At 73.9% G+C, this 112,652-nt stretch carries 103 protein-coding genes, 2 pseudogenes and 1 riboswitch (1 of these 106 running past the window's edge); of the genes and pseudogenes, 37 read left to right on the forward strand and 68 right to left on the reverse strand.

The features are described from left to right. Positions 1–85 precede the first annotated feature (85 nt). From V6U88_RS12360 to V6U88_RS12385, 6 genes are all read right to left on the reverse strand, one after another. Positions 86–1,018, reverse strand: coding sequence for a PfkB family carbohydrate kinase (locus tag V6U88_RS12360; protein ID WP_334452574.1), 933 nt, complete (start codon positions 1,016–1,018; stop codon positions 86–88). A 77-nt stretch (positions 1,019–1,095) separates the two neighbouring features. Then, the gene (locus V6U88_RS12365; RefSeq protein WP_334452576.1) at positions 1,096–2,694 is read right to left on the reverse strand and encodes an asparagine synthetase B family protein; all 1,599 of its coding nucleotides are present in this window, start codon (positions 2,692–2,694) and stop codon (positions 1,096–1,098) included. Between the two features lie 5 nt (positions 2,695–2,699). After that, positions 2,700–3,668 (reverse strand): hypothetical protein, encoded by a 969-nt coding sequence (locus V6U88_RS12370; RefSeq protein ID WP_334452577.1) that lies wholly within the window; start codon positions 3,666–3,668, stop codon positions 2,700–2,702. Between the two features lie 92 nt (positions 3,669–3,760). After that, entirely contained in the window at positions 3,761–4,567 is an 807-nt protein-coding gene (locus V6U88_RS12375; RefSeq protein WP_334452578.1) for an isocitrate lyase/PEP mutase family protein, read from the reverse strand. Continuing rightward, the gene (locus V6U88_RS12380) at positions 4,564–5,547 is read right to left on the reverse strand and encodes a cytochrome P450 (protein WP_334452580.1); all 984 of its coding nucleotides are present in this window, start codon (positions 5,545–5,547) and stop codon (positions 4,564–4,566) included. Before V6U88_RS12380 ends, V6U88_RS12375 begins: the two co-directional genes overlap by 4 nt. Before the next feature lie 106 nt (positions 5,548–5,653). Next, entirely contained in the window at positions 5,654–6,379 is a 726-nt protein-coding gene (locus V6U88_RS12385; RefSeq protein WP_442934626.1) for an ArsR/SmtB family transcription factor, read from the reverse strand. Positions 6,380–6,527: 148 nt separating this feature from the next. Here V6U88_RS12385 and V6U88_RS12390 point away from each other — a divergent pair, with 148 nt between their 5' ends. Then, entirely contained in the window at positions 6,528–8,750 is a 2,223-nt protein-coding gene (locus tag V6U88_RS12390) for a family 43 glycosylhydrolase (protein ID WP_334452582.1), read from the forward strand. 46 nt (positions 8,751–8,796) lie between these two features. Here the strand turns inward: V6U88_RS12390 and V6U88_RS12395 are convergent, their stop codons facing one another. Then, complete coding sequence (locus tag V6U88_RS12395; RefSeq protein ID WP_334452583.1) at positions 8,797–9,318, reverse strand: 2'-5' RNA ligase family protein; 522 nt, start codon at positions 9,316–9,318, stop codon at positions 8,797–8,799. A 54-nt stretch (positions 9,319–9,372) separates the two neighbouring features. Here V6U88_RS12395 and V6U88_RS12400 point away from each other — a divergent pair, with 54 nt between their 5' ends. Beyond that, entirely contained in the window at positions 9,373–9,801 is a 429-nt protein-coding gene (locus V6U88_RS12400; RefSeq protein ID WP_334452585.1) for a nucleoside deaminase, read from the forward strand. Here the strand turns inward: V6U88_RS12400 and V6U88_RS12405 are convergent. Further along, positions 9,798–10,403 (reverse strand): response regulator transcription factor, encoded by a 606-nt coding sequence (locus tag V6U88_RS12405; RefSeq protein WP_334452587.1) that lies wholly within the window; start codon positions 10,401–10,403, stop codon positions 9,798–9,800. The two genes, V6U88_RS12400 and V6U88_RS12405, sit on opposite strands and share 4 nt — an antisense overlap. Further along, positions 10,400–11,551, reverse strand: coding sequence for a sensor histidine kinase (locus V6U88_RS12410; protein WP_334452589.1), 1,152 nt, complete (start codon positions 11,549–11,551; stop codon positions 10,400–10,402). The genes V6U88_RS12405 and V6U88_RS12410 overlap by 4 nt, the downstream gene beginning before the upstream one ends. Before the next feature lie 297 nt (positions 11,552–11,848). Here V6U88_RS12410 and V6U88_RS12415 point away from each other — a divergent pair, with 297 nt between their 5' ends. Beyond that, the gene (locus tag V6U88_RS12415) at positions 11,849–12,688 is read left to right on the forward strand and encodes a hypothetical protein (protein ID WP_334452591.1); all 840 of its coding nucleotides are present in this window, start codon (positions 11,849–11,851) and stop codon (positions 12,686–12,688) included. 68 nt (positions 12,689–12,756) lie between these two features. Beyond that, positions 12,757–14,556 (forward strand): DEAD/DEAH box helicase, encoded by a 1,800-nt coding sequence (locus tag V6U88_RS12420; RefSeq protein WP_334452592.1) that lies wholly within the window; start codon positions 12,757–12,759, stop codon positions 14,554–14,556. A gap of 68 nt (positions 14,557–14,624) precedes the next feature. Here V6U88_RS12420 and lon read toward each other — a convergent pair whose 3' ends face one another. The 5 genes from lon to V6U88_RS12445 form a co-directional block, all read right to left on the reverse strand. After that, positions 14,625–16,955, reverse strand: coding sequence for an endopeptidase La (gene lon, locus V6U88_RS12425; protein ID WP_334452593.1), 2,331 nt, complete (start codon positions 16,953–16,955; stop codon positions 14,625–14,627). A gap of 38 nt (positions 16,956–16,993) precedes the next feature. Next, positions 16,994–17,242 carry a hypothetical protein gene (locus tag V6U88_RS12430; protein WP_334452594.1) on the reverse strand — a complete coding sequence of 83 codons (249 nt, stop codon included), beginning with the start codon at positions 17,240–17,242 and terminating at the stop codon, positions 16,994–16,996. 57 nt (positions 17,243–17,299) lie between these two features. Further along, positions 17,300–18,520 carry a putative manganese transporter gene (locus tag V6U88_RS12435; protein ID WP_334452595.1) on the reverse strand — a complete coding sequence of 407 codons (1,221 nt, stop codon included), beginning with the start codon at positions 18,518–18,520 and terminating at the stop codon, positions 17,300–17,302. A 66-nt stretch (positions 18,521–18,586) separates the two neighbouring features. Then, positions 18,587–19,456, reverse strand: coding sequence for a manganese catalase family protein (locus tag V6U88_RS12440; protein WP_334452597.1), 870 nt, complete (start codon positions 19,454–19,456; stop codon positions 18,587–18,589). An 83-nt stretch (positions 19,457–19,539) separates the two neighbouring features. Continuing rightward, entirely contained in the window at positions 19,540–20,274 is a 735-nt protein-coding gene (locus V6U88_RS12445; protein WP_334452598.1) for a sensor histidine kinase, read from the reverse strand. Positions 20,275–20,340: 66 nt separating this feature from the next. Between V6U88_RS12445 and V6U88_RS12450 the strand changes: the two genes are divergently transcribed. After that, on the forward strand, positions 20,341–20,979 hold the full coding sequence (locus V6U88_RS12450; protein WP_334452600.1) for a response regulator transcription factor: 639 nt from the start codon (positions 20,341–20,343) through the stop codon (positions 20,977–20,979). 139 nt (positions 20,980–21,118) lie between these two features. Beyond that, positions 21,119–21,466 (forward strand): histone-like nucleoid-structuring protein Lsr2, encoded by a 348-nt coding sequence (locus tag V6U88_RS12455; protein ID WP_334452602.1) that lies wholly within the window; start codon positions 21,119–21,121, stop codon positions 21,464–21,466. 133 nt (positions 21,467–21,599) lie between these two features. On the opposite strand, the gene V6U88_RS12460 is transcribed toward V6U88_RS12455, so the two are convergent. The 4 genes from V6U88_RS12460 to V6U88_RS12475 form a co-directional block, all read right to left on the reverse strand. Further along, positions 21,600–22,118 (reverse strand): DinB family protein, encoded by a 519-nt coding sequence (locus tag V6U88_RS12460; protein WP_334452604.1) that lies wholly within the window; start codon positions 22,116–22,118, stop codon positions 21,600–21,602. Between the two features lie 120 nt (positions 22,119–22,238). Continuing rightward, positions 22,239–23,567 (reverse strand): hypothetical protein, encoded by a 1,329-nt coding sequence (locus V6U88_RS12465; protein WP_334452605.1) that lies wholly within the window; start codon positions 23,565–23,567, stop codon positions 22,239–22,241. Between the two features lie 300 nt (positions 23,568–23,867). Next, entirely contained in the window at positions 23,868–24,752 is an 885-nt protein-coding gene (locus tag V6U88_RS12470; protein ID WP_334452607.1) for a hypothetical protein, read from the reverse strand. 676 nt (positions 24,753–25,428) lie between these two features. Next, entirely contained in the window at positions 25,429–26,268 is an 840-nt protein-coding gene (locus V6U88_RS12475; RefSeq protein ID WP_334452609.1) for a phytanoyl-CoA dioxygenase family protein, read from the reverse strand. Positions 26,269–26,433: 165 nt separating this feature from the next. On the opposite strand from V6U88_RS12475, the gene V6U88_RS12480 reads away from it, so the two are divergent. Beyond that, the gene (locus V6U88_RS12480; protein WP_334453025.1) at positions 26,434–27,162 is read left to right on the forward strand and encodes a helical backbone metal receptor; all 729 of its coding nucleotides are present in this window, start codon (positions 26,434–26,436) and stop codon (positions 27,160–27,162) included. A 43-nt stretch (positions 27,163–27,205) separates the two neighbouring features. Here V6U88_RS12480 and V6U88_RS12485 read toward each other — a convergent pair whose 3' ends face one another. Then, a complete protein-coding gene (locus V6U88_RS12485) occupies positions 27,206–27,904 on the reverse strand; it encodes a CBS domain-containing protein (protein WP_334452611.1) in 699 nt (232 codons plus the stop codon). A 233-nt stretch (positions 27,905–28,137) separates the two neighbouring features. Between V6U88_RS12485 and V6U88_RS12490 the strand changes: the two genes are divergently transcribed. Both V6U88_RS12490 and V6U88_RS12495 read left to right on the forward strand, forming a co-directional pair. Next, entirely contained in the window at positions 28,138–28,689 is a 552-nt protein-coding gene (locus V6U88_RS12490) for a hypothetical protein (RefSeq protein ID WP_334452613.1), read from the forward strand. 178 nt (positions 28,690–28,867) lie between these two features. Then, positions 28,868–29,245, forward strand: coding sequence for an FKBP-type peptidyl-prolyl cis-trans isomerase (locus V6U88_RS12495; RefSeq protein ID WP_334453027.1), 378 nt, complete (start codon positions 28,868–28,870; stop codon positions 29,243–29,245). Between the two features lie 105 nt (positions 29,246–29,350). On the opposite strand, the gene V6U88_RS12500 is transcribed toward V6U88_RS12495, so the two are convergent. After that, positions 29,351–29,719 carry an STAS domain-containing protein gene (locus V6U88_RS12500; protein WP_334452614.1) on the reverse strand — a complete coding sequence of 123 codons (369 nt, stop codon included), beginning with the start codon at positions 29,717–29,719 and terminating at the stop codon, positions 29,351–29,353. Positions 29,720–29,892: 173 nt separating this feature from the next. Here V6U88_RS12500 and V6U88_RS12505 point away from each other — a divergent pair, with 173 nt between their 5' ends. Beyond that, entirely contained in the window at positions 29,893–30,918 is a 1,026-nt protein-coding gene (locus V6U88_RS12505) for an SMP-30/gluconolactonase/LRE family protein (protein WP_334452615.1), read from the forward strand. Between the two features lie 259 nt (positions 30,919–31,177). Here the strand turns inward: V6U88_RS12505 and V6U88_RS12510 are convergent, their stop codons facing one another. The 5 genes from V6U88_RS12510 to pdhA all read right to left on the reverse strand — a co-directional run bounded on the left by V6U88_RS12510 (position 31,178) and on the right by pdhA (position 36,646). Then, positions 31,178–32,449 carry a L,D-transpeptidase gene (locus tag V6U88_RS12510; RefSeq protein ID WP_334452616.1) on the reverse strand — a complete coding sequence of 424 codons (1,272 nt, stop codon included), beginning with the start codon at positions 32,447–32,449 and terminating at the stop codon, positions 31,178–31,180. A gap of 199 nt (positions 32,450–32,648) precedes the next feature. Further along, the gene (locus tag V6U88_RS12515) at positions 32,649–32,774 is read right to left on the reverse strand and encodes a hypothetical protein (RefSeq protein WP_334452617.1); all 126 of its coding nucleotides are present in this window, start codon (positions 32,772–32,774) and stop codon (positions 32,649–32,651) included. A gap of 226 nt (positions 32,775–33,000) precedes the next feature. Next, the gene (locus V6U88_RS12520; RefSeq protein ID WP_334452618.1) at positions 33,001–34,428 is read right to left on the reverse strand and encodes a dihydrolipoamide acetyltransferase family protein; all 1,428 of its coding nucleotides are present in this window, start codon (positions 34,426–34,428) and stop codon (positions 33,001–33,003) included. Further along, positions 34,425–35,441: an alpha-ketoacid dehydrogenase subunit beta gene (locus V6U88_RS12525; RefSeq protein ID WP_334452620.1), complete on the reverse strand. Its 1,017-nt coding sequence runs from the start codon at positions 35,439–35,441 to the stop codon at positions 34,425–34,427. Before V6U88_RS12525 ends, V6U88_RS12520 begins: the two co-directional genes overlap by 4 nt. After that, positions 35,441–36,646 carry a pyruvate dehydrogenase (acetyl-transferring) E1 component subunit alpha gene (pdhA, locus tag V6U88_RS12530; protein WP_334453028.1) on the reverse strand — a complete coding sequence of 402 codons (1,206 nt, stop codon included), beginning with the start codon at positions 36,644–36,646 and terminating at the stop codon, positions 35,441–35,443. Before pdhA ends, V6U88_RS12525 begins: the two co-directional genes overlap by 1 nt. A gap of 72 nt (positions 36,647–36,718) precedes the next feature. Between pdhA and V6U88_RS12535 the strand changes: the two genes are divergently transcribed. After that, complete coding sequence (locus V6U88_RS12535) at positions 36,719–37,225, forward strand: Lrp/AsnC family transcriptional regulator (protein ID WP_442934620.1); 507 nt, start codon at positions 36,719–36,721, stop codon at positions 37,223–37,225. Between the two features lie 3 nt (positions 37,226–37,228). Here the strand turns inward: V6U88_RS12535 and V6U88_RS12540 are convergent, their stop codons facing one another. After that, entirely contained in the window at positions 37,229–38,200 is a 972-nt protein-coding gene (locus V6U88_RS12540) for a DNA polymerase domain-containing protein (RefSeq protein WP_334452622.1), read from the reverse strand. A 125-nt stretch (positions 38,201–38,325) separates the two neighbouring features. On the opposite strand from V6U88_RS12540, the gene V6U88_RS12545 reads away from it, so the two are divergent. After that, entirely contained in the window at positions 38,326–38,946 is a 621-nt protein-coding gene (locus V6U88_RS12545) for an L-threonylcarbamoyladenylate synthase (RefSeq protein ID WP_334452624.1), read from the forward strand. A 34-nt stretch (positions 38,947–38,980) separates the two neighbouring features. Here V6U88_RS12545 and V6U88_RS12550 read toward each other — a convergent pair whose 3' ends face one another. The 3 genes from V6U88_RS12550 to V6U88_RS12560 form a co-directional block, all read right to left on the reverse strand. Further along, entirely contained in the window at positions 38,981–39,526 is a 546-nt protein-coding gene (locus tag V6U88_RS12550; RefSeq protein WP_334452626.1) for a hypothetical protein, read from the reverse strand. 120 nt (positions 39,527–39,646) lie between these two features. Further along, on the reverse strand, positions 39,647–39,871 hold the full coding sequence (locus V6U88_RS12555; protein ID WP_334452628.1) for a hypothetical protein: 225 nt from the start codon (positions 39,869–39,871) through the stop codon (positions 39,647–39,649). 6 nt (positions 39,872–39,877) lie between these two features. Next, on the reverse strand, positions 39,878–41,839 hold the full coding sequence (locus tag V6U88_RS12560) for a Xaa-Pro dipeptidyl-peptidase (RefSeq protein WP_334452631.1): 1,962 nt from the start codon (positions 41,837–41,839) through the stop codon (positions 39,878–39,880). Positions 41,840–42,018: 179 nt separating this feature from the next. Between V6U88_RS12560 and V6U88_RS12565 the strand changes: the two genes are divergently transcribed. Beyond that, positions 42,019–44,268 carry a WD40/YVTN/BNR-like repeat-containing protein gene (locus V6U88_RS12565; protein ID WP_334452634.1) on the forward strand — a complete coding sequence of 750 codons (2,250 nt, stop codon included), beginning with the start codon at positions 42,019–42,021 and terminating at the stop codon, positions 44,266–44,268. 52 nt (positions 44,269–44,320) lie between these two features. Here the strand turns inward: V6U88_RS12565 and V6U88_RS12570 are convergent, their stop codons facing one another. Next, positions 44,321–44,536, reverse strand: a complete 216-nt coding sequence (locus V6U88_RS12570; RefSeq protein ID WP_334452636.1) for a hypothetical protein — start codon at positions 44,534–44,536, stop codon at positions 44,321–44,323. Positions 44,537–44,697: 161 nt separating this feature from the next. Between V6U88_RS12570 and V6U88_RS12575 the strand changes: the two genes are divergently transcribed. The 4 genes from V6U88_RS12575 to V6U88_RS12590 all read left to right on the forward strand — a co-directional run bounded on the left by V6U88_RS12575 (position 44,698) and on the right by V6U88_RS12590 (position 48,531). After that, positions 44,698–45,429 carry a histidine phosphatase family protein gene (locus tag V6U88_RS12575; RefSeq protein WP_334452638.1) on the forward strand — a complete coding sequence of 244 codons (732 nt, stop codon included), beginning with the start codon at positions 44,698–44,700 and terminating at the stop codon, positions 45,427–45,429. Then, positions 45,413–46,282, forward strand: coding sequence for an NAD(P)H-hydrate dehydratase (locus tag V6U88_RS12580; RefSeq protein WP_334452640.1), 870 nt, complete (start codon positions 45,413–45,415; stop codon positions 46,280–46,282). The genes V6U88_RS12575 and V6U88_RS12580 overlap by 17 nt, the downstream gene beginning before the upstream one ends. A 147-nt stretch (positions 46,283–46,429) precedes the next feature. Next, positions 46,430–47,914, forward strand: coding sequence for a S8 family peptidase (locus tag V6U88_RS12585; RefSeq protein WP_334452642.1), 1,485 nt, complete (start codon positions 46,430–46,432; stop codon positions 47,912–47,914). Between the two features lie 116 nt (positions 47,915–48,030). Continuing rightward, positions 48,031–48,531, forward strand: a complete 501-nt coding sequence (locus tag V6U88_RS12590) for a hemerythrin domain-containing protein (RefSeq protein WP_334452643.1) — start codon at positions 48,031–48,033, stop codon at positions 48,529–48,531. A 46-nt stretch (positions 48,532–48,577) separates the two neighbouring features. On the opposite strand, the gene V6U88_RS12595 is transcribed toward V6U88_RS12590, so the two are convergent. Next, positions 48,578–49,447, reverse strand: coding sequence for a metallophosphoesterase family protein (locus V6U88_RS12595; protein WP_334452645.1), 870 nt, complete (start codon positions 49,445–49,447; stop codon positions 48,578–48,580). A gap of 53 nt (positions 49,448–49,500) precedes the next feature. After that, positions 49,501–50,307 carry an SDR family NAD(P)-dependent oxidoreductase gene (locus tag V6U88_RS12600; RefSeq protein ID WP_334452646.1) on the reverse strand — a complete coding sequence of 269 codons (807 nt, stop codon included), beginning with the start codon at positions 50,305–50,307 and terminating at the stop codon, positions 49,501–49,503. 135 nt (positions 50,308–50,442) lie between these two features. Further along, positions 50,443–50,532, forward strand: a riboswitch (ZMP/ZTP riboswitch). Positions 50,533–50,550: 18 nt separating this feature from the next. Between V6U88_RS12600 and V6U88_RS12605 the strand changes: the two genes are divergently transcribed. Continuing rightward, complete coding sequence (locus V6U88_RS12605) at positions 50,551–51,987, forward strand: glycine hydroxymethyltransferase (RefSeq protein ID WP_334452648.1); 1,437 nt, start codon at positions 50,551–50,553, stop codon at positions 51,985–51,987. 234 nt (positions 51,988–52,221) lie between these two features. On the opposite strand, the gene araB is transcribed toward V6U88_RS12605, so the two are convergent. The 7 genes and pseudogenes from araB to V6U88_RS12640 form a co-directional block, all read right to left on the reverse strand. Then, complete coding sequence (gene araB, locus V6U88_RS12610; protein WP_334452649.1) at positions 52,222–53,880, reverse strand: ribulokinase; 1,659 nt, start codon at positions 53,878–53,880, stop codon at positions 52,222–52,224. Between the two features lie 85 nt (positions 53,881–53,965). Continuing rightward, the gene (locus V6U88_RS12615; RefSeq protein WP_334452650.1) at positions 53,966–54,226 is read right to left on the reverse strand and encodes a hypothetical protein; all 261 of its coding nucleotides are present in this window, start codon (positions 54,224–54,226) and stop codon (positions 53,966–53,968) included. 61 nt (positions 54,227–54,287) lie between these two features. Beyond that, complete coding sequence (locus V6U88_RS12620) at positions 54,288–55,607, reverse strand: aminotransferase-like domain-containing protein (protein WP_442934621.1); 1,320 nt, start codon at positions 55,605–55,607, stop codon at positions 54,288–54,290. A 3-nt stretch (positions 55,608–55,610) separates the two neighbouring features. Further along, positions 55,611–56,735, reverse strand: coding sequence for an alpha-hydroxy acid oxidase (locus V6U88_RS12625; protein ID WP_334453033.1), 1,125 nt, complete (start codon positions 56,733–56,735; stop codon positions 55,611–55,613). A gap of 154 nt (positions 56,736–56,889) precedes the next feature. Continuing rightward, positions 56,890–57,810, reverse strand: a pseudogene (locus tag V6U88_RS12630) (alpha/beta hydrolase); the annotation flags it as partial. Between the two features lie 8 nt (positions 57,811–57,818). Next, the gene (locus tag V6U88_RS12635; protein ID WP_334452651.1) at positions 57,819–59,036 is read right to left on the reverse strand and encodes a cytochrome P450; all 1,218 of its coding nucleotides are present in this window, start codon (positions 59,034–59,036) and stop codon (positions 57,819–57,821) included. A gap of 62 nt (positions 59,037–59,098) precedes the next feature. Continuing rightward, the gene (locus V6U88_RS12640) at positions 59,099–60,382 is read right to left on the reverse strand and encodes an SGNH/GDSL hydrolase family protein (protein WP_334453035.1); all 1,284 of its coding nucleotides are present in this window, start codon (positions 60,380–60,382) and stop codon (positions 59,099–59,101) included. Between the two features lie 360 nt (positions 60,383–60,742). On the opposite strand from V6U88_RS12640, the gene V6U88_RS12645 reads away from it, so the two are divergent. The 5 genes from V6U88_RS12645 (at position 60,743) to V6U88_RS12665 (ending at position 73,578) form a co-directional block, all read left to right on the forward strand. Beyond that, on the forward strand, positions 60,743–62,302 hold the full coding sequence (locus tag V6U88_RS12645; protein WP_334452652.1) for a class I adenylate-forming enzyme family protein: 1,560 nt from the start codon (positions 60,743–60,745) through the stop codon (positions 62,300–62,302). Then, on the forward strand, positions 62,299–63,522 hold the full coding sequence (locus V6U88_RS12650) for an MFS transporter (protein ID WP_334452653.1): 1,224 nt from the start codon (positions 62,299–62,301) through the stop codon (positions 63,520–63,522). Before V6U88_RS12645 ends, V6U88_RS12650 begins: the two co-directional genes overlap by 4 nt. A 171-nt stretch (positions 63,523–63,693) precedes the next feature. Beyond that, complete coding sequence (locus tag V6U88_RS12655; protein WP_334452654.1) at positions 63,694–70,158, forward strand: SpvB/TcaC N-terminal domain-containing protein; 6,465 nt, start codon at positions 63,694–63,696, stop codon at positions 70,156–70,158. A gap of 83 nt (positions 70,159–70,241) precedes the next feature. Continuing rightward, entirely contained in the window at positions 70,242–73,055 is a 2,814-nt protein-coding gene (locus tag V6U88_RS12660) for a polymorphic toxin-type HINT domain-containing protein (RefSeq protein ID WP_334452655.1), read from the forward strand. Between the two features lie 58 nt (positions 73,056–73,113). After that, a complete protein-coding gene (locus V6U88_RS12665; protein ID WP_334452656.1) occupies positions 73,114–73,578 on the forward strand; it encodes a hypothetical protein in 465 nt (154 codons plus the stop codon). Between the two features lie 48 nt (positions 73,579–73,626). Here V6U88_RS12665 and V6U88_RS12670 read toward each other — a convergent pair whose 3' ends face one another. Then, entirely contained in the window at positions 73,627–74,151 is a 525-nt protein-coding gene (locus V6U88_RS12670) for a hypothetical protein (RefSeq protein ID WP_334452657.1), read from the reverse strand. Between the two features lie 191 nt (positions 74,152–74,342). Here V6U88_RS12670 and V6U88_RS12675 point away from each other — a divergent pair, with 191 nt between their 5' ends. Together V6U88_RS12675 and V6U88_RS12680 are read left to right on the forward strand one after the other, a co-directional pair. Further along, on the forward strand, positions 74,343–75,740 hold the full coding sequence (locus V6U88_RS12675) for a BTAD domain-containing putative transcriptional regulator (protein WP_334452658.1): 1,398 nt from the start codon (positions 74,343–74,345) through the stop codon (positions 75,738–75,740). After that, complete coding sequence (locus tag V6U88_RS12680; protein WP_334452659.1) at positions 75,722–76,195, forward strand: nucleotidyltransferase domain-containing protein; 474 nt, start codon at positions 75,722–75,724, stop codon at positions 76,193–76,195. Before V6U88_RS12675 ends, V6U88_RS12680 begins: the two co-directional genes overlap by 19 nt. 125 nt (positions 76,196–76,320) lie before the next feature. On the opposite strand, the gene V6U88_RS12685 is transcribed toward V6U88_RS12680, so the two are convergent. Then, positions 76,321–76,671 (reverse strand): hypothetical protein, encoded by a 351-nt coding sequence (locus V6U88_RS12685; RefSeq protein WP_334452660.1) that lies wholly within the window; start codon positions 76,669–76,671, stop codon positions 76,321–76,323. Positions 76,672–77,096: 425 nt separating this feature from the next. On the opposite strand from V6U88_RS12685, the gene rph reads away from it, so the two are divergent. From rph to V6U88_RS12700, 3 genes are all read left to right on the forward strand, one after another. Continuing rightward, entirely contained in the window at positions 77,097–79,694 is a 2,598-nt protein-coding gene (rph, locus tag V6U88_RS12690) for a rifamycin-inactivating phosphotransferase (RefSeq protein WP_334452663.1), read from the forward strand. 92 nt (positions 79,695–79,786) lie between these two features. After that, a complete protein-coding gene (locus V6U88_RS12695) occupies positions 79,787–80,392 on the forward strand; it encodes a YdeI/OmpD-associated family protein (protein ID WP_334452665.1) in 606 nt (201 codons plus the stop codon). A 181-nt stretch (positions 80,393–80,573) separates the two neighbouring features. Then, positions 80,574–81,083 (forward strand): hypothetical protein, encoded by a 510-nt coding sequence (locus V6U88_RS12700; protein ID WP_334452667.1) that lies wholly within the window; start codon positions 80,574–80,576, stop codon positions 81,081–81,083. A 225-nt stretch (positions 81,084–81,308) separates the two neighbouring features. Here V6U88_RS12700 and V6U88_RS12705 read toward each other — a convergent pair whose 3' ends face one another. Both V6U88_RS12705 and V6U88_RS12710 read right to left on the reverse strand, forming a co-directional pair. Next, positions 81,309–82,301 carry a DUF1152 domain-containing protein gene (locus tag V6U88_RS12705; RefSeq protein ID WP_334452669.1) on the reverse strand — a complete coding sequence of 331 codons (993 nt, stop codon included), beginning with the start codon at positions 82,299–82,301 and terminating at the stop codon, positions 81,309–81,311. A 99-nt stretch (positions 82,302–82,400) separates the two neighbouring features. Beyond that, a complete protein-coding gene (locus V6U88_RS12710; RefSeq protein WP_334452670.1) occupies positions 82,401–83,162 on the reverse strand; it encodes a methyltransferase domain-containing protein in 762 nt (253 codons plus the stop codon). 81 nt (positions 83,163–83,243) lie between these two features. Here V6U88_RS12710 and V6U88_RS12715 point away from each other — a divergent pair, with 81 nt between their 5' ends. Further along, positions 83,244–83,660 (forward strand): MerR family transcriptional regulator, encoded by a 417-nt coding sequence (locus V6U88_RS12715; RefSeq protein WP_334452672.1) that lies wholly within the window; start codon positions 83,244–83,246, stop codon positions 83,658–83,660. Between the two features lie 100 nt (positions 83,661–83,760). On the opposite strand, the gene V6U88_RS12720 is transcribed toward V6U88_RS12715, so the two are convergent. The 3 genes from V6U88_RS12720 to V6U88_RS12730 all read right to left on the reverse strand — a co-directional run bounded on the left by V6U88_RS12720 (position 83,761) and on the right by V6U88_RS12730 (position 86,561). Beyond that, complete coding sequence (locus V6U88_RS12720; protein WP_334452674.1) at positions 83,761–84,279, reverse strand: hypothetical protein; 519 nt, start codon at positions 84,277–84,279, stop codon at positions 83,761–83,763. Between the two features lie 53 nt (positions 84,280–84,332). Next, the gene (locus V6U88_RS12725) at positions 84,333–84,842 is read right to left on the reverse strand and encodes a dethiobiotin synthetase (protein WP_334452675.1); all 510 of its coding nucleotides are present in this window, start codon (positions 84,840–84,842) and stop codon (positions 84,333–84,335) included. Positions 84,843–85,565: 723 nt separating this feature from the next. Then, on the reverse strand, positions 85,566–86,561 hold the full coding sequence (locus tag V6U88_RS12730) for a S1 family peptidase (RefSeq protein WP_334452678.1): 996 nt from the start codon (positions 86,559–86,561) through the stop codon (positions 85,566–85,568). A gap of 264 nt (positions 86,562–86,825) precedes the next feature. On the opposite strand from V6U88_RS12730, the gene V6U88_RS12735 reads away from it, so the two are divergent. Beyond that, positions 86,826–87,521: an SGNH/GDSL hydrolase family protein gene (locus V6U88_RS12735; RefSeq protein WP_334452679.1), complete on the forward strand. Its 696-nt coding sequence runs from the start codon at positions 86,826–86,828 to the stop codon at positions 87,519–87,521. Positions 87,522–87,575: 54 nt separating this feature from the next. On the opposite strand, the gene V6U88_RS12740 is transcribed toward V6U88_RS12735, so the two are convergent. The 12 genes from V6U88_RS12740 to V6U88_RS12795 are packed head-to-tail and all read right to left on the reverse strand — an operon-like array spanning position 87,576 to position 98,802. Beyond that, positions 87,576–88,934 carry a hypothetical protein gene (locus V6U88_RS12740; protein ID WP_334452681.1) on the reverse strand — a complete coding sequence of 453 codons (1,359 nt, stop codon included), beginning with the start codon at positions 88,932–88,934 and terminating at the stop codon, positions 87,576–87,578. Continuing rightward, on the reverse strand, positions 88,931–89,905 hold the full coding sequence (locus tag V6U88_RS12745; RefSeq protein WP_334452683.1) for an alpha-ketoacid dehydrogenase subunit beta: 975 nt from the start codon (positions 89,903–89,905) through the stop codon (positions 88,931–88,933). Before V6U88_RS12745 ends, V6U88_RS12740 begins: the two co-directional genes overlap by 4 nt. Beyond that, on the reverse strand, positions 89,905–90,876 hold the full coding sequence (locus V6U88_RS12750; RefSeq protein ID WP_334452684.1) for a thiamine pyrophosphate-dependent dehydrogenase E1 component subunit alpha: 972 nt from the start codon (positions 90,874–90,876) through the stop codon (positions 89,905–89,907). Before V6U88_RS12750 ends, V6U88_RS12745 begins: the two co-directional genes overlap by 1 nt. Beyond that, positions 90,873–91,670: a DUF3050 domain-containing protein gene (locus V6U88_RS12755; protein ID WP_334452686.1), complete on the reverse strand. Its 798-nt coding sequence runs from the start codon at positions 91,668–91,670 to the stop codon at positions 90,873–90,875. The genes V6U88_RS12750 and V6U88_RS12755 overlap by 4 nt, the downstream gene beginning before the upstream one ends. A 1-nt stretch (position 91,671) precedes the next feature. Then, positions 91,672–92,601, reverse strand: a complete 930-nt coding sequence (locus V6U88_RS12760) for a phytanoyl-CoA dioxygenase family protein (protein ID WP_334452687.1) — start codon at positions 92,599–92,601, stop codon at positions 91,672–91,674. After that, on the reverse strand, positions 92,598–93,704 hold the full coding sequence (hppD, locus tag V6U88_RS12765) for a 4-hydroxyphenylpyruvate dioxygenase (RefSeq protein WP_334452688.1): 1,107 nt from the start codon (positions 93,702–93,704) through the stop codon (positions 92,598–92,600). The genes V6U88_RS12760 and hppD overlap by 4 nt, the downstream gene beginning before the upstream one ends. 58 nt (positions 93,705–93,762) lie before the next feature. Beyond that, positions 93,763–95,016 carry a beta-ketoacyl-[acyl-carrier-protein] synthase family protein gene (locus V6U88_RS12770; RefSeq protein WP_334452689.1) on the reverse strand — a complete coding sequence of 418 codons (1,254 nt, stop codon included), beginning with the start codon at positions 95,014–95,016 and terminating at the stop codon, positions 93,763–93,765. Next, the gene (locus V6U88_RS12775) at positions 95,013–96,632 is read right to left on the reverse strand and encodes a class I adenylate-forming enzyme family protein (protein ID WP_334452690.1); all 1,620 of its coding nucleotides are present in this window, start codon (positions 96,630–96,632) and stop codon (positions 95,013–95,015) included. The genes V6U88_RS12770 and V6U88_RS12775 overlap by 4 nt, the downstream gene beginning before the upstream one ends. Then, the gene (locus tag V6U88_RS12780) at positions 96,629–97,129 is read right to left on the reverse strand and encodes a beta-ketoacyl synthase chain length factor (RefSeq protein WP_334452692.1); all 501 of its coding nucleotides are present in this window, start codon (positions 97,127–97,129) and stop codon (positions 96,629–96,631) included. Before V6U88_RS12780 ends, V6U88_RS12775 begins: the two co-directional genes overlap by 4 nt. Further along, positions 97,126–98,298, reverse strand: coding sequence for a beta-ketoacyl-[acyl-carrier-protein] synthase family protein (locus V6U88_RS12785; RefSeq protein WP_334452694.1), 1,173 nt, complete (start codon positions 98,296–98,298; stop codon positions 97,126–97,128). The genes V6U88_RS12780 and V6U88_RS12785 overlap by 4 nt, the downstream gene beginning before the upstream one ends. Continuing rightward, on the reverse strand, positions 98,291–98,536 hold the full coding sequence (locus tag V6U88_RS12790; protein WP_334452695.1) for an acyl carrier protein: 246 nt from the start codon (positions 98,534–98,536) through the stop codon (positions 98,291–98,293). Before V6U88_RS12790 ends, V6U88_RS12785 begins: the two co-directional genes overlap by 8 nt. Beyond that, positions 98,536–98,802: an acyl carrier protein gene (locus V6U88_RS12795; protein WP_154936435.1), complete on the reverse strand. Its 267-nt coding sequence runs from the start codon at positions 98,800–98,802 to the stop codon at positions 98,536–98,538. The genes V6U88_RS12790 and V6U88_RS12795 overlap by 1 nt, the downstream gene beginning before the upstream one ends. 17 nt (positions 98,803–98,819) lie before the next feature. Here V6U88_RS12795 and V6U88_RS12800 point away from each other — a divergent pair, with 17 nt between their 5' ends. Further along, entirely contained in the window at positions 98,820–99,458 is a 639-nt protein-coding gene (locus V6U88_RS12800; protein ID WP_334452697.1) for a 4'-phosphopantetheinyl transferase family protein, read from the forward strand. A 35-nt stretch (positions 99,459–99,493) separates the two neighbouring features. Here V6U88_RS12800 and V6U88_RS12805 read toward each other — a convergent pair whose 3' ends face one another. Beyond that, complete coding sequence (locus tag V6U88_RS12805) at positions 99,494–100,885, reverse strand: class I adenylate-forming enzyme family protein (RefSeq protein ID WP_334452698.1); 1,392 nt, start codon at positions 100,883–100,885, stop codon at positions 99,494–99,496. 464 nt (positions 100,886–101,349) lie between these two features. Between V6U88_RS12805 and V6U88_RS12810 the strand changes: the two genes are divergently transcribed. From V6U88_RS12810 to V6U88_RS12835, 6 genes are all read left to right on the forward strand, one after another. After that, positions 101,350–102,057 (forward strand): hypothetical protein, encoded by a 708-nt coding sequence (locus V6U88_RS12810; RefSeq protein WP_334452700.1) that lies wholly within the window; start codon positions 101,350–101,352, stop codon positions 102,055–102,057. A 6-nt stretch (positions 102,058–102,063) separates the two neighbouring features. Beyond that, on the forward strand, positions 102,064–102,633 hold the full coding sequence (locus tag V6U88_RS12815; RefSeq protein WP_334452701.1) for a MauE/DoxX family redox-associated membrane protein: 570 nt from the start codon (positions 102,064–102,066) through the stop codon (positions 102,631–102,633). Next, a complete protein-coding gene (locus V6U88_RS12820; protein WP_334452702.1) occupies positions 102,630–103,169 on the forward strand; it encodes a hypothetical protein in 540 nt (179 codons plus the stop codon). The genes V6U88_RS12815 and V6U88_RS12820 overlap by 4 nt, the downstream gene beginning before the upstream one ends. Then, complete coding sequence (locus tag V6U88_RS12825; protein ID WP_334452703.1) at positions 103,166–104,179, forward strand: peptidoglycan-binding domain-containing protein; 1,014 nt, start codon at positions 103,166–103,168, stop codon at positions 104,177–104,179. Before V6U88_RS12820 ends, V6U88_RS12825 begins: the two co-directional genes overlap by 4 nt. Continuing rightward, complete coding sequence (locus V6U88_RS12830; protein ID WP_334452705.1) at positions 104,176–104,355, forward strand: hypothetical protein; 180 nt, start codon at positions 104,176–104,178, stop codon at positions 104,353–104,355. Before V6U88_RS12825 ends, V6U88_RS12830 begins: the two co-directional genes overlap by 4 nt. A 126-nt stretch (positions 104,356–104,481) precedes the next feature. Then, positions 104,482–104,940, forward strand: a complete 459-nt coding sequence (locus tag V6U88_RS12835) for a hypothetical protein (RefSeq protein ID WP_334453052.1) — start codon at positions 104,482–104,484, stop codon at positions 104,938–104,940. Positions 104,941–104,963: 23 nt separating this feature from the next. On the opposite strand, the pseudogene V6U88_RS30270 reads toward V6U88_RS12835, so the two are convergent. The 9 genes and pseudogenes from V6U88_RS30270 to V6U88_RS12880 all read right to left on the reverse strand — a co-directional run. Continuing rightward, positions 104,964–105,285: pseudogene (locus tag V6U88_RS30270) on the reverse strand (DMT family transporter). Positions 105,286–105,309: 24 nt separating this feature from the next. Then, complete coding sequence (locus V6U88_RS12845; protein WP_334452706.1) at positions 105,310–105,633, reverse strand: antibiotic biosynthesis monooxygenase family protein; 324 nt, start codon at positions 105,631–105,633, stop codon at positions 105,310–105,312. Next, the gene (locus V6U88_RS12850) at positions 105,630–106,880 is read right to left on the reverse strand and encodes a beta-ketoacyl synthase N-terminal-like domain-containing protein (RefSeq protein ID WP_334452708.1); all 1,251 of its coding nucleotides are present in this window, start codon (positions 106,878–106,880) and stop codon (positions 105,630–105,632) included. The genes V6U88_RS12845 and V6U88_RS12850 overlap by 4 nt, the downstream gene beginning before the upstream one ends. Positions 106,881–106,902: 22 nt before the next feature. Then, entirely contained in the window at positions 106,903–108,171 is a 1,269-nt protein-coding gene (locus V6U88_RS12855; protein ID WP_334452710.1) for a beta-ketoacyl-[acyl-carrier-protein] synthase family protein, read from the reverse strand. After that, on the reverse strand, positions 108,168–108,572 hold the full coding sequence (locus V6U88_RS12860) for a cupin domain-containing protein (RefSeq protein WP_334452711.1): 405 nt from the start codon (positions 108,570–108,572) through the stop codon (positions 108,168–108,170). Before V6U88_RS12860 ends, V6U88_RS12855 begins: the two co-directional genes overlap by 4 nt. Beyond that, entirely contained in the window at positions 108,565–109,275 is a 711-nt protein-coding gene (locus V6U88_RS12865; RefSeq protein WP_334452713.1) for an SRPBCC family protein, read from the reverse strand. Before V6U88_RS12865 ends, V6U88_RS12860 begins: the two co-directional genes overlap by 8 nt. A 20-nt stretch (positions 109,276–109,295) precedes the next feature. Further along, a complete protein-coding gene (locus V6U88_RS12870; RefSeq protein ID WP_334452716.1) occupies positions 109,296–110,765 on the reverse strand; it encodes an acetyl-CoA carboxylase biotin carboxylase subunit in 1,470 nt (489 codons plus the stop codon). A 10-nt stretch (positions 110,766–110,775) separates the two neighbouring features. After that, positions 110,776–111,300, reverse strand: a complete 525-nt coding sequence (gene accB / locus V6U88_RS12875) for an acetyl-CoA carboxylase biotin carboxyl carrier protein (RefSeq protein ID WP_334452718.1) — start codon at positions 111,298–111,300, stop codon at positions 110,776–110,778. Beyond that, positions 111,297–112,652: the 3' portion of an acetyl-CoA carboxylase carboxyltransferase subunit alpha gene (locus V6U88_RS12880; RefSeq protein ID WP_334452721.1), read on the reverse strand. 360 nt of this gene lie beyond the right edge of the window; the window shows 1,356 of its 1,716 coding nt (coding positions 361–1,716); the start codon falls outside the window, past its right edge — the gene reads right to left on this strand; its stop codon occupies positions 111,297–111,299. Before V6U88_RS12880 ends, accB begins: the two co-directional genes overlap by 4 nt.

Consider the following 112,652-nt stretch of genomic DNA (forward strand, 5'->3'; position numbering starts at 1 on the left):
GGCCTGCCGGAACCGCCTGGCGCACAGGCGGTTCCGGCAGGCCGCCGATCCGTGTGGGGTCGGTCATGGCGCGGTCGGTACCGCCTCAGCCGACGGGCATCCGGGCCAGCTGCGCGGCGATCGTCGCCTCGGTGAGTTCCGGCCGGCCCCCGGGCCGGCCCACGGTGGCTCCCGCCGCGGCCACCGCCCGCCGGGCGATTTGCTCGCGCGGCTCGCCCCGCAGCAGCCCGGCGGTGAGCGCGGCGACGAAGGCGTCCCCGGCGCCCGTGGTGTCCACCGTCGGGGTGTCGCTCAGCGGTACGAAGAGCTCGTCGTCGGACCAGGCGAAGGCGTTGCCCACCCCGTCCACCGCCACGGCGACCAGGGACGGCCCACGCCCGAGCAGTTCCCGGGCGGCGCGCAGGCCGCCGGCTGCGTCCGCCGGCGCGGCGCCGGTGAGCAGCCGCGTCTCGCGGGCGTCGGCGCGCAGCACGTCGGCGAGGACCAGCAGCTCGGCAGCGCCGGCCCGGTCCGTCGGCGCTCCGTCGAGCACCACCAGTCGGTCCGCCCGGCGGGCGCAGCGGGCCGCGGCCAGCGCCGCCGGCAGGGGCTGCTGGAGCTGCACCACCACCGCCCGGGCGGCCCGCAGCAACGGCGCGGCGGCGCGCACGTCCTCGGCGGTGAGCAGGGTGCCCGGCGGCAGGTCCTCGACGTAGTGCCAGCGGCCCTCCGCGTCGACCAGGTCGACGATCAGGCCGGTCGCGGTGCCCGGTCGGCGGAGCACCGCCCGCACGTCGACGCCGTCGGCCCGGGCCCGGGCCAGCAGCGCGTCCCCGACCGCGTCGTCACCGACGACGCCCAGCAGGCCGACGTCGACACCGAGCTGGGCCAGGCCGACGGCCTGGTTGGCGCCCTTGCCGCCGAGCAGCTCCCGCCGGCGCCGCACCGGAGCCGTCCCGGAGGCGGCCGGGACCTCGTCGACCAGCAGGACGAGGTCCCGGGCCACCTGACCCACCACCATCACGTCCGGTTCCGCCATGCCGGCCCTACTACCCGCCCGCGCCGCCGGCATGTCCGTCGCTCCCCGCGTACCCGGATCGTCTCCCCGGCCGGGGCTCAGCCCACCGACGCCTCGCGGTCGCGCGGCCCGACCAGCCGGCGGACCAGCGGCGCGGCGTTCCACTTCGCCGCCCCGACCAGGTCGCGGGCGTGCTCCAGCACGGTGTAGTCGGGTCGGGCCAGCCCGTCGGCGATGGCCCGGTCCAGGTCGTTGCCGCAGCGGGTGAGCACCGTGTCGAAGTCGCGGCGCACCGGTTCCAGCCGGTCGTAGCCGAACCCGCGGTGCAGCCGGGAGTAGAGCGGCTTGTAGAGCCGGGCGCGCTCGTGCAGCCCGGAGGAGTACGACATCGGGCTCTTCGGCCGCCGCCGGATGTAGTCGGGCAGGAGGTCGGCGAACGCCCGCCGGACGATCCACTTCTCCTGCCCCTCACGCATCTTCAGCGCCAGCGGCAGCCGCATGGCCAGCTCCACCACGCTGAGGTCGAGAAAGGGCACCCGCGCCTCCACCCCGTGGCCCATGCTGGCCCGGTCGACCCGCTGCAACTCCGTACGGCAGAGGTTGCGGATCCGGTGGAGGAAGAGCCGGCGGGCCCGCTCGGGGCCGATCTGCCGGTACATCGGGTAGCCGCCGAACAGCTCGTCCGAGCCGTCGCCGGTGAGCACCACCTTGATCCCCAGCTCGCGCAGCCGGCGGAAGATCGGCACGGTGACCACCGCGTTGATGATGTCGCCGTACTCGGTCAGCTCGGAGATCCGGATCGCCTCGCGGACCTCGGCCAGCCGGATGTCGCGCGGGCGCAACTCGATGACCTCGTGCGGCACGCCGAGGTCGGCGGCGAGCCGCCGGGCGTACGCCACGTCGGGGCTGTCCGGCACCCCGACCGTCACCGCCACGCAGTCCGGGTGCAGCTCACGGACGTGCAGCAGCGCCAGCGCACTGTCCAGGCCGCCGGAGAGCACCACCCCGACGGTGAGGTCGGTGTCCACCCGCATCCGGATGCTGTCGGCGATCGCGGCCCGGACCAGCAGGGCGGCCTCGTCCGGGTCGTCCACCTCGGGCAGGCCCTCGCCGAGGGTGAGCAGGTCGACGTACGCGGTCAGCTCCACCCGCCCGTCCGGGTCGGCCCAGCCGTGGTGCCCGGGCGGCACCTCGTCGACCGGGGCGCGCACGCCCACCAGCGCCTTGACCTCAGAGGCGACGTGCAGGCAGCCCGGCGTGCGGGCCCAGTAGAGCGGCTTCACCCCGATCGGATCCCGGGCCAGGTAGACCCGGCCGGTGGCGCGTTCGGCGACGGTGAAGGCCCATTCCCCGCGCAGCCGGTACACCGCCCGTTCACCCCAGTGCAGGAACGCCGCGAGCACCACCTCGGTGTCGCTCAGGCTGCGGAACGGGTACCCGAGCCGGGTCAGCTCCGCGCGCAGCTCGTGGTGGTTGAAGACCTCGCCGTTGTAGCAGAGCACGTACCGGCCGTCGGGGGAAGTCCAGGGCTGCACGGCCCGGTCCCGGTCGACGATCCGCAGCCGCCGTACGCCGGCGAGCAGGCCGGACTCCTGCCGGGTCTCGGTGACCTCGCCGCGGGGGGCGAGAACGGCGAGCATGCGGCGGAAGACCGCCGGATCGGCTTCGGGCCCGGCGCTGAGCGCGATGCCGCACATCCGCCTCAGGCCCCCATCTCGGCTTCGTAGGCCGAACGCAGCCGGGCGCGGGCGCCCGGTGCGACGCACACGTGCCAGGCCTGTCCCTCGTCGACCACGTTGATCTCGCCGGCGGCCTGCCGGGCGAGCAGGATCTCGGCCAGCGTGTCCCGGACGCCGAAGCGCGCGAACCAGGCCATCTCCACGTCCACCGCCCAGCCGAGGCAGTGCCCGCTGGGCACCATCGCGGCGTACCCGAGACGGCGCAGCTGGTACTGGTGCTCGGCGCTGCGCACCAGGCTGGTCACCCAGAGCGGCGGGGTGGCCGGCGGGGTGGCCCGGGCCAGCTCGCGGGCCAGGTCGTTGAGGAGTGCCACCACCTCGCGCCGGGCGCGCCGGAACTTCACCCCGGCGGTGCGCGGGGTGGCGTCCGGACGGAGCCGGCGACGGACGGCCCGGACGCCCCGGCCGAGCAGGGTGGCCGGCTGCTCCTGGTAGCGGAAGCGCAGCAGCCCGCGCCGGCGCAGCCACTCCAGGTCGACGAGGTCCGGATGGGTGTGGACCTGTTCGTCGGTGAGGAAGGTGGTGGTGTCGCGCCACCACATCACGTCGATGCGGGAGAGCAGGTAGATCCGGACCAGCGCGGTGAGGTCGCTCGCCGAGGTCCGCTCGTTGGGCTGGTAGCGGGCCATCTCCAGCAGCAGCGTCTCGCGGGCGCCGATGAACCCCTGCGACGTCGCGTCGAGCACCGCGGCGATCGCCGGCTCCCGCAATCGCTGGTCGAGCAGCACCTGGCGGGCGGCGCTGGACGCCGCGTCGGCGAGCGCCCCCACCTCGACCAGCAGTTCCGCGACGGCGTCGCGGTACGCGTCGAGGTCCGGCGGGGCGGTCGGCACCGCGCGGGCCGGGGCCGGCGGGGGCGAGCGGCGCGCCGGGGCGGGCGAGGAGACGGACGGGCCGGGTTGGTGGCCGGAACTTCGGCTGGGCACGCGCATGGTCGGGTCCTCTCCCGGTACGACACGGTGCGGATGAACTCGAAATAGACCGTAAGCACCAGCAACCGGGAAAGTGCGAGCAATCCTCCCATCTACCCCGAAGGGCGACGAGCGGTCGCGGTCCTCCGCTGCACCTCCGCGTACGACGGCAGCGCCGGATCCGGCTCCACCACCCCGGTCCGGACGGCGTCGGCGGTGCGGACGACGGCGGCCAGGGCCGCGCGGAACAACAGCGAGCCGGTGCTGACCCGGGCCACCCCGAGGCGGCCGAGCGCCGCCGGCGACGGCCCGCCGGGCTGGGCCAGGACGTTCAGCGGTGCGTCGAGCGCGTCGGCGAGCCGTCGCACGACGTCCGGGTCGCCGGCTCCCGGGACGAAGACGCCGTCCGCTCCGGCCCGTCGGTAGGCCCGCGCCCGCGGCAGCGCCTGCTCCAGCGGGTCGGGCAGGCCGAGCCACCAGGCGTCGGTGCGGGCGTTGACGAAGAGCCCGGGCACCCGGGCCCGGACCGCTTCGATCTTCGCCACCACCAGCGCGGGATCGGCGAGGCAGCCGTCGGGCCGCCCGTCCTCCAGGTTGATCCCGACCACGCCGAGCGCCGCCAGCTCGGCGGCGTACCCGGCGACGGCCGCCGGGTCGTCGCTGAAGCCGGCCTCGACGTCCACGGTCACCAGCACCGGCAACCGGACCAGCAGCTCGGCGAGGCGGAGGGTCTCCTCGGCGGTGGCGGCCACCCCGTCCGGCCGGCCGGCGGCCGCGGCCACGCCGAGGCTGGTGGTGCCCACCGCCGGATAGCCGGCGGCGGCCAGGGCGGCGCCGGAGGCATGATCCCAGGCGTTGGGCAGCACCAGCGGCCGACCGGGGCGGTGCAGGGCGTGGAAGGCGGCGCGGGGGTCGCTCATCGGGGCACCGCCGGGCGGGTGCGCGGCACGCGTGCTGCGCCGTCCGATCGGGTCGCCGCCCGGCGTTCGCGCAGCACGTCCAGCACGCCGGTGGCCAGGGCCAGCGCGTGCCGTTCGCCCGGGCAGCCGTGCGGGCCGGCGCCGAAGGTCAGCACCGACCGGCCCGGCAGGAACCGGTCCGGCGCGCTGACCAGTGCAGGGTCCCGGTTCGCCGCGTCGAAGCGCAACACCAGCTCCGCGCCGGGCGCGACCGACTGCCCGCCCACCCGGCTCGCGCGGGCCGCGATCCGGCGGGTGCCGCGTACCGGCGGGTCGAGGCGCAACACCTCGGCCAGCAGCGCCGCGGTGGGCACCGACCGTTCTGCCGCCGGGGCGTACCGGGCGGCGGTGCCGATCAGCGCGGCGGTGGCGTCGCACGCCTGCACCAGCAGCCCGATCCGGTTGGCCGTCGCCTCGGGCGGCTCCGCCGGGGACATCGCCACCAGCGCCGCCACCGCGCGGTCCGCGCGGCGCACCGCGACCGGCCCGGCGCCGGGCTGGTAGGCGGCGGCCACCAGGGCCACCGCCGCCACCGCCGCCGCCGGATCGGCCAGGTCGAGTCGGGCCGCCAGCACCCGCACCGGTACGCCCCGAGCCGGCCCCGCCGACCCGGCGAGCGGATCGCGGTCGAGTTGCTCGGCGGTCAGCCGGGCGGCGTCGCGCCGCAGCCCGTCCGGCGGGCAGCCGGCGAGCGCGGCCACGGCGGCGGCCCGCCGGGCGGGATGCCGGTCCGGGCCGCTGAACCGGGCGACGGTGCCGCGCAGCCAGGCGAGGGTGCCGGGCGGTCCCGGCGCCGCCTCGGGCACCCGGAAGTTCGCATCGGTGAGCACCGCACGCACGTCCGCGTGCCGGGTCACCCACCAGACGCCACCGTCGAGGATCGGCGGACCGCAGGCCGGGGTGTCGGAGCCGGGCGGGATCAGGAGCCTCGGGTCGCTCATCCCCCGACGCTAGGGCCCGATCGCTTCGGCGCCGGCCGAAACGTGCAGGCCGCCAGCCCCGTCGGTCCAGGGCTCGTCGCGACCGCCCGGCTCAGGGCGGCGCTGGTCAGGCGCGTCCGCCAGTACCGCCGTCACGGCGGGGCGGCAGCAGGTCGACGGCGTCGATCCCCAGCGCCTCGGGCAGTGCCGCCACGCCGGCCGGGGTGACCCGCACGCTGCGCCCGGTGCCGGGCATCGTCCAGCCCAGCTCGGCGAAACGGCGGCACAGCGCGGCGCCGAGCGCGCCGGCCAGGTGGGGCCGGCGCTCCGTCCAGTCCAGGCAGTCCCGCAGCAGAGGCCGCCGGCCGGCGGGCAGCGGCGCGACGCCGAGGTCGGTCAGCCAGTCCCGGCCGGCCGGGGTCACCGCCAGACCGTCGGTGGCGTCGAGCAGACCGCGGGTCAGCAGGGCGTCGCGCAGCCGGACGCCGAGCCGCCCGGCAAGGTGGTCGTAGCAGGTCCGGGCGTGGGCCAGCGCGGCGTCGGCGGTGGCCGCGCGCAGCGATCCGGCCGGACGCGGCGCCGGTGACACGTGCCCGGCCAGGTCCTCGATCAGCTGCGCCACGGCCGGGCCCGCCAGCCGCAGGTAGCGGTGCCGCCCCTGGCGTTCCTCCACCAGCAGGCCGCCCCGGACCAGCCGGGTGAGGTGTTCGCTGGCGGTGGAGGGGGCCACCCGGGCAGCGCGCGCCAGCTCGCCGGCGGTCCACGCCCGCCCGTCGAGCAGAGCCAGGCAGATGCCGGCCCGGGTGTCGTCGGCGAGCAGGGCGGCGAGGTCGGCGAGGCGGCGGCCGTCGATGGGCGCTGCGGTCATCCGCCGATGGTGCCACGGCGACGGTGCGGCGGGCATCGACCGGTGCCGACACCTTTACAACGTTGTATTCATCGTTGTAGAACTGGACGGAACGACGCACCGCCCACCCTTCATCCCACCCGAGGCAGGTCTGATGGGTCACCTTCGCCGCGGCGGCGCGCTCGCCGCCGTACTCGGTCTGCTCCTGGCGGCACCCGCCGCGCCGGTCGCTGCCGGTCCCGGCGCCCCCGACCGCTACCGCAACCCGATCTCCGCCGAATTCGCCGACACCTTCGCCGACCCGGTCGTCGTCCGCGGCGACGACGGATTCTGGTACGCCTACGGCACCACCGACCCGCTGCGCGAGGGCGAGAAGGTGTTCCACCGGGTGCCCACCGCCCGCTCCGCCGACCTGGTCGACTGGACCTACCTCGGCGACGCCTTCGGCCCCGACCAGCGCCCGCCGTACGCCACGGCCGACGCCGCCTTCTGGGCTCCCGACGTACGCCGGATCGGCGACCGGTGGGTCATGTACGTGACCGTCACCGACACCACCGTCTCCCCCGACGGCGGCGACTTCGCCGTCGGCGCGGCGACCGCCCCCACCCCGACCGGGCCGTGGACCTTCGCCGACCAGCCCGTGGTGGCGCCCCGTCCGGGTGGCGGCGGTGGCTGGCTCTGGACCATCGACCCGTCGGAGTTCACCGACGTCGACGGCAGGCACTACCTCTACTACGGCAGCTACTACGGCGGCATCTCGGTCACCGAGCTCTCCGCCGACGGGCTGCGCGCGGTCGGCTCGCCCACCCTGGTCGCCATCGACAACAAGTTCGAGGGCAGCTACGTGCTGCGCCACGACGGCTGGTACTACCTCTTCGCCTCCACCGCAAACTGCTGCGCCGGCCCGGCCACCGGATACTCCGTCCAGGTGGGACGCGCGGCGAGCCCACGCGGGCCGTTCGTCGACCGCGACGGCATCCCGCTGACCGCCTCCCGGGCCGGTGGCACGCCGGTGCTCACCCAGAACGGCAACCGCTGGATCGGCACCGGGCACAACGGCTTCCTGACCGACCTGTCTGGGCAGGACTGGATCGTCTACCACGCCATCGACCGGGCCGACCCGTACCTGGACGAGCCGTTCGGCGTCAACGAGCGGCCGATGCTGATCGACCGCCTCGACTGGATCGACGGCTGGCCCCGGGTCAACGCCGGCGCCGGCCCCTCCGACGGCGACCGTCGCGCGCCGGTGACCACCGCCCGCCTCGACGCCCGCTTCGACTCCCCCACCCTGACCGGCTGGACCGGCACCGGCCCGTGGCGGGTCACCGACGGCCGCCTCACCGGCACCGGCGCGCTGACCAGCCGTACGGTGACCGGCGGCGACGTGCGTGCCGAGGCCGACCTGCGGCTCACCGACGCGGACACGGCCGGGCTGACCCTGGACCGGGTCGAGGTGAGCGTCGACACCGCCGCCGGCCGCCTCGTCGCCCGGGAGGCGGGCGGCCGGACGGCGAGCGCGCCCCTGCCCGCCGGCTTCGACCCCGCCAACCGGCACCACCTGGCCGTCGAGGTACGCGGCCGGCAGCTCGTCGCCGAGCTGAGCCCGGCCCGGCTCGGCGACCAGCTCGCCGTGGTGTCGCTGCGACTGACCCGCCCGGCGGTCGGCCGGCTCACCCTCGTCGCCAGCGGCGGCGCGGCGGAGTTCGACAACGTCAGCGTGGCCCGGCTGCACCGGCCGGCCCCCCGTGCCGTGCCGGAGCCCCGCGCCGGCGGGCTGCTGCCGGCGTACTCCGACGAGTTCGCCGACGGCCTCGACCCGGCCTGGCGCTGGGTCCGCGAGGACCCGGCCGCCACCGTCTCGGGCGGGGCGCTGCGCTGGCCGGTGCAGGCCGCGGACCTCACCGGCACCGGCAACACCGCCGGGGTGCTGCTGCGCGACGCGCCGGCCGGGGACTACGTGGTCGAGACGAAGGTGACCCTCGACCTGGGCGAGGAGACGGTCCGCAACTACCAGCAGGCCGGCCTGGTCGCGTACGTCGACGACGACCGGTTCGCCCGGCTGTCCCAGGTGGCGATCTGGAACACCCGGCAGGTCGAGTACGGCTACGAGCTGCCCTTCGCCGGCCGGCCCGTGTACGGCGGGAACATCGTCGGCACCCCGGCCACCACCACCTGGCTGCGCCTGGCCCACCGGGTCGACCCGGCCACCGGCGAGCACGAGTTCCGGGCCGGGTCCAGCCGGGACGGGACGCGCTGGACGTGGGGTGGGGTGTGGACCTTCCCCGCCGACACCACCCCCCGGATCGGCCTGGTGGCGCACGGCGGGGCCGAGCCGCCGGTGACCGCCGTGTTCGACTACGTCCGCTTCCACCGCTGACCGACGACCGGCCGCCCGCCCGAGCTGGGGCGGGCGGCCGGGTCGCTCACCGGCGGCGCCCGCCCAACGGGTCGACCGTGCGGGTGTCGCCGTCGTAGCTGCGGGCCGCCACGAACTCGCCCGTCGGCCGGTCCACGCCGGCCAGCGCCCGGGCCAGCCGCCGGTCGTGGTCGCGGAAGCGCAGCGCCAGGCTCAGATGCGGGACCCACCGGCCGGGGGCGTGCCACGGGTGCTGCCCGTCGGCGTCGGCCAGCACGTCCCAGACCGCCGCGTGCAGGGCGGTCAGCTCCGGGCTGGGGCGCAGCAGCCACACCAGCGGGGCGCTGCCGTCGAGCACCTCGATCCGGTCGAGGCGTACCGGCAGGGGCAGAGCGGCGTCGACGAGGTCACCCAGGCGTTCGGCGGCGCCCGGCGGGAACGCCTCGACCGACGCCAGGGTCAGATGCGGGCGGTTGCTGGGGTGGGTGTTCCGGGCCAGGCTGGGCAGCCCGGCGGCGGCGAGCCGGTCCCAGGCGGCGCGTACCGCCTGCTCCAGCGGCGGGGAGCAGAGCAGTTCGACGGTACGCACGCCCGTCAGGCTAGTGGGCGTGTGGCGACCCCGGCGGTGGGGAACCCGACCGGAATGAGCGCGCTGACCGAGACCGACGAACGACACCTGCGCCGGGCGATCGCGCTGGCCGACACGGCCCGGGCGGCCGGGGACGGCCCGTTCGGGTCGCTGCTGGTCTCCGCCGACGGGCGGGTGCTGGCCGAGGAGGTCAACACCGAGCGGACCGACGACGACATCACCGCGCACCCGGAGCTGAAGCTGGCCCGCTGGGCGGCCCGGCGGCTCGACGCCGACGAGGCGGGCCGCGCCACCATGTACACCAGCTGCCAGCCGTGCGGGATGTGCACCACCGCCATCGAGCGCTCCGGCCTGGGCCGGGTGGTCTACGCGCTCAGCGCCGAGCAGCTGGCCGGGCTGCGAGCGCCGGAGGCGGCGCCGCCGGTGGCGTACGCCGGGCCGGCGCTGTTCGACGAGGCGCGGGCGGCGGTCCAGGCGGCCTAGAGCCAGCCCGCCTCGCGGGCGATCCGCACCGCCTCGGCCCGGTCGGGCGCGCCGAGCTTCTGCACGCTCGCCGAGAGGTGGTTGCGGACCGTCCCGGGGGCCAACCCGGTGCGCCGGGCGATCACCGCGACCGGGGCGCCGTACTCGGCCAGGCGCAGCGTCTCCAGCTCCCGAGGAGTCAACGGGCAGGGTGGGAGGGTGAGCGCGTCGGCGGCCAGCGCCGGGTCGACGTACCGGGAGCCGGCGTGGACCCGGCGGATCACGTCGGCGAGCGCCCCACCGGGAGCGCCCTTGGCCAGGAAGCCGCGGGCTCCGGCGGTGAGCGCCTGCCGCAGGTGGCCGGGGCGGCCGTGGCCGGTGAGGATCACCACCGCGCACGAGGGCAGCGCGCGCCCCAGCTCCGCCGCCAGCTCGATCCCGCCCGGCGGCGGCATCTCCAGGTCGACCACGGCGACGTCGGGCCGGTGCGCCCGCGCCGCGTCGAGCGCGCTGCGCCCGTCGCCGGCCTGCGCCACCACATCGAGGTCGTCCTCCAGGCCGAGCAGGGCGGCGAGCGCCTGCCGGATCAGTTCCTCGTCGTCGGCGAGCAGCACGCGGATCACGGGGCCACCGGCACGGTCGCCTCGACGGTGAAGACGCCGCCCGCCCGGCGGGTGCGCAGGGCGCCACCGGCCGCCGCCAGCCGCTCGGTCAGGCCGCGCAGCCCGTGGCTGTGCCGGTCCGGCCCGGCGTCGTCGCCGACCCCGTCGTTGCGCACCGTCATCGTGGCCACGTCGCCCTCCCGGGTGATCTCGATCCGGCACCAGCCGGCCCGGCTGTGCCGCAGCACGTTGGTGCCCGCCTCGCGCAGCACCGCCGCCAGCTCGGCGGCGACGCCGGCCGGCAGGTCGCCGGGGGGCGGTACGACCTCGCACCGCACCCCGCAGGAGCGCAGCACCTCCGCCACCGCGGCGAGCTGTTCGGCGAGGTCGACCGTCCGGTAGCCGTGTACCGCCGCGCGGACCCGGTGCAGCGCCGAGCCGGCGAGCCGCTGCACCTCGGCCGCCTCCCGGCCGGCCCGGCCGGCGTCGACGGGGGCGAGCCGGGCCGCCAGTTCGGCCTTGAGCGCGATGACCGTCAGGTCGTGCCCGAGCAGGTCGTGCACGTCCCGGGCGAAGCGCAGCCGCTCCTCGGCGGCGGCCAGCCGGGCCTGGGCGGCCTGCCCCTGCCGGGCCTCGACGAGCAGGTCCCAGAACCAGACCTGCACCCGGTTGACCAGGGCGGTACCACCGCCGACGAGGCCGGTGACGACCAGCGTGGAGCCGAGGGCGCCGCCGGTCCAGGCGGCCACCGCCAGGGCGACCGCCACCGTCGACGCGGCGGCGGCCAGCGCGGCGACCGGCCGCAGCAGCAGCGGGGTCATGCCGATCAGCGAGGCGCCGAGCCAGGCCCAGGTCGGCCAGGCGCCGGCCGCCACCGGGCCGACCAGGGGGACGCTGAGCACCGCGACGACGACGAACGCCACCGCGGACCGGCGTCGCCGCCGCGGGGTCAGCCACGGCGTGACCGCCACGTGCAGCACCGCGGTCTGCGCGACGGCGAACGCGACCACCCCGACCGCGCCGCAGGCCAGCCGGACCGGGTCGGGCTCCCGGGCCAGGCCGATCCCGGGCAGCAGCAGGCTGGTCCAGAGGCTGGTGGCCAGCGAGCCGAGGGTCACCACGCGGGCCCGGCGCAGCCGCCGGTCCGTCACCGCCGTGCCGACCGTCATGTCCGCCGATCCTAGGGCGTGTCTCCCGGATCTCGTCGAGCCGAGACGAGGCCCAGGCGGCGATCCGGCAAGGCGGCGGTTCGTTCGGATACCGGTGTCGTATCCGAACGAACCGCCAACGCCGCCGGGCGGCGTCTGGGTCCGTCGCAGGCCGGCGAAGATCCGGGAGACCCGCCCTGGGCCCGACCGGTCCCGGCCACCCCTGCGGAACGTCACGGTCCGGCCGTGCGCCCCGCACGGTTCTCCCGTGCCGATCAACCCTGTCGCCCGGGCGCCGGTCGGCGGCAGGGTCGAGGCATGACCGAGACGCTCGCCGTACCCTCGTCCCCGCCGACCCCCGCGGACCGCCCCGGCCGCCGCCTGCTGCGGCACCTGGCCGAGATGACCGTCGCCATGGTGGTCGGGATGCTGCTGCTCGGGCCGCTCTGGCGCACGGCCGGCGCGGCGCTGGGCCTCGCCGGCACGCTGGCCCGGCCGGAGGTCGCCGCCCTGGTGATGGCGACCAACATGTCGATCGCGATGGCCGCGTGGATGTGGCACCGGGGCCACCCGCTGCGCGCCACCGCCGAGATGGTCGCCGCGATGTACCTGCCGTTCCTGCTGCTGCTGGTGCCCTTCGCCGCCGGGCTCGTCGACGGGCACGCCCTGATGCTCGGCGGGCACCTGCTGATGCTCCCGGCGATGGTGCTGGTGGCGCTGCGCCACCGGCACGCGCACCCGGCGCCGGCGCCCCGGCACCCGGTGGCCGCCGCGCTGGCGCGGCGCTGGCCGACCTGGCTGGCCCTGCTGATGACGATCGACAACTGGGTCTCCCCCACGGTCCCGCCGCCGGTGCTGCTGCTCGTGCTGCCGGCCGGCTACCTGCTGATCGGCACCGCCCGCCGGCAGTGGCGCACCCCGGGCCTGCTGCCGGTGCAGCTGGCCGGCCTGGCCGGCTGGACCGCGCTGGCCGGCCTGGCGGCGGTCGCGGGCGACGGCCCGGCGCGCTGGCTGGTGGCCGCCGGCTGGCTCGGGCACGCGGTCTGGGACGTCGTGCACCACCGCACCGGCCGGGTGGTGCCGCGCGGGTACGCCGAGTGGTGCGCCGTCCTCGACACCGCCGTCGGGCTCACCGTCGTGCTCGCCATCCTCCGTTGAGGGTGGCTTGCGCGACGGTTGTGCCGGTCGGCGGAGCGGACCGGGGCGGGTGATGAAAAGCTTTGCCCATGAGTTCCGCACCCGCACCGACCGATTCCACCACCACCGGCAGTACCGACGAGGCGATCGCCTTCGCGGATCTCGGGCTGCGCGCCGAACTGCTCGGCGCGCTCTCGGCCCTCGGCTACGAGGAGCCGACCCCGATCCAGCGCGAGGCGATCCCTCCGCTGCTGGCCGGCCAGGACCTGCTCGGCCAGGCGGCCACCGGTACGGGCAAGACGGCCGCGTTCGCACTCCCGCTGCTGCAGCGGATGCCGGACGGGCGCCGCGGCGGGGACCCGGTGTCGCTGGTGCTGGTGCCCACCCGCGAGCTGGCGGTGCAGGTGTCGGAGGCGTTCCACCGCTACGGCAAGGACCTGGGCACCCGGGTGCTGCCGATCTACGGCGGCCAGCCGATCGGCCGGCAGCTGCGGGCGCTGGACGCCGGCGTGGACGTGGTGGTGGCCACCCCCGGCCGGGCCCTGGACCACATCGCCCGGGGCACGCTGCGCCTGGGTGAGCTGGCCACGGTGGTGCTGGACGAGGCGGACGAGATGCTCGACATGGGCTTCGCCGAGGACATCGAGGCGATCCTGGAGCACGCGCCGGAGCAGCGGCAGACGGTGCTCTTCTCGGCGACCATGCCGTCGCGGATCGACGGGATGGCCCGCCAGCACCTGACCGACCCGGTGCGCATCCAGATCGGCCGGGAGCAGCCGGTCGCCGGCGAGGCGCCCCGGGTGCGGCAGAGCGCGTACATCGTCGCCCGGGGGCACAAGCCGGCCGCGCTGGGCCGGGTGCTGGACGTGGAGTCCCCCACCGCCGCGATCGTCTTCTGCCGCAGCCGGGAGGAGGTGGACCGGCTCACCGAGACGATGAACGGCCGGGGCTACCGGGCCGAGGCGCTGCACGGCGGGATGAGCCAGGAGCAGCGCGACCGGGTGATGGGCCGACTGCGGTCGAGCACCGCCGACCTGCTGGTCGCCACCGACGTGGCCGCCCGCGGTCTGGACGTGGAGCAGCTCACCCACGTGGTCAACTACGACGTGCCGTCGGCGCCGGAGTCGTACGTGCACCGGATCGGCCGGGTGGGCCGGGCCGGGCGGGAGGGCGTGGCGATCACCCTCGCCGAGCCGCGCGAGCACCGGATGCTCAAGACCATCGAGCGGGTCACCGGGCAGCGGATCACCATCGACAAGATCCCGACGGTGGCCGACCTGCGGACCCGCCGGCTGGAGCTGACCCAGGCCGCGCTGCGCGAGTCGCTGCTGGAGGACGACCTGGACCCGTTCCGGGTGATCGTGGAGACGCTCAGCGACGAGTTCGACCTGATGGAGGTCGCGCTGGCGGCGGTGAAGCTGGCCCACGAGGCGGCCGGGCCGACCAGCGAGGACGAGGAGGAGATCCCGCAGGTCGCGGTCCGGGCGCCCCGGGAGGGCCGGCCGGAGACCGGGGGCCGGGGCGAGCGGCGGGGCGGGGCCCGGCCGCGTTCCACCGGCACCACGCAGGTCTTCATCGGGCTGGGCCGGCGGGCCGGCGTCCGGCCGCAGGACCTGGTCGGGGCGATCACCGGGGAGACCGGGCTGAACGGACGGGACATCGGTTCGATCGAGATCGCGGACCGGTTCTCGCTGGTGGAGATCCCGGTCGGCGTCGCCGACGAGGTGATCGCGGGGCTGCGCGGCAGCACCATCAAGGGCCGCAAGGCCACCGTACGGCGGGATCGGGACGGCGGTGAGGGCGGCGGCGAGCGCCGCTTCGACGGCGGTGACCGGCGCGAGCGCCGCGACCGGGACTTCGGCGGTGACCGCCGCCGCGACCGCCCCTGAGGTACGACGAGGCCCCCGGTCGGTCGGACCGGGGGCCTCGTCGTGTTCCGCCGCCTAGGGGGCGCCGGTCAGGCGGCGGCGAGCGACGGGTTGGTGAGGGTGTCGGCGTCGGCCGGGCGCAGCGCCAGGGCGAGCACGTCGGCGACGTCGGCGAGGGTGTGCACGGTCAGCGCCTCGCGGACCTCGGCGGGCAGGTCGTCCAGGTCCGGTTCGTTGCGGGCCGGGATGATGACCTCGGTCAGGCCGGCCCGGTGGGCGGCGAGCAGCTTCTGCTTCACCCCGCCGATGGGCAGCACCCGGCCGGAGAGGGTCACCTCGCCGGTCATCCCGAACTCCGGCCGCACCGGCCGGCCGGTCACCAGGGACGCCAGCGCGGTGACCATGGTGATGCCGGCGCTGGGGCCGTCCTTGGGCACGGCGCCCGCCGGGAAGTGAACGTGGATCCGGCGCGCGGCGAGGGCGTTCGGGTCGATGCCGAGCCGGCGCCCGTTGGAGCGCAGGTACGACAGCGCGATGTGCGCGGACTCCTTCATCACGTCGCCGAGCTGGCCGGTGAGGGTCAGCCCAGGCTCGCCCTCCATGCTGGTCGCCTCGATGAAGAGCACGTCCCCGCCCGCGCCGGTGACAGCAAGGCCGGTGGCCACGCCGGGCACCGCGGTCCGCTCGGCCGACTCCGGGGTGAACTTCGGCCGGCCCAGGTAGCGGGCCAGGTTGCCGGTGTCCACCCGGACCGGGGCCGGGTCGCCTGCCAGCTCGACGGCGACCTTGCGCAGGATCTTCGCCAGGGCGCGTTCGAGCTGCCGCACGCCGGCCTCCCGGGTGTACTCCCCCGCGATCCGCGCGAGGGCCTCGTCGGCCACGCTGACCTCGTCGGCGGTCAGGCCGGCCCGCTCCCGCTGCCGGGGCAGCAGGTGGTTCCGGGCGATGGCCACCTTCTCGTCCTCGGTGTAGCCGTCCAGGGTGACCAGCTCCATCCGGTCCAGCAGCGGGCCGGGGATGGTCTCCACCACGTTGGCGGTGGCCAGGAAGAGCACGTCGGACAGGTCGAGGTCGACCTCCAGGTAGTGGTCCCGGAAAGTGTGGTTCTGCGCCGGGTCGAGCACCTCCAGCAGGGCGGCGGCCGGGTCGCCGGCGTAGCCGGCGGTCAGCTTGTCCACCTCGTCGAGGAGCACGACCGGGTTCATCGAGCCGGCCTCCCGCAGCGCGCGGACGATCCGGCCGGGCAGCGCGCCGACGTAGGTGCGCCGGTGACCGCGGATCTCCGCCTCGTCGCGGACGCCGCCGAGCGACACCCGGACGAAGTTGCGCCCGAGCGCCCGGGCGATCGACTCGCCGAGGCTGGTCTTGCCGACGCCGGGCGGGCCGGCCAGGGCGAGAACCGCGCCGGAGCCGCGACCGCCGACCACGCCGAGGTTGCGCTCGGCCCGCCGGTTGCGCACCGCCAGGTACTCCAGGATGCGGTCCTTCACGTCGGCCAGGCCGGCGTGGTCGGCGTCGAGCACCGCGCGGGCCGCGGCCAGGTCGGTGTTGTCCTGGGTACGCGTGCTCCACGGCATCTCCAGCACGGTGTCCAGCCAGGTCCGGATCCAGCCCGCCTCCGGGGAGGCGTCACTGGCCCGCTCCAGCTTGCCGACCTCGCGCAGCGCCGCCTCGCGGACCTTCTCGGGCAGCTCGGCGGCCTCGACCCGGGCCCGGTAGTCGGCGGAGCCGTCGGGCTCGTCCTCGCCGAGTTCCTTACGGATGGCGGCGAGCTGCTGGCGGAGCAGGAACTCCCGCTGGGACTTCTCCAGCCCCTCGCGGACGTCGCTGTTGATCCGCTCGGTGACCTCCTGCTCGGCGAGGTGGTCCTTCACCCAGCCGACGAGCAGTTCCAGCCGGGCGACGACGTCCGGCGCGGCGAGCAGTTCGGTCTTCTGCGCCAGGGTGAGCCAGGGCGCGTAGCCGGCCGCGTCGGCCAGCTCGGAGACGTCGGTCATCCGCTCCATGGCGTCGATGACCTGCCAGGCGCCGCGCTGCTGCAGGACCGAGGTCATCAGCGCGCGGTACTCGCGGGCGAGTTCCCGGGCCCGGCCCGCCGGGGCGGGTTCGTCGAGTCGGGTCGCCTCGACCCAGAGGGCGGCGCCGGGTCCGGGCACGCCGGAGCCGATGCGGGCCCGGGCGAGGCCGCGGATCACGGCGGCGGGCTCGCCGTCGGGCAGCCGGCCCACCTTCTCGATGGTGGCGATCGTGCCGATGGAGCCGTACTCGCCGTCGATGCGGGGCACCGCGAGGAGCTGCTTGTCGCCGGTGGCCCGGGCCGCGTCGACCGCCGCCTGGGTGGTGGGGTCGAGGGTCACCGGGATGACCATGCCGGGCAGCAGGACGGCGTCGGTGAGGGGAAGTACCGGAAGAGTTGCCATCGAACACCTGCTATCGCGTTGAGTTGAGCGTGTCAGGCTCAAGTCACAAAGCGTTCCCCTTGTTCCTGGGTGTGACCCAGGCCACCGCCACCACGTCGGGTGCGACGGGCCGGGAGCAGGTCCCGGGGCCGCCCACCGGCCAGGGCGACGGCCACCGGGATGGCGAGTCCGGTCAGTGCCAGTGCGGCCACCGTCGGCGCGGGCAGGCCGAACAGCAGCGCGGCGACGGTCAGGCCGGCGAGTACGGCGAGCTTGCGCCGGGCGTCGGGGACGGAGACGGGCGACACGGGTGCCTCCTTCGGGCGGGCGTCCGGCGCGGGCGGGCCGCGCCCGCGCCGGACGGGTCAGAGCAGGACGAGCAGGGCGGCGCCGACCGCCGCCGCGGGAATCGTGGTGATCACGGTCGCCAGGGCGGCCGAGTGTCGGCGCAGTGCGGCCAGCGGGATCAGGGCGTCGCCGTCCTGGCTGATCGCGTTCGCCACCAGGGTCGGCAGCGGCAGCCCGCCGCTGACGTACAGGCCGGTGAAGACGATCTGCACGGCGCACCCCGGGATGAGCCCGATGGCCGCGCCGACCAGCACGCCGAGCAGGCCGGTCAGCGCCAGTTGTGAGCCGTCGAACCCGGTCGCGGTGGTGACCACCTGCCAGCCGAGGTACGCCACGGCCACCCAGACGGTGACGAAGGACGCCTCGTGCGCGCTGTGCCGCAACGTCTCGCGCAGGGACCGCGGGAACGCCGTCTCCAGGCTGTCGTCGGCCAGCCGTCCCCGGCCGGCGGCGAAGATCAGCACCGCGACCAGCGTGCCGAGCACCCCCAGCGCGAGGTACGGGTCGACCCCGCCGAGCGCGCGGGTCAGCACGGTCGGGTCGACCATCTGGAAGACCACGGGCACCGACACCGCGAACGCCGGCGTGGTCAGCCCCCAGAACGCGGGGGCCGGGTCGCGTCGCCGCAGCCCGTCGAGCAGACCCGCCCGGCCGCCGCCCGGAGCGCCCGACCCCGGACCGGCGCGGCCACCCGGACCGCCCAGCGCCGCCGGAGCCGGACCGGTCGGGGCCGCCGGGTTCCCGCCGGTGGCCAGGGCCGTCACCGCGCCGCCGGACGCGGTGGCCAGGGCGGGGACGGGACCGACGGTCCGGGCCGGGGCGGCGGTGGCCCGGGCGCGGCGGCGGGCCGGGTCGATGCCGAGCGCGTCGACGACGTACCCGGTGACCAGCCCCACCGCGAAGAGCAGCGCGTGGATCTGGAGCGCGAAGAGCGGGTTCCAGGCCAGCACCACCCAGGACGAGTCGCCCATGGTGGCGGCCAGCGCGGCCACCACGGTGCCGAAGGAGACCTTGCCGCGGGCGTAGAGCGGCATCAGCACGATCGCACCGCCGCACCCGGGGCTGACCCCGAGCAGCGCGCCGACCAGCGGGCCGAGCCGGGGACGCCGGGTCAGGCCGTCGGTGACCCGGTCACCGTGCCGCCAGCGCAGCCAGCCGAAGAACGCCACCATCACGGCGACGTAGACACCCACCTGCATGAAGGCGTCCGCCAACGGACGCAGCACGAGTTCGGTCACAGCGCACCTCCTGCGCGTACGGGTGCCGCCGGGCCGTCCACGCGGGGACGGCCCGGCGCGGCGACCTCAGGTGATCTTGCTCTTGACCTTGTTGACCATGCCGCCGGCGACACCCGGGTTGGTGCCGTACAGGCGCGGGTCGCCCGGTGCCAGCACCGGCTCGGGGGCGTGCGCCCGCGGGCTGTGGTCGTAGCGGAACTCGCCCTTGCCGTCCGGGGTCGGGCCGGAGGCCCACCGCCCCTGCGCGGCGTCGTTGCCCGGGGAGAAGTCCAGGTAGGTGTAGCTGAACTGCTCGGTGAACTCCTTGGAGTCCGGGAAGGCGTCCGGCACCGGCATCTCCTCCAGCCCGTCCTCCTTGAGCTGCTCGATCGCCGCCATCCACATGTTCTGGTGCATGGTGTCCCGGGCCAGCAGGAAGCGCAGCATCTGCTTGACGCCCGGATCGTCGGTCATGTGGAACAGCCGGGAGACCTGGAGCCGGCCCTGCGCCTCGGCGGTGACGTTGAGCTGGAAGTCGGCCATCAGGTTGCCGCTGGCGGTGATGAAGGCCGCGTTCCACGGCACGCCGTTGCTGTCCGTCGGCAGCGCTCCGCCGCCGCCGTGGATGAAGTGCGCCGGGTTCGACCCGCCGTAGATCGCCCCGACCATCGGGTTGTCGTCGGCGGCCTCCTGCAACGACAGGGGCGCGTTCTCCAGCAGCCGGGTGATCATGGTGGAGATCATCTCGACGTGGCCCATCTCCTCGGTGCCGACGTCGAGCAGCAGGTCCTTGTACTTGCCGGGCAGCCGGCAGTTCCAGCCCTGGTAGAGGTACTGGTTGGCGACCGTCATCTCGCCCCACTTGCCGCCCAGGATCTCCTGGAGGCGGCGGGCGAACGCGGCGTCGGGGCCGTCCGGCTTGGCCTCGAACTGCAGGTCCTTGATGTGGCTGAACATTTCTCCTCCTCGGTGTCGGGGGTGACACCGAGCAGGGTTCCCACCGCGCCGACCCGTCGGGGCCATCCGGCGGCCCCGACGGGTCAACCCGGTCGGCGCTGGTCGCCGGGCAGCAGCACCTCCACGGCCACCCCGCGCGGACGCAGCCGGTGCGCCCGCACCGTGCCGCCGTCGGTGGCGACCAGCTGACGGGTGATCCACAGGCCGAGTCCGTGCATCCCGCCGCCCGGGACGGGCCGGCGCAGCGCCTCGGCGAGGCCGTCGGCGGACCGGCCCTGGTCGGTGACAAGGATGCTCAGCCCGGCCGGACGTACCGCGGCGTAGAGCCCGACCTCGCCGTCGGCCGGTCCGTGCCGCAGCGCGTTCTGCACCAGGTTCACCAGCACCTGCCGGGTCCGCCGGGCCGGCACCGGGCACCGACCGGCCCGCGAGGTGACCCGGGCGCGCAGCCGGTGCGGAGGGACCAGGGCGGCCACCACGGGGAGGAGGTCGGCCAGCGGTGCGGCCGGTTCCGGGCGGACGGCCCGGCTCAGCGCCCCACCGCCGGCGGTCACCTCGCGCAGCAACCCGTCGAGGTGGGCGGCCTGCTGGCGGGCCAGCTCGCTGATCGCCCGGCGCTCCTCGGCGGTCAGCCCGCCCCGGTCCTCGGCGAGCGCCCGGGTCAGCGAGGCCAGCGAGCTGACCGGGGTCCGCAACTCGTGGCACAGCACCCGCAGCACCAGCCCCGGGTCGTCCGGTGCGCCGGGGGGTTCCCCGGGGTCCAGGCCATCGGGCCGCCACCGCCGCACCATCGCCGTCGATCCGCGTCGCGCGCGCATCTCGCCCAACTCCCCTCTATCCGTACAAATCCGCATGATCCGTACCCGTTCGGGAAGGAAACAGGCATGCTCGACGCCCCCATTCGGCTCGTCGTCGTGGACGACCATCCCCTCTTCGTACGGGGGCTGGAACTGCTGCTGCCCGCCACCACCGACGGGCGGGCCCGGGTGGTCGACTCCACCGGTGACGCCTCCGCCGCCGCCTCGCTGGTGGGCCGTACGCAGCCCGATCTCGCCCTGGTCGACCTGCACATGCCGCCGCCCGGCGGGATCCGCGCCATCGCCGCCATCCGCCGCACCACCCCCCGGGTACGGGTGGTGGCGATGTCCGGCGGGGAGGACCCGGCGCCCGCGCTCGAGGCCCTGCGCGCCGGGGCCGAGGGGTTCCTGCCCAAGAGCAGCGAGCCGGAGGAACTGCTTCCGCCGATCATGGCCATTCTCGACGGCTGGGCCGTGCTGCCCGGCACACTGCTGCGCGGGCTGCTCCGGCCGGTGCGCACCGGCTCGGTCGATCTCGACGACGAGGAACGGCGGCTGCTGAAGGCGATCGCGAGCGGCCACAGCACCGTGGAGATCGCCGAGCAGTTGCACGTCTCGGAACGGACGGTGAAGCGGATGACCGCGGCGCTGCTGCGCAAGCTGCGGGTGTCCAGCCGGGCCGAGGCCGCCGCCCTGGCCGGGCACGCCGGACTGCTCGGCGACTGACGCCAGCCGCCATTGGCCCGCGCGGATTTTCCACGATTGGCGCGACTCGTCAAATGAAAGGCGCGCATATTGTTGCGGATTTGGCGGCCGATAGGTCAAACTCTTGACCACACCCCGCCCGACACAGGGAGCAATGGCGATGGCAAGGAAAGTAATCACCGTTCTGACCGACGACCTCGACGGCGGAAAGGCCGATCGGACCGTCGAGTTCAGCCTGGACGGGGTGGCGTACACCATCGACCTCTCCGACGAGAACGCCGGGGTCCTGCGCAAGGCGCTCGACCCGTACATCGGCGCTGGCAGGCGGATGGGGCGGGGCAACGTGGAGGCGGGCCGCCCGGCCCGGCGCCCGGCCCGTGCCGGGGTCTCGGGAATGGACCGCGAGCAGAACCGGGCCATCCGGGAATGGGCCACCAAGAACGGCTACGAGATTTCCGAGCGGGGGCGGATCCCGGTCAACGTCGTGGAGGCGTGGAAGAACCGCTGACCGGCGCCGCCGGAGCATCACGATGCGCCGCGCCGGGGTCACGCTGAGAAATCAGTGAGGGCCCCGGCGCTTTTCGCCCCGTTCACAATTTCCACCCGGCGGTGCGCCCCCGGCCGGGAAGCGGCACCTCGGCTCACTCCCCGGTGACCCCGTCCAGCAACTCCCGGGCCACGTCGAGCTGACCCACGTGCCGGGCGTACTCCTGCAGCAGGTGGAACAGGATCCTGCCCAGCGACGGGGCGTGCGCGACCGCGTGGAACCGGCCGCCGAGCGCCGCCCGCCGCGTCAGCGGCACCCCGGCGACGATCCGGCGGGTGTGCGCCACCTCCGCCCGGTACGCCCGCCACACCTGCTCCGTGGACAGGGCCTCCACCCGCCACTCGTCGTCGCCCGGCGGAGCCGGCTCGACCGGCTCGGCGGCGAAGCCCCACCGGATCCAGCGCCGCTCCACCCACCCCAGGTGGCGTACCAGCCCGAGCGGGGACCAGCCGAGCCGGTCGACGGGAGCGCGCAGCTGCCCCTCCGACAGCCCGGCGGTCTTGCGGGTCAGCGCCTCGCGGTACCAGTCGAGGTAGCCCAGCAGGAGGTCGCGAGGGTCGTCGACGTGGTTGCCGGGACCGTCGAGCAGGACCGGGAAACGGGCGTCCGACATCCACCGACCCTACGGCCGGGGCCCGACCCTCGCCACGGGTCGTACCCGCCGCGCTGCGCGCACACGACCGCGGGCCGCCCGGATTCCTCTGGACGGCCCGCGACTGTCGCGTACGACGGGTCAGTCGACCTCGATGCGCACCACGTCGAAGGCGGGGGTCTGGTTGGCCCGCTCCATCATCGGCACCCGGTGCGAGCCGTCGCCGGCCCAGACCGCGCACTGCGCCGTGCCCGACTGCGGCAGACCCGGGACCTGGATGGCCACCTCGTCGGCCTCGTCACCACCGCGACCGTCCTCGGTGGCGACGAAGAACGCCGGCACGTCCTGCGGGTTCGACGGCGCCTCGGTGGTGCTCTGCAGCATCCGGCAGGCGGTGTGGAAGTGACCACGGGTCAGCCCCTGGTCGTTGAGCACCGAGCTCTCCAGGTAGTAACCGCCCTGACCGGCGGCGAGGAACCGGTCGCGGATCAGGTTCCGGGTGGAGACGCGCAGGGTGAACGCCTGGTTGCGCTGCACCTGCTCGGGGAACTGGGTGATCAGCAGGGACGGGTTGTTGGCGGCGGCGCCGACCTCACCGAAGGCCGTGCTGACGCACCGGTTGCCGTTCTGGAAACCGTCGTGCGGCTGAAGGTCGCTGTTGGTGCAGTCCTTGGCCAGTACGCCGAGCGCATTGCCGCCGTTGTTGTTCCCGCCGTTGTTGTTCTGGCCACCGTTCTGACCGCCGTTCTGGCCGCCATTGGTGGGGCTGGCGGTCGGGGCACCGGTCGGCGCGCCGGTCTGACCGCCATTCTGGCCGCCGTTCTGACCGCCATTGGCGCCGCCGTTGTTGTTGTTCGCGGCGACGGTGCACTTCGCGAGCTGGCCCAGGCCCTGCGGACGCGGCCCCACCCGGTCGATGGCGGTCGTGATCCGGTTCAAGGTCGCGCGCCGCTTGTCCTCCAGCGGACGCAGGATGGCGTTGTTGATGAAGTTCTGCCCGTTGCGGCCCTCGGCTGCCAGCCGCCGGTCGGCCTCGGCGATCTGGGTCTGCAACAGGGCGAGGTTCCGGTCGACCTCGGCCCGGGCGCGGTCCGGGACCTGCGGAAGCCTGCTCACGGCGTCCGGGCAGACCACGGCGGAGGCGACGGTGTTCACCGGTGCGTTGCCGGCCTTGACCGCCTGGCACTCGGCGACCGACATCTGGCCGTCGCCCCAGTGGTTGCGTACCCAGCGCCCGTTCTGCCACGTCTGGGTGGTGCTGCCGCGTCCGCTCGGCGAGGTGGCGCCGGGACTCGGCGCGACGCAGGCGGACGAGACGTTGCGGGTCGTCGTCGTCCGCCGGTTCTCGTGGGCGGAGGAGATCTGGGTCACCGCGGCGATTCCGCCGAAGACCGCGAGCGCGCCGACCGCCGCCAGCAGCCGCTTGCTCCGCGCGTTACCGGATGACCGGCGCCCTGTGGACCTGCGCATCGAATTGCTCTCCTTCTCGATCCGGTACCTGACTCGTGACCCCGTCGGGCGGACGCAATTCGGGGTGGACGCCCGTCGGGATCACTGCGACGTTCCGGTCGCGCGTCGATGGCCGACGATGCCCTTTCCGCACCGTCCGCCGCGTCGGGTGGCGCGGCTGGGAGGAACTGTGTCCATTCCCGCTTAGGTACGGAGCACCGCGGACGATGGTTCAACCCGGATCGAGGAATTCGGCACGCGCCGGCGATCGGGTGCCGCGGAAGACGCAACGTCACCGCACGGCGACGCTGCGGTCGCGGCTCAGTCCGCGCAGAGGTGGTCGAAGGCGAAGCCGCCCACCAGTTCGTCCCGGCGGGCCCGCAGCCCCCGGATCTCCCGGCGCAGTTCGGCCCGGTCGACCAGCGCCGGCTCCTCGGTCTCCAGCGCGCGCAGCCGGTCGCCGACCGCGACGGCGGCCAGGTCCTCGGCGAGCCGGGCGGCGTCCACCCCGCACCAGAAGCGGTGCTCGCGGATCGTCACCCGCTCGACCAGGCAGCGGCCGGGCCGCACCTCGACCCAGCTCCACCCCTCGGCCGCTCCGTCGCGCCACCGGACGTGCAGCCCGCGCACGATCGGGTCGGCCAGCCGCCGCGACACGTACGCCTCGACGGCGGCGGCCCGGGCCAGCGCGCCGAGGTCGTTGACGGGTCCGGTGCGGCCGTCGGGCAGCCGACCGACGATGTCGCGGAAGCCCACCGCGGTGTCGTACCCGTCGTCGTCCGGACCGGCGGACGGGCCGGGGCCGGCGTAGGCGCGGGCGTCGATGACGTACCCGACGATCCGCAGGCCGTGCGCGGCGGCGCGCACCGTGGCCGACTCGATCCGCAGCACGGGCAGGTCGACCGCCGCGCACACGGCGTCGCGCATCCGCTCGGCCCGCTGCGCCGCCGAGCCGGCCGGCGCGGGCGCGCCGAACACGACCGCGAAGAGCGGCCGGCCGGTGTCGGCGGCGCAGACCACGTGGTCGAGTTCCTCGCGGGTGGCCGAACTCCACTGGTGCCCGGTGATGCCCTCCGGACGCCGGGTCACCAGGTCGCCGAGCCGCCGGCCGGCGTGCACCACCTGACCGGCCCGGGTGGACAGCGCGCCGCCGTCGACCGGCAGCGGTCGCAGCCGGGAACCGTCGTCGGTGGCGGTACGCGTCATGGTGGTGCCGGATCCCTCACGTGGTCGGTCGACCGGCCGAGTCTAGGGCGTCGAGCCTGGTCGTCGCCGCGCCGGTGCGCTCCGATCCACCTCCCCACGTCGCCGGGTGCGCGCGGGCCGCCGGTGCGACCGGACGGCGACCCGGCGGACGGCCCGGTCGCGCTGGTCGACGAGCCGGCGCTGCGCCGGTGGACCGGACTGGCGGGCGTCACCGCGTCCGGCACCCTGCCGGTGGCGCTGATCGGGGTACGGGTGGCCGAGCCGGCCGGCACCCCGAAGCGCTTCGGGCGACGCAGTGCCGCCCGGGGTGCGCAGGCGGTGATCGGCGCGCTGACCGCGCCGCTGCGCCCGGTCGACCGGGCGGTACGCCTGACCCCCGACGAGTACCTGCTGATCCTGCCGTCGGTGACCGAGCAGGAGGCGCTGGCCGTCGCCAATCGGGTGCACGCCGCGCTGGCCGGGCTGGCCCGGTCGTACCCGTTCGTCGCCTACGCGGTGCACGCCGCGGTCACCGTGACCGACCGGCGGCCGCTGCCGGTGGCCGCTGCCGGTGGCCGAGGTGCGCCACACCGCCCAGTGGGCCGCCCGGGAGGGCGTGCCGGTGGCCACGGTGGCCCGGGAGGCGACGCCCGCGACGGCCGGGCGGGCCTGACGGCGAGCGCCGCGCCCGGGTGGCTCAGGCCTCCCCCATCACCAGGCCCTCGATGGTGTGCTTCTGCCGGATCGGGCTCAGCCGTTCCACCACCGGGCACGGCAGGTGGGCGCGGGCCAGCTCGGGCAGCTGGTCCCAGTACTGCTGGGTGACCGCCATGTCGTGCCGCTCGGCGTTGCCGGCGCCGGGGGCGTCCACGCCGAGCACCAGCACGGGCCGGGCCAGCGTCGAGACGTTCGGGGTACCGCGGTGGATGGTCAGCGCCGAGCGGGCGGAGATGTCGCCGCGCCGCGGGTACTTGCGCACGGCCCGCTGGACGTAGCGGGGGTAGCGCTCCTTCGGCGGGAACATGCCGTGGTCGAAGTCGGCGCCGTCGTCCCACTGGGTGCCCGGGGCGATCTCGAACGGACCCATCTCCTCGACGGTGTCCACGGTGGTCAGGTTGAACGCGAGCGAGGTGAGTCGCCGCTGACGTCGGGTCTCCTCGGGCATCGGGAAGTCCCGGTGCCAGGGCTGCATGGCGGCGCCCGGGAACGGAATGTCGAAGCCGAGCTCGACGATCTCGTAGTCGGGGCCGAGCACCGCCCGGCAGACCGCGACCACCCACGGGTGGGTGACCAGGTCCGCGAAGCCGCGCAGCTGCTCGGGGTGGATCTCGACGTACCAGCGGTTCGGGCCGCGGCCGACCGCGCCGTCCGGGCGGGAACGGGCCTCCCGGAAGGCCGCGTCGATGTCCTCGCCGACCTGGTCGACCCATTCGACGTCGAAGGCGCCCCGACAGGCGGTGATGCCGTCGCGGTAGAGGTCGCCGAGCGCCTCGACCGGCGTCTCGTCCGCGGTGGTCGGGCTGGGGTGGGTGGTCATCGGTCCTCCTCGCGTGCGCCGGACCAGCCGAGTATTACAACGTTGTAGAAGCGGGGCAAGGGGGGCCCGGTGACGGAATCGGCCACCGGAGGGACGATGGGCCGGACCGGCGGTGGTGGACCGCCGTCGCACCGGCGCGGTCCGCGCCACGGGGAGGGGTACGCCGTGCGGGTGGTCTCGCTGGTGCCGTCGCTGACCGAGGCGGTGGCGGTGACCGTGCCGGAGGTGCTGGTCGGGGCGACCGACTGGTGCACGCATCCGGCGGGGCTGGACGTGGCCCGGGTGGGCGGCAGCAAGTACCCGGACCTGGACCGGGTGCTCGCCCTGCGCCCGGATCTGGTGCTGCTCAACGTGGAGGAGAACCGGCGCGCCGACGCCGATGCGCTGGTCGAGGCCGGGGTGCCGGTGCGGGTCACCTATCCGCGTACCGTGCCGCAGGCGCTGACCGAGCTGGCCGACCTGCTCGCCGCGCTCGGCGTCACCGCCGAACCGGACTGGCTCGCCACCGCCCGCCACGCCTGGGCTGCCGTCGACCCGCCGCCGGTGCCGCGCCGGGCCGTCGTGCCGGTGTGGCGCCGCCCCTGGGTGGTGCTCGGGAGCGACACGTTCGCCGGGGACGTGCTGCGCCGGCTCGGCGTGGCGAACCTGTACGCCGACGACGCCGAGCGGTACCCGCGCCCGGACCTCGACGCGCTGCGGGCCCGCGAGCCGGACCTGGTGGTGCTCCCCGACGAGCCGTACGCGTTCACCGCCGCCGACGGCCCGGAGGCGTTCCCCGGCACGCCCTGCGCGCTGGTCTCCGGCCGGCACCTCACCTGGTACGGCCCGTCGCTGGCGCAGGCGCCCGCGCTGCTGGCCGGGCAGCTCGCCGATCCGGTGACCCACCCGGCCTGACGGGGCAAGCGACCCGGCCTTCGCGCCGGTCGCAGGCCTGGGTTCAGGCGACCGGGGTGACCTGGCCCGGGGGCAGCTCGACCAGGACGGTGTCGTCCACGTCGTACCCGAGGGTGTCGATGACCCGGACCACGCCGCTGACCTGCCCGGCCAGCCGGACCGCCAGGTCGACGGCGCTGCGCCGGTCGAGCCGCCCGTCCAGGGTCACCACACCGTCGCGGACCTGCACGGTGACCAGCCCGTCCCGCACGGCGAGCACCCGCCGCAGCACCTCCTGCACCACGTCGGCGCGGATCTCCGCGTCGCTGCGCAGATGCACCCGGAGCAGGTCGCTGCGGGTCACGATGCCGACCAGCCGGCCGAGGTCGTCGAGCACGGGCAGCCGCTTGACGGCCTCCCGGTCCATCAGCCGGGCCGCGGCCGGCAGCGGCGACTCCGGGTACGAGGTGACCGCGGGGGCGGTCATCAGGTCCTTCGCCACCAGCGCGTCGGCCTTCTCCCGCGCCACCCGCCGGCGGCGCCCCTCGAAGACCCGCCGCTCGCCCGGGTCTCCCGCCCGCTCCACCTTGTGCAGCAGGTCCGCCTCGGACACCACGCCCAGCACCCGCCGGAACCCGTCCACCACCGGCACCGCACTGATCCCCCGCCGGATCAGCACGTCGACGATGTCGCGGTACGGGGTCTCCTCCCCGACCGTCGCGACGTCCCGGGTCATCACGTCGCCCACCTGCCACGTCCTCATCACGACCTCCTCGGCTGTCTGCACCCGCACGGTATGGCGGCGGCGGCCGGCGGGGGCAGAGGCGGTGGACCGGGTCGGACGGGGGCCGAAGGTCCCGCCGGCGGGCCCTGCTTCGGGGTCCAAGGTCCCGGTCCGGTACGGCCCGACCGGCCCTGCCCGCCACCGGGGCGCGGCGGTGCAATGGATGTGCCACCGGAAAGCGCGGTGCCAGGCAGAGAAAGGACGTGGACACCATGACCGCGACGATCGAGCGGACCACCACCGCCACCACCATCGCTCCGGCGGCCGAGACCCCCCGCGAGCGCGCCGCCCGGTACGTCTGGGCCGGCACCCGGATCGCCCTCGGCTGGATCTTCCTCTGGGCGTTCCTGGACAAGGCCTTCGGCCTGGGCCACGGGACCGAGGCGAAGAACGCCTGGATCAGCGGCGGCAGCCCGACCAAGGGCTTCCTCACCTTCGGCGCGACCGGCCCGTTCAAGGGGATCTACCAGGACATCGCCGGTGCGACCTGGGCCGACTGGCTGTTCATGACCGGCCTCGCGGGGATCGGCGTGGCGCTGCTGCTCGGCATCGGGATGCGCCTCGCCGCCACGACCGGCGCGCTGCTGATGGTGCTCATGTGGACCGCCGTCCTGCCTCCCGAGAACAACCTCTTCATGGACGACCACCTGATCTACGCCGCGGTGCTCGCCGGTCTGGCCCTGGTGGGCGCGGGCCACACCCTCGGCCTCGGTCGGGTCTGGGCGCGCCTGCCCATCGTCCGGAAGTACGGCTGGCTGAAGTGACCGCACGATGCGGGGGCGCCACCGACCGGTGGCGCCCCTGAGGCGTGTCCGGGTCCGGCCGCGACGGCGCATCCGGCACGCCGCCGGAGGGACTGCCGGGGATCGGTGGGTCGCGATCCGGCAGGATCGGTACCGACCGGACGATCGAGCCAGAACGGCAGGAGATCAGCACATGAGCATGCCCCAGCCAGCCAAGCCCGAGATCGGCCCGATCGAGGGCGCGCCCCCGGCCGACCTCGTCATCGAGGACATCACCGTGGGCGAGGGCCCGGAGGCCCGACCCGGCCAGCTGGTCAGCGTCCACTACGTCGGGGTGTCCCACTCCACCGGGCGTGAGTTCGACGCGTCCTGGAACCGGGGCGAGGCGTTCGAGTTCCCGCTCGGCGGCGGCCAGGTCATCGCCGGGTGGGACCAGGGCGTCGCGGGGATGAAGGTCGGCGGCCGTCGCAAGCTGACCATCCCGCCGCACCTGGGCTACGGCAGCCGTGGCGCCGGCGGCGTCATCAAGCCGAACGAGACGCTGGTCTTCGTCGTCGACCTGCTCGGCGTCAGCTGACCGGAGGCGGGGTCGTCGGCGGCACGCCGGCGGCCCCGCACCGCACCCACGAGCCGGCGGCCACGTGTCTCACGCCGGGACGGCGACGGGCCGGCGACGCCTGGCTCAGGCGCAGGCGACCAGTTCGCTGCGGGGACAGGGGGCCGGGGGCCGGGTCTGCACCACCGGGACGACCCGGTGCAGGCCGGTGGCCCGCAGCACCCGGGCGACCACCGGATCCGGGTCGGCCAGCACCAGCTCGCCACCACGGGCCCGGACCCGCAGATGGGCCGCCACCAGCGCGCGCACCCCGGCGGCGGAGAGCAGCCGGACGCCGGAGAGGTCGACCCGCAGCACCGGACGCGCCGGCGCGGCCCAGAGCGCGGCGCGCAGCACGCCCACCGAGGCCACGTCGACCTCGCCGACCACCCGCACCCCGACCACGTCGTCAGCCACGCTGAGCTGCACGTGGAGCCGGTCACCCCGCTGTCCCATACGGACGAATCTAGCCCCGGCCACCGACATTTCCGCCGTCTGACGGACCGAATCCGGGTCCGCCCAGGGTCGCCCCCGAGAAAGTCCCCGATCCGCCTCAGGGACGATGCGCGGCCGACGCGACACGCCCCGGGGGGAGGACGGGACCGGTATCGGCGGGTGACAATCATCCGATGGTCGTACCGCGCCAGCGCCAGCGCCCGCCCCGCCTGATCCGGCCCGTCCGCGAGCCGGCCACCGTCCCGCCCCCGCTCGACGGGGTCTGGGCGGCCACCGACCGGCGGTTGGACCGCGTCGAGCTGCTGCCCCTGCCGCCGGGCGCGCACGGGCCGGAGGACGTGCTGATCGGCCCCGACGGCCGGGCGGTCAGCGGCGACGAGGACGGCCGGCTCTGGTGGTGGCCCGCCGATGCCCCCGCCGGCACGGCACCCCAGCTGCTCGCCGAGACCGGCGGGCGGCCGCTCGGCATCGAGCTGGACCCGCGCGACGGCAGCCTGGTGGTCTGCGACGCGTACCGGGGGTTGCTGCGGGTCACCCCCGACGGCGCGGTGCGGGAGCTGACCGGCACCGCGCCGCCGGTACACCTGGCCGACAACGCCACGGTGGCCCGCGACGGCACGGTCTACTTCACCGACAGCTCCGACCGCTACCCGCTCTCGCACTGGAAGCACGACCTGCTCGAACACCGCCCCAACGGGCGGGTGCTGGCGTACGACCCGCGCTCGGGGCGGACCGAGGTGGTGACCGACGGGCTCTACTTCCCGAACGGGATCGCGCTGACCCCGGACGAGTCGGCGCTGATGCTGGTGGAGACCAGCACCCACCGGCTGGTGCGGGTGGCCCTGCCCGACGGCGCGGTCACCGTGCTCACCGACCTGCCGGCGTACCCGGACAACCTCACCGCGGTCGGCGACGGGACGTACTGGGTCGCGCTGCCCAGCCCACGGCTGCCGGTCGTCGAGCGGCTGCTGCCGTACCCCCGGCTGCGCCAGCTGGTGGCGCTGCTGCCCGACGCGGTACGACCGCAGCCGCAGAAGTACGGGCTGGTCGCCCTCGTCGACGGCGACGGGACGGTGCTGCGCACGCTGCACGGCCCCGACGGCGCCTACTGGATGATCACCGGGGTACGGCAGCACGGCGACCGGCTCTGGCTGGGCAGCCTGGTCGGCACCGCCATCGCCCGCGTCGACCTGACGTGACGCCCGGCCGGACCGGCGAGCAGCCGGCCGCCCAGCGGCAGGCGGCAGGCGGGCCACGAGACGCTACTGAGCTGATGACGTAGACGACTCACGGGCGCGACGGCACCCCGAGCACTGAGTCGTTCACGACATCAGCTTCGTAGCGTCTCAATAAGCCCTTCGGAGCGAGGGACCACGACCGGTCCGAGCACACCCCGGACGGGCGCACGACCGGCCCGGGTGGCGGGCCGGTCGTACCCCGGTGGTTCCTCCCCTGGTCTCAGCCGCCGCTGGCGGACGGCCCGGGTGCGGGCGACGAGCCTCCGGCGACCGCCCCGGGGTGCGCCGGGTGGGCCACCGGCGCCGGCTTGAGTCCGGGCGGCACGGGCAGCGCGCTGCCCTTGGCGAACTCGTCCCAGCTGACGTTCCAGGCGGTCCAGCCGTTGCCCTGGTCCAACTGCACCTCGGTGCCCTTGACGGTCACCAGGTCACCGACCTTGGTGATGCCCATCAGCCAGTCCGCCGCCTTCACCGACACGTTGGTGCAGCCGTGCGAGACGTTGATGTTGCCCTGATCGCCCTCCGACCACGGCGCGGCGTGGATGAACTCGCCGCCCCAGGTGAGCCGCTGGGCGTCCTCGACGTCGACCACGTAAGGGTCGGCCGAACCCCGGGTGTCGAACGTGGTGAAGTCGTGCTTCTCCATGATCACCATCTTGCCGCTCGAGGTCGGGGTGCTCGGCTTGCCGAGACTCACCGGGATCTTGCGGACCAGCTTGTGGTCCTGGAAGACCGACATCTGCTTGGTGGCGTTGTCGATCTCGAGGGCCACCTGCCGGCCGATCTTCGAGGTGGACCGGCGGTCGTCGTCACCGACGAACTCCTTGCCGATCGGCAGTCCCGCCAGTCCCGACCGCACGCTGATCTTCGTGCCAGGCTTCCAGAAATCTGGTGCCCGGTATTCGACCTGCTTGCCGTCCTCCACCCATGACCAGGTGCCCGGCTGCGGCGGGTCGGTCTTCACGAACAATCGCCGTTGCACGGCCGCGCGGGCCTCTTTGGGAATTGGCGGATCGAATGCGACGGTCACCGGCATCGCGGTGCCGTACGTCTGATTTCCGGTGAAATACAACGTGCTCTTTATCGCCTGTCTGGTCGATTTGGGCGACGTGGTGAAGGTCGTCCGCCCGACGGTGGTCCGCCCCTTCTTGCCGGTGGCGGTCACCTCCGCGGTGTAGGTCCGGCCGTTCTCCAGCGGGGTGCTCGGCACCCAGCTCGACCCGTCCTCGCGCGGCTCCCCCGTGACCTGCTTGCCCTTGTCGTCGGTGAGCTTGACACCGGTGACCTTCCCGTGGCTCACGCTCGTCCCGACCTCCGCGCTGACCGGGACGTCCTTCGCCCGGTCGGCGGGGGTCAGCGCGACCGCGGGATCCAGGACCCTGCCCGGCGCCGAGCCGGTGGCCTCCTTCCGGTCCGCCGTGCACCCGCCGAGGATCAACGGTGTGGCTGCGATGGTCACCGCCAATAGCGTCAGTCGCCGCCTCACATCCATATTCGGCCCCCCGTTTCCATTTCCCTTGGCCACATTCTGTACGGCGCTTCTCACCCCGTGGCGCACTTTCGCGGGAAATACTCGTAAACGGCGGGGATTTTGGTCGCGGCTGTGCTCGGCCGCGATTTCGCGACCCGGCCGTCCCGGATCAGGGGCGCTGGGCGGTCCGCGTCCCGCCGTCCCGACTCGGGTCGTTCAGTCACCAGTCCTGGTCGCCGTGGTTGCGGTCCCACCGGCCGCCGACGGGCGGGGTGTCCAACCGGGTGGGGCCGTCGGCGTTGCCGGCGAGGTCGTTGTTCGTGGGCGTCGCACCACAGCGGCGCACCGGCGACGGGGTGCCGCTCCCGCACGGTGGCGGGCAGACCTTGGTGGTAGGGCACGGGTGCTCCTCTCGGCGGTCCGGTCGTTCCCCGCCGCCGTTTTCCCGGCCGACCAAGCGGCTAACGCCACCCCCGCGCACCCCGACACCCGGGCCGGGGGACGCCCGAACCGGACAGCCCGCGCTCGAGTGGCGGAGCCGACCAGCCCGGGCCGGCTCCGCCCCGTACCGCTCAGACGTTGGCGACCAGCAACGCCGGCTGCTCCACGCAGTCGGCGACGTGCCGCAGGAAGCCGCCCGCCACGCCACCGTCACAGACCCGATGGTCGAAGGTGAGGCTGAGCTGCGTCACCTTGCGCACCGCGAGCTGCCCGTCGACCACCCAGGGCTTGTCCACGATCCGGCCCACGCCGAGCAGGGCCGCCTCCGGGTGGTTGATGATCGGCGTCGAACCGTCCACGCCGAACACTCCGTAGTTGTTGAGGGTGAACGTCCCGCCGGTCAGCCGGGCCGGCGGCAGCGTGCCGGCGCGAGCCGCGGCGGTCGTCTCAACCAGCGCGGCGGCCAACTCCCGGGTGGTGAGCCGCTGGGCGTCGCGCAGCACCGGGACGACCAGGCCCCGGTCGGTCTGCGCGGCGATGCCCAGGTGCACCCCGGCCGACTGGACGATCCGCTGACCCTCCGTGTCGACGTGCGCGTTGAGCTGCGGGAACCGGCGCAGTCCGCTGAGGCAGATCCGGGCCAGCAGGGCCAGGATGCTCACCGGCGCGTCAGGAGTGGCGGCGTTGATGGCCGCCCGGGTCTCCAGCAGCCCGGTGGCGTCCACGTCCACCCAGATGGTCACCTCGGGGATCTCCCGGCGGCTGCGGGAGAGCTTGTCGGCGATCACCTTGCGGATGCCGGTGAGCGGGATGACCACGTCGCCGTCGGCGGCGGGAGCGAGGCCGACGTGCGCGGCCGGGGCCGGCTGGTCCGGCACCGCGGCGAGCCGGGTCGTGGAGGCGGTCCGGGCGGTCTCGACGTCCGCCCGCCGGATCACGCCCCCGGGGCCGGTCCCGCGCAGCGCGGTCAGGTCCACGCCGTGCTCCTTCGCCAACCGGCGGACGATCGGCGAGATGACCAGCGGGGCGGTCCCGCGGGGCGGGGCCGGGTCGCCCGGAGCGACCGTCTCACCCGTCGTCCGCCCGGCGGCGGGAACGCCGGCCGGGTCCCCGCCGACCGTCCCTCCCGCAGCGGCCGGGGTCGGCGCGCCGCCGGACTCGGGGGCGAGGGCCAGCCGGGGGCGGCGGCGACGCCGGCCGGAGCCGGCGTGCCCGGTGCCGTACCCGATCAGCACGTTGCCGGAGCCGGCCCGCTCCTCCTCGCGGTAGGTGGCGTGGCCGGCGGGCTCGTCGCCGCCGTCGCCGTCGAGCGGCGCGATGGTGATCAGGGGTTGGCCGACGGGGCGGACCTCACCCGCCGCGCCGTGCAGGGCCACCACCCGGCCGGCGTACGGGCAGGGCACGTCGACGACCGCCTTGGCGGTCTCCACCTCGACCACGCTCTGGTCGACGGTGACCACGTCGCCCACGGCGACCCGCCACTCGACGATCTCGGCCTCGCTCAGCCCCTCGCCCAGGTCGGGCAGGAGGAAGATCCGGGTCCCGGTGGCGGTGCTCATGCCGCGCTTCCCTGGGCCAGCCAGCGCGGGTCGGGCTGGTCGTCCCACTGCAGGCGGGCCACGGTGTCCAGCACCCGGTCCACCGAGGGCAGGTGGGTGTGCTCCAGCATCGGCGCCGGGTACGGGATGTCCAGCCCGGACACCCGCAGCACCGGGGCGTGCAGGGCGTGGAAGCAGCGCTCCTGCACCCGGGCGGCGATCTCCGCGCCGACCCCGGCGAAGCCCTGCGCCTCCTGGATCACCACGCACCGGCCGGTCCGGCGGACCGAGGCGGCGATCGTCTCGTCGTCGTACGGCACGATGGTGCGCACGTCGACGACCTCCAGGTCCCAGCCCTCCTCGCGGGCGGCCTCGGCGGCCTCGAGCGCGACCGGCACGGCCGGGCCGTACGCGACCAGGGTGGCGTCGGTGCCGGGCCGGCGCACGACCGCGCGGCCGAACGGCGCGGTCGTCGCGGGCAGTTCCGCCTCGGCGCTGGAGAAGTAGAGCTTCTTGGGCTCCATGAACACGACCGGGTCGGGGTCGTCGATCGCCTGGCGCAGCAGCGAGTACGCGTCCTCGACGGTCGCCGGGGTGACCACCTTCAGGCCCGGGGTGTGCGAGTAGTACGCCTCGGACGAGTCGCAGTGGTGCTCGACCCCGCCGATGCCGCCGGCGTAGGGCACCCGGATGACGATCGGCACGCTGAGCGCGCCCCGGGTGCGGTTGCGCAGCTTCGCCACGTGCGAGGCGATCTGCTCGAACGCCGGGTACGCGAACGCGTCGAACTGCATCTCCACCACCGGGCGCAGCCCGGACATGGCCAGGCCGACGGCGAAGCCGACGATGCCGGCCTCGGCCAGCGGGGTGTCGAAGCAGCGCTTGTCGCCGAAGCGGGCCTGGAGCCCGTCGGTGATCCGGAAGACGCCGCCGAGCTGGCCGACGTCCTCGCCGAAGACGACCACCCGGTCGTCGGCGAGCATCGCGTCGGCGAGCGCCGCGTTGAGCGCCTTCGCCATGGTCATGGTGGCCATCAGGCGTCCCCCTCCTGGTCGCGGGCGGCGGCCAGCTCGGCGCGGACCTGCTCGCGCTGCTCGACCAGCTGCGGGGTCGGCTCGGCGTAGACGTGCTCGAAGAGGCTGAGCGGGTCGACGGTGGGCTGGGTGTTCATCCGGTCGCGCAGGTCCGCGGCGTACGCCTCGGCCTCCTCGGCGATCGCGGCCACGGCCGCGTCGTCGAGCACGTCCCGGTTGCGCAGGTACGCCTCCAGCCGGGCCACCGGGTCCCGGTCGCGCCAGGCCTCCACCTCGTCGGCGTCCCGGTAGCGGGTGGCGTCGTCGGCGTTGGTGTGCGGCTCCATCCGGTAGGTGTGCGCCTCGACCAGGAACGGGCCGTGACCGGCGCGGGCGTGCGCCACGGCGCGGTTGAGCACCGCCAGCACCGCCACCGGGTCGTTGCCGTCGACCTGCTCGCTGGGCACGCCGTAGCCGACGCCCTTGTACGCCAGGCTCGGCGCGGCGGTCTGCCGGGACAGCGGCACGCTGATGGCGTACTTGTTGTTCTGCACGAAGTACACGACCGGGGCCTTGAACACGGCGGCGAAGTTGACCCCCTCGTGGAAGTCGCCCTCGCTGGTGGCGCCGTCGCCGATGAAGGCCAGCGCCACGGTGTCCCGGCCCTGGTACGACTCGCCGTAGGCCAGCCCGGCGGCGTGCACGCACTGGGTGGCCAGCGGGGTGCACTGGGGCGCGGTGTGCACCTGGGTCGGGTCGTACCCGCAGTGCCAGTCGCCGCGCAGCAGGGTGAGCACCTCGACCGGGTCGATGCCGCGGCTGACCAGTGCCATCGACTCGCGGTAGGTGGGGAAGACCCAGTCGGTGTCGCGCACGGCGAGGGTGGCCCCGACCTGGCAGGCCTCCTGGCCGCGCGAGGACGGGTAGACGGCGAGCCGGCCCTGCTTGGTCAGGGCGGTGGCCTGGGTGTCGAAGCGGCGACCGATCACCATCCGGCGGTACATCTCGCGCAGCGCCTCGACGGGCGGCTCGGGGTAGTCGTCCCGGGGCGGCATCGGGGTGCCGTCCGGGGCGAGCAGTCGGACCGGCTCGCGCTGCGGGAGCAGGCCGGCGGACGGGTCGGGCGCGGCCGGGGTGGCCGGCCGGCGGGTGCGCGGGGATGCCCTGCGGACCGCCTGGGGTGTGGTCGTCACGGCGGGGACCTCCTGGACGTGTGGTGGCCTTATGCTCCTGCTGTCGGATGATTGACTCAAGATGCGCGGTGAACGTGGGATGAATGGCGTCCCGAGGGGGCTGATGTGAGCCAGGAGACCGGCCCGGAGGCGGGCCTGCCGGGCGCGACGGGACGTTCGGTCGGTCCGCTGGACGAGGTGGACCGGCGCATCCTGGACGAACTGGTCCGCGACGGCCGGCTTTCCATCCGTACGCTGGCCGAACGCGTGCACGTCTCGCGCACCAACGCGTACGCGCGGGTGGAGCGGCTGCTACGCGACGGCGTGATCACCGGCTTCCGGGCGCAGGTCGCGCCGGAGCCGGCCGGGCTGGGCACCTCGGCGTACATCTCCCTGACCATCGAGCAGAACACCTGGCGGGAGGTCTCCGCGGAGCTGGCCCAGGTGCGCTACATCGAGCACGTCGCGCTGCTCAGCGGCGAGCACGACGTGCTGGCGATGGTCCGCGCGCCGGACAACGCCACCCTGCGCGACGTGGTGCTCAACCGGGTGCAGAGCATCGCCGGGGTGCTCTCCACCCGGACCTGGCTGGTCTTCGAGGAGTTCGACGGCGCGCGAAGTCCCTGGCAGTGACCGTCACCGCTCCGGCGGCGCCGCCAGCCCCTCCCGATCGGCCAGCTCCAGCAGCGGCTCCAGCGAGAAGCGCCGCTCGTCCAGCCCGGCGTGCGGGTCGCCGCGTTCGGCGAACCGGGCCGGCATGCTCACCACGTCGAAGTCCTCGGGCCGGACGTCGTCCAGCTCGGACCAGTCCAGCGGCGCGGAGACCAGCGCCGCCGGCGTCGGCCGGATCGAGTACGCAGAGGTCATGGTGTGGTCGCGGGCCATCTGGTTGTAGTCGACGAAGACCGGCCGGTCCCGCTGCTCCCGCCACCAGGTGGTGGTGACCAGGTCGGGGCGGCGGCGCTGCATCTGGAGGCCCAACGCCAGCACCGCGCGCCGGCACTCGCCGAAGCTCCACCTCGGCTCGATCGACAGGTAGACGTGCAGGCCCCGCCCCCCGGTGGTCTTCGGATAGCCGACCAGGCCCAGCTCGTCGAGGAAGGCGTGCACCTCGTGCGCCACCGGCACCACCTGGTCGAAGCCGACGCCGGGCATCGGGTCGAGGTCGATGCGGAGCTGATCGGGGTGCTCCACGTCCGCCGCCGACACCGGCCACGGGTGGAACCGCAGCGTACCCAGGTTGGCCGCCCAGGCGACCACGGCCAGCTCGCTCGGCGCCACCTCGTCGGCCGTCCGACCGCTGGGAAAGGTGATGTGCGCGGTGCGGACCCAGTCGGGGGCGCCGGCGGGCAGCCGCTTCTGGTAGAAGGCGTCGCCCCGGTTGTCCTGCCGGGTGCCGATCTTCGCGCCCTCGAAGACACCGCGTGGCCAGCGTTCCAGCATGGTCGGCCGGTCGCGCAGCGCGCGCAGGATGCCGTCGCCGACGGCGAGGAAGTAGCGCACCACGTCCAGCTTGGTCAGGCCACGCTCCGGGAAGTAGGGCTTGTCCGGGCTGGAGACCCGGACCAGCCGCTCCCCGACCTGGATCTCCTCCGCCGCGGTCGCCACGCTCACACCGTAGCGGCAGCGACCGCCTCGCGCGCCCGGCTCACCGGCACCGCCCGGTCGAGACGGACGGCACGCGATGGTGACCGGCCGTTCCGGTGGTCGCGGCCCCGGCCTAGGCTGCCGCCATGGCGACGTACCTGGACGTGCACCCGGAGAACCCGCAACCTCGGACGATCAGCCGGGTGGCCGACGTCGTCCGGCGTGACGGGCTGATCGCCTACCCGACGGACTCGTGCTTCGCGCTCGGCTGCCAGTTGGGTAACCGGGACGGCATCGAACGGATCCGGGACATCCGCCAGCTCGACGACCGGCACCACTTCACCCTGGTGTGCCGGGACTTCGCGCAGCTCGGCCAGTTCGTCCAGATCAACAACGCCCTGTTCCGGTCGCTGAAGGCGGCGACGCCGGGCAGCTACACATTCATCCTGCCGGCGACCAAGGAGGTGCCGCGCCGGCTGCTGCACCCGAGGAAGAAGACCGTGGGGGTCCGCATCCCCGACCATGTGGTGGCGCAGGCGCTGCTGACCGAGCTGGGTGAGCCGCTGGTGTCGAGCACCCTGCTCCTGCCCGGCGAGGCCGAGCCGTTGACGCAGGGCTGGGAGATCAAGGAGCGGCTCGACCACGTGGTCGACGCGGTCCTGGACTCCGGTGAGTGCGGCACCCTGCCGACCACGGTGGTCGACTTCTCGCAGGGCGAGCCGGAGATCCTCCGCCGGGGCGCCGGAGACCCGTCCCGGTTCGAGTAGCCGGCGGGCCAGGGACCGCGGCGTCCGGCGGGGCTCAGCGCGTCTCGTCGTCCAGCGATGGCAGCGGCAGCAGCACGGCGGTGCTGTCGGCACCCCGCTCGGAGTGCGCGGGGGCGGGCAGGTCGCCGCCCGGTGCCCGGCAGTGCAGCCGCCCCGCCCCGGCCGGCCCGGCACGGCGGGAGACCTCGCACGTCACCTGGTGGATGGGCGCGGGCGGTACGCCGAACCGGCCCGCGCCCCAGCGGACCCAGATCGCGACCCGGCCGGCCTCCGCCTCGGCCGCCAGCTTGTCCCAGGTACGGCGCCGATCCGTGTGGTCGACCTCGATGACCACGGGCGGCCCGTCCGGCCTGGCACACGCCACGTCGAGTACCGACTGCTGGCGCGACAGCGGCGGCGGCAGGGGCAGCACGCTCGGCGCCCGCCGGTAGACCCGCCAGCCCTGATCGCCCGCCCAGGCGACGACGGCGTCGATGATCCGCGCCGTCACCGCGTCCGTGGGCAGGTCGACGAAGGTGAGCCGATCGAGGGCGTGCCCGAGGGAGGCCGCCAGCCGTTCGCCGTCCGCCACGCCGTCCATGGGCGCAGGGTAGCGACTCGCCGGGCCTGCGTCGTGACCGGCAGCCGCAGCGATGCGGACCGCCACGTCGGCCGCGTCGTGCCGGCACCATGACCGCCCCCCCGACCGCCTGCCGGGCGGTCAGGTGATCAGCAGGATGCCCACCACGACGAGCGGCACGGAGACGAAGAGAGCGATGCCGATCCCGGTGAGCACCCGCCCGCCGCCGGCGTCCTCCCGTTCCGGTGCCAGCCCGAACGTCGACCGGGCGTCCAGCATGCCGATCCGGCTCAGGGTGAGGTCTCCTTCCCGGTCGACCGGCCCGCCGCCGCCCCGTCCGGGAGGCGGTGGCGGGCCGGTCGGCATCCGCCGTCAGGACCCGTCCGGCAGTTGACGCCTGTCGGGCGGGGCGGCGCGGCCGGCCGGCGGCGCGGCGGGCGCGGTGACCACGTCCGGGGCGACCGTGACCGGGGGCAGGGTGGCGCCGCCGGTGACGGGCAGGGTCAGCGCGCTGCGCCCGAGGTCCACCGAGACGGTGGCGTCCCGGTCGTCGGTCTCGGTGAAGCCCGGGTCGCTCTGGGCGAGGACCAGGCCGAGCACGTGACCCGCCGGCAGCACCGCGTCGTACGCGTTGAGCGGCAGGGTGATCGTGTACCAGCGGTCCGGGCGCAGCGGAGTCGCGAACCGCAGGGACCGGTGGTGCGCCGCGTCGAGCCAGCCGCGGGTGAGCACGCCGTGGTCGGTGACCGCGGTGATCTCGGCCGTGTCGCGGTAGCAGGCGTCGTCGGCCACGGTGGACTCTCCCCAGCACGACTCGGTGGCCAGCGTCCGGACCCCCTCCGAGGTGCGGTACTGGATCCGTTCCGCGGTGCCGTAGTCGACGAGTCGCGCGCTCAGCGCGGTGGTCGGCCGGTCGACCTTGATCCGCAGCCGCACCGACGGGGTCCCGGAGATCCGCAGCGGCGCGGTCAGCGCGCCGGAGAGGAACACCAGCCGTCCGGCGCGGGCGCTCGTCGGCTCGGTGACCACCTGCGGCTCGGTCAGCGACTCGTCGGTGTACGCCCGCACCACGCCCGGAGGGGCGCCGCGACCGCCGAGCGTGCCGGTCGTGCCGTCACCGGCGCCCAGGGCGACCCGGACGTCCCGGGTGCCCGGGGCGGGCCAGTCCCGCTGTTCGGTCCACACCCCGGGGGCGGTCTCCAGGGTGGCCCGGGGCTCCCGCATGACCCCGTTGGGCAGGCCCTGGAGCCAGTAGTCGAACCAGCGGTGCAGGGTGGCCACCCACTCGGCCCGGCGGACGTCGAACGGATCCTCGTGCCCGGCCTGGTAGAGCCAGAGCTTGCGCGGCACGTGCCGCTCGGCGAGCGCGTCCCACCAGCGGGCGAACTGGCCGGTGGTGACGTTCAGGTCGTTGACGCCGTGCGCGACGAACACACTGGCCCGGACCTGGTCGGCCGAGCGGCGGTAGTCCCGCTCCGCCCAGTAGGCGTTGTAGTCGCCGGTCTCCTCCGCGCTCTCCGCGCGCAGCCGGGCGAGCACGCCGGCGCACGCCTCGGCGGGCCGGCCGTTGACCACACCGTGCAGGTAGGCGGGGTAGTCGGACGCACGCAGCAGGCCGCGGTAGCGCTGGTAGTCGTACCAGCTGGAGATCGCGGAGATCGGCACGATCGTCTCCAGGCCGCGCACGCCGGTGGCCGCCACGCCGTTGGCGACCGAGCCGTCCCAGGACTTGCCGATCATGCCGACCCGGCCGCTGCTCCATGACGCGGTGACCGGAGTTCCGTCCAGGGTGAAGCCGCGGGCCCGGCCGTTGAGCCAGTCCACCACCGCCTTCGCTCCGGCCACCTCGGCGCGGCCGCCGACGTCCTCGCAGCCGGTGGAGCGGGCGGTGCCGCTGAGGTCTACCGCGGCGAAGGCGTACCCGCGGGGGACGAACCAGTTGTCGTAGAAGAGCGGGGCCTTGGCGATCACGCCGTTCGCGTCGTACGTCTTGCGTTCGCTCTCGTTGCCCCGCCCGCAGCAGTGGTAGTACGGCGAGGCGTCCATGATCACCGGCACCCGGACGCCGGCCTGCGCGGCCTCGCGGGGCCGCACCAGGTCGACCACGACCCGGTCGCGCAGCCCGTCGCCGTCGGCGTCGGTGGGCGTCTCGACCTGGACGCTCTCCCGGACGGCGTCGGCGTAGGAGTAGACCGGCACCGTGTGGTCGCCGACGATGTGCGGCGGGGCGGTCGGCCGGCCGGGCGCGGCGTGGGTGGGGGCGGCGGGGGCGGCCGTGACCAGCAGCGCCGTGAGGGTGGCGGCGGCCAGCGCCCGGCTTCGGGCAGGCGTCATCGTGGTCCTTCCGACGGGTACGGCAGGTCACGCCATTCCACCCCATCGATACGGTTCCTGCCTAGTGTCCGGTGTCGACGCGGTCACTTTCGGCGACGCCGGAGGGTTGACCATCGACAGCCGTCTTCGTAACGTTCGGCGGGACCGTCGACCCTCCCTCCACCGGCGAAGGGACCTCCGTGGCACGACGACGCACTCTCTCCCTGATCCTGGCCGCGACGCTGCTCTCCGGCGGCACCGCGGCCCTCTCCCCCACCGGCGCCGGCGCCTCACCGCCGCGGCCGGAGGACGAGTACCGGCCGGTGCGCGGGCCCTCCGCCCCCGCCGAGTACCGCTACCTGCAGAAGACCGTGCGCGGCGAGGCGCTGCCCCGGCACGCGTACGACGGCGCGGCGCAGGCCGCGGCCCGGCTGCCCGCCGTCGGCGGCCGGTGGACCTCGGTCGGGCCGACCAACATCGGCGGCCGGATCACCTCACTCGCGCTGGACCCGCACCGCCCCGACACCGTCTACGCCGCCGCGGCCAGCGGCGGGGTCTGGGTGAGCCGCGACGCCGGCAACCGCTTCGAGCCGGCCTGGCCGGACGGCTGGACCCAGGCGATGGGCGCGGTGGCGACCGGCCCGGACGGCACCCTGTACGCCGGCACCGGCGAGGTCAACCCCGGTGGCGGCAGCATCACCTACGAGGGCACCGGCCTGTACGCCTCCCGCGACGGCGGCAAGAGCTGGCGGTCGCTGGGCCTGCGCGACTCGGGCGCGATCGGCGCGATCACCGTCGACCCGGCCGACCCGAGGCGGATCTTCGTGGCCGCCGCCGGCTCGCTCTACAACGGCGGCGGCGACCGGGGCGTCTACCGCTCCACCGACGGCGGCGCGACCTGGCAGCGGGTCCTCGCCGGGGCCAACGAGTTCACCGGCGCGACCGAGGTGCTGATCGACCCGCGCGACGCCGACCGGCTCTACGCCGTGCTCTGGGACCACCGCCGCACCCCGGACCTGCGCACCTACGGCGGCGTCGGCTCAGGGGTCTACCGCTCCGTCGACGGCGGGGCGACCTGGGCACGCCTGGGCGGTGGGCTGCCCGCGGCCGGGCCGGAGGTGGGCCGGATCGGCCTGGGGCAGTCCGCCTCGGACCCGGACCGGCTCTACGCGATCGTCAACTCCACCGCCGGCCCGTTCGCCGGCTTCTACGGCAGCACCGACGGCGGCGAGGCCTGGACCCGGCTGCCGGACACGCCCGAGCTGACCACCTCGCAGTCGACCTTCGGCTGGTGGTTCGGCAAGGTCTGGGTCGACCCGGACGAGCCGCAGCACGTGCACGTCGCGGGCGTGCCGCTGCTGACCACGAAGGACGGCGGGCGGACCTGGACGGCGGACAGCAGCTCCATCCACGTCGACCACCACGCGATGATCTGGGACCGGCGTCATCCACAGCGGGTCTACCTCGGCAACGACGGTGGGACGTACCGCTCCGACGCCGACGGGGACGGCGGCTGGGTGAAGGCCACCCACGAGCCGTACACCCAGTTCTACAGCGTCGCGATCACGCCGCAGGACGTCAGCCGGATCTCCGGCGGCACCCAGGACAACGGCTCGCTGCGCTCGTGGGGCGGCCCCGCCTTCAACGAGTACCTGGGCGGGGACGGCGAGGAGAACCTGATCAACCCGACCGACAAGGAGAACGTCTACGCCTGCTACCAGTACGGCAACTGCTTCTGGTCGGTCGACGGCGGCGAGACGATGACGTACTTCGGCAACAAGGTCACCGCGGCCCGCCGTAACTGGTTCACCCCGGTGGTCTTCGACCCGCGCGACCCGGCGGTGATGTACTACGGCGCCAACGTGCTGAACCGGTCGACCGACGGCGGCCGGACCTGGACGGCGATCAGCGGCGACCTCACCGGCGGACCGGGGCGCGACCCGATCTACACCAACTACGGCACCATCACCACGGTCGCCCCGGCCGGGGACGGCCGGACCGTCTACGTCGGCACCGACGACGGCCGGGTCTGGGTGACCCGGGACCTGGGCGGCTCCTGGCAACTGCTGCTCTCCGGGCAGCCGTGGGTCACCCGCATCGTGGTCGACCCCCGGCGGGCCGACCGGGTGTACGTGACGCTCTCCGCGTACCGGTCCGGCTCGCACCGGCCGTACGTGCTCGGCTCGCTCGACGGCGGCCGGCACTTCCACGACCTCAGCGGCACCCTGCCGAAGGCGCCGGTCAACGACCTGGCGATCGGCAAGGGGCTGACCCTCTACGTCGGCACCGACCAGGGCGTCTTCGTCAGCCCCACCGGCGGCGGGGTCTGGCTGCGCCAGGGCCGCGGCCTGCCGCTGGTCCCGGTCGACGACATCGAGTACGACGGCACCAATAACCGCCTGGTGGCGGGGACCTTCGGCCGGGGCATCTACGCCGTCCGGGTCCCCTGAGTGCCGCCGCTGCCGGGGCCGGGCGTCTGCGCCCGGCCCCGGCAGCGCGGTGTCAGCGCCCTTCCTGCTGCATCCGCGTCATGAGCATCTGCTTGGCCTGGTCACCCGCCTTGCGGTTGTTCTCCTGAATCTTGCGGAACCAGGTGGCCAGTTCCGTGTCGCCCCGCTGCTCCGCGTCCGAGATGTAGATGTCCATCCGGTAGATGTTGTCCAGCGACATCTGCAGCGTGTGGATCAGGTCGTAGTTCTTGTCCTTCACCGGGCTCATCTGTTCCTTGACCGCGGTCGCCACGGCGTACCTCCCCTGTCTCGGCTTCCGAACGGGCCAGCGCTTACCCGGCCTCGGCCCGTTCACGCCCCGGCGCCGGTCGGGAGCTGCCGGCCGAGCCGAACGGTTACCGGGCGGCCGGGTCGGGTACGGGGGGCCGCATGGCGGAACTGGCAGCCCTCTGGATCGTGCGGCACGGTGAGAGCACGGCGAACGTCGCCGCGACGGCGGCGGAGACCTCCGGCGCGGACCTGATCGACCTGACCCATCGGGACGCCGACGTGCCGCTGTCGGAGACCGGCGAGGAGCAGGCCCGGGCCACCGCGCGCTGGCTCGCCGGCCTGCCGGCCGATCGCCGGCCCGACGTGGCGGTGGTCTCGCCGTACCTGCGGGCGGTGCGGACGGCCGAGCTGGCGCTGGCCGGCACCGGCATCCCGGCCAGCCGGGACGAGCGGCTGCGCGACCGGGAGCTGGGCATCCTCGACGGCCTGACCGGACACGGCGTGCAGCGCCGCTTCCCCGACGAGGCGGACCGCCGCCGGCGGCTCGGCAAGTTCTACTACCGCCCGCCGGGCGGCGAGTCCTGGACGGACGTGGCGCTGCGGCTGCGGGCGCTCCTGGGCGACCTGCGCCGCGACCACGAGGGACAGCGGGTACTGCTGTTCGGCCACGACGCCCTGGTCTTCCTGCTTCGTTACCTGGTGGACGGGCTGACCGAGGCTGAGCTGATGGGACTCACCCGGGAGCACGTGATCGCCAACTGCTCGGTGACCGGCTGGTCGGCGGACGCGGACGGCCGGCTCGTCCTGGACACCTTCAACGACGTGACCCACCTGCGCCGGGAGGGCGCCCGACCCACCAGGGAGGACGAGGTCCATGCCGAACCGGTCTGAGACCCGGGTCATCACCCCGGCGTTGCTGCGCGACTGGGCGCTGCCGGTGCCCACCGGCGGCAAGGAGCACCGGGGCACCGTGCTGGTGGTCGGCGGGTCCCGCTTCACCCCCGGCGCCGTGCTGCTGGCCGGCGTGGCCGCGCTGCGCGCGGGCGCCGGCGTGCTCCAGCTCGCCGCCGCCGAGTCGACCGCCGCCGCGCTGAGCATCCAGGTGCCGGAGGCACTGGTGATAGGCCTGCCGGAGACCGGGGACGGGGCGGTAGCCGGCGATCCGGGCGACCGGCTCGGCGAGCTGGTCGGGCAGGCCGACGTGGTGGCCGTCGGCCCCGGCCTCAACGACATCGACGAGACCCGGGCGCTGCTGCACCTGGTCCTCGACGCGGCCGGGCCGCAGACCTCGCTGGTGCTGGACGCGTACGCGCTCGGGGCGCTCAGCCACGAACCGGACCTGCTGGTCGGTGCGGGCCGCCCGGTGGTGCTCACCCCCAACCTGACGGAGGCGCGGCACCTGCTGGGTCGCGAGCCCGGCGACGACCTGGACGCCGAGTCCCGCGAGCTGGCCGGCCGGTACGAGGCGGTGGTCTCGCTCTACGGCCACATCGCCACCCCCGCCGGTGAGTGCTGGCGGGAGGAGAGCGGCGACGCCGGCCTGGGCACCTCGGGCAGCGGCGACGTCCGCTCCGGGCTGCTGGCCGGGCTGCTGTCCCGGGGCGCGGCGCCGGCGCAGGCCGCCTGCTGGGCCGCCTGGGCGCACGCGGTCAGCGGCCAGCGCCTGGTCCCCCAGTTCGGGCGGATCGGTTTCCTCGCCCGCGAGCTGCTCGACGAGATTCCGCACACCCTGGCCACCGTGTGACGCTGAGCGACCCGCCGCACAGGTGTGTGTAACGCCACAGATTTCCGTGACGCTGTAGTCACCGGAGGCGGGCACCCTGCCCCCCTTCCGCCGGCCGCTCCCCACCAGGGAGCGCACCCCGGCTGGAAACAGCCCCTGGGAGTCTGTGTGAAGAACCTCCGTCGCAAGACACTGGCTGCCGCGTCCGCCGTGACCCTCGGTGTCGGCCTCGCCGTCACCGGTGGGCTGGCCCCGGCGACGGCCGCCGGCCCGGACACCACGTTCCTGGTCCTGGCCCCGCAGGGTGCCACCACCGGGAAGGCGGCGGCCCGCGTGGCCGCGGCCAAGGGCACCGTGGTGGCCACGTACGACCAGATCGGCGTGCTCGTCGTCCGCTCGACCAACCCCGACTTCGTCACCGACGTGGCGGGTTCGGGCGTCGAGTCGGTGGCGTCCACCGCCGGGCTGGGCACCGCTCTCGAAGAGGGCGAGACCGTGGAGGTCTCCGCGGCCGAGGCGGCGAACACCACCGCCGACCCGACCAAGGAGCCGCTCTTCGGCCAGCAGTGGGACATGCCGATGATCGACGTCCCGCAGGCCCACGCCGTCAACGCCGGCAGCGCCGACGTGGTGGTGGGCGTGCTGGACAGCGGCATCTCCAGCAGCCACCCCGACCTGGCCACCCAGATCGCCAAGGACAAGAGCACGTCCTGCCTCGGCGGCACGGTGGACACGGCCGAGGCGGCCTGGAACCCGACCACCTCCGACCACGGCACCCACGTGGCCGGCACCATCGCCGCCGCCGTCAACGGCGTCGGCGTGACCGGTGTCGCGCCGGGCGTCAAGGTCGCCGCGGTGAAGGTGGTCAACGACGAGGGCTACATCTTCCCGGAGGCTGCGGTCTGCGGGTTCATGTGGGCCGCGGACCACGGCATGCAGCTGACCAACAACAGCTACTACATCGACCCGTGGGAGCTGAACTGCCGCAACGACGCACGCCAGCGTCCGGTGTGGCAGGCGGTCCAGCGGGCCATCCGTTACTCGTCGAGCAAGGGCGTGCTGAACGTGGCGTCCGCGGGTAACTCGAACTACGACCTCGCGCACAAGATCACCGACGACGGCAGCCCGAACAACGGCACGCCGGAGACGCGCGAGAACCTCACCAACGCCTGCCTCGACCTGCCGGCCGAGGCGCCGGGCGTGGTGACCGTCTCGGCGGTCGGCCCGACCGGGGCGAAGAGCTACTACTCGTCGTACGGCCAGGGGGTCATCGACGTGACGGCGCCGGGTGGCGACACCCGCTTCCGCACGCAGGGCGCCCGCTCCACCCTCACCGACGGCATTCTGTCGACCACCTTCAACACGGCGACGAAGACCAACGGTTGGGGCTACAAGCAGGGCACCTCGATGTCCGGCCCGCACGCCGCCGGCGTGGCGGCGCTGGCGGCGTCGGCGCACCCGGGCATGAGCCCGGGCCAGCTGGCCGCGTTCCTGGAGCGCACGGCCGAGGCGCAGTCCTGCCCGGAGGGCGTCTACAACCCGGTGCCGCTGATCGCGGCCGGCCCCACTGCCTACAACGCGACCTGCTCCGGCGGCGAGCGCAACGGCTTCTACGGCGCCGGCATGGTCAACGCGTACAACGCGGTGAAGTAGCAGCAGCACGGCACGACCAGTGGTGGGGCCCGGCGGAACACGCCGGGCCCCATCCGTTTTCGCAGCTCACCCTCGGGGTACCGGGTCAGACGTCAGTCGAACAAGGAGGTCTGCCGGTGTCCACCGATGCCATCGTCCTGCTCAAAGAGGACCACAAGGAGATGCGCCGCCTCTTCAAGGAGTTCCAGAAGGCCGAGGAGGGCCCGGCCAGCAAGCGCCAGCAGCTGGTGAGCCAGATCCTCGAAGCCCTGACGGTGCACACCTACCTGGAGAACGAGGTGATGTACCCCGAGGTCCGCAAGCTCCTGCCGGACCTGGAGGACGACATCCTCGAGTCGTACGAGGAGCACCACGTCGCCGACCTGCTCTGCGCGGAGCTGGCCGCGATGGACGCCTCCGACGAGCGCTTCGTCGCCAAGACCACGGTGCTGATCGAGAACGTCGAGCACCACGTCGAGGAGGAGGAGCAGGAGTGGTTCCCCAAGGTGCGCGAGGCGCTCGGCCGCAACCAGCTCCAGGAGATCGGTGAGCGGATGATCGCGATGCGCAAGGACGCCCCGCGTACCCCCACCGCCCCGAAGGCGATCAAGAAGGCCGTCGACGCGGTGACCGCCTGAGCGAGTCCCGCACGGGGCCCGGCCGTCGGCCGGGCCCCGGCGCACGTCACCAGGCGGTCGGCGGCACCCCGTCCGGCGCCGGCAGGATCTGCCGCACCCGCCCCGGGGGTACGCCCCGGCGCCGCCACTCCCGGGGGTAGCCCACCGAGACCTCCTCGAAGCGGACCCCGTCGTGCCAGGTGGTGCGGGGGATGTGCAGGTGCCCGTAGACCACGGCGGCGGCGTCGAAGCGGCGGTGCCAGTCGACGGTGGCCTCGGTGCCGCACCACTGGGCGAAGATCGGGTAGCGCAGCACCCGGGTCGGCCCCCGCACCAGCGGCCAGTGGTTGACCAGCACGGTCGGCAGGGCCGGATCGCGTTCGGCGAGCCGCCGGGCGGTCTCGGCGACCCGGGCCGCGCACCACTCGTGGCGGCTCGGGTACGGATCGGGGTGCAGCAGGAACTCGTCGGTGCAGACGATCCCGGTCCGGTACGCCTCGGCCAGGGCGGCCTCGCGGGTGTCGAAGCCCTCCGGCCGCCAGCTGTAGTCGTAGAGCAGGAACAGCGGCGCCACCAGCACCGGCCCGCCCGGCCCACGCCACACCGGGTACGGGTCCTCCGGGGTGAGCACGCCCAGCTCCCGGCAGCGGCGTACCAGGTGCTGGTAGCGGGCCACCCCGCGCAGGGTGACCGGGTCGCCCTGCGGGGTCCACAGCTCGTGGTTGCCGGGCGCCCAGAGCACCGTGTCGAACCGCTCGGCCAGCAGGCCCAGCGCCCACTCGACGTCGGCGGCCGTGTCGCCCACGTCCCCGGCGACGATCAGCCAGTCGCGGGGGGAGGCCGGTTGCAGCGCCTCGACCAGCGCCCGGTTCTCCGCGTACCCGACGTGCAGGTCGCTGATGGCGACCAGGCTGCCGTCGATCTCCTCGGCTGGCATCCGCCGATCGTACGCAGCCCGCGCCGCACGCGGGGTACGCGCGACGGCGGGGCTCAGTCGGCCGAGCCCGGCTCGGCCATCTTCCGGTGCTGCTCGGACTTGAGCCGGTCCGGGGTGAACCGGGCGGCGGCCGCCTGCACCTTGTTCTTCAGCGAGCCGGCGACGACCTTCTCCTCGCCCTTCATCATCGCCGCGAAGCCCTGCGCGGCGACCGTCGCCGGGTCGTCCTTGCGGCCGGCGCCGACCCGGGTGTCCTCCATGTCGGCCCGCTCGAAGAACTTCGTGTCGGTCGGGCCGGGCATCAGCGAGGTGACGGTGACCCCGGTCTCCTTCAGCTCGTTGCGCAGCGCCTCGGCGAAGGACTGCACGAACGACTTCGAGGCGTTGTAGACCGCCTGGAAGGCCCCCGGCATGGTCGAGGCGATCGACGAGGTGAACAGCACCCGGCCGGCGCCACGCTCGACCATCGCCGGCAGCAGCCGCTTGGTCAGGTGCACGGTCGAGGTGACGTTCACGTCGATGATGTTCAACTCGTCGCGCAGGTCCGTGTCGCTCACGAACGCCCCGCCGGCGCCGCGCCCGGCGTTGACGGCCAGGGCGTCGACCGGCCGTCCGGTCGCGTCGACCGCCTCCGCCAGCGCCTCCACTCCGTCGAAGGTGGCCAGGTCCACCCGGACCGGCTGGACCTGGGCGCGGCCGTCGCGGCGCAAATGCTCCGCCGCCTCCTCGATGCCCGGGTCCTCGGCGGCGATCACCACGTCGTACCCATGCTCGACGAACTGGACGGCCAGCTCGTACCCGATGCCGCTGGAGGCCCCGGTGACCACGGCCAGCGGCCGTCCGGTGGTCGGTGCGCTCATCTGCCTGTCTCCTCTCGTGTGCGGACCGCGCGTGCCGACACGGCCCTACCCGGTGCTGTGCCCGCGTCCGGCGCGCCCAACCACGCCGGTCCCGGCGAGGTCGGGCGGGCCCTGCCACGGCGACCCGGTAGGATCGGCGCGGGCCGTGACTGGCGCGTGGGGATGGAGCACCATCGGGAAGCGGTCCCGTCATGAGGACGCACGCCGAGCGCCTGGGCCTTCCGCACGTCTGTAGGAGGTCGCATGTCGCTGAACGCCGAATCCACCGCTTTCCGCAGCGCGCTCGAGGTGATCCGCGCCGTCGAGCCCCGGGTGGCCGACGCCATCGGCGCCGAGCTGGCCGACCAGCGCGAGTCGCTCAAGCTCATCGCCAGCGAGAACTACGCCTCCCCCGCCACCCTGCTGGCCATGGGCAACTGGTTCAGCGACAAGTACGCCGAGGGCACCGTCGGCCGCCGCTTCTACGCCGGCTGCCAGAACGTCGACACCGTCGAGGCGCTCGCCGCCGAGCACGCCCGGGAGCTGTTCGGCGCCGCGCACGCGTACGTGCAGCCGCACTCCGGCATCGACGCCAACCTGGTCGCGTTCTGGGCGATCCTGGCCGACCGGGTGGAGTCCCCGGCCCTGAAGAAGGCCCAGGTACGCCACGTCAACGACCTCACCGAGGCGGACTGGTTCGCGCTGCGCCGGGAGCTGGGCGACCAGCGGATGCTCGGCATGTCGCTGGACGCCGGCGGCCACCTCACCCACGGTTTCCGGCCGAACATCTCCGGCAAGATGTTCGACCAGCGCAGCTACGGCACCGACCCGGCCACCGGCCTGATCGACTACGACCGGGTGGCCGAGGCGGCCCGGGAGTTCAAGCCGCTGATCCTGGTCGCCGGCTACTCGGCGTACCCGCGGAAGGTGAACTTCCGGATCATGCGGGAGATCGCCGACTCGGTCGGCGCCACCTTCATGGTCGACATGGCGCACTTCGCGGGCTTGGTCGCGGGCAAGGTCTTCACCGGCGACTTCGACCCGGTGCCGCACGCGCACATCGTCACCACCACCACCCACAAGTCGCTGCGCGGCCCGCGCGGCGGCATGGTGCTCTGCGGCCCGGAGCTGGCCGACCAGGTGGACCGGGGCTGCCCGATGGTGCTCGGCGGCCCGCTGCCGCACGTGATGGCCGCCAAGGCCGTCGCCCTGGCCGAGGCCCGCCGCCCGGACTTCGCCGACTACGCCCAGCGCATCGTCGACAACGCCCAGGCGCTCGCCGAGGGCCTGCTGCGCCGGGGCACCAAGCTGGTCACCGGCGGCACCGACAACCACCTGGTGCTGCTCGACGTCTCCGGCTACGGGCTGACCGGCCGGCAGGCCGAGCAGGCGCTGCTGGACTCGGGCATCGTCACCAACCGCAACGCGGTCCCGCAGGACCCGAACGGCGCCTGGTACACCTCGGGCATCCGGATCGGCACCCCGGCGCTGACCACCCGGGGCCTCGGCGCCGCCGAGATGGACGCCACCGCCGAGCTGATCCACACCGTGCTCAGCCAGACCAAGGCCGGCGCCAACCCGGACGGCACCCCGTCGAAGGCCAAGTACGTCCTCGACCCGGCGCTGGCCGACAAGATCGGTAAGCAGGCGAGCGAGCTGCTCACCGGCTTCCCCCTCTACCCCGCCGTCGACCTGGGCTGACCCGCCCGCAACTCCCGACGCCCCGTCCGGCCCCGCCCGGCGGGGCGTCGCCGTATCCCCCGCCCTCTCCCCCGACCTGCCCCGTTCCTCTCTCCGGCCCGCCCCGGTGATCAAGAAGTTTGCGTCCCGGGAACGCGCTCTCCCGGACGCAAACCTCTTGATCACCGAGCCCTCGGCCGTGCGCGGAGCTGGCCGCCACCGCCGTCCCCGGTGGGGTGCGTCGGGCGGGCCGGGTCAGGGGGTGTGGTGGGCGCGGTGGCGCAGGGCGCGCAGGCGGTGCAGGACGTCGGTGCCGCCGCCCCGGCCGAAGTGGTCGTGCAGGGCGCGGTACTCGGCGTACAGCTCGTCGTAGGCGGCGGCGCGCGCCGGATCCGGGTGGAACGTCTCGCGGTGCCCGGCGGCCATCGCCGCCGAGGCGGCCGGCACGTCCGGGTACGCCCCGCCGGCCACCGCGGCGTGGATGGCCGCGCCGAGCGCCGCCGGGTGCGCCGCGTCCAGCACGTGCAGCGGCCGGCGCAGCACGTCGGCGTAGATCCGCAGCAGCAGCCGGTTGGCGGTGAGCCCGCCCGCCGCGGTCAGCTCGCGCACCGGCACCCCGGCGGCGGTGAACGCCTCCACCACGGTCCGCGCCCCGAACGCGGTCGCCTCCAGCAGCGCCCGCCAGATCTCCTCCGGCCGGGTGGCCAGGGTCAGCCCGACCAGCACCCCGCTCAGCTCGTGGTCCATCAGCACCGAGCGGTTGCCGCTGTGCCAGTCCAGCGCCAGCAGCCCGTGCCCGCCCACCGGCTGGTCGGCGGCGAGCGAGTCCAGCAGCTCGTACGCGGTGATGCCGCGCCGCCGCGCCTCCTCGGCGTACCCGGCGGGCAGCCCCCGGTCGACGTACCAGGCGAAGATGTCCCCCACCCCGCTCTGCCCGGCCTCGTAGCCCCAGCTGCCGGCGGTCACCCCGCCGTCGACCACCCCGCAGATGCCCGGCACCTCGTGGCAGGTGTCCGAGTTCATGATCAGGCAGGTGGAGGTGCCGAGCACCGCCAGCATCCGCCCCGGCGCGACCGCGCCGGCCGCCGCGGCCGTGACGTGCGCATCGATGGCGCCGACCGCCACCGGGGTCCCCTCCGGCAGGCCGGTCCAGCCAGCCGCCTCGGCGGTCAGGGTCCCGGCCCGGGCGGCCAGCGGAGCGATCGGCCCGTCGACCTTCGGCAGCAGGCCAGGCAGGGCCGGATGGAGCGCGGCGAGGAACCCGGGCGCGGGATGGCGGCCGTCCTGGCGCAGCCCCTTGAAGCCGGCGGCGGAGACGTTGCGGGTCTCCCGCCCGCAGAGCCGCCACACGATCCAGTCGGCCGCCTCGATCCAGCGCTCCGCCCGGTCGAAGACCTCCGGGTCCTCCTCCAGCAGTTCGAGGGCCTTGGCCAGCTGCCACTCCGCGGAGACCCGCCCGCCGTAGCGGGCCAGCCAGGTTTCGCCGCGCTCCCGGGCGAGGGCGTTGATCCGGTCGGCCTGGGGCTGGGCGGCGTGGTGTTTCCACAGCTTCGGCCAGGCGTGCGGCCGGTCCCGCAACCGGGGCAGCGCGCAGAGCGGGGTGCCGTCGGCGAGCGTCGGCAGCACCGTGCAGGAGGTGGCGTCCACCCCGATGCCGACCACGTCGCGCGGGTCGACCCCGGCGGCGGCGAGCGCGGCGGGCACCGCGACCCGCAGCACGTCGAGGTGGTCCTCGGGATCCTGCAGCGCCCAGTCCGGCGGCAGCGGGACGCCGTCGGGCAGCCGTTCGGTGAGCACCCCGTGCCGGTACGCGTGCACCGCGCTGCCCAGTTCGGCGCCGTCGGGCACGGCGACCACCACCGCGCGCCCGGAGAGCGTGCCGAAGTCGACGCCGACGGCGTACCGCTGTGCCACCGATTCCCTCCCGTCGCCGCGCCCGGAGCCTCCCCGGCCGGGAGGTCACGCTAGCAACAACGGGAGGTGAACGGCCGGTGCCGGCTCAGTCGATCGGCCGTTTGAGGTGGTAGCGGTGCACCTCGGTGCTGCCCTGCACGTTGTTCACGTCCTCCCCGGCGGAGACCAGCTCCCAGCCCTCCCGGCCGGCCCGGTTGAGGTGCGCGATCGCCGTGTCGCCGTAGGCCGTGATGTCTTTGCGCGAGCCGTCCGGGCCGTACCAGACGAACGAGACGTGGAAATTGCGTCCCTGCCCCTGGTAGCGGCGGACCAGCAGGGCGTACTCCCAAGCGACCATGGCGTCCATTATGGCTGTCCGATGGGGAGCGAGCAGCCACGGGGGGTGGTGGATCGGCGACGGTGCGGTGTCATCCGGTGGGCAGCGGCGCGCGGTCGAGTTCGTCGGCGACCAGGGCGGCGAGCCGGTCCAGGCCGACGTCGATCTGGTCCGGGGTGACCGCGCTGACCGACAGGCGCAGCGAGTTGACGGGAGCCCCATCGTCGTAGAAGTGCGCCATCGGGGTCCACAGCACGCCGTACCGCTCGGCCGAGCGGCGCAGCAGCGCGTCGTCGACCGGGAACGGCACGGTGACCACCACGAAGAACCCGCCGGCAGGCGCGTTCCAGCGCACCGGCGAGGGGGCGGGGAACCGCCGGGCCAGGCCGGCGAGCAGGTGGCGCAGGTTGCGGCCGTACGCCGCGCGCTGGCGGACGGTGGCGGTGACCAGCGAGCAGTCGTGTTCCAGCAGCGCCCCGCCGACGATCGCCTGGGCCAGCGGCGAGGTGTTCACGGTGACCATACTTTTGATCTTGGCGAGCTGGTCGGCGAGGAGGCCGACGGCGCCGTCCGGGCCGGTGACCCGCTGGTCGGCGACCACGTACCCGACCCGCGCGCCGGGCAGCACGGTCTTGGCGAACGAGCCGAGGTAGACCACCCGACGGCCGGTGTCCAGCGCCTTCAGGGTGGGCAGCCGGCCCTGGTCGCCCGCCGGGAAGAGGCCGTACGGGTTGTCCTCGATCAGCAGCAGTTCCTCCTCGGCCGCCAGGTCCAGCAGCCGGCGCCGGTCGTCGAGGCTCATGCTGGCCCCGGAGGGGTTGGCGAAGTCGGGCATCACGTAGCAGGCCCGGGGTCGCCGCCCCTCGGCGCGGGCCGCGCGGGCCCGGGCGCGCAGGTCGGCCAGGTCGACCCCGGCCGGGCCACCGGCGACCGGGTGCACCGGCAGGTCGAGCAGGCGGGCCGCGCCGGTCAGCCCGACGTACGTCGGGGCCACCGCCAGCAGCACGTCCCGGGGCTCGGCGCGCAGCGCGCGCAGGACCAGGAACATCGCCTCCTGGCAGCCGGCGGTCACCACCACGGACTCCGGGTCGACGTGGACGCCCTCGTCGACGGCGAGGTTGCGGGCGACGAGGTGGTGCACGATCCCCTTGGTGCGGCCGTACTGGAACAGCGTGCGCCGGACCTGCTCCGGATGCTGTCCCAGGTCCTCGGCGAGGTGCCGGCGGAACCGCGCCAGCCACCGGGGCGGCGCGTCGTCGTCGAAGAACTCCTCGTAGGGCCGCCCGGCGGCGAGCGAGACCGCCTCGGGCCAGTGCTGGGCGACCTCGTTGAGGAAGTTCATCGAGTTCAGGGCCGGGTCGTCGACCGCCGGGTGCAGGTCGGCGAGGCCCAGGTCCACCGGTTCGCCCACCGTTCAGCCTCCCGTCATGGTGCGCAACCGCCGGGCCTGCTCCGGGTCGGCGCACCCGCTGAGCGTGAGGGCGTCGCGCAGCTCGGCGGCGAGCAGCGCCAGGGCCGCCTCCGCGCCGGCCCGGCCGCCCGCCGCCAGGGCCCAGAGCATCGGCCGGCCCACCAGCACGCCGGTGGCGCCGAGGGCGAGCGCCCGCAGCACGTCCGTGCCGCTGCGCACGCCGCTGTCGAGCAGCACCTCGGCGCGGCCGTCGACCGCGGCGACCACCTCGGGCAGCACGGCGGCGGTAGCGGGAGCGCCGTCGAGCTGCCGGCCGCCGTGGTTGGAGACCACCACCGCGTCCGCGCCGACCTCCACCGCCCGCACCGCGTCGCGCGGGTCGAGGACGCCCTTGACCAGCAGGGGCACCGGGGTACGGTTCCGCAGCCAGTCGAGGTCGCCCCAGGTCAGCGCGGGCGCGAAGACCGCGCCGGTGTGCGCGGCGATCGCCGACACCCCGGGGGTGCCGGTGTGCGCGAGGTCGTCCCGGCCGCCGGGCAGGTTCGCGGCGGTGACGTGCGGCGGCAGCGCGAAGCCGTTGCGCAGGTCGCGCCGCCGCCGGCCGAGCACCGGCACGTCGACGGTCACCATCAGCGCGGCGCAGCCCGCGGCGTGCGCCCGGTCCAGCAGCTCGGCGACCAGCCCCCGGTCGCGCAGCCAGTACAGCTGGAACCAGACCGGCCCGTCGCCGGCGGCGACGACCTCCTCGATCGTGCTGCTGCTCAACGTGCTGAGCGCGTAGGGCACCCCGGCCGCGCCCGCCGCCGCCGCCAGCGCCAACTCGCCGTCGGGGTGCAGCAGCCGCTGGTACGCCATCGGCGCCACTGCCACCGGCATCGCCTGCTCCCGGCCCAGCAGCGGCGCCGCCGTCCGGGGCTCGTCCACCCCGGTGAGCATCCGGGGCAGCACGGCGACCCGGTCGAGGGCGGCCCGGTTGGCGGCGAGGGTGGTCTCGGCACCGCTGCCGCCGTCGACGTAGTCCCAGACCCCCGGCGGCACGGCCGCCCGGGCCGGCTCGGCGAAGTCCGCCAGGCTGACCGGCGGCCGGTCGTCGGTCGGGCCCGCCGGTGCGGGCCGGGTCGTCGGCAGGTCGGAGCGCACCAGTTCAGCCACCGGCCGGCCCGCCCGTCCCCGTCGCGACGCCGGCGGCCAGGCCACGGCCCGACTCCCCACCGGCCCGTCCGCCTAGGGAGGTACCGGCGGCACGCTCGCCGTCCGGCCGCGCGCCGTCGGGCCCACCGTAGAAGCGGTCCCGCAGGAACGTGGCGGCCTCGTCCTGCGCCCGGCGACCCGCGTCGAACGCGCCGGGCATCGCGAAGAATCCGTGGATCATCCCGGGATACCGGCTCAGGGTCACCGGTACGCCCGCCGCGCGCAGCCGCTCGGCGTAGCGCTCCCCCTCCTCGCGCAGCGGGTCGTACTCGGCGGTGATCACCAGGGCCGGCGGGAGGCCGGAGAGGTCGTCGGCGAGCAGCGGCGAGGCGAGCGGGTCCGCCGCGTCGGCCGGGTCGGGCAGGTAGTGCCGCCGGTACCAGTCGACGGAGTGCCGGTTGAACAGCAGCGGGTCCTCGTCGCCGGCCGGCGCGCGGTCGGCCCGCTGGTCGGTGTTCGGGTAGACCAGCAGTTGGCCGGCGAGCCGGGGGCCGGCGGCGCGGGCCAGCAGGGTCACCGCCGCGGCCAGGTTGCCGCCGGCGCTGTCGCCGCCGACGACGAGGCGCTGCGGGTCCGCCCCGAACTCCTCGGGATGCGCGGCGATCCACGCGGCGGCGGCGTGGCAGTCGTGCACCGCGGCCGGGAAGGGATGCTCGGGGGCGAGCCGGTAGCCCACGGTGACCACCTGGCCGCCGGAGGCGTTGGCCAGCCGTCGGCAGATGCCGTCGGCGGTGTCGATGCCGCCCAGCGTCCAGCCGCCGCCGAAGAGGTACAGCAGGGTGGGCAGCGGGCCGTCGCCGGCCGGCCGGTACACGCGTACCGGGAGGTCGCCGGCGGGGCCGGGGACGTGGGTGTCGCGTACCTCGTGGACCGGCTCGACGTCGCCGCCGCCGGCGCGGATCGCGGCCAGGTCGGCGGCGCGGGCCTCGGCGAGGGTCTGGGTGTACAGCGGCGGCGTGCCGGCCGCGGCCCGCGCGGCCCGGTACGCCACCACCTGGGGGTCGAGGGGCATGCCGTCTCCTATCCGCCGGTCGAGACGAAGAGCTTGTCGATGCCGCGCAGGAAGAGGCTCCCGCTGTAGCTCGGGGTGCGGGTGACCGTCAGCCGCGGGAAGCGGGCCAGCAGCCGGGGCAGGGCGATGCGGCCCTCCAGCCGGGACACCGCGGCGCCCAGGCAGAAGTGCGGGCCCAGGCCGAAGGCGAGCGAGGGCGGCCCGTCGCGGCGCGGGTCGAACCGGTCCGGGTCCGGGAAGCGGGCCGGGTCGCGGTTGGCCGCCGCGATCATCAGCAGGACGTTCTCGTCCCGCGCGACGGGCACCCCGCCGAGTTCGGTGTCGTGGGGCGCGGCCCGGGCCAGGAAGTGCACCGGGGTCTCCATCCGCAGCACCTCGTCCACGCAGCCCCGGGCGAGCGCGTCGTCACCGGGCAGCGCCGCGGCGACGTCCGGGTGCGCCAGCAGCAGCGGCAGGCCGTTGCTGAACATGTAGACGGTGGTGACGAAGCTGGCGTTGAAGAGCACGATCAGGTTGCCGATCAGCTCCTCCTCGCTGAGCGCGACGTCGCCCGAGTCCACCGCCTCGACCAGCCCGCTGATCAGGTCGTCGCCGGGCCGCGCGCGGCGGTGCGCGATCAGCTCCCGGTAGTAGCCGCGCAGTTCCTCGGCGGCCTGGTTGGCCAGGGCGAGGCGCTGCGGGGTCTTGCCGGCCACGTCCAGGAACTCGTCGATCCGGTCCACCCGCTGCCGGTACCAGGACAGGTCGGCTTCGGGCAGGCCGATGAACTCGGCCATCACCAGCGCCGGCGCGGGGTACGCGAAGTCGGCCACGAAGTCCGTCTCGGTGCCGTCGGCGCCCGCCTCGGCCATCCGGTCCAGCAGCGTGTCGACCACCCGGACGATCACCGGTTCGAGGGCGCCCAGCCGGCGCGGGGTGAAGGTCTTGGCGAAGACCGCGCGCATCCGGGTGTGGTCCGGCGGGTTGACGAACATCATCGAGGACTGGAGGGTGCGCAGGATCTCCTGCTCCTGCCAGCCGGGCGGGGCCTGCTTGTACCACTGCGGGTCGCGCAGTACCTGGGAGACCAGGTCGTACCCCACGGCGACGGTGGTGATCGTGCTGTGCTCGGCGCGGCTCGGGACGGTGCTGATCGGACCGTGCCGGTGCAGGGCCGCGTACCACGGGTAGGGGTCCTGCCGACCCTGCTCGCCGTAGAGCCCGGTCAGGATCTCGTCGACGTCCACGGTGCTGCCTCCTCCCCAGGATGGACGGTGGGGCGGCGGGTCACCCCGCGGCCCCACCGGTGTCACAGGCCGAGCAGTCGCAGCGGTACGGCGTCCGCCATCGCCTGGTTGCCGGCGTCGTTCGGGTGGATGTGGTCTCCGGAGTCGTACGCGGGCAGCAGCCGGCTCGGCTGTGCCGGGTCGCGCAGCACCGCGTCGAAGTCGAGCACCCCGTCGAACTCACTCGCGCCCGCGCCGCGCAGCCAGTTGTTGACCGCCTGCCGGGTGGCGTCCTTCTCGGGCGTCCACACCCCCGGGTTGCCGTGCCCCTCGTACGGCGTCAGGGTGGCCGCCAGGCTGCGCAGGCCACGCGCCTTGACCTGCTGGTTGACCTGCCGCAGCGCGGCGATGATCTGCTCGGCGGAGTCGTTCGACATCCAGATGTCGTTGATGCCCAGGTGGGTGACGACGGTCTTCACCCCGGTCTGCGGGAAGACGTCCTCGTTGAGCCGGGCGAGGGCGTTCGGGCCCAGCTCGTTGTAGCCGGGGAAGCCACCGGCGCCCGGCTCCGGGCCCTCGTGGTTGAGCCGGTTGCCGGCGAGGCTGAGGTTGAGCACGCCGGGGGTACGCACCTCGGGCCGGGCGTCGACCAGCCGGTCGGCGAGCAGGTCGGGCCAGCGCTTGTTGGCGTTGACCGTGCTGCCGTTGCCGTCGCCGATCGAATCGCCGAGGACCACGATCGAGCCCGGGGTGTGCCGGCGCTGCACGTCGAGGCCGGAGAGGAACATCCAGCAGCAGTTGGGCCGGATGGTGAAGCCGGCGCCGTCGGCGGCGGTGGTCAGGTCGGTGGCGCCGATGAAGTTGGTGACCTTGGACTGGCCGTGGAAGGTGACCGGCCCGGTGAGCACCGGGAAGTGCAGGGTGACGACGAGATCCTCCTGCTCCCGCACGGTGAAATCGAGCGGGTCGCTGAGCAGCTCGGCGCCCTTGTTGATGGTGGCCGAGGTCGCGCCGCCGAAGGTCAGCTCGCGCAGGGTGCCCGCGTCGATGTCGGACCGGTCGTCGGCGGTCGCGGTGTTCGGCCGGGCGACGGTGGCGTGGCCGACCTTGACGGCCTGGTCGCCGTAGAGGTTGGTCAGTCGGACACGCAGCCGGTCACCGCCGACGCTGGTGTGCACGATCATCCGGATGCTCTGGTTGTTGAGACCGGTGTTGGTCAGGCCGACGGTGTTGCCGCGGGTGACCGCCGCGGCCCAGGTGCCCGCCCACTCGACCCGCCCGTGCCGGGCGCTGTCGGTGTCGGACGGGCCGGCGCTGGCCACCACCGCCGGGGTGGCCACGACCAGCAGGGTGGCCGCGGAAGCTATGACGTGCCATCTCTTCGGGGTCGACATGGAACCTCCATCGTTGGCAGCCCAGGGATCGGCGTCCATGATCGGCACCGCCCGGACGATGGTCCAGAAACCTAGCCGCTGGCGCTGACGGGCGTCAATCAACCCGATCGACCCCATCAAATGTCCGGCGGGAGCCCTCGGACACCGTTCGGCCCTGTCGTGCTGGGACGTCACGCCCCTAGGCTCAGGACCGGCGGCGGTGCGGTCGCCATGCCGCGTACTCCGCCGCGTCCCGGGCTCTGACCTGCCCGGATGCCATTGTCTGCCGGTCGCCGCGACGCGTCCCACCGGGCAGGTCGCGCCGGCCGCCACGCATCGACTGGGGGCTGCGCGATGACCGATCGACCGACCAGCTACGTGCACCAGGCGTTGGACTTGTTCGCCGGTTTCGGTGAGCGTGAGGCACTGGTCGGCGACGGCCGGCGGCTCAGCTACGCCCAGGTCGCCGACGAGGTGCGCGGGTTGGCCGGCGCGCTCGCCGGGCACGGCGTACGGCCCGGCGCGGCGGTGCTGGTGATGCTCGGCAACGCGGTCGAGGGGCCACTGCTCCAGCTCGCCCTGCACCTGCTGGGCTGCCGGACGATGTGGATCGCCCCGGTCACCTCGCGCCGGGAGATCGACGAGTTCGTCCGGCTGGCCCGCCCCGACGTCTTCGTGCACGACGCCCGGGCCACCGACGCCCTCGGCGCGCAGATCGCCGCCTCGCTGCCCGGGGTGCCGGTGCTGCGCCTCGGCGCGGAGCTCATCCCCGGCGCCCCGGCCGACCTGCCCGCCGCCGCGTCCGCGCCGGAGTCGTTCCTGCAGACCAGCGGCACCACCGGCACGCCCAAGCTGGTGCACCACCGGGAGAGCTTCTACCGGCAGATCCTCGCCCTGGCCGCGGACTTCCGGGCGGCCGGGTTCCCGCTGCTGCGGCACCTGTCGCACTCGCCGATGTGGCTGGCCAGCGGGCAGATCACCACGCTGTTCAACCTCTTCACCGGCGGCGTGCTCTTCCTGCGCCAGCAGTGGGACCCGGTGGCGTTCATCGGCACCGTCGAGCAGGAGCGGATCAACTCCACCTTCGTCACCCCGCCGATGCTCTACGAGGTGCTCGACCACCCGGCCCTGGAGGGCGCGGACTTCTCCGCCATGTTCATGTTCAACGTGGGCGCCGGGCCCGCCGCGCCGGCCCGGCTGCGGCAGGCGATCACCCGCTTCGGCCCGGTCCTGCGCATCGTGTACGGGCTCAGCGAGGCCGTCGTGATCACCGCCCTGCCCGGCCTGACCGACGACCCGGCCCACCCGGAGCGGCTGCGCTCCTGCGGCAAGCCGTACGGCGACGTCGCGATCGAGGTCCGCGACGCCGACGGGCGGGTGCTGCCGGTCGGCGCCGACGGCGAGGTGTGGGTCCGCACCAACCTCAGCTTCGCCGGCTACCACGGCCAGCCGGAGCTGACCGCCGAGACGCTGGTCGACGGCTGGGTGCGCACCCGCGACATCGGCCACCTCGACGACGAGGGTTACCTCTACCTGGTCGACCGGCTCCAGGACCGGATCCTCACCCGGCAGCGCAGCTGGCCGATCTACTCCCGGCCGATCGAGGACGTCCTCGCCGGCCACCCGGGGGTACGCGCCGCCGCGGTGATCGGCGTGCCCGACCCGGTCGCCGGTGAGCTGCCCTACGCGTACGTGGTGCGCGCGCCGGAGTCCACGGTCTCCGGCGAGGAGCTGATCGGGCTGGTGACCGCCGAGCTGAGCGAGACCTGGGCGCCCGGCGGGGTGGAGTTCCTCGACCGGCTCCCGCTGAACCGCTCGGCCAAGGTGGACAAGCTGGCCCTGCGGTCCCGGCACGCCGCCGCGCGGCCACCCGCGCCGCACGCCGACGAAGCGGGGATCGGCAGCCGGGCGTGACGCCGCGCCGGGAGCTGACGGTCCTGGTCGCCGCGGACCTGATCTCCAACCTGGGCAGCCGGATCTCGGTGGTGGCGATCCCCTGGCTGGTGCTGGAGACCACCGGCAGCCCGACGAAGATGGGCCTCGTCGCGGCGGCGGAGACGCTGCCGTACCTGCTCTCCAGCGCGCTGGCCGCGCCCTGGGCCGACCGGTTCGGGGTGCGCCGCACCTCGATCGTGGCCGACGCGGCGAGCGCGGTGGCGATGGCGGTGGTCGCGCTGGCGCCCTGGCTGGGCTTCGGGGCGCTGGTCGCGCTGGTCGCGGTCGCCGGGGGGCTGCGCGGCATCGGCGACCGGGTCAAGCACGTCATGTTCCGTCCGGCCGCGCAGCGCGCCGGGGTGCCGCTGATCCGGCTCACCTCCGCCTACGACGGGCTGGTGCGCGGGGTGACACTCTTCGGCGCGGTGCTCGGCGGGCTGCTGATCGCCTGGGTCGGGGTGACCCGGGCGATCTGGATCGACGCGGCGACCTTCGCGGTGTGCGCGCTGCTGATCGGCGTCCTCGTGAACCCGCCGGCACCCACCGAGCCGGCGCCCCGGGAGAGCTACCTGCGGGCGCTGCGCGGCGGCTTCGGCTACCTGCGCACCGACCGGATGCTGCTGACGATGCTGGTGGTGGTCTCCGCGCTGAACATGTTCGCCAACGCCAGCGTGGCGGTCTACATCCCGCTCTGGGTGGCCGAGGTGTTCGGCGACCCGGCCGGCTTCGGCCTGGTGCTGGGGGTCTTCGCCGGCGGAGCGCTGCTGGGCAACGTGCTCTTCACCGCCGCCGGGCCACGGCTGCCGCGGCAGCTCACCTTCGCGGTGGGCGCGGCGGCCAGCGGTACGCCCCGCCTGCTGGCGCTGGCGGTCAGCGACGAGCTGGTGGTGGTCCTCGCCGTGACGTTCCTGTCCGGGATGGCGATCGCGACGGTCAACCCGCTGCTCGGCGCGGCGCTCTACGAGCGGGTGCCGGAGGCGTTGCAGACCCGGGTGATCGGCATCGCCGGCTCGCTGGCCTTCCTGGGGCTGCCGGTCGGCGCGCTGTTGGGTGGTTGGACGGCGGCGACGTTCGGGCTGATCCCGGCGCTGTGGGTGATGTCGGCGGCCTGCCTGGTGGTGACGGTGGCTCCGCTGCTGGTCGGCGCGTTGCGGCCGGGGGCTCGGGAGCCGGTGCCGACGGTGCCGGCGCGGAGCTGATCGCGGATGCCCGGCGGGTGCGGCACGCCCCAAAGCGCCTCACGCTGAGTAAACGTTACATCTACTATCCGACAGTTTATTTGGTGCCCCGGTCCATGTCGCCTGGCGGCGAGAGCTGTCGATACTGCGTGAGCCCTCGTCCCACGTGTGCCGCCGTAAGGGGTCTCGACCATGTGGCATCCTCCCCTCCTCGGGTTCCGCCTCCACGCTCTGACGAGCCGATGGACCAGGCTGCTGGCCGTCCTCGCGGTGCTCGCCCTCGTCTCCTCAGGACTGTCCGCTTCGGTCGCGCGCCCCAGACCGGAGGGCACCAGCGCCCAGTCGGCGACCACGCCCGGCCCGGCCTGCGGCGAGAGCGCCGGCACCGCGGCGGTCACCAAGGTGGCGGCGTCCCTGCCCGACTACCAGCAGGTGGTCGCGCCCGGCACGACCGCCACCGTCTCGTACGGCGGGGCGAAGCTGGCCATCGGGCCGAAGGCGGTCCGGCTGCCGACCGGGATCGGCGTCACCGTCCTGCCGCCGGGGCTGACCCCGAAGCTGGACAGCGGCATGACCAACGTGACCGGCAAGACGAAGGGCGGCGGGTACCGCTTCACCCCGCACCCGCAGCAGTTCGCCGCCGCCATCCAGGTCACGCTGCCCTACGACCCGGCGCTGCTCACCGAGGAGTTCACCGCCCAGGACATCTACACGTACTTCTTCGACGACGTGCAGACCTGCTGGCAGGTCCTGGAGCGGGTGTCGGTGGACGAGGTCAACCACACCGTCACCTCGCTGACCGACCACTTCACCGACATGATCAACGCGACCGCGACGGTGCCGGAGCACCCGGAGGGCGTGCAGTTCAACCCCAACCAGATCAAGGGCATCCAGGCCGCCGACCCCGGTGCCGGGATCAACCTGATCGCCCCGCCGTCGGCGAACAACCAGGGTGAGAACCACCTGGCGTACCCGATCCAGGTGCCGCCGGGCCGGCAGGGCCTGACCCCGCAGCTCGGTCTCTCGTACAGCTCCTCCTCCGGCAACGGCTGGACCGGCGTCGGCTGGGACCTCTCGGTGCCCAGCATCTCCGTGGAGACCCGGTGGGGCGTGCCCCGGTACGCCGCCGGCACCGAGACCGAGACGTACCTGCTCAACGGCGAGCAGCTCACCCCCGTTGCGCACCGCGGCGCACCGGTGGCCCGCAGCGCCGAGAAGGTCTTCCACACCCGGGTCGAGGGCAGCTTCGCGCGGATCGTGCGGCACGGCACGAACCCGAAGAACTACACCTGGGAGGTCACCGACAAGAACGGCATCCACTGGCACTACGGCGCGGTGGCGGGTGCCCCCGGCCCGGCCGCCGACGCCAGCCTGGCCGACGACGCGGGCAACGTCTTCCTCTGGTCGGTCCGCGAGGTCCGCGACCCGCGCGGCAACGTCATGCGCTACCACTACGCGAAGGTGGACGACACCGGCCTGGCCGGGGGCAGCGTGCCGGGCCGCAACCTCTACGTCGAGAAGATCACCTACACCGGCCACGGCAGCGACGAGGGCCGGTACGCGGTCAGCTTCGACCGGGACCGCGAGCGGGGCGAGGCGCTGCGTACCGACACGTCCATCGACGCCCGGGGCGGCTTCAAGCGGGTCACCGCCGACCTGCTCCGCGAGGTGAAGGTCACCCTCGACGACAGCCTGATCCGCCGCTACGAGCTCACCTACAAGCGGGGCGCGTTCGCCAAGACGCTGCTCGACGCGGTGATCCAGTACGACGCCGACGGCCACGAGTTCAACCGGCACCGGTTCAGCTACCACGACGACATCCGCGACTCCTCCGGGCAGTACCAGGCGTTCCGGTCACTGCCCTGGACCTCACCCGGCGACGGGCTGAGCAGCGCGGCGTTGAACCTCACCCCGGAGCAGGCCGGCAACGCCAGCGCGCTGAACGCCAACACCAACACCAGCGGCGGCGGCCACCTCTACGTCGGCGTGGGCAGTTCGCCGAGCAAGTCCGGCTCGGTCGGCGTGAAGGTCGGCTTCAGCCACGGCAGCGACAAGGGCCTGCTGGCGCTGGTGGACGTCGACGGCGACTCGCTGCCCGACAAGGTCTTCCGCGACGGCGGCTCGGTGAAGTACCGCAAGAACCTCTCCGGCCCGACCGGCGAGGCCACCTTCGCCGCCCAGGCCCAGCCGCTGAACCTGCCGGGGATCATGGGCGAGTCCAGCAACACGCTGACCCTGGGCGTGGAGGGCTACCTGGGCGCGGCCGCCGCCCAGCTCGACTACGTCAACTCGTTCGCCACCACCGAGCAGTACTTCAACGACGTCAACGGCGACGGCATCCAGGACCTGGTCAACGGCGCCAGCGTGCTGTTCGGCCGGGTGGGCGCCAACGGCGTCCCGGTCTACGGGGTCAGCGGTGACACCCCCGTCCCGATCGGCCAGGGCGAGGTCGACGCGACCGGTCTGTTCGACTCGTTCAACGCCGACCGGGACCGGATGACCGACTCGTTCCCGCTGCTGGACAGCGTCCGCCGGTGGGTGGCGCCGTACGACGGCACGGTCAAGGTCGAGGGCGCGGTGCAGCTGGCCCCCGGCACCGCCGCCGCGCGCGCCGAGTCGCGGACCGCCGACGGGGTCCGGGTGGCGATCCAGAAGGAGGGCGCCGAGCTCTGGTCGGCGCGCATCGAGGCGGACGACGACGGCGCGAAGACGCCGACCGGCGTGGACGCGGTCACCGTGTCGCGCGGCGACCGGCTCTATTTCCGGGTCGGCTCGGCGGCCGACGGCGGACTCGACGAGGTCACCTGGGACCCGAAGGTCAGCTACGTCGGCGTGGGCGACCCGCTGGACGTCAACGGCCTGCCGTCGTACCGCTTCCAGGCCTCGCGCGACTTCACCCTGGGCGGCCGGGCCGCCACGGTGAAGGTGCCGCTGACCGGCACCATGCACCTCTCCGGCGACCTGGTGAAGTCCGGCGCCACCTCCGACGACGTGACCGTGCTGATCACCCGCAACGGCACGCCGGTGCTGGAGCAGACGCTGGCCGCGGCCACCACCGGCAGCGTGCCGGTGAACCTGGACGTCGATGTGCAGCAGGGACAGACGCTGCAGTGGCGGATCCGGGTCGACTCCCCGGTCGACGTGGACAAGCTGGCCTGGACGCCGCGCGCCTACTACACGGCCGCGCCGGGCGTCGACCGGCTCACCGACGCCAACGGCAAGCCCTTCATCGACGTGCGCCCGCCGTACGCCCTCGACCTGTACCCGGTCGACGGGCTGACCGCGCCGCAGCCGGCGTACACCGTGACCAGCGGTGGGACGCTGAGCGTGGAGCCGACGCTGAGCTTCGCCTTCGGCGCCGAGCACCCCACCGCCCGGGTGGCGTTCACCGTCAAGCGGCGCGGCGAGCTGGTCGCCAAGCGGTTCTTCCAGGTCACCAACGGGGTGCTGACCTCGCCGGGGGCCTTCGACATCAGCGCCGAGACCGGCGACGAGCTGTGGTTCGACTTCAGCACCACCGACCCGAAGCTGCGCGCGTTCCTCACCGGCCGGTCGGTCACCGTGTCCGGGTCGAGCGCGCCGAGCGCCTTCCACAGCTCCGCCGAGGAGGGCGCCTTCCCGCAGCCCTACCGGGGTTGGGGCGCGGTCGGCTACAACGGCAACAAGGACCGGGCCACCCAGCCGATCGCCCAGGACGACCTGGTGGTCGACGAGAACTACGGCGACCAGCTGCCGGACAGCGTCGACCCGCAGGCGCAGAAGGACGCCTTCGCCGCCGACCCCCGGGTCGACCCGCCGAAGGTCACCCCCTTCACCCCGTCGCCGCAGGACGGGCGCTGGGGCGCCGGCGAGCATTCCTGGATCGCCCGGAGCAGCGTCAGCAGCTCCCGGCTCGGCGGGGGCTCGATCAACCTGCCCCGGCCGCAGGACTTCGCCGGGTCGACCGCGGTGCCCCGGCTGTCCCGCTCGCAGCAGGTGTCGCTGACCGGCAGCGTCGGCGGCGGCATCGGGTCGATCGGCGGCAGCCTGGCCACCGGTGACAGCACCGGGCAGGTCGACTTCCTCGACCTCAACGGCGACCAGTTCCCCGACGTCGCCGGGGCCGGCGCGGTGCAGTACACCGACCCGGACGGCGCGCTCGGCGACACCCGGGGCACGCTGCCGGACGGGGCGGTGCGGCGCAGCACCAACGTCTCCGGCAACGCCAGCGCCGGCAGCGCGGCCCGGACCATCTCCACCGGCCGCGGCCACGACAGCCCGCCCGGCACCTCGGCGGCCACCAGCGCCCAGTCCGGCAACGACATGCCCCCGCTGGGCGTGGGCGGCAGCTTCGGCGGCACCCGCTCCGACGGCGCGTTCGACCTGCTCGACGTCAACGGCGACAGCCTGCCCGACCGGGTGTACGAGAACGGCAAGGTGGCGCTCAACCTCGGGTACGCCTTCGCCGCCGCCGAGCAGTGGCGCAACCCGGCCGGCCTGAACAAGGGCAGTGGCACCAACGCCGGGCTGAACATCGGCTTCAACACCGACTTCTACGGCTTCGCCGGTGGCGCCTCGTTCAGCCAGGGCCGGTCCTCCTCGGCCGGCACCCTCGCCGACATGAACGGCGACGGTCTGCTGGACCAGGTCCTCTCCGGGAGCCCGATCCGGGTCGGCTTCAACACCGGCAACGGGTTCGAGCCGCCGGTGCCGTTCCACGGCAGCCTCGCCGACGTCAACGGCGACCGCAACGCCAAGCTGGGCGGCGGCGTCTACTTCACCTTCGGCATCTGCTTCACCGTGGTCTGCGTCGTGATCAACCCGGGCGCGGACATCGCCACCGGCGCCAGCCGTACCGAGCAGGCGCTGCGGGACATCAACGGCGACGGGTACGCCGACCACCTCTCCTCCACGCGGGACAACCAGCTCGTGGTGGCGGAGAACCGGACCGGCCGGACCAACCTCCTCGCCGCCGTGGACCGGCCGTTGGGCGGCCGGATGGAGTTCGACTACAGCCGCGACGGCAACACCTACGGCCAGCCGCAGTCGCGCTGGGTGCTGTCGAAGGTCTCGGTGGACGACGGCCGGCCCGGCGACGGCCAGGACGTGCAGCTGGTCACCTACGACTACGAGGGCGGCGTCTACGACCGCCGGGAGCGGGAGTTCCGCGGCTACGGCACGGTGGTGGAGAAGCACCGCGACCACGCCAACGGCGACGCGGTGGGCCGCAGCGTCACCCGCACCTACCGCACCGACAGCTTCTACACGAAGGGGCTGTTGGAGAAGGAGCTGACCGCCGACAGCGCCGGCAAGCCGTACCAGGAGACGGTGCAGACGTACACCGCCCGCAACGTCTCGTCGCCGGGCTCGCCGGCCGACCTGGCCAGCACCACGGCGACGCTCTTCCCGCAGAACACCCGCACCGACGTGAAGCACCACGAGGGGGCGGCCAACCCGGGAAAGGGCACCCACGTCACCCGGGAGTACGACGACGTCGGCAACCTGACCCGGCAGTTCGACGCCGCCGAGGCGGGTCCCGGCGACGACCTCGACGCGCGGATCGTCTACACCGCGCAGGACCCGGCGTGCCAGGCGGCGTACCTGGTCGGGATGCCGAAGCAGATCGACGTGCGCGGTGACGGGACGCTGATGCGGCACCGCGAGTCGACGATCGACTGCACCACCGGCGACCTGACCCAGGTGCGCGCCGCCCTCGCCGACGGCACCACGGCCACCACCGACCTGGAGTACTTCGGCGACGGCAACCTCAAGTCGGTGACCGGCCCGGCCAACAAGGCCGGCCAGCGCTACCGGCTGGACTACACCTACGACGACGTGGTCAACACGCACGTCGAGTCGATCACCGACAGCTTCGGCTACCGGTCGACGGCCACCCACAACCTGAAGTTCGGCCTGGTGGAGACCACCACGGACTTCAACAAGCAGCAGATCCGCAACACCTACGACGCGGTCGGGCGGCTCGACCAGGTCTCCGGGCCGTACGAGATCCCGGAGAACCGGTTCACCATCGACTTCGAGTACCACCCGGAGGCGGCGTACCCGTACGCGGTGACCCGGCACGTGGACCGGCAGGCCGACGGCAGCGTCCGCGACGACACCATCGACACGATCACCTTCGTCGACGGCCTGAACCGCACCACCCAGACCAAGAAGGACGCCGCCGTGCCGGCCACCCCGGACGGCGCGCCCCAGGACGTGATGGTGGTCTCCGGGCGGGTCGCGTACGACTTCCTCGGCCGGGCGGTGAAGAGCTGGTACCCGGTCACCGAGCCGAAGGGCCCCGGCAACCTCGCCTTCAACCCGGCGTACGACCCGGTCACCCCGACCGAGGTGCGCTACGACGTGCTGGACCGGACCATCCGCACCACCTTCCCGGACGGCACCGCCACCACCATGGAGTACGGCTTCGGCCCGGACCGGGACGGGGTGACCCAGTTCGAGACGGTGGTCACCGACGCCAACGGCAAGTCCAAGCGCCCTACACCGACGTCCGGCAGATCACCACGGCGGTCAAGGAGTTCAACCCGGCCGGCGGCCAGCCGGTCATCTGGACCAGCTACCGCTACAACCCGATCGGCGAGCTGGTCGCCGCGATCGACGACAAGGGCAACGTCACCCGCTCGACGTACGACAACCTGGGCCGGCGGACGTCGCTGACCAGCCCCGACTCGGGCACCGTCACCTCCACCTTCGACCTGGCCAACAACCTGGTCCGCAAGGTCACCAGCAAGCTGGCGGCGGTGTCGAAGGCGATCGAGTACGACTACGACTTCACCCGGCTGAAGGCGATCCGGTACCCGGTCTTCCCGGCCAACAACGTCAGCTACACCTACGGGGCGCCCGGCGCGCCGGAGAACGCCGCCAACCGGATCACCGACATGGTCGACGGCGCCGGCAAGGTCAACCGCCGGTACGGCCCGCTCGGCGAGCTGATCAAGGAGACCCGCACCACCCCGGCCCAGGGCAGCCACATCCAGACCTTCACCACCGAGTACCGGTACGACTCGTTCAACCGGATGCTCTCGATGACCTGGCCGGACGGGGAGAAGCTCTCCTACCACTACAACAGCGGCGGCCAGGTCGACTCGGCCCGGGGCGTCAAGGGCGAGTTCAGCTACGACTACCTCAAGCGGCTGGACTACGACAAGTTCGAGCAGCGGATCCTGCTGGAGACCGGCAACGGCACCCGCACCCGCTACTCGTACAACACCGAGGACCGGCGGCTGAGCAAGATCCAGGCGAACCTGTCCAACGGCTACGTCTTCCACAACCTGGACTACAGCTACGACAACGTCGGCAACATCATGTCGATCGTCAACGACACGGTGGCCCCCAGCGGCCCCGAGGTCGGCATGCAGGTCGGCGGCCCGAGCACGCAGAGCTACACCTACGACGACCTGTACCAGCTCACCCACGCGGAGGGCAGCTACCAGCCGCGTACCCCGCAGACCGACCGCTACCGGGTCGACCTGAAGTACGACAGCCTGCACAACATCACCAGCAAGAGCCAGACCCACGAGCTGGTCAGCAACGGCAACACCATCGTCGACGGCAAGCTCAGCTACAACTACGGGTACGCCTACGGCAGCGGAAAGCCGCACGCGCCGACCAGCATCGGCATCTACACCTTCCAGTACGACCAGAACGGCAACCAGATCAGCCGGGAGCAGCAGCCCCGGCCGCGCCGGCAGATGATCTGGGACGAGGAGAACCGCCTCGCCTGCAGCCACGAGAACGTGCAGAGCAAGACGCTGCCGCAGACCCCGGCGTCCTGCGACAACGCCGGCGGCACCCCGAACAGCGCCCGCTACTACTACGACGACCAGGGCAGCCGGGTGGTCAAGGACGGGGCGCAGTTCCACATCTACCCGAACCAGAACTACTCCACCCGGGGCAACCAGCAGTTCAAGCACGTCTACATCGGCCAGGACAAGCTGACCACCAAGCTGGTCGAGCCGGACTTCCGCCGCGAGGACCGGCAGTACTACTCGCACAGCGACCACCTCGGGTCGACCGGGTTCGTCACCGACGACCAGGGCGGCATGAGCGAGCACATGCTGTACTTCCCCGGCGGCGAGACCTGGGTCAGCGAGCACTCGTCGCAGCCGGTGCCGCACCAGTTCAGCGGCAAGGAGTACGACCAGGAGACCAACCTCTACTACTACGGCGCCCGCTACTACGACCCCCGTACCCAGGTCTGGCAGACGCCCGACCCGGTGCTGGAGAACTACCTGGAGGGCAGCCCGAACGGTGGCGTGTACGCGTCGATGAACCTGGCGCTCTACACGTACGCCTACAACAACCCGATACGCCTGGGTGATCCCGACGGGCGGTTCCCCTGGAACAGGGTGCTCGGCGGGGTGAAACTCGTCGGCGGCGTCGCCGAGGCGGCGGCGGGCGTGGCCCTCGGGGCCGCCACGAGCTGGACGGGTGTGGGCGCGGTCGCCGGTGGCGCGGTGGCGGTGCACGGCGTCGACGTCGCCATCAGCGGCGCCCGGCAGTTGTTCAGCGGCGAGGAGACCAGCTCCTTCACCAGTTCGGGCCTCCAGGCGGCCGGGGTCAGCAAGTCCAACGCGGAACTGATCGACGCGGGCATCTCGATCGTCGGCAGCGCCGGCGCGAGCATGGCCACCTCGGCGATCAAGGGAGCGGCCACCGCGGCGCCGAAGGTGGCGGCGGCCGCCGCGGACGACGTCGCAGCCCGGGCGGTGCCCAGCACCGCGGAGAAGGTGGTCGAGACGGCCGCCAAGATCCCCTGTGTCGGCAACAGCTTCGCCGCGGGCACCCGGGTGGTGATGGCCGACGGCAGCACCAAGCCGATCGAGGACGTCCGCACCGGCGACCTGGTCCTCGCCGAGGACCCGGAGACCGGTGAGCGCGGACCCCGCGAGGTCACTCACCTGATCATCGGTCAGGGCGTGAAGCACCTGGTCGACGTCGAGGTCAACGGCGAGGTCATCACCGCCACCGACAAGCACCCGTTCTGGGTGGTGGGGGCCCGGGCCTGGGTCGACGCCGGTGATCTCGCGCTCGGGGACGTCGTCCGGCTGGCCGACGGCCGCACCGCCCTGGTGGACGGAGTCGCGCGCTACAGCCGGGTCGACCGGGTGCACAACCTGACCGTCGCCGGCATCCACACGTACTACGTGGTGACCGGCGACGGCCGGGCGGCCGACGCGGTGCTCGTCCACAACTCGGGTCCGTGTTCGGTGAACGCGAAGGCCCTGGCGGGGAGCCTCACCGCGGCGAACGTGGTCCGCCCGGCGGAGACCGCCGCGCACCACATCGTGGCCAGCGGCGCCAAGGCGGCGGCACCGGCCCGGGCGCACCTGACCAGCCTCGGGGTGGGCATCAACGAGGCGGCGAACGGCGTCTACCTGCCCCGGTTCGTCAGCTCGGCCAACCCGCTCGGCGCGGCCGTGCACTCCACCACCCACAGTCCGGCCTACTACGCCGAGGTCAACCGGTTGATCCTGCAGACCAAGACCGCGGCCGAGGCACGCAACGTGCTGGCGTACATCGGTAAGCAGCTGGCGGCCGGGCCGTGGCCGTAGGCCGACCCGCCGACGCCCGGGCCCCGCGACGGCGGGCCCGGGCGGGCAGGATGACGACATGACCCGACGACTGCCGATCGACGCCGCCGAGGCCGCCTTCCGCGACCTCGGCGGCTTCGCCGCGCCGGACACCACCGTCCCGCCGCCGGCCCGGCTGCTGGACGCCGTGCGGCGCTTCGCCGCCGTCGAGTTCGAGGTGTCGACCGAGCTGCCGGACCAGGACGGCCTGCTGTTCCAGTACGCGGCGGTCGGCGCGACCGGCGACGCCGCGTTCGTCCTGAGCATCGTGCGCCAGTTCGACGTGGTCGACGCCGACGGCGACCACGAGGAGTACGTCCAGCTGCACGCCGAGTACCGGTTCGGGCCGGACCCGGAGTGGTCCGGGCACCACGAGGACTGGTGGTTCCGGGGCGGGCCGGAGCCGTTCGACGACTGGTTCGCCCGGATCTCGACCCACCCGGTCTGGGACCGCTTCACCCACTCGCCGCCGACCGGGTTCGAGATCTCGCAGGAGAGCGTCTGAGCCGCGTCCCCGGGCCCTCGACGGCACCCGGGGACGCGGCGCGACCGGTCAGTCCAGGTCGTCGCAGACGTTGTGCGTGGTGCCGTGCACCATCGTGAGGGTCTTGTAGAACGTCGGGCTGAACTCCATGCGGTACACCCCGTCGACGAGCCAGTAGCCGCGCGGCAGCGTCCCGCCGTCCGGCCGGAAGCCGAAGAGCGCCGGGCCGTGGGCGTACCAGGTCTGCGAACCGTCCGGGTGGTACTCGATCAGGGCGGTGCCGCTGGCGTCGACCTCGGTGGTCGCCCCGGACTCGGTGTTGGTCACCTCGACGATCAGGCCGCCCGCGTACAGCTCGCGGCGGGGCGAGCCGTCCGGGTTGGTGTCCAGCACCAGCTTGCGGACCTCGTCGCGGACGGACTCGCTGTGGATGGCGAAGTCGCACCGCGCCCCGGCGGGCTGGTCGAAGGGCGCCTGCGGGGCGGGCACCCAGCCGTGCGTACCCCCGGTGGTCTGCGCGGACGCCGGGACCGGTGCGGCCACGACGACCGCGGCCAGGACCGCCACGGCGGCGATGCTCGTTCTCTTACGCATCTCTGCTCCTTGATCGGTGTCGGAACGCCACCACCCTCACCCCCTCCCCTCACCACCTGCTGACCACCGCCGCCTCCTCCCCCGACGCCGAGTCGTGGCGACACCGCCGTTCGGCGGGTGACGGCGGGGCGGGATCACCATCGGATCACCGGGGTGGCAACCGGGGCGGGGGGCCAGGGGGTCACAGAGGCATGGAGTTCCTTCTGCTGGGGCCGTTCGAGGCGCGCCAGGACGGGGAGCCGGTCGAGCTGGGCTGCCGCCGCCAGGAACGGTGCATCCTCGGCGTGCTGCTGCTCGACGTCGGTCACCTGGTCGGCACCGACCGGCTCATCGACCTGCTGTGGCACGACGACCCGCCGGCCTCGGCCCGGGGCGCCGTGCACACGTACATCGGACGGTTGCGGGCGTCGCTGGCCCCGTACCAGGTCCGGATCACCACCCGGGGCGACGGCTACCTGGTGGAACCCGACGGGCACCGGGTGGACGCGGTGGAGTTCGCCCGGCTGGTGGACCGGGCGGCGGCCACCACCGATCCGGGCGAGCGGGTCCGGCTGCTGGACCGGGCGCTGGCGCTGCGGCGGGGTCCGCTGCTCGCCGACACCGCCGACGACGAGCTGCGCGAGCGGCTGGACGGGCCGTGGGAGGAGCGCCGGCTCACCGGCGTCGAGCTGCGCGCCGAGGCGCGGCTCGCGCTGGGCCAGCACGCCCGCGTGGTGACCGAGCTGACGCCGGTGGTGGGCCGGCACCCGACCCGGGAGCACCTGGTCGCCACCCTGATGACCGCGCTGTACCGGGGCGACCGGCAGGCCGACGCGCTGCGGCTGTACCGGAGCACCCGCCGCACGCTCGTGGACGACCTGGGGATCGAGCCCGGCGACCGGCTGCGGGAGGTGCACCGCCGGATCCTGCGCGCCGACCACCGCCTGGAGCGGACCGGCCGGCCGGTGTACGAGGTGCGGGTCCGCGGCGAGGCGCTGCCGTGGAGCGTCGGCGGGCATCCGGCGCTGGAGTTCTGCAACACGTTCGCCGGCTGGGGCCACCAGCCCCCGATACCGGGCGCGGAGTGGCTGCGCGGCTACCGCACCCTGGCGGTCTGGACCGGCCACGTGGGGTTGGCCGACGAGGTGAGCGTGGGCCGCCTGCTCGATCTGGCCCGCCGCGACCCGGTCCGGGCCAGCGCCGCGCTCGACGAGGCCCGCGCGCTGCGCGCCCGGCTGTACGCCTGCCTGACCGACCCCGAGGACGGCCCGGCCTTCGACGCCGTCGCCCGGTACGCCGAGGAGGCCGCGAAGACGCTGGTCTTCCGGCGCGACGTCGACGGCCGCGGCCGGTGGTGGCCGGACCTGACCGCCGGGCTGCGGCTGCCCGTGCACGCGGTCGCCTGGAGCGCCGCCGAACTGCTGGCCGACCCGCGCCGGCTCACCGTCCGGGCGTGCCCCGACGAGCGGTGCGGGTGGTTGTTCCTCGACGAGAGCGGCCTGCGACGCTGGTGCAGCCTCGCCACGTGCGGCCGGTCCGCCACGGAGGCACCCTGCGAGGGCGGGTCGGCACCGCCTGGCAGGCTGGCCGGGTGGACGCAGACGAGGTGACCGCCCTGCTGACCGAGTTCGCCGCCCACGGGCTGCGGGCCTGGGTGGCCGGCGGCTGGGCGGTCGACGCGGTGGTCGGCCGGCAGACCCGACCGCACGGCGATCTCGACCTCGCCGTCGACGCGGCCCAGCAGGCGGAGGTCCTCGCCCTGCTGGACCGGCTCGGCTTCGCCGTGACCGTCGACTGGCTGCCGGTCCGCGCCGAGCTGACCGCGCCGGACGGCCGGCGGGTCGACCTGCACCCGGTGGCGTTCCGACCGGACGGCAGTGGGGTGCAGGAGGGACTGGACGGCACCAGCTTCGGCTACGCCGCGGACGGCTTCGCCGAGGGCACCATCGGTGGGCGGCCGGTGCCCTGCCTGTCGGTGGCCCAGCAGCTGCGCTTCCGGGAGGGCTATTCGCCGCGCGCCGTCGATCAGCACGACATCGCCCTGCTCAGGGCAACGGTCGGCTGAGTCAGCCCAGCCTCCCCTGGCGCTCGTCGCCGGTGTCGACAAACCGGGTCAGGCACCACTGCCCGTCGGCGTTCTCGTCCACCGGGCCAGTCTGCCACCGCGCCGGGACGCCCCCGGGCCGGGAGTCAGAGGTACGCCCCACCCTCCTCGGTGACGCGGGCGACCAACAGCCCGATCCGGGCGGGGCCGGGCAGCCAGGGGTCGACGCCGCCCACCTCGGCGCGCAGGTGCGCGCCCTCGACCCGCACGCCGCCGTTCCAGGGTGCCGGCCAGCTGGTGAACCGCCGCACCTCCACCAGGCCGTCGGCGGTCAGGCTCACCAGCGCCCCGGCGAGCGCCGGCACGGCCTCCTCGACCGTCGGGGACCTCGCGCCGTTGTCGAACCAGGCGTCGGCGATCTCGGGCAGGGACGCGTCGCCGTCGGACTCGTGCAGTACGAAGTACTCCACCTGGGTCAGGCCGGTCCGCTCCCTCATTCGTCCATTTTCTCCTGTTCGCCGCCGCACCCGCATTCGGCCCCACCCCGGGCGAATCGCGAGGCTTCTGCACGTTGCGATGCGGCGGGGACAGCCCGAGAGTGCCAGGGCGCTGCGGAGTCGCGGGTACCTCCGGCACCCGCCGGAGGTACCCGGCATGCTCCGGGCGGTCAAAGGATCTCAGCCCGCGGCGGACGACAAAAGCAAAGGCAAGGAGATCGCACTCCTTGCCACTTCTAACGTATAGCGCACCGGGGGGCTTGCGGCAAGACCTGGGTCTTACCGCAGAATCGGCGGCCGGACACAGCACCGACGAGGAACTGGGGGCACGACGTGGGTGTGTTGTCGATGTACGAGGGACGCGGCGACCTCGAACCAGACATGAGGACGTGCCCGACAAGCACGGCTGCCTCGGAGGTGTCGCGATGATCGAGCGGTACGTGTTGGATCTTCAAGAGGTTGACGAGACGCAGGTCGCGGTCGTCGGCGGCAAGGCCGCGCACCTGGGCGGGCTGTCGCGGATCGACGGCATCCGGGTGCCGGCCGGGTTTTGCGTGACGACGGCCGCCTTCCGGCGGATCATGGCGGAAGCGCCGTCGATCGACGGTCGGCTCGATCAGCTGTCGCGCCTGAACCCGGATGACCGGGAGGCGATCCGCACGCTCAGCGCGGAGATCCGCCGGACCATCGAAGGGATCGCCATCCCGGGCGATCTGGCGGCGGCGATCACCCGCGCGCTCGCCCAGTTCGGCGAGCTGGCCGCCTACGCCGTGCGATCCAGCGCGACGGCAGAGGATTTGCCGACGGCATCCTTCGCCGGTCAGCAGGACACGTACCTGAACGTCGTGGGGCCGGCGGCGATCCTCCAGCACGTCAGCCGGTGCTGGGCGTCGCTGTTCACCGAGCGGGCAGTGACCTACCGCCTGCGGAACGGCATCGACCACCGTACGGTCCAGATGGCCGTGGTCGTGCAGCGGATGGTCTTCTCGGATGCGGCCGGCATCCTGTTCACGGCCGACCCCGTCACGGGCAACCGGAAGGTCGCCACCGTCGACGCCAGCTTCGGCCTCGGCGAGGCCCTGGTTTCCGGCCTGGTGAACCCGGACGTCTTCAAGGTGCGCGACGGCGAGGTCGTCGCCGAGGCGGTCGCTGCCAAACGGCGTGCCGTTCACGCCCTGCCGGCTGGCGGCACGCAGGAAGTGGCGATCGACCCGCAGCGGCAGGAGCAGCCGGCGCTGACGGATGCGCAGGTCGTGCGGCTCGTGCAGCTCGGGCGGCGGATCGAAGAGCATTTCGGCCACCCGCAGGACATCGAATGGTGCCTGGTCGACGATGACTTCCAGATCGTGCAGAGCCGGCCAATCACCACGCTGTTCCCCATCCCCGCGGCCAGCGACCGGGAGAACCACGTCTACGCCTCCGTCGGTCATCAGCAGATGATGACCGACCCCATGAAGCCACTGGGGCTCTCCATGTGGCAACTGACGGCCATGGCGCCGATGCACGAGGCCGGCGGGAGACTGTTCGTCGACGTCACCCGGCACCTGGCCTCGCCCGCGAGCCGCGCCGGCCTCCTGGACATGGTGGGGAGGAGCGATCCGCTGACCAGGGACGCACTGGAGACCGTCCTCGGCCGCGACGACTTCGTCCCGTCGCTCCCGGACGCGGGTCCCGGCAGGCCGCCGGTCGGCGGCGCGTCCGCCCCGATCGAGACCGATCCGGCCATCGTCACCGAGCTGATCGAGCGCAGCCAGGCCTCCATCGCCGCCCTGCGGCGCGACATCGCGACGTTGACCGGACCGGCGCTGTTCGACTTCCTGCTGGAGGCCTTCCAGGAGCAGAAGCGAGTCCTCAGTGATCCGTTGAGCATGCAGGCGATCATGGCGGGGATGGAGGCCACCTGGTGGCTCAACGACCAACTGCAGGAATGGCTGGGCGAGAAGAACGCCGCCGACACCCTCACGCTGTCCGCCCCCGGCAACGTCACGTCCGAGATGGGACTGGCGCTGCTCGACGTCGCGGACGTGATCCGCCCGCACCCGGAGGTGGTGACGTTCCTGCAGGGCGTCGAGGACGACCGCTTCCTGGACGAGCTGCCGAAGCTCGCGGGCGGGACCGAAGCGCGCGACGCCATCGAGGCCTACCTCGACCGGTACGGCATGCGCTGCGCCGGCGAGATCGACATCACGAGGCCGCGCTGGAGCGAACGGCCGACCACGCTCGTGCCCCTGATCCTCGACCACGTCAAGCTCTTCGAGCCGGGCGCCGCCGAGCGGCGCTTCGCGCAAGGGCGGGAGCAGGCGCAGCAGAAGGAGCAGGACGTGCTCTCCCGCTTGCGGGCCCTGCCGGACGGGGAGCACAAGGCCAACGAGGCCAAGCGGATGATCGACCGGCTCCGGACCTTCATCGGCTACCGGGAGTACCCGAAGTACGGCATCATCAGCCGCTACTTCGTCTACAAGCAGGCCCTGCTGGAAGAGGCCGAGCGCCTCGTGCGGGCCGACGTGCTCACCGAGAAGGAGGACATCTTCTACCTCACGTTCCAGGAGCTCCACGACGTCGTGCGCTCGAACAGCGCGGATGACCAGCTCATCCAGCAGCGCAAGGACGCGTTCCGGTCGTACCACGCGCTCACGCCGCCCCGGGTGCTGACCTCGGATGGCGAGGCCATCGCCGGGGCGTACCGACGCGACGACGTGCCGACCGGCGCCCTGATCGGCCTACCGGTCTCCGCCGGGACCATCGAAGGGCGCGCCCGCGTCATCCTGGACATGGCCCAGGCTGATCTCGAACCGGGTGACATCCTCGTCACGGCCCACACGGATCCGAGCTGGACGCCCCTCTTCGTCGCCGTCACAGGCCTGGTGACGGAGGTCGGAGGATTGATGACCCACGGCGCAGTGATCGCACGGGAGTACGGCCTGCCGGCTGTCGTCGGGGTGGCAGATGCCACCCGGCTGATTGCCGATGGGCAGCGGATCCGCGTGCACGGCAGCGACGGGTACGTCGAGATTCTGCCTTGACCGACCACACACCGAGCAGGCCCGTCTGCCTTGGCGAGCACATATGCCCACAGGCAGACGCAGCGGCGACGGCGCAGCGATAGCCTGCCGTCATGGCGAGCGCTGAACTGGATGAGTTGATCGTCGCGGACGCCGACGCGTTGCGCGCGTGGTTGTCGGCCAACCACGCCACGTCGCCCGGTGTCTGGCTCGCCCTGACCAAGAAGGGCGGCACGGTCACGACGCTGACCTGGCAGCAGGCGGTCGACGAGGCCCTGTGTTTCGGCTGGATCGACGGGCAGGCCCGTAAACGGGATCAGGAAACCTCCTGGATCCGGTTCACCCCTCGCAGGCCCCGCAGTTCCTGGTCACAACGCAACGTCGCCCACGTGGCCCGGCTGGAGGCGCAGGGGCGCATGCTGCCCCCAGGCCGCGTCGCGGTAGAAGCCGCGAAGGCGGACGGGCGGTGGGCGGCCGCCTACGCCCCGCCGTCGGAAGCCGAGGTACCGGCCGACCTCCTCGCCGCCATCGCCGCCGACCCCGCCGCCCAGGCCATGTTCGACGTACTCACCAAAACCAACCGGTTCGCTCTCATCCACCGCGTCAACGCCGTCAAACGGGCGCAGACCCGCGAGCGGAAGATCAGCGAGCTCGTCGCCATGCTGGCCCGCCACGAGACGATCTACCCGCAGAAGGTCAAGCCTCCGAACTCGCCGTAATCGGCACCTTCATGATCATGTGCACTCATCTACCGCGGTCCGCGCCTCAGGGCCGGTATCGAAGTCGGCTGCGGCGTCTGAGCTGTCATGCCGTAGCGCAGGAGTCCGGCGGGCCGCAGCCCCGACGTGACAACCGCGGCCGACGCCTACCGGACCGGTGGTTGGAGAATGAGGAATGCCCTTGATCGACTCCGTCCGTCGAATCGCGGCGGTTCTGGCGCGGCTTGCGCCGCCGTATGGGCCGCTGGAGCTGCCACCGCCGGTCCCTCTGGACGAGCCACTCGACGACATCGCCCCCGGGTACGCCGAGTTCCTTCGCCTTGCCGACGGGGGTGACTGTGGAAGCACCGGCGACATCCGGCTGTGGTCGGCAGCATCCGTGCGCCAGACGCCGTGGATGGCTGAAGACCTGCCGGGCGGTGATGCGCGCTGGTGCGTGGTCGCGGACGTCCTGCAGAACCCCGTCTTCGTTGAGCGTGCAACCGGCGAGGTGTGGTGGTTCTCCGACCTGAACATCGTCTGGTACACCGACAGCGAACTTGCCAGTTTCGCCAAGCTGGCCGACGACGTCGCCGGGTTCATCGACTACCTCATCCTCGGTCCTGGGTACGCCCAGCACCTTTCCAGCGGGCGAGACGATCCGTGGCTGGAGGCGCTGTCAGCGGTGAGTGAGGTGCGTCAGCACTACTGACTGCGCGTGCAGGCGGACCATTTCAAGCGGTCACAGCGGTGGGGCAGCGTCGGTCGAGGGATATTCGTCAAACAGTTCTAGGGATCAGCGTTCGGATAGCCTTCAGCCCGCCAATGCCTGTCCTGCCGCGCGATGTCCGTGGTCAGGGCCAGTCCCCACGCCTCCAACACGCGCCGAATCCACGCTGTGCGTCATGACGTCGCCACCTGCGCGCCGTCCGGACGTTCAGTGGGGAAACGCGCGGGGGATGCGTGGGCTGAGGAGTTCGTCGCGGAACGCTTGGATGCGCGTGATGACCTGTCGCCTGCCGATGGTGTTCTCGATGCGGTCGAGGTACAGGCATCGGGCGGCGAGTTTGTCGAGGTCGACGGTGAAGTAGATCGCCATCAGCGGGTTGACGAACAGGTCGCCGCCGCCGGTGCGCCGGGTGAACCGGACGTCTCCGAACGCGCCGCTGGTGGCGGCGGCGATCTGTCCGTGGACGATGCTTGGCCGGTCCGGGGTGGCGGCCTGGGCGTCGGCTACGGCATCGCGGTACAGCGCCGCCTCCCGGCTCGATCCGGGGATGGACAGGGCACCGAGGTAGCCGCCGTCGCGGTCGAGTGCGGCGAGGTTCTCCAGCACCTGGACGTGGTTGACGCCGTCGTAGGCGTCGATGCCGAAGCCGAGACTGGTCACCAGCTTGACCGGCACGTCCAGCGCGGCCACGGCGGCCAGGCTGGTGATGTCCTCCACCGGGGTGCCGAGATCGCTCTCGTCGCCGCGCAGCAGGACGTCGGTGCCGCCGTCGACCAGCACCACCGCATCGATGTCGAGTTGTTCGACCAGGTGCCGGTACGCCGCCCGTAACGGCTGGACACCGAGCGGCGGAACGGCGTACACGGTCGACGGCAGTTCCTGAGCCGCCAGCCACCGGGCGAGTGTCCGTTCGGGGAAGTACCAGTCCGGGCTGGTGGTGTCCGGCTGCACCGCCGCGACGTGCTCCGTCATCCACGCGTCCTGATCGATCAGTTCGAGCTGGGAGAAGGACAGGCTGGCCAGGTGCACCTGTGCGCCGCCGCGCCACAGGGCGAACGCCAAGGGCAGGCCGGCGTACACGTCGAACCCACCGCCCGCCCCGGCGATGAGGATGCTCCGCGCCGGAGCCAGCGCGGCAAACAGCGGCGGAACGGCCAACGAGAACTCACCGGGGTCGGCCGGCAGCGCGGCAGGGTTCATCACCGCTCAATGATCAGCCACGCCCCTGCTATCCAAAACGCACAGGGCCGGACTTGTCCCAAGGTCCCCGTCGCTGCCGGGGTGCCTGTCGATCTGAGGTCAGCGGGTAGCGGCGGCCAGGAACATGGGGACGGCGACCATCAGCCGCCCGCTGGCGGCACGTCGGGTCTGCTCGCTGACCCATGCCTCGGCCTGCTCGACACTGACGGCGCCAGTCTGACAGGCGGCGTCAGCGTGTCCGGCGAGCAGCGGCTGCATTGTGGCGTCGGTGAATATCGCGGTGCGGACCTCTACCTCGACGTCATGGAAGCCGGTGTCGAGCAGCAGGTTGCGGTAGGCGCGGGCGATGCGGGGGTGGGGGATGGTGTCGGCGCGGGCGTGCACGATGCGGCGGGTCAGGTCGGGTTGGTCAGAGTCGATGATCATGGTGTCCCAGTCCTGGCCAAGCAGCACGATGCGGCCGCCGGGGGCGAGGACCCGGCGGGCTTCGATCAGGGCGGCGGAGGGTTCGGGCAGCACGTGGTACACCTTGTCGGCTCGGTAGCCGTGGGCCTGCCCGTCGCCTATGGGCAGATCGGTGGCGTCGGCGGCGCGCACGTCGATGTCGGGGAACCGGCTGCGGGCGGCGGCCAGCATCGCGGGGTCGAGGTCCACACCGATGGCGCGGGCGCCGTGCTGGGCGAGTTCGGCGACGGCACGGCCGGTGCCGCAGCCGACGTCGACCACTGTCGCGCCGGGGTGCAGCCGTAGCAGCTGGTAGCTGCGCGTGCGTAGCGTGGCGGCGTCGGGCGTGGTTTCGGCGGCGTCGAGTGTTCGGATGAGCCTTTCGACGTTCGTGTAGGCGGTGTGCGTGTCGGGCATGCGCCCTAGTGTGTGACTTCAGGTAGACCTGAAGTCAACTTTGCTCCAGTCAAGGTGAACGTGAAGTCGGTGAGATGGTCGATGGAGTACTCGATCGGGGAACTGGCGGCCCGCTTCGGTCTGGCCACGCACGTTCTGCGGCATTGGGAGGACATGGGATTGCTGGCGCCGGCGCGGCGGGTGGCGGGCCGCCGGGTGTACGGCGCGGTGGATGTGACCCGGGTGGCGGAGATCCTGCTGGGTAAAGAGGCGGGGTTCAGTCTGGAGCAGTTGCGGGAGCTGTTCATCGCTCCGGATCGGGAGCGGCGACGGGATCTGCTGCGTGGCCAGTTGGCCCAGGTGCGCGAGCGCATCGCCCGGCTCACGCTGTCGCAGACGCTGCTGGAGCACGCATTGCGATGCCGGCACCCGGACTACCAGTCGTGCCCGCAGTTCCAGGCGATGGTGCTCGCGCGGCTGGACGGGGTCGATACGGCTGAGGCTCTGGACCACCACTGATCCCACAGTCCGCCGACGGAGGTCAGACACTTCGGTCCGCGACGGACAGTGCGCGGCGTCGGAAGACAGGGTCAAGCGCTGGCGGCAGAACCTACCGGCTTCAGGCGCCCAGGTCGTAGTCCACGTCGGAGCGGAAGTAGACGACACCGCTGGCCCGGTCCAGCCAGTACCAGGCCGAACCGGCGTCGGTCCCCGCGTCGAAGCGCGCGTCCAGTGCCGACCCCGACCACCAGTCGGGGCGGGACGGCAGCCACGGCGACAGCCGCTCGTCGGGTGCGACGGAGCCGACGGGATCCCCGGCGTGCGGTGCCAGTCGCGTCAAGGCGGCCCCGTCGGCGACCCGGGCGACACCCTCGCGGGCCAGGCGCAGGGATCCGGGGCTGAGGTCGCAGAGTCCGCCGTCGACCCGCTGCACCCAGTACACCTCCAAAACCGGCCCGAGCGGTGCCAACTCCCGGGCGACCGGCGCGACGTCGGTGTGCAGCGGCGCGGCGACCGCCGCCTCCCGCTCGGCGCAGCTCGCCCCCGAGAACGACGGGGCGAGTCCCACCGCGCAGAGCCCGATCAGCACGACGGCCCAGAGCGCGACCGGCCACGCACCGCGGACCCCCCGCCTCACCGACACGGCTCCCGGGGAATCACGGACCGGCAACACAGGAACATGGCAGGAGGCTACGCCCGACGCGCCGGGCCGGAGTCGCCGTCGCCCGGCCGGTCCGCCAGCGCCACCCGGACCGCCTCCTCCGGGATGTCGACGTGCTGCGGACCGGGCACCGGCGCGCCGGTGGCGTCCAGCACCCGCCAGCCGCCGAGCACCACCACCGGCACCCCGCCCCGGCGCATCGCCAGCGCCACCTCGCTGAGGGTGCCCCAGGAGCCGCCCACCGCGATCACCGCGTCGGCGCTCCACACCAGCACGGCGTTGCGGGCCTGGCCCAGGTTGGTCAGCAGCGTCGCCGACGCGTCGGCGACCGGGCCGGGGGCGGTGCCGTCGTCGGGGCGTACCGCGATGACCAGACCGTGGTGGGCCCGGGCGCCGGCGGCGACCGCGGCCATCACCCCGCCGCCACCTCCGCAGAGGACGGTCGCGCCGCGCGCGGCGAGCAGCTCCCCCACCCGGCGGGCGTGGGCCAGCTCGGCCGGCGTCGCCGACGCCGGGCCGCAGACCGCCACCTGCACCACCCGGCCTCACCCCCACGGCGAGGGTAGCGCCGGGCGTGGCCACCCCGCCGGTACGCCACAGGAACCCCCAGCGTGGACCGGCACTCGTACCATCCCCGGCATGGGGCGTGACCTGGCGGAAACACCGGAGCGACGGCGACTCGGTGGCTTCGACTGGCAGCTGCTCCTCATCGTCGGCGGCTTCGCCGGATTCCTCGGCGTGCTCGGCCTGCTGCTGCTCGTGCAGGGGGTGGGCGCCACCCTCGCCGAGTACGCCGGGTCGCCCGGCCAGGTGCGGATCACCCGGTGTGTCCCGTTCGAGGGAAAGAACGAGGGGTGGACCTGCACCGGGGAGTTCGTGGCCGACGGCGGAGAGTTCCGCATCGCCGAGGTGACGATCGAGCCGTACCTGGAGGAACGCCCGGTCGGCCCGGTCCCGGCGCGAGTCGTCGACCAGGACTCCGACGAGGCCTGGATCCCGAGCCTGGTGCCGCTCACCGCCGGCGGCGGCGGCCTCGCGTTCCTGGGTATGGCCGGGTGGGTCGTGTGGGGGTGTTCCGTTCCGGCGACCCGGAGGAGAACCTGTCGAAGCGGGCCCGCCGGCGCCTGGAACGGCAGCGGCGCGGCCCGGCCGGCCCGCCGCAGCTGGGCAACCGGGCTCGCAGCCGACGCCGCAGGCGACGCCAATCCCCGACGTGAGGTGGCTCCCCGGTGTGCACACCGGGGAGCCACCTGGGCCGGCGGTCAGAAGACCGTGACGCCGTACCTGCTCAGGGCCTCCTTGACCGGCTGGAAGAAGGTCTGGCCGCCGGTGCGGCAGTTGCCGCTTCCGCCGGAGGTCAGGCCGAGCGCGGTGCTGCCGGCGTAGAGCGGGCCGCCGCTGTCGCCGCCCTCGGCGCAGACGTTGGTGGCGATCATGCCGCGCACCGTGCCCTCCGCGTACCGGACGGTGGCGTTGAGGCCGGTCACCCGTCCGCTGTGGGTGCCGGTTGTGCTGCCCCGGCGGGTCACCGTCTGGCCGACGAAGGCGTCACCGGCGGTGGTGATGTCCTGCGTGCCGACGGAGCCGTCGATGGCGACCGAGGTGTTGGTGTAGCGGACGATGCCGTAGTCGTTGCCGGGGAAGCTGCTGCCGGTCCGGTCGCCGAGCTTGGTGCTCAGCGCCGAGTTGGCGTACCAGCTCGCCGACAGGTTGGTGCAGTGCCCGGCGGTGAGGAAGTAGTAGGTGCTGCCGCTGCGCACGTTGAAGCCGAGCGAGCAGCGGTAGCCGCCGCCGTAGATGGCGTCGCCGCCGGAGATCCGCATGCTCAGCGCCCCGGCCAGGTCGGTCGTGCGCGCGCTGCCGCCGGAGGCGGCCACGGCGGCCCGGATGCGGGCCCGGTCGGCGGCGCTGACCGTGCTGTCCACGCCGACCACGACCTGGTTGGTCACCGGGTCGACGTACGTCGCGGTGCCGGTGACGCCGAGGTCCACCCGGGACTGCGCGCGCTCCAGCGCGGCGGTGCTGCGGGTGACCAGACGAGCCTGCCCGCCGGCGGCCCGGACCGTGGCGGCGGCCCGTGCGTCGGTCACCGCGACCACGGTACGCCCGGAGGCGTCGACGTAGGAGCCGGCGGTGCGCTCGGCGCCGAGGGTGGCCGTGAGGGTGGCGGCCCGTTCGGCGGACAGGGGTGCGGGGGCGGCGTACGCCGGTGCCGCGGCGACGGCGCCGGTGAGCAGGGCGACGGTGACGGCGGACATCACACCACGTCGAGTGAGTCTCACGCGTTCCTCCCGGGGAGGCTGGACGGCCCGATCGGCCGATCGATGACTGCACATGTTTCTCGCGGGTGCCGGGCCGGATCCAGGCTGTCGGCGCGGTTGTTCACCCGGGGTCGGACCGGACGTGGCCGCGTAACGTGCCGAGATCGATGGACGCTGTTGGAAGTGGGCCCGCTGCCGGCTCAGGGTCGGGCTCCCGACGGAGTGTCGACGCCGCCCGCCGGGTCGGTTAGCCTGCCGGCCATGTCATCGACGCTGACCGAAGCGACCGATCCGTACTGCCTGCGCGAGGGCGAGAGCGCGACGCTGCTGGCCGGGCATCCGTGGCGCCGGTTCGTGGTGCTGGGCGACAGCGTCGCCGAGGGGATGTGCGAGCCGGTCGACGGGTACCCGCCGGTGCAGTGGGCGGACCGGATCGCCGCCGAGCTGCGCGCGGTCCGCCCCGGGCTGGCGTACCTCAATCTGGGCCGGCGGGGGCTGCGGGCGCACGAGGTGCGCGCGGCGCAACTGGACGCGGCGCTGGCCTTCGAGCCGGACCTGGCGCTGGTGGTCTGCGGCGGCAACGACGCGTTCCGCCCGGCCTTCGACCCGGACGCGGTCGACGCCGAGCTGGCCGCGATGATCGGCGCGCTGCGGGCGGCCGGGGCGGACGTGGTCACCGTCGGCATGTTCGACGTCTCGCACAGCCCGGCCGTCCCGGAGCAGGTCCGGCCCGGACTCCGCGAGCGGATGCGCCGCCTTTCCGTACACACCGGGCGGCTCGCCGCGCGGCTGGGGACGGTGCACGTGCACCTCACCGACCACCCGGCGGGCGCGGAGGCGTCGCTGTACAGCAGCGACGGCCGGCACGGCAGCGCCCGCAGCGACGCCATCGCGGCGGCGGAGACGGTACGCCGGCTCGGCGCCCACCTCGCCGCCCGGCGCGCGCCCCGCCCGTGACCCGTGATCGTCCGTCGTCTCCGGCCGGGAGACGACAGACGATCCGCGGCGGGGTCAGTCGGTGAGCAGCATGCCGGTCATCAGCACGCCGCGAGCCAGGTTGAGCACCCCCTCGCAGCCGGGGTAGCCGACCCGGGCCAGCGCGCCGGAGCCGGTACGGCCGAACAGGTACGGGGCGATGCTGTACGGCACCTCGGCGGTGACGACCTCCCCGGTCTCGATCTGCACGAAGTCCATCGCCACCCGGTCGGCGGGCATGTACCGCTGGAGGATGTTGCCGCCCCGTGCCACGGCCGCGCGCACCCCGTCGGCCCAGGCCGCCGCGCTCAGCTCCGGGCCGATCAGCACGTCGTGGCCGGCGGAGCCGTCGGCGGGCTTGGCGACCAGCTCCGCCTGCTCGGCCAGCGCCCGGTCCAGCTCGGCCTCGGTGAGCACCACGGTGTGCGGCACGTACCGGCGGACCAGGACCTGGTCCTCGGCGGGCAGCAGATCCAGGTCCTCGTAGAGCCAGGCGAAGTTGACCTTGTTGCCGAGCAGCCAGGCGGCGGTGCTGACGAACATCGGCAGGGTGCCGGCGGCGAGCGCGCCCGCCACCGCCTCCAGGCCCGCGCTCGGCGTGACCCGGTTCGGCACGAAGAGCCGGAACAGCGCGTCCACCGGCGCGCCGCCCACCACCAGCCGCCGCTCGGCGTCGAGGGTGGCGGTGGCGACCGGGGCGATGACCAGGTCGATGCCGAAGCGCCGGGCCTGGTCCACCAGGGGCGAGAGGATCCGGATGAAGGTCTCCGGGTCGTCCAGCCCCGGGTAGTCCGCGTCGAAGTCCATCAGCAGCGCCACCCGGGCCCCCTCGGCCAGGCCCAGCTCGTCGCGGATCGCCACGAACCGCTGGTCCAGCAGGGAGGGCGCCGGCCGGGCCGGCACGCCGTCGAGCAGGCCGCGCTCCCGGTAGAGCTGGGCGAAGCGCTGGATCACGGTGTCCGCGTCGAAGCCGCCGCCGAGGCTGCTGTCGATGTTGTACTCGACGATCCGCGGCTCCCCGCCGGAGAGCAGCACGTCCGGCCGGTACGCGGCGAGCAGCGCCTCGGACAGCGGCTCGTCCTCGTCGAGCAGGCGGGTCTCCCCCGCCGGCACGCCGAGCAGCCGGCGCAGCTCCCCCGCCGTGCGGGCGCGCCGCCGGCAGGCGTCCAGGACGAGCTGGGCGATCCGGTCGCAGACCTCGTTGAGTTCGCGGAAGGAGTCGGCGGTCATCACCGTCGGCCGGGCCAGCCGCCACTGCTTGTTGTACGTCGCCCGACCGTGGAAGATCCGCTCCCACTCCTGCGCCCCGGCGGCGACCATCGCCCGGCGGGTGGCCTCCGGCAGGTCGGTCCACGCCCGGCCGGCCGGCGGCCACCGGTAGTTCACATCGATCATGATCCGTCCTTGGTCACGTGGTGGATGGCGGCGGTGAGGGCCGCCCGGCCGGGCTGCACGGCCCGGTCCAGCGCGGGCGCGAACGGCAGCACCGCGCCGTCCGGGCGGGTCACCCGCCGGGGCGGGGCGGCCAGCGGCACCCGCTCCACGACACTGGCGATGATCTCTGCGGCGATGCCGCAGGAGCGGTTGGAGTCGTCGAGCACCACCAGCCGCCCGGTCCGGCTCACCGAGTCGACCAGCCCGTCGAGGTCGAACGGGTAGAGCGTGCGCGGGTCGAAGACCTCCACCGACACCTGGTCGGCCAGTTCCCCGGCGACCGCGAGCGCGTCGTGCACCAGGTGCCCGACGGCGACCACGGTCACGTCGTCACCGGCCCGGCGCACCACGCCCCGGCCCAGCGGCACCGGGGCGAGGGCGGCGAAGTCGACGTCCTCGCGGACGTCGAGCGCGCCGGCCGGGGCGAAGACCACCACCGGGTCGTCGTGCCGGATCGCCGAGACCAGCAGCCCGTACGCGTCGGTCGGGGTGGCCGGCACCGCGGTGACGATCCCGACGTGGGCGAAGAGCGAGTACGGGTGGTCGGAGTGCTGCCCCGCCCAGCCCGTGCGGGAGCCGGAGCCGGGCACCAGGTAGGTGACCGGGGCGGCGCACTGCCCGCCGGTCATCAGCGGGAACTTGTGCGCGTGGTTGACGATCTGCTCGAAGACCAGGAACAGCAGCGACGGGATCTGGAACTCCACCACCGGGCGCATCCCGGCCAGCGCCGCGCCGGTGGCGAAGCTGGTGAACGCCTGCTCCGACAGGGGCGTGTCCAGGACCCGCTCCGGCCCGAAGCGCTTCAGCAGGCCGGCGGTGACGTTCGACGCGGCCACCCGGATGTCCTCGCCGAGCAGGAACACGTTCTCGTCGCGGGCGAGTTCGTCGGCGAGCGCCCGGGTCAGCGCCCTGCGGTAGGACAACCGTGGCATCAGCCACCTCCCGTCCGGGCGGTCAGCCCGCTGGCGTACAGGTGATCCAGCGCGCCGGCCGGGTCCGGCTCGGGGCTGGCCAGGGCGAACGCGACGGCCGCGTCGAGCGTCGACTCGACTTCCGCGTCGACGGCCGCCCGGTCCGCCGGGGCGAGCCGGGCGCCCTGGATGTCGACCGGGTCCCGGGAGCGCCCCTCGGCCACCTCCTCCGGCGGGCGGTAGTCGAGGCGTACCGCGTGTTCGAAGGTGTGGTGGGCGTCGAAGCGGTAGGTGCGGGCCTCGACCAGCTCCGGGCCGCCGCCGGCGCGCATCCGGGCGACGGCGGCGGCCGCGGCGGCGCGTACCGTCTCCGGGTCCTGGCCGTCCACGACGGCGGCCGGCATGCCGAACGCCTCGGCCCGGCCGACGATGCTGCCGGCGACCGCGCCGGCGACCGGCATGGTGGTGGCGTAGCCGTTGTTCTCGCAGACGAAGAGGACCGGTACCCGCCAGAGCGCGGCCAGGTTGAACGCCTCCAGCAGCATCCCCTCGTTGACCGCGCCGTCGCCGAAGAACGTCGCCCCCACCACGTCGTCGCCGCGCCGCCGGCGGGCCCAGACCGCGCCGGTCAGGATCGCCCCGGACGCGCCGACGATGGCGTTGGCGCCGAGCACCCCGAGGGCGAAGTCGGCGGCGTGCATCGAGCCGCCCCGGCCCCGGTTAAGCCCGGTCTCCCGGCCGAGCAGCTCGGCCATCATCCGGGCCGGGTCGGCGCCCTTGGCGAGCACGTGCCCGTGCCCGCGATGGGTGCCGGTGACCAGGTCGGAGTCGCGCAGCGCGGCGCACACCCCGGCGGCGATCCCCTCCTGACCGAGGTACGGGTGGATGCCGCCGACGATCGCCCCGGAGTGGACCAGTTCGACGGCCCGCTCCTCGAACCGGCGGATCAGCCGTACCGTGCGGTAGAGCCGGACCGGGTCGGCGGCCGTCACGTGTCGCGCCCCTCCTTCACCGCGGCGAGGATGTCGTCCCAGAGCGCGGCCCGGGCGGTGAGCGCCAGGTTGACCGTGTCGGCGCACTCCTGCCACTTGGCGTCGTCGTCGCCGCAGAGGTCGGCGAGCATCTGCATCGCCATCGGGGTGTGCTGCTCCCCGTCGACCTCGATGTGCCGCTCCAGGTAGTCGACGAACGTGTGCAGCCGGTTGCTGCGCTCGTTGACGGCGACGACCTGGGTGAACATGTCGGGGATCAGGTCCTCCCGGCCGAAGGCGAACGCGGCGGCCTGGCAGTGCACCGGGGTGGACTCGATGATCCGCCAGGTGGTGGCGGCGAACCGCGCCGAGGGGGCGGGGACGCCGGCTTCGACCAGCGCGTCGGTCACCGGGCGGCCCGCCCGCAGCAGGTCGACCAGCGCGTCCACCACGGTGGTGTCGGCGCCCGCCTCGCGCATGCCGCGCACGTAGAGCTCGAAGTGGCTGATGTAGCCCTCGCCGAGCTCGTCGCTCTCCTCCACCATCACGATGTCGTTGATCAGGCGGCGGCTGCCGGAGGGGCCGGTCGGGATCCACGGCACGGTGACGCAGGTGAGCTGCCGCTGCAAGGACTTCAGCAGGGACATGAAGTCCCAGACCGCGAAGACGTGGTGCTCCATGAAGGTGACCAGCGCCTCGTGGGTGTCCAGGTTGGCGTAGAGCGGGTGCTTGACCACCGCGTCGCGGCGGTCGGTCACCGCCTTCTCCAGCCGTTCGATGCCCGGGTGCGTCCGACCCCAGTCGTAGCGGGACATGTCAGCCTCCCTGCTGGGCGCGGTCGCGCCAGATGACCGGGCAGTATTCGGGGTCCGCGTAGTCGGGCCGCCCCTCGTGGGTGCGGCGGACCAGCACGTCGTGGTTGTACGCGGCGAGCGTGCCGTCGGAGAGCCGGTACTCCCGCCAGGCGTTGTCGCCGTCCTGCAGGTGCAGCGAGATCGCCTGCCGGGGCCGGCCGCTGACGTTGGCGCCGCTGCCGTGGTAGGTGCGGCAGTGGTGGAAGCTCATGTGTCCCTTGGGGATCACCATCGGGATCTTGCGGATCTCCGCGCCGTTGTACGCGGCGTTCTCGGCCAGCATCTCCTCCAGCTGGCTGCGGTCGCGGTCGGCGAAGTGCCGCACCACGGTGTCGTCCGCGCCGATTTCCTTCCACCGGTGCGACCCGTCGACCATGGTGATGGTGCCCATCTCCTCGCCGCAGTCGTGGAAGGGGATGAACGCGGTGAGCATCTTCTCCGACGACGAGGACGCCCAGTAGTGCTTGTCGAAGTGCCAGGGCACGATGTTCGACGGCTCGCCGGAGATCGGCGGCTTGTAGATCAGCGTGGACTGGAAGATCCGGATCTCGTCGGCCTGCGCCAGCCGGGCGGCGACCGCGCCGATCAGCGGCTTGCGCAGGATCGCCCCCAGCGCGTCGTGCTCGTGGTGGACGTAGTCGTTGTGCCGCTGCACCGGGCCCAACGACTGCTCCCAGTAGGCGAGCTTCGGCGGGCGCACCGGCAGGCGGCGGTCCCGCTCACCGGCGTAGTACCGGTCGGTGGCGGCGGCGAGCGCGTCCACCTCCTCGTCGGTGAGCAGCTTCTTCGACAGGTACCAGCCGTGTTCGGCGTAGCAGCGCACGTCCTCGTCGGACGGGAGCAGCGCCGCCTCCTCGGCGGTCAGCGTCGGATGGAACTCCGTGGTCGTCATGCCCCAACCCCTCGTGCCGTGCCGACCACGGCGGGGGTCGCCCCCGCCGCGGCCAGCTCCCGTTCCTTGGCCTCGTAGAGCGCCTTGATGTTGCCGCTGCCGAAGGTGCGCGCCCCGCGTCGCTCGATCAGTTCGAGGAAGAGGGTGCGGCGCACGTGCATCGACTCGGTGAAGATCTGCAGCAGCTGCCCGCCGTGGTCGGAGTCGACCAGGATGCTCAGGTCGCGCAGCCGGTCCAGCGGCGCCTCGACCGGGCCGACCCGCCGCTCCAGGTCGTCGTAGTAGGCGGCGGGGGTGCCGGCGAAGCGGACCCCCCGGTCGGCCAGCGCCCCGACCGCGGTGACGATGTCGTCGGTGCGCAGCCCGAGGTGCTGCACCCCGGCGCCGTGGTGCTCGGCGAGGAACGCGTCGATCTGGCCGGGCCGCCGGCCGGCGTCCGGTTCCAGCAGCACCAGGGTGACCCGCCCGGACGGGCTCTGCACCACCTTGGAGTTCATCGCCTGGCCGGCGACCTCGATGTGCTCCTCGAAGATCTGCGCGAACCCGAAGACCCGCTGGTAGTGCCCGACCGTCTCGTCGAGCTGACCCGGCGGCACGCAGACCGCCAGGTGGTCGATCTCGGCGAGCAGCTTGTCGTCGTCGGTGACCGGCGTCGTCATCTCCACCGCCCCGGGCAGGAACTCCGTCCGGTCGCCGCGCCGCTCGACCAGCCGGTGCAGCACGTCGCCGAAGCCGCCCACCTCGGCGGTCACCACCTCGGCGTCCGCGCCGGTCCAGGTGCGCGGCGCGCTCACCCCGGTCGCCCCCCGGGCCACCAGCTCCGCGTACGCCCCGGCGGCGTCGGCGACCTCCAGCGCCACCACCGCGATCCCGTCGCCGTGCCGCTGCACGTACGTCGCGGCGGGATGCGCGGCGGTCAGCGCGGAGGTGAGCAGCATCCGGATGTCGCCCTGGCCGAGCAGCAGCGAGCGCTGCCCGACCAGCCCGGTCTCCGGTCCCCCCTGGCCCCGCAGGTGGAAGCCGATCGCGGTGCCGAAGTAGAAGGCGGCCTGCCGCGCGTCCCCCACGTAGAGTTCGATGTGGTCAATTCCACGGATGTCCATCTCCAGCCCTTCCCCATGTCCCCCGTGACTGTGGTCCGAGCGTGTGCCGCCCGGGTTGTCACCTGTGCGGCGCGGCGGCCCGCCCCCCGGCGGTGCGCCGCAGCAGCAGGCTGACGTTCTGTCCGCCGAAGCCGAACGAGTTCGTCAGCGCGTGGTCCGTCCCGGTGGCCCGGGGCTCGACGCGGATGTGGTCCGCCGGGCAGTCGGGATCCGGGTCGTCGAGGTGGTATGTCGGCGGCAGCAGCCCCGCCCCGAGGGCCAGCGCGCAGGCGGCGGCCTCCACCACCCCGGACGCGCCGAGCAGGTGCCCGGTGAGCGCCTTGGTGGAGCTGACCGGCACCCCGCCGGCGCCGAAGACCTTCGCCAGCGCGGTGGTCTCGGCGATGTCGCCGAGCTTGGTGCCGGTGCCGTGCGCGTTGACGTAGCCGACGTCGCCCGCCGACACTCCCCCGCCGGCCAGCGCCCGCCGCATGCACTCGGCCGCGCCCGCGCCGTCGGGCCGGGGCGCGGTCGGGTGGTACGCGTCGGTGGTCGCGCCGTAGCCGGCCACCTCGGCGTAGGCGGTGACGCCGCGCGCCGCGGCGTGCTCGGCGCGTTCCAGCACCAGCAGCGCCGCCCCCTCGGCGAGGACGAAACCGTTGCGCCGGCTGTCGAACGGCCGGCTGGCCCGGGTCGGGTCGTCCCAGCCGCGGGCCAGCGCCCGGGCGTTGCCGAAGGTGTCGGCGAAGGTCGGGAAGAGCGGCGCCTCGCTGGCCCCGCAGAGCACCACGTCGGCCTCCCCGCACCGGATCAGCCGGACCGCGTCGGCGACCGACTGGGCGCCGGAGGCGCACGCCGTACCGACCGCCGAGCTGTAGCCGCGGATGCCGTGCGCGATGGCGATCCGCGCCGACGGCATGTTCGGCAGGATCCCGGTCAGCAGGTACGGGCTGACCGCCGCCCGCCCCCGAGCGGCGCGCGCCACCACCTGGCTTTCCAGCGTTGACATCCCGCCCACCCCGCCGACGATCACGCCGATCCGCTCCGGGTCGACGTCCCGGCCGACCTCGATGCCGGCGTCGGCGAGCGCGTCGGCGGCGGTGAGCAGCGCCAGCACCACGATCCGGTCGAGCACCTTGGTCTCCGGACCGGAGGCGACGGTGCGCGGGTCGATCGGGGGCAGCAGCCCGGCGACCTCCAGCGACTCGCGGGCGGGGTGACCCTCGGGCGGCCGGGCCAGCCCGGACTGGCCGGTGGTCAACGCGTCGAAGGTGGCCGCCACGCCCCGCCCGACGGGGCTGAACAGCCCCATCCCGGTGATGACGGCGGTCATGACGCCACCTCGGTCAGGTAGCGCTCGCGCAGCGCCACCTTGCGTACCTTGCCGGTGACGGTGACCGGGATGTCGGCGGAGGCGACCGGCACCACCCGGCGCAGGGTCGCGCCGACGTCCGCCCCGAGCGCCGCGCGGACCGCCTCGGTGCGGTCGGTGTCCGGGTCGGCGCCGGCGGCCAGTTCCAGCAGCACGTCGGTGACGACGCTGCCGTCCTGCTCCTTGACGATCACCACCGTGCAGTCGGTGACGTCGGGGCAGGCGGCGAGAATGCGCTCCTCCGACAGCGCGGTGAAGAAGCGCCGCCCGTCGGCCAGCTCGACCGAGTCGACGGCCCGGTCCAGGTGGTAGTAGCGGCCCTCGGCGTCGGCGTACACCAGGTCGCCGGTCAGGTACCAGCCACGCAGCCGGGACCGGTAGGTGGTCACCGAGTCGTTCCAGTAGCCGCGGAACAGCGACGGCGAGTCGATGCCGAGCCAGCCCACCTCGCCAGGGGGCAGCTCGTTGCCCTCGGCGTCGAGCACCGCCACCTTCGTGAAGCGGTAGGGGCGGCCGACGCAGCGGCCGTACCGGTCGGTGTCGGCGGTGTGGGTGATGTGGAACATCGAGTGCCCCATCTCGCTGGAGCCGAGGCCGTCGATGAAGACCGAGCCGGGCACCCGCACCACGCCGTAGCGGGTGACGGTGTCGCGGGAGCCGACCGCGACGAGGCGGCGGACGTGCGGCTCGTGCGAGCAGTCGCCGGTGTTGAACCAGAGCCGCACCGACTCCAGGTCGTACCCGGACAGGTCGAAGCGGGCCAGCTCCGCCCAGGTGACGGAGAAGCCGAACACCCCGTCGGGGCGCCAGCGCTGGATCGCGTCGAGCACCCGCTCGCCGCCCTGCTCGGACAGGAGCAGCATCTCCGCCCGGTTGCCCAGCGCCTGGTTGACCATCAGCACGGTGGCGGTGTGCGGGGCGGGCAGCGCGTTGAGGATCCGGCTGGTGCCCTGCGCCTGCGGCATGGACAGCAGGTGCCGGGTGGCGGCGAAGAGGCTGGCGTGCGAGTGCAGCACCGCCTTCGGCACCCCGGTGGTGCCGGAGGTGTGGGTGATGACGATCGGGTCGGAGTCGTGGTGGCGGTAGTGCGGCGGCGCGGCGGCCGGGTCGCCGGCGCCCGCCTCGGCGGGCCGGCCGAGCAGCGGCGCGCCCAGCTCGTGCCCCGCGAGCGCCGCGGTGTGCGCGGCGTCGGCGAGCACCCCGGCCGCGCGCAGCCGGCGGATGTACTCGGCGGCGATCTCCGGGCGGAGCTTGCCGTTCATCAGCGCGGGGATCGCGCCGAGCCGGGTCAGCGCCAGGAAGCTGAGCACCATGTCGGCGGCGTCGGTGGCCCAGACCGCGATCGGGTCGCGGGGCCGGACGCCGCGCTGGTGCAGCCAGGCCGCCCGGGCGGCGACCCGCTCGTCGAGCCGGCCCAGGGTGATCGGCCGCTCGGCCGGGTGCCCGTCGACCGGGGTGTCGAAGGTCAACCCCGGGCCCTCCGGGTCGGCCCCGTGCGCCAGCACCCGGGCGAGCATGTTGCCGGCGCCCAGTTCGGTGTCCGCGGCGAGCGCCCCGCGCAGTCCCTTCGTCCTCATTGCCTCGTTCCTCCCCCCAGCAGCACCGCGACCGCCCCGGTGGGCGTGCCGTCGGGTGCCTCATCGACCAGGACCAGCAACGCCTCGTCGGCGTCGCCGTCGTACAGCAGCAGGTCCGCCTCGGCCGTGCCGTCCGCCCGCGGGTCGCCGGTGGGGCTCAGGCACACCACCGGGCCGTCCAGTCCCCAGCGCGCCGCGACGTGCCCGGCGACGCTGTTCGGCACCGACTGGAAGAAGAACAGCGGCCCGACCCGGCCACCGGCGGCGACCGTGGCCCGTACGTGCGCGGCGCTCGGCCGGTCCCCGGCGGCGCTGACCAGCACCACCGCGCAGGTGGTGCCCGGCGGCACCGGGCGTTCGCCGTACCGGCGGGTCAGGCAGCGGTCGGCGACCGCCGCCACCAGCGGAGCGAACGGCGAGTGCACGAAGCCGGGCAGTGGCGGCGGCGGACCGTCGCCTGGCTCCGGCCAGCGCGCCTCGGCCAGCACCGCGCTCACGGGGCACCGACCAGCAGCGCCGTGTCGGCACCACCGAAGGCGGCGTTGAGGCTGAGCGCGTACGGGCTGCCGACCGGCCGGGGCGCGTCGGTGACCACGTCCAGCGGGCAGGCCTCGTCGGGGCCGAGCCAGCCGGCGTTGACCGGCAGCTTCCCGTGCCGCAGCGCCTGCACGGTGACCACCAGTTCGAGCAGGCCGGAGGCCTCCAGGGCGTGCCCGTGCACCGACTTGGTCGAGCTGACCGGCACCCGGTCGGCGAGGTCGCCGAGCGCCAGCCGCAGCGCCGCCGCCTCGGAGGCGTCGCTGAACCCGGTGCCGGTGGCGTTGGCGTTGACGTAGCCGACCGCCGCCGCGTCCAGCCCGGCCCGGCGCAGCGCCGAGCGCACCGCCCGGGCCAGTCCCCGCCCGGCCGGGTCCGGCTGGCACGGGTGGTACGCGTCGCCGGCCCGGCCCCACCCGCGCACGGTGGCCACCGGCGCGGCGCTCCGGCGGCGGGCCGCCCCGGCGGACTCCAGCACCACCGCGGCCACCCCGTCACCGAGCAGCAGCCCCTGCCGTCCGGCGCTGAACGGGCGTACCGCCCCGTCGGCGGCGAACGCCCGGCCGGCGTCGAAGAGCGCGAACTGGTCCGGTTCGACCAGGTAGCCGGCGGCGACCACCACCCGCGCGACGTCGCCCCGGCGGATCATCGTGGCCGCGTCGGCGACCGCCGTGCTCGCGGAGACGCACGCGCTGGTGTACGTCCGGGTCGGCCCGCCCAGGCCGCACCGCCGTGCCAGGTGCCCGACGAGCGCCGGCACCTCGACCTGGGCACCGTTCCCGGCCCCGCTGTCAGCTCCGGTGAGCGGACGGTCGTCGGCGAACGCGTCGGGCTGCGACAGCGGACCGCCGTGGGTGGCCAGCAGCAGGGCCGACTCGGCCCGCGCCGCGCGGTCCAGGCCGGCGGCCCGGCAGGCGGCGTCGGTCGCGTCGGTGAGTTCGTCCGGCAGCGTCCCCACGTCGGGCAGGGTGGCGGCCACGGTCACCCGGCGGCCGGTGGTGTCGAAGCGGCGTACCGGCCGGAACGCCGGCGTGCCGGCGAGCACCCCGGCGAGCTGCGCGTCGGCGCCCCTGCCCAGGGCGCTGACCGCATGGATGCCGGAGATCGGTACGGGCTCCCGCTCAGCCATCTGCGGGGCTGGTCAGGGAGGTGTGGAACACCGCCAGGGCGTCGTCGACGGTGCGGATCCCGGCGAGCTGGTCGTCGGTGAGGTCCAGCCGCCGGTCGTAGCGCTGCTCGACGAGGTGCACGAGCCAGGCGAGTTCCATCGAGCCGACCCGGTGCGGCACCTGGTCGACGGGTTTCGCGGTCAGTTCGGCGAGCATGCTCACCAGGTCAGCTCGCCCCAGGTCGGGCTGACCGGCCATCACCGGTTGTCGCTGGTCGACCCGGCGACCCGGTCGGCGACCATTCTGGTGAACTCCCCGACCGTCATCAGGGCCAGCTTCTCCGACTCGTCGTCGGCGAACTTCAGGCCGTACCGGTCCTCGACGCGGACGGACAGGTCGGCCAGCGCCAGGGACTCCAGGTCGACCCCGGACGGGCCGAGCGTGGTCTCGTCGTCGATCCCCTCGACGTCGTAGTTCATGTCCTCGAGCTGCTCGATGACGAAGGTGCGGACCTCGTCGCGCATGGATTTACCCTCTCTTCGTGGGCGAGCTACCGGTGTCCGGTCGGGACACCGTGCACGTGTGGGTGAGCGCTGCCCCCGGCGGTCGGCCGGAGGTGGCGCGGCGGCTGCTGCGGCGGGCGGGTTGCACGCTGCTCGGCCGGGCGGAACGGGAGGTCGGGGTGGGCCGCGGGCCCGACGGGCGGCCCTGGGTGCGGGCCGGTGCCGGGTCGCTGCCGGTCAGCGTCAGCCACGCCGAGGGCGTGGTGGTGGTCGCCGCCCGCCCGGCCGGGCCGGTCGGGGTGGACGTCGAGCGGCGTCGCGCGCTGCCCGCCCTGGCGCTGGCCCACCGCTGGTACGCCCCGCCGGAGACGCGCTGGCTGGGCGACCTGCCGGACGCCGCCCGGGTCGAGGCGTTCCTGCTGCTCTGGACGGCCAAGGAGGCGGTCGGCAAGGCGTTGGGCCGGGGGCTGCGCGCCGGTGGCCTGCGCCGCCGGATGCCGGTGCCCGAGCACCCGCGCGAGCTGCTGCGTCCCGTGCCCGACCAGGCCGGTCTCCGGGTCGGGCACCCGGCCTGCGGCGCCGGGCTGGTGCTGGCCGTCGCGGTCGGCGCGGCCGTCGGCGCCGGGGCCGTTCCGGCCGGCCGGGCCCAGGTCGAGGTGTCGGTGGTGTTCGAGTAGCGGACCGGTTCCCGGGTGCTCGCCGAGCGGGCCGGTCACGGGGCCGCCGCCCGCAGCGCGGTGACGGAGCGGACCAGCTTGCCGGTGGTGGTGCGGGGCAGCTGGTCGACCAGGTGCAGGGTGCGGGGGCGTTTGTAGCCGGCGAGCCGCTCGGCGAGCAGCTTGTCCAGCACCTCCTCCGACAGCGGGCCGTCGGGTTGCACGTACGCGGTGATGCCGTCGTCGAAGACCACCACGGCGGCGGCCACCCCGGGCAGCCCGGTGAGGGTGGCCTCGACCTCGGTCAGGTCCACCTTCAGTCCGCCGACGGAGACCTGCGAGTCGAGCCGGCCCTTGACGGTGACCAGGCCGGTCGCGGGGTCGACGGTGCCCGCGTCGCGGGTGTGCAGCCAGCCGTCGGCCCAGCGGGTCGGGTCGCTGAGCCCCACGTACGGTGACGCCGGGCAGCTCACCCAGAGCTCTCCGCCGGACTCGCGGACCTCGATGCCGGGGGCCGGCGCGATCGACGGGCGGTGCCGCCCGTACAGGTCGGTGCCGATCACCCCGACCTCGGTCATCCCGTACATGTTGCCCAGCGGGACGCCGAACCGGTCGGTGAAGGCCTGCGCGGTGGCGGCCGGGACCAGTTCACCGCCGGTGGTCATCCGCTTGAGCTGCGGCAGCGGGCCGTCGGGCCGGGTGGAGGCGAGCAGTCCGATGTGGAAGGGCACGCCGAGCACGGTGGCCGGGGTGTCCTGGGCGGCGACGGCGGCGAGGATCGCGTCGCCGACGAGCCGCTGCGGTCCGACCAGTTCCACGCCGGCGTGCAGGCCGTAGAGCAGGCCGCCGACCAGGCCGAGCACGTGCACCATGGACGGCAGCAGGATGATCCGTTCGCCGGGCAGCGCCACCCCGTCGATCAGGGTGTAGCGGCGTACCTCGGCGACCAGGTCCTCGGCGGTACGACCGATCACCTTGGACGGTCCGGTGGAGCCGGAGCTGAGCTGGATCACCGCGTGGCCGCTGGTGGCCGGTGCGTCGCCGTGCGGCGTGACGCCCTCGGTGACGTCGACGAAGACCCGCAGTGCGCCGCCGCCGGTGCGCACCGGGGCGACGACCACCTGCGGGGTGAGCCGCTCCAGCGCCCGGCCCACCTCGTGGTCGGTGAGCCGGTGGTCCAACAGGACCGCCTGCGCGCCGGTGCGCCAGGTCGCCAGCAGGTTCACCACGTACGCCAGCGACGGCGGCAGCCGCAGCGCGGCGGCGCCGCCGGGGCGCAGTCCCGCCTCGGTCAGCCGGACCTGCGCCTGACCTACCAACCGGCGCAGGGTGCCCCGGTCGACCGGTTCCGGCAGGCGCAGACAAATATCGGTCGAATTGCCGGTGAACAATACTTCGTCGACCCAACCCGGGTCTGTCGCCGTAGAATCTTCCGTCGGACGATCCATGGTCACTGCCGTCCACCGCCCAGCGTCAAATAGGGCGGAATCCGCCCATCACGTGCGTCTTTCGGGGTGCTGCCGGAACCCTACGACAGCCCGGAAAGCCATTGCTAGATGCAAATGGCTAGATCAGATAGAGCGGGCGGCCGGATTGTCGACACTCGATCGGACAAGCAGGATCAGGCACGTCCGCCGGGTCGGCACAGGTGGCACGATCGTGACAATTGTCGTTCGAAACGGACGTGTCAGTCCTGCACTGGAAATACCCGTACGCTCACCGCGCTTTTCCGCGCCGGCCTCAGTGGAACCCGCGTGGAATTCGACGGGGGCATGACGACAGCGGCCAACGCGAGCAGAATTTCCGGGGGCTGCGGTGACACGAGCAGGCACATTGGGCTTGTCAGAGATAGTTGTGGCGCGGATGATGTGAGGCCAACCACGTGCCGTATCCACGGGGGGAGGTGGCGGGGATGGTAGCCGCGGAGGCAGCTGTCGCACACCGCGCCATGGACGGCCGGCGGTTCCGGCTCAGCGGCCCACTCGACTTCAGCGCGCCGTTCACCTCGGTGGTCGAGCTGACCATCGCCGGCCGGCGGCACGAGTTCACGGCCGGCTCGTTCGGCCTGGCCGACGAACTGGCACAGGCGCTCGGCGTCGACGACTTCGACGAGAAGCTGACCTATCAGGGCGGCGCCCTGTTGACGGCGCGCGCACGGTCGTACGACCCGCAGATCCGGCTGAACGAGGACCGGCTGGTGGCGGCGTGGCGAGGACGCCGGTACTGCTTCGTCACCCAGTTGTATGGCGCCTCGACCGCGCAGCTGCTCGCGGTGCTGCGGACACTGCGGATCACGGAGCATGACGACGGCGTCGTCGTGCGCCCCGACACCAGGGCCGGCAGCCGGTTCGCGGTGCCGGCGACCGTGATCAAGCAGGTGCCCGGGCTCGGCCTGCTGGACATGACGCCGCTCACCGCGGAGCGCACGCGGCAGTTGCCGTCGTGGCGAGGGTTGCGAACCGGGGCGGGCGAACTCTTCCGGGACACGCTCTCGGACGGCCGGCCCTACTTCGTGCTCGCCGCCGCGGACACCTGGGTGACCGTCCTGCCCCTGGCCGACACGGTGCTCGACCGGGTGCCGGACCTGGTGGACCGGCTACGCGTCGAGTCGGCCGAGTAGGCCGTCGTGTCCGCTCTGGTGGCCAGCGTCGCGGCGTACACCGTGCTGCTCACCCTGCTCCTCGCCTGCGGTGAGCACCTCTCGAAGCCGGCGGCGCTGTCGACCGCGCTGGCCGCCCACCGGGTGGTTCCCGCGCCGTCCACCGTCGCGGCGGCGGTCATCGCGGCCGAGGGCCTGCTCGGCGTGGCCGGAGTCGTCGCCCTGCTCCGCGACGACGGTGGCCGGCTGCTGGCCGTGGTCCTGGCCGGCAGCGCCGCGCTGCTCGCCACGTACGCGGGTTACGGCCGGTACGTCCGGTCGACCGGGCGGGCCGTCCCCTGCGGGTGCTCGCGGGTCGAAGTCCCCATGACCGGCTGGGTGGTGGCGCGCGCGGCCACGCTGGCCGGGCTGGCTCTGCTCGGAGCACTGCTGTCCGGCGCGGTCGTGCCGGTGGGGCGAGCCGGCACCTCACTCACCATCGTCCTGCTCGCCGCGGCGACGTTCACCGTGCTCCTGGCGCATCTGCCTGCCGCCATGCACGACCCGGCCCCGGACCGACCGGCGGCCGGGGTGACCCGAGGAGGCGTACCCGGATGAGTTTCCAGACGAGCGCGCTGATCCTGAGCTGGATCGCGATCCTGCTGCTGGCCCTCGTGGTGTCCGGCCTGGTACGTCAGGTGCACGCCCTGTCCACCGGCGCCGCCGGCCGCCCCGGGTCCGTCGGCCTGCGGCCCGGCTCGCCGGCGCCCCGGTTCCGCGACCTGGCGCCGCCGTCCCCGGCCACCCTGGTCCTGCTCTTTCTGGATCCCGGCTGCGCGACCTGCGACCACCTGCTCGACGCGGCCGCCGAACAGCTCCCACGGACCGACGTCGTGCTTCGGGTCCTCTACCGCGACACCGTCCCGCCACGAGCGGCGGAGAGGCCGATGAGCGTCCTCGGCGAGCAGGCGGACCTGTTCGACCGGTACGACGCGATCGCCACCCCGTTCGCGGTCGTGATCGACCCGACCGGCCGGATCAGACGGTCCGAACCCGTCGGCTCCGGGGCGGCACTGCGCCACCTGCTCGACGAGGTCGACCACTCCTCCGGCGACGACACCGTCCACTCGATTCGAGAGGGAGGCACGCGATGACCACCCTCGACGCGGTGCCCGCGCTGCGGGGAACGGACCCGGGTACCGGCACCGCGTCCCGGCGGCGGCCGCCGGTGAGCCGGACCAGGAGTGGTCCGAGCATGTCCTGGGCCCTGTCCCGCCGCACGCTGCTGCAGGCCGGCACCGCGCTGGGCATGGCCGCGCTGAGCATCTTCCCGGCGGCACGCCGCGCCTACGCCGACGGATACACGATCTACGGCGGATGCCCGACGTACGCCAGCGACCACAACTGTTCCCCCGGGTGCGGTCCGAGCCCGATCTTCGCCGCCGCCTGCAACACCAGCGGGACGTACACGGGCTTCCACAAGAACGACGGCACGACCTGGATCCTGCGGCCGAACCAGTGCTACGCCGGCACGTACGACGGCTGGCTCTGGCGCTACCAGGGCGCGTGCGGCGCGTGCGCCTGCTCGGTGGAGCGCCGCTGCCACGACGGGTACCGGCAGACCAGCTCGGGATGGGTACGGTCGATCTGCCGCTGGAACACCGACTGCGGGTGCCTCACCTCGGTCAGCTGGCCCGCCACGAGGCGTGGCCAGGCCGGCCCGAACGTCTACACGGTGCAGCACCTGCTGACCGCGTGGCGCTATGCCACCACGGTGGACGGCAGCTTCGGCAGCGCCACCGAGACCAGGGTGAAGCAGTTCCAGTCGGCCAGGGGAATCCCGGCGACCGGCGTCGTCGACGCCCAGACCTGGCCCGTCCTGGTGGCCACCGTGTCGGCCGGCGGAATCACCCTGAGCCGGGTGGTCGACCCACGGCCGCGGCTGCCCATCCGCGGGGCCACCGTGCACCGTCCGTACGCCGGACACGTCGTGCGTGGCGTGCAGCGGCAACTCAACAAGCACGCGTACGGGCTGGCTGTCGACGGGGTCTTCGGTTCGACGACCGACGCCGCGGTACGGGACTTCCAGCGGCAGAACGGGCTCGACGTCAACGGCGTCGTGGGACAGACCACCTGGCGTACGCTCACCGGCGGCGCCGTATGACGGGCCAGTCGCCACCCGTACGACCCGCTCGGCGGCTGCGCCGCTGGGCCACCGACCCACTCGTACCCGTCCTGCTGCTCACCGCCGCCGCGATGCTCACCGCCGCCTCCGGGCACGTGCTCACCTGGGCGGTGGTCGGCGGGCTGGCCGGCTACACGCTCTCCGGCTCGGTTTGAACGCGTAACAGCGCGTACGCGCTAGCCTCGCCCGGGCGGCGAGATCGGCATCCGCAGGGGAAGCTCCTCACCCTGTTCGTCCTGGGGCTGCTCGCCGGCGGCCTGCTCAGCGGGGTGGTCCTCGGGATGCTCTCGGGGCTGTCGGCGCCGCTGCCGGTCTCCTGGCGGTACGCGGCCGTCGTGGCGGTGGCGCTGCTGGGAGTGCTCCGGGACGCCAAGGTGGTCAGCATCCCCCTGCCGCAGAACGCCCGTCAGGTGCCGCAGGACGTGCTGCGGCCCAGCCCGCGGCGCGGAGCACTGCGATTCGGATTCGAACTCGGCACCGGCGTGCGGACGTACCTGTCGGCCACCGCCCCGTACGTGCTCGCGGTCGCGGTCCTCCTCGCCGGTCAGCGCCTGCACATCGCCGCACTCGCCGGTGTCGGTTTCGGCGCGGGGCGCGCCGCCACCCCGCTCATCCGCCGCGCCTCCGGGGCGGTCGAGGGCTGGGACGCCGACCTGGCCGCACGACTTCGCACCATCACCGTCACCGGGTGCGCCGCGCTCGCCGCCGCCTTCGGCCTGCTCTTCCTGCACCAGTTGTAGCGGCCGCCGCGACGGCACCGTCGTCAGTGCGCGCCGCCGAGGTTGAGCACCACCACCCCGGCGATGACCAGGCCGGCGCCGACCACCTTGGTCACGCTCAGCGGCTCGCCGAGGAAGACCGCGCCGATGGCCACGATCGCGGCCGTGCCGAGCCCCGACCTCGACGGCGTACGCCACCCCGACCGGGATGTCCCGCACCGCCAGGGAGAGCAGCAGGAACGCCGCCAGGTACGACGCGGCGAGGCCGAGCGTCGGCCAGAGCCGGGTGAAGCCGTCGGTGGCCTTGAGCAGGCTGGTGCCGAACACCTCGGCGGAGATCGCGAGCAGCAGGAACAGGTACGCCATGCCCGCGATCCTCCGCCATGGCGGTCAGACGCGGGCCACCTCGGGGGTCTGGGCGTGGACGACGAAGCGTAGCGACCGGGCGTCGGTGAAGCACTCCCGCATCGGGCGCACCAGGTCCCGGTGCTCCGGGCTGCGTTCCCACGCCTCGAAATGGGCCAGCGCGGCCCACTCGCTGGTGATCAGCCACTGCTCCGGGTCGCTGGCCGAGCGGCACACCTGGTCCACCAGGTGCCCCGGCACCCCGTCGGCGACCAGGTGCCGCACCGCCTCGTACGCCCGCAGGAAGTCGGCCGTGCGCTCCTCGGGCACCCGTACCAGGAAGACGATCCGGGCCCGTTGCTCGCTCATCGCGCTGTTCCTCTCGGTGTCGGAGGCGCGCCGCGCAGCACCAGCGCGCTGTTGAACCCGTCGAAGCCGCGCGCGCCCACCAGGGCGACCCGGTGGCGCGGCTGCCGGGGCGTACGCAGGAAGTCCAGCTCGCAGCCGGGCGCCGGCTCGCCGGGCCCGGCCGACGCGGGCAGCTCGTCGTGCCACAGGGCGAGCAGCGCGGTCGCCACGTCCAGCGCCGCGCCGCCCTGGTGGGCCCGGCCGGTCAGCGGCTTCTGGGTGCTCACCGGCGGCGGCCGGTCGCCGAAGACGGCGCGCAGCGCCGCGGCCTCGCTGCGGTCGTAGCGGGGCACCCCCAGCGCGTCGGGCAGCACCACGTCCACCTCCTCGGCGGCGAAGCCGGCCCGGTCCAGGGCCAGCCGCATCGCCCGGGCGTACTGGTCGGGGTCGCCGGCCGCGTCGGGGCCGGTGTGCGCGGCGTCGTGGGTGGCCCCCCACCCGCTGATCTCGCCGTAGATCCGCGCGCCCCGGGCCAGCGCGTGGCCCAACTCCTCCACCACGAAGACCGCGCCGCCCTCGGCGGGCACGTAGCCGCCGGCGCGGCGGTCGAACGGCCGGTACGCCGCCTCCGGGTCGGAGACGTCGCTGAGCAGCCCCGAGCGGAGCTGGCAGGCCAGCGCGTACGGGCTCAGCGGGCACTCGGTCGCCCCGGCGATCACCACCGGCGTGCCGCGGCGCACCGTGCGCACCGCGTGGGCGAGGCTGTCCAGGCCGCCGGCGGTCTCGGCGACCAGCACCCCGCACGGCCCCTTGAACTGGTGGTGGATGGAGAGCTGCCCGACGCTGGCGGCGTAGAACCAGGCGATCGACTGGTACGCCCCGACGGTGCGGGTCGACCCGCCCCAGAGCCGTTGCAGCTCCCGCTGCCCGAACAGGTTGCCCCCCGACGAGCTGGCCAGGGTGACCGCCCACCCGTACGGGTCGGGGGCCCGCTCGGGCAGGCCGGCGTCGGCCAGCGCCAGCCGGGTGGCGGCGAAGCCGAGGTGGGTCCACCGGTCGGTCTGCACGAGCTGCCGGTTGTCGCCGTACGCGGCGGCGTCGAAGTCGGCCACCTCACCGGCGACCCGGGTCGGGTAGCTCGCCGGGTCGAACAGGGTGATCGGGCCGGTGCGCCGGGTGCCGTCGCGCACCGTGCGCCAGTGCGCGACGGCGCCGATGCCGCTGGGCGCCACCACGCCGATGCCGGTGACCACCGCCCGCCCGCTCACCGGGTCACCGCCCCCGGCCCGGTCACGCCGCCACCGCCAGCCGCCGGAACAGCATCGCGGACTGGAAGCCGCCGAAGCCGCTGCCCACCGAGAGCGCCACGTCCACCGGCGTCTCCCGGGCCACGTTCGGCACGTAGTCCAGGTCGCACTCCGGGTCCCGGGTGGACCAGTTGGCGGTGGGGGGCACCACACCGTACTCGATGGCCAGCGCACAGGCGGCCATCTCGATCGAGCCGATCGCGCCGAGCGAGTGCCCGACCATGCTCTTGATCGAGCTGACCGGCACCCGGTAGGCGGCCTCGCCGAGGGACCGCTTGAACGCCGCCGTCTCGTGCCGGTCGTTCTGCCGGGTGCCGGAGCCGTGCGCGCTGATGTAGGAGACGTCCGCCGGACAGAGCCGCGCCTGCCGCAGCGTGTCGCTGATGGCCAGCGCCATCTCCACCCCGTCCGGGCGCAGCCCGGTCATGTGGAAGCCGTTGCTGCGGCTGGCGTACCCGGCCAGTTCGCAGTAGACGTGCGCGCCGCGCCGGCGGGCGTGTTCCCACTCCTCCAGCACCAGCACCGCGGCGCCCTCGGCGAGGACGAAGCCGTGCCGGTCGGCGTCGAACGGCCGGGAGGCGTGCGCCGGGTCGTCGTTGTCCGGGCTGGTCGCCTTGATCGCGTCGAACGAGGCGACGGTGACCGGGGAGATGGGCGAATCGGCGGCGCCGGCGAGCACCACGTCGGCCTCGCCGTCGACGATCAGCTGGTGGGCGTACCCGATGGCGTCGATGCCGGAGGTGCAGCCGGTGGAGATGACCTGCGCAGGGCCGTGCAGCCCGTGCCGGCAGGCCACGTCGGCGGCGAGGCTGCTCGGCACCAGGGCCTGGTAGAGGTACGGCCCGCCGAGGGAGTGGTCGACCAGCCAGTGCCGGCCGGAGTCGCTGACCCGCACGTACTCCTGTTCCAGGGCCATGGTGCCGCCGACCGCGGTGCCGAGCACCACCCCGGTCACCTGCCGCTCGGCGTCGGTGAGCTGCAGGCCGCTGTCGGCGAGGGCCTCGGTGGAGCAGGCCAGGGCGAACTGCACGTACCGGTCGGCGCGCTGCCGCTCGGCGAGGGTGAGCCCGGCGGCGTCGGCGTCGAAGTCGCACTCGGCGGCGATCTGGGAGCGGAACGGCGACGGGTCGAAGAAGGTGATCCGCCGGGTCGCCGTGCGCCCCTCGGTGACGGTCTTCCAGAACCTGTCCCGGGTGACGCCGCCCGGCGCGACCACCCCGACGCCGGTGACCACCGTGCGGCGCCCGGTCACGACGCGCCCCGCTGCTCGACCAGTTCGGTGTCGACGTGGCCCAGTTCCGGCCGGGGGGCGAGGGGACCGAGGTGGAAGACCACCTCGGCGGGCTCGTCGCCGGTGTTGCGCAGCCGGTGCCGCACGTTGCGGGGCACGAACAGCGCCTCGCCGGCGGCCAGCGGCACCGGCTCGTCGTCCAGGTCGACGGTGATCGCGCCGCGCGCGACGTACAGGAACTCCTCGCTGTAGGGGTGGTAGTGCTCGGCGATCCGCTCCCCCGGCGCGAGCGCGGCGACGCCCATGAAGCCCGACGTGCTGCCGACGGTCTTCGGGCCGAGCAGCACCCGCAGCTCCCCGCCGCGCCGCCGGTCGGCGGCCACGTCGCGGGCGGCGACCAGTCCGGTGGTGATCTCACTCATCGCGGCCTCCCGCGTACGCCCGCTCGACGCGCTCCTTGATGACGGCGAGCTGCACCCTGCTGTTGGTGTTGATGCGGGCGGTCATGCCGGCGTTGTCCACCGGCGCGGTCGGCTTCATCGCGAAGTCCTGCACCCAGGTCATCCGGACGCCCTCGGGTTCCTCGGTGTAGCGCCAGTGGATCCGCATGTACTCGAACGGCCCGGTCTCTACCCGGTGCGCCCGCACCTCGCGGGCGGCCGGGTCGGCGGTGCGTTCGCTGACCCAGCTCCAGGCGATCCCGTTCTCGTCGGGGTGCATGGTGAGCCGGAAGCGGACGGTGTCGCCCTCGTGGTGCAGGATCTCCACCGCCGCGTACTCGGTGAACAGGTCGGTCCACCGGGCCACGTCGTTGGTCATCTCCCAGACCAGCGGCAGGGGCGCGGCGATGACGATGCTGTTCTCGGTGTGGCCGGGCGGCTGGGCGCCGCGGGCGACCAGGTTCGCGACGGCGGGGATGCTGAGCTGCCCGGCCTGCTCGGGGATCTGCACCCGCCACCGGTCGGCCACCACGGCCGAGAGTTCCAGCAGGGCCAGCGAGTCCATGCCCAACTCCTCCAGGGAGGCGGCGGGAGCGCGGGCGGCCGCGTCGGCGTCCAGGCCGCAGTGCGCCACCAGGATGTCGGTGATCTCGGTGGTGAGCGGCTGGCCGTGGGTGACGGTCATCGGGTCCTCCTCGGAAACGGTCAGGACGGGTCGGTGGTCGGTGCCGCGGTGGCGGCGACCGGCCGGACGGTGGGGCGGGGGCCGGGGACGGCCCCAGGCGGGACGGCGGCGCTCGGCGGCGAGGTCGTCGCGGCGGGGTGCCCCTCGGCGAGCAGGCGCTCCACGAGGGAGGTGGTGTAGCGGCCCTTGCGGAAGGCGGGGTCGTCGAGCACCCGCCGGACGAACGGGATGGTGGTGCGCACCCCCGGTCCGGCGATGTCGAACTCCTCCAGCGCGCGTTCCAGCCGGTTCAACGCCATCTCCCGGTCCGGCGCCCAGACCGCCACCTTGGCCAGCAGGGAGTCGTAGTACGGCCCGACCAGGTAGCCGGGATGGCCGTGGGTGTCGACCCGGGTGAACGGCCCGCCGGGCGGGACGAAGCGGTCCAGCCGGCCGGGGGTCGGGGCGAAGTCGCGGTCCGGGTCCTCCACGTTGACCCGGCACTCCACGGCCACCCCGTGTGGTCGCACGTCCTGCTGCCGCAGCCGCAGCGGCAGGCCGGCGGCGATGTGCAGCTGCTCGTGGACCAGGTCGATCCCGGTGATCATCTCGGTGACCGGGTGTTCCACCTGGATCCGGCAGTTGATCTCCAGGAAGTGGAACCGCTCCTCGGCGTCGACCAGGAACTCCACCGTGCCGGCGCCGGTGAAGCCGACCTCCAGCGCGCCGTGCAGGGCCGTCTCCGCGATGGTCTCCAGGGTCCGGGCGGACAACGCCGGCGCGGGCGCCTCCTCCACCAGCTTCTGGTGCCGTCGCTGCACCGAGCAGTCCCGGGTACCCAGGTGCACGCCGTTGCCGTGGTTGTCGCAGAGCAGCTGCACCTCGACGTGCCGGGCGTCGGTCAGGTAGCGCTCGACGTACACCCGGTCGTCGCCGAAGGCGGCCTGCGCGGCGGCCCGCGTGCGCACGTACGCCCGGGGCAGCTCGGCCGGGGACCGGACCACCGTCATCCCCCGCCCGCCGCCCCCGGCCGCCGCCTTCACGATCACCGGGTAGCCGACCTCGGCGGCGACCTGCGCGGCCTGTTCGGCGCTCGGCACCGGGCTGACGCTGCCCGGCGGCAACGGCAGCCCCGCCCGGCTCATCAGCGCCCGCGCCGAGGACTTGTCGCCCAGCGCGGCCATCACCTGCGGCGGCGGGCCGATGAAGACCAGCCCGTTGTCGGCGCAGATCTCGGCGAAGTCGGCGTCCTCGGAGAGGAACCCGTAGCCGGGGTGCACGGCCTGCGCCCCGACCTGGCGGGCGGCCTCCACGATGGCGGCGGCGTTGAGGTAGCTGCGCCGGCTCAACGCCGGTCCGATCAGGACCGCCTCGTCGGCCAGCCGCACGGCGGCCGAGTCGGCGTCCGCGGTGGAGTAGACCACCGCCGTCCGCACGCCCAGCTCCCGGCAGGCGCGCAGCACCCGCAGCGCGATCTCGCCCCGGTTGGCGATGAGCACCTTCTCGAACATCCCCACCACCTCAGGCCGGGTCCAGCGTGACCAGCGGCTGGTCGTACTCCACCGGCCGGCCGTCGTCGACCAGCACCTCGACCACCCGGCCGGACCGCTCGGCGGTCACCTCGTTCATCAGCTTCATCGCCTCGACGATGCCGACCACCTGCCCGGGCCGGACCACGTCACCGACGGTGACGAAGGGTGCGGCGCCCGGCTCGGGCGCCCGGTAGAAGGTGCCGACCATCGGCGAGCGGACCTCGACGCGGCCGGCCGGGGCCGCCGGACGGGGCACGGGCGGCGGCGGCGCGGGGCGCACCGCCGGGGCGTCCGGGGCCGGTCCGGGCTCCGCCACCGCGCTCTCGTGCCACTCCACCTCCAGCACCGTGTCGCCGCTGCGCAGCCGCACCCGGCGGACCGGGCCGGCGACCTCGGCGACGAGCTGCCGGGCGTGCCGGCGCAGGTCGGCCAGTACGGAGTCCACCTCGTGCGCCATCTCCGCGCCGTCGGCGCCCGACGGGGCGGCGCCCGGCGGGACGGTCCCGGCGCTCACCGGGCACCCGCCCGCAGGCCGACGCGGGCCGCACCGAAGCGCCGGAACCGCTGGCGGCGGCGGCGCACCAGGGTGGCCGGCGGCACGTCGAGCAGGGGCAGCAGGTTGGCCAGCACCGCCTCGCGCAGCGCCCGGGCGGCCGCCTCCGGGTCGTGGTGGGCGGCCGGCACCGGTTCGGGGACGAGGTCGTCGACGACGCCGAGCCGGCACAGGTCGGGGGTGGTCAGCCGCAGCGCCCGGGCCGCCTGCGGGGCGGCCCCGCGGTCCGGCCAGAGGATGGCGGCGCAGCCCTCCGGGCTGATCACCGAGTAGACGGCGTGCTGGAGCATCAGCACCCGGTCGGCGACGGCCAGCGCGAGCGCCCCGCCGCTGCCGCCCTCGCCGGTGATCACCGCGACCACCGGGGTGGGCAGCACGCTGAGCGAGAGGATGTTCTCCGCGATCGCCGCCGCCTGCCCCTGTTCCTCGGCGCCGATGCCCGGGTCGGCGCCGGGGGTGTCCACCAGGGTGACGACCGGCAGGCCGAGGCGGGCGGCGAGCCGCATCAGCCGCAGCGCCTTGCGGTGCCCGGCCGGGCTGGCCATGCCGAAGTTGCGCGCCACCAGCTCACCGGTGGTGTGGCCCTTCTGGTGGCCGATCACCATCAGGTGCCGCCCGTCGAGGCGGGCCAGGCCGCCGACCACCGCCGGGCAGTCGCTGCCGAGCCGGTCGCCGTGCAGCTCCACGAAGCCCTCGAAGGCGCTGTCCAGGTAGTCCAGGGTGGTCGGCCGGCCGGGGTGCCGGGCCAGCCGTACCGTCTGCCAGGCGTCGGCGGGCGGCGCGTCGGCCGGCGGCGCCGCGACGGTGGCCGGGCGCGCGGCGGGCGGGGGCTCCTGCCGGGGTACGGCGGGCCGGCACCGGGCGCGGCGGCCGGCCCGGGCGGCGGCGAGCAGCGCCACCAGTCGCCCGCGCAGCGCGTGCCGCGGCACCACCATGTCCACCTGGCCGTGCCGCAGCAGGAACGCCGCGGTCTGGAAGCCCTCGGGCAGCGTCCGGCCGGTGACCTGCCGGATCACCCGGGGGCCGGCGAAGCCCATCCGGGCGCCGGTCTCGGCGAGCAGCACGTCGGTGTTGGTGGCGAACGACGCGGCCACACCCCCGTACGTGGGGTCGGTGAGCACGCTGACGGTGAGCAGCCCGGCCTCGCGCAGCGCGGCGATGGCCTGGCTGACCGTGGCCATCTGCATCAGCGACAGCGCGCCCTCCTGCATCCGCGCCCCGCCGGAGGCGGTCACCAGGACCAGCGGGACGGCGTCCTCCAGCGCCCGCTCCGCCGCCCGGGTGATCAGTTCACCGACGGCCGCGCCGAGACT

The sequence above is a fragment of the Micromonospora sp. CPCC 205739 genome, from assembly GCF_036906795.1.
GTDB lineage: Bacteria > Actinomycetota > Actinomycetes > Mycobacteriales > Micromonosporaceae > Micromonospora.

Coding starts and splice junctions, on each gene's coding strand:
- V6U88_RS12360 (WP_334452574.1), bottom strand. CDS start 1,018: ATGGCGGAACCGGACGTGATGGTGGTGGGTCAGGTGGCCCGGGACCTC.
- V6U88_RS12365 (WP_334452576.1), bottom strand. CDS start 2,694: ATGTGCGGCATCGCGCTCAGCGCCGGGCCCGAAGCCGATCCGGCGGTC.
- V6U88_RS12370 (WP_334452577.1), bottom strand. CDS start 3,668: ATGCGCGTGCCCAGCCGAAGTTCCGGCCACCAACCCGGCCCGTCCGTC.
- V6U88_RS12375 (WP_334452578.1), bottom strand. CDS start 4,567: ATGAGCGACCCCCGCGCCGCCTTCCACGCCCTGCACCGCCCCGGTCGG.
- V6U88_RS12380 (WP_334452580.1), bottom strand. CDS start 5,547: ATGAGCGACCCGAGGCTCCTGATCCCGCCCGGCTCCGACACCCCGGCC.
- V6U88_RS12390 (WP_334452582.1), top strand. CDS start 6,528: ATGGGTCACCTTCGCCGCGGCGGCGCGCTCGCCGCCGTACTCGGTCTG.
- V6U88_RS12400 (WP_334452585.1), top strand. CDS start 9,373: ATGAGCGCGCTGACCGAGACCGACGAACGACACCTGCGCCGGGCGATC.
- V6U88_RS12410 (WP_334452589.1), bottom strand. CDS start 11,551: ATGACGGTCGGCACGGCGGTGACGGACCGGCGGCTGCGCCGGGCCCGC.
- V6U88_RS12415 (WP_334452591.1), top strand. CDS start 11,849: ATGACCGAGACGCTCGCCGTACCCTCGTCCCCGCCGACCCCCGCGGAC.
- V6U88_RS12420 (WP_334452592.1), top strand. CDS start 12,757: ATGAGTTCCGCACCCGCACCGACCGATTCCACCACCACCGGCAGTACC.
- lon (WP_334452593.1), bottom strand. CDS start 16,955: ATGGCAACTCTTCCGGTACTTCCCCTCACCGACGCCGTCCTGCTGCCC.
- V6U88_RS12440 (WP_334452597.1), bottom strand. CDS start 19,456: ATGTTCAGCCACATCAAGGACCTGCAGTTCGAGGCCAAGCCGGACGGC.
- V6U88_RS12445 (WP_334452598.1), bottom strand. CDS start 20,274: ATGCGCGCGCGACGCGGATCGACGGCGATGGTGCGGCGGTGGCGGCCC.
- V6U88_RS12450 (WP_334452600.1), top strand. CDS start 20,341: ATGCTCGACGCCCCCATTCGGCTCGTCGTCGTGGACGACCATCCCCTC.
- V6U88_RS12455 (WP_334452602.1), top strand. CDS start 21,119: ATGGCAAGGAAAGTAATCACCGTTCTGACCGACGACCTCGACGGCGGA.
- V6U88_RS12460 (WP_334452604.1), bottom strand. CDS start 22,118: ATGTCGGACGCCCGTTTCCCGGTCCTGCTCGACGGTCCCGGCAACCAC.
- V6U88_RS12465 (WP_334452605.1), bottom strand. CDS start 23,567: ATGCGCAGGTCCACAGGGCGCCGGTCATCCGGTAACGCGCGGAGCAAG.
- V6U88_RS12470 (WP_334452607.1), bottom strand. CDS start 24,752: ATGACGCGTACCGCCACCGACGACGGTTCCCGGCTGCGACCGCTGCCG.
- V6U88_RS12475 (WP_334452609.1), bottom strand. CDS start 26,268: ATGACCACCCACCCCAGCCCGACCACCGCGGACGAGACGCCGGTCGAG.
- V6U88_RS12485 (WP_334452611.1), bottom strand. CDS start 27,904: ATGAGGACGTGGCAGGTGGGCGACGTGATGACCCGGGACGTCGCGACG.
- V6U88_RS12490 (WP_334452613.1), top strand. CDS start 28,138: ATGACCGCGACGATCGAGCGGACCACCACCGCCACCACCATCGCTCCG.
- V6U88_RS12495 (WP_334453027.1), top strand. CDS start 28,868: ATGCCCCAGCCAGCCAAGCCCGAGATCGGCCCGATCGAGGGCGCGCCC.
- V6U88_RS12500 (WP_334452614.1), bottom strand. CDS start 29,719: ATGGGACAGCGGGGTGACCGGCTCCACGTGCAGCTCAGCGTGGCTGAC.
- V6U88_RS12505 (WP_334452615.1), top strand. CDS start 29,893: ATGGTCGTACCGCGCCAGCGCCAGCGCCCGCCCCGCCTGATCCGGCCC.
- V6U88_RS12510 (WP_334452616.1), bottom strand. CDS start 32,449: ATGGATGTGAGGCGGCGACTGACGCTATTGGCGGTGACCATCGCAGCC.
- V6U88_RS12520 (WP_334452618.1), bottom strand. CDS start 34,428: ATGAGCACCGCCACCGGGACCCGGATCTTCCTCCTGCCCGACCTGGGC.
- V6U88_RS12525 (WP_334452620.1), bottom strand. CDS start 35,441: ATGGCCACCATGACCATGGCGAAGGCGCTCAACGCGGCGCTCGCCGAC.
- V6U88_RS12545 (WP_334452624.1), top strand. CDS start 38,326: ATGGCGACGTACCTGGACGTGCACCCGGAGAACCCGCAACCTCGGACG.
- V6U88_RS12550 (WP_334452626.1), bottom strand. CDS start 39,526: ATGGACGGCGTGGCGGACGGCGAACGGCTGGCGGCCTCCCTCGGGCAC.
- V6U88_RS12555 (WP_334452628.1), bottom strand. CDS start 39,871: ATGCCGACCGGCCCGCCACCGCCTCCCGGACGGGGCGGCGGCGGGCCG.
- V6U88_RS12560 (WP_334452631.1), bottom strand. CDS start 41,839: ATGACGCCTGCCCGAAGCCGGGCGCTGGCCGCCGCCACCCTCACGGCG.
- V6U88_RS12570 (WP_334452636.1), bottom strand. CDS start 44,536: ATGAGCCCGGTGAAGGACAAGAACTACGACCTGATCCACACGCTGCAG.
- V6U88_RS12575 (WP_334452638.1), top strand. CDS start 44,698: ATGGCGGAACTGGCAGCCCTCTGGATCGTGCGGCACGGTGAGAGCACG.
- V6U88_RS12580 (WP_334452640.1), top strand. CDS start 45,413: ATGCCGAACCGGTCTGAGACCCGGGTCATCACCCCGGCGTTGCTGCGC.
- V6U88_RS12595 (WP_334452645.1), bottom strand. CDS start 49,447: ATGCCAGCCGAGGAGATCGACGGCAGCCTGGTCGCCATCAGCGACCTG.
- V6U88_RS12600 (WP_334452646.1), bottom strand. CDS start 50,307: ATGAGCGCACCGACCACCGGACGGCCGCTGGCCGTGGTCACCGGGGCC.
- V6U88_RS12605 (WP_334452648.1), top strand. CDS start 50,551: ATGTCGCTGAACGCCGAATCCACCGCTTTCCGCAGCGCGCTCGAGGTG.
- V6U88_RS12615 (WP_334452650.1), bottom strand. CDS start 54,226: ATGGACGCCATGGTCGCTTGGGAGTACGCCCTGCTGGTCCGCCGCTAC.
- V6U88_RS12645 (WP_334452652.1), top strand. CDS start 60,743: ATGACCGATCGACCGACCAGCTACGTGCACCAGGCGTTGGACTTGTTC.
- V6U88_RS12655 (WP_334452654.1), top strand. CDS start 63,694: ATGTGGCATCCTCCCCTCCTCGGGTTCCGCCTCCACGCTCTGACGAGC.
- V6U88_RS12665 (WP_334452656.1), top strand. CDS start 73,114: ATGACCCGACGACTGCCGATCGACGCCGCCGAGGCCGCCTTCCGCGAC.
- V6U88_RS12670 (WP_334452657.1), bottom strand. CDS start 74,151: ATGCGTAAGAGAACGAGCATCGCCGCCGTGGCGGTCCTGGCCGCGGTC.
- V6U88_RS12675 (WP_334452658.1), top strand. CDS start 74,343: ATGGAGTTCCTTCTGCTGGGGCCGTTCGAGGCGCGCCAGGACGGGGAG.
- V6U88_RS12685 (WP_334452660.1), bottom strand. CDS start 76,671: ATGAGGGAGCGGACCGGCCTGACCCAGGTGGAGTACTTCGTACTGCAC.
- rph (WP_334452663.1), top strand. CDS start 77,097: ATGATCGAGCGGTACGTGTTGGATCTTCAAGAGGTTGACGAGACGCAG.
- V6U88_RS12695 (WP_334452665.1), top strand. CDS start 79,787: ATGGCGAGCGCTGAACTGGATGAGTTGATCGTCGCGGACGCCGACGCG.
- V6U88_RS12705 (WP_334452669.1), bottom strand. CDS start 82,301: ATGAACCCTGCCGCGCTGCCGGCCGACCCCGGTGAGTTCTCGTTGGCC.
- V6U88_RS12710 (WP_334452670.1), bottom strand. CDS start 83,162: ATGCCCGACACGCACACCGCCTACACGAACGTCGAAAGGCTCATCCGA.
- V6U88_RS12715 (WP_334452672.1), top strand. CDS start 83,244: ATGGAGTACTCGATCGGGGAACTGGCGGCCCGCTTCGGTCTGGCCACG.
- V6U88_RS12730 (WP_334452678.1), bottom strand. CDS start 86,561: ATGTCCGCCGTCACCGTCGCCCTGCTCACCGGCGCCGTCGCCGCGGCA.
- V6U88_RS12735 (WP_334452679.1), top strand. CDS start 86,826: ATGTCATCGACGCTGACCGAAGCGACCGATCCGTACTGCCTGCGCGAG.
- V6U88_RS12740 (WP_334452681.1), bottom strand. CDS start 88,934: ATGATCGATGTGAACTACCGGTGGCCGCCGGCCGGCCGGGCGTGGACC.
- V6U88_RS12745 (WP_334452683.1), bottom strand. CDS start 89,905: ATGCCACGGTTGTCCTACCGCAGGGCGCTGACCCGGGCGCTCGCCGAC.
- V6U88_RS12755 (WP_334452686.1), bottom strand. CDS start 91,670: ATGTCCCGCTACGACTGGGGTCGGACGCACCCGGGCATCGAACGGCTG.
- V6U88_RS12760 (WP_334452687.1), bottom strand. CDS start 92,601: ATGACGACCACGGAGTTCCATCCGACGCTGACCGCCGAGGAGGCGGCG.
- hppD (WP_334452688.1), bottom strand. CDS start 93,704: ATGGACATCCGTGGAATTGACCACATCGAACTCTACGTGGGGGACGCG.
- V6U88_RS12770 (WP_334452689.1), bottom strand. CDS start 95,016: ATGACCGCCGTCATCACCGGGATGGGGCTGTTCAGCCCCGTCGGGCGG.
- V6U88_RS12775 (WP_334452690.1), bottom strand. CDS start 96,632: ATGAGGACGAAGGGACTGCGCGGGGCGCTCGCCGCGGACACCGAACTG.
- V6U88_RS12785 (WP_334452694.1), bottom strand. CDS start 98,298: ATGGCTGAGCGGGAGCCCGTACCGATCTCCGGCATCCATGCGGTCAGC.
- V6U88_RS12790 (WP_334452695.1), bottom strand. CDS start 98,536: ATGGCCGGTCAGCCCGACCTGGGGCGAGCTGACCTGGTGAGCATGCTC.
- V6U88_RS12795 (WP_154936435.1), bottom strand. CDS start 98,802: ATGCGCGACGAGGTCCGCACCTTCGTCATCGAGCAGCTCGAGGACATG.
- V6U88_RS12805 (WP_334452698.1), bottom strand. CDS start 100,885: ATGGATCGTCCGACGGAAGATTCTACGGCGACAGACCCGGGTTGGGTC.
- V6U88_RS12810 (WP_334452700.1), top strand. CDS start 101,350: ATGGTAGCCGCGGAGGCAGCTGTCGCACACCGCGCCATGGACGGCCGG.
- V6U88_RS12820 (WP_334452702.1), top strand. CDS start 102,630: ATGAGTTTCCAGACGAGCGCGCTGATCCTGAGCTGGATCGCGATCCTG.
- V6U88_RS12825 (WP_334452703.1), top strand. CDS start 103,166: ATGACCACCCTCGACGCGGTGCCCGCGCTGCGGGGAACGGACCCGGGT.
- V6U88_RS12830 (WP_334452705.1), top strand. CDS start 104,176: ATGACGGGCCAGTCGCCACCCGTACGACCCGCTCGGCGGCTGCGCCGC.
- V6U88_RS12835 (WP_334453052.1), top strand. CDS start 104,482: ATGCTCTCGGGGCTGTCGGCGCCGCTGCCGGTCTCCTGGCGGTACGCG.
- V6U88_RS12845 (WP_334452706.1), bottom strand. CDS start 105,633: ATGAGCGAGCAACGGGCCCGGATCGTCTTCCTGGTACGGGTGCCCGAG.
- V6U88_RS12860 (WP_334452711.1), bottom strand. CDS start 108,572: ATGAGTGAGATCACCACCGGACTGGTCGCCGCCCGCGACGTGGCCGCC.
- V6U88_RS12865 (WP_334452713.1), bottom strand. CDS start 109,275: ATGACCGTCACCCACGGCCAGCCGCTCACCACCGAGATCACCGACATC.
- V6U88_RS12870 (WP_334452716.1), bottom strand. CDS start 110,765: ATGTTCGAGAAGGTGCTCATCGCCAACCGGGGCGAGATCGCGCTGCGG.